This is a genomic window from Confluentibacter flavum, assembly GCF_002843175.1.
GTDB lineage: Bacteria > Bacteroidota > Bacteroidia > Flavobacteriales > Flavobacteriaceae > Confluentibacter > Confluentibacter flavum.
Genome location: NZ_PJEO01000056.1, coordinates 1 through 115343 on the forward strand (window position 1 = coordinate 1; position 115343 = coordinate 115343).

Here is a 115343-nt window from a genome sequence, read left to right on the forward strand (position 1 = left end):
TAACGTGAGTTCGATGTAATTATAAAGTTAAATACAGTTGCTTTGTATCGACGAAGTTGTTTTTTAAAGAAGGTTTTCTATCTTTAAAATTATAGGCAATAAGTGAGGCAAAAATATTATTGAAGTAGTTGGTTACGCTTCTATGTCTAGAATGTTCAACTTGGCAAATGTTCTTGAGTTGGTCAAAAATAGTTTCGATAATGGCCCTTTTTCTTAAATGATAAGCATCTTGCACAGGGGTCAATAGTTTTGTTTTCATGTTCTTTTTAAGCTTGGTTACCAGATGCACTCCATTATAGAACAACTCAGTAAATAGATCTTTGGAGATGTAGCCTTTGTCACCAAAGAGCTTCCCAAACAGCTTTTTAACAAAGGCTTTGAAGCGTAAAGGTTTTCTATCATCCACATTGCCTTTAGTTATCATAAAATCAATGATACCGCCTTGGTCATTGGTGATTATGTGCAATTTGAAACCATAGAACCAACCCAGGGAACATTGTCCCCTTTGTGCCAAATCCTTGAATACCCTATGTTGGTTAATTCTTCGCTTGTCACAAACCCTTAGGGGCGTAGAATCTATAAAACTAATCCCCGTACAATTTGCCAATCCACAAACTTTGAGGTAAATAGCCAGGGGCATAAAGCTTTGCCCTTTGAGTTCCACCATACGATTATAGGATACCAGGTTTGGAAAATAACTGGTTAGATGTTTTGAGACATAGCCTATATAAAAATCCTTGAAGGTTTTATACCCGGATAAATGGAAAAGCACTTGAATGGTCATTACTTCAGAGAGGCCCATTTTTGAAGCTCTGGTGCGCTTTTTTCCATTGGCCAGTAGGCTTTTTTGCCAAAAAGGGACAAATTCAAGACAAAAATCATCAATAGAACAGAAAATTTCAGTAATTTTAGAATCGGAAATCATAGCGAAATATTTAGTTATATAATTGAAATTCAGAACTTTAATTTACTAAATTTTTCGCTTTTTTATTATAAATAAATCAACTTTTTTACGTCGAACTCACGTTATTTAGCAAATTTACCATGGCAATTAGCATAGCTTTAATACAGCTATGACTCTACCATTTGTTTTCTAACTCTTTCAAGGTTGGTTACTTTTAAAGGTTTGGAGAGAAATCCTTGAATGAAAGGATAAATTTTTGCTTTTTCAGTAAAATCCTCAATTGAGGAAGATAGTATATATATGGTGAATTGGTTTTTCACGCATTCATCAAATTGCATGAAAACCTCTAAAAATCCCCATCCTGTCATAGAGGGCATATTTATGTCAAGAAAAAGGACAGTAGGTAAAGTTTCATGACCTATAATGTACTCCCCTTTTATAGAAGCAAGCCCATCTTCAGGCATAGTAAACATCTTTACCTCTGCATCTCTGTCAAAGCGTTTAATAGTATATTTACATATCATATTATTGGTGTCGTCATCATCAACCAACATGTAGCGTTGTTTTTTCATAATCAGAAATATTATTAAGTGTTTTTTCTTTGAAGGTAATCGTGAATTTCGTGCCTTTATTAACTTCACTTTCAACTGAAATTTTACCACCGAGCAATTCAACCTGGGTTTTTACCAGGAACAACCCCATCCCTTTGCCTTCAATATGATGATGAAATCTTTTATAAAGACCAAAAACCTGTTCCTCTTTTTTAATCAAATCAATTCCCAGACCGTTATCTTCAAAAGTGATAATTACGGTTCCTTCTTTAATTTCAGATCTTATCTCTATTCTTGGAGGAACTCCCTGCCTGCGGTACTTTATACTGTTTGTTATGAGATTGTAAAATATACTGTGAAGGTAGCTTTGAACTGTATCTATAGCCGGAATATCAAAATGTGTTGTGACATGTACTTTTTCTTTGTCAATTAAGTTTTGAATACTAGATTTAATAGTGTCTACCAGATGCTCCAGTACCACCGTTTCTTTCTTAGCATCCATCTCCACTTTTACCTGTAAAATCGCATTTAAATCAGAAATGACGGTATCCAGACGTTTTACATTATCAAAAAGTGCCTTCAGAAAGCTGTTTTTCTCTTCTTCCTGATAATCTTTGTCACCAATCAGTTCTACAAGCCCAAGAATGTTGGCCACTGGGGATCTCAGGTTATGTGACACTATAAATGAAAACTGCTCCAATCCTTTATTTGCCTCCACAAGCTCTTCAGTATGTGCCTTCAGGTTTTTATTGAGGCCAATGATTTGTAGGTCTGATTGTTTTCTCTCGGTTACATCTTTAAAATAAACGGAAAGTCCGTTTTTGGAGGGATACGCTGTAACCTCAAACCATTTATCAGCTCTTTCAAAATATTCTACAAAATCTTCTATCGATCGCTCCCTTACAGCTTTTTGATATGAGGTATAGAATTTCGTGCCAATAGCATCAGGATAAACATCCCAAAGATTCTTGCCTAATATTTCCTCTTTTGTGCATTCCAACAATTTTTCTGAATGTCGATTCCAGTAGGTCACTTTCCAATCAGTATCAACCATAAAAAAGGCATCTCCTATACTTTCAAGAATAATCTCTTTTTCTTCAGAAGCCTTTAAAGCCTCAAGTTCCGAATTTTTAATTTTGGTAATGTCCTGAAAACTCCCATTAATTTGCACACATTTGCCATCTACAAAAGTTGGCCGGCCTATTTTTCTCACCCAGTGTACGTTTCCTTTGGCGGTTACTACCTGCAATTCAAGATCGTATGGAAGGTTTTCTGTAAGTGCTTTTGAATATGCATTGGACATAGCGTCCCTGCTTTTTCCTTCTTTATAGAAAAGAATTCCTTCTTCCAGAGTAGGATTGTAATCCATATCTACTTCATGGATTTCCTTAGTAACAGGGGACCAATACAAACTGTTTTTTTCACAAACAATTTCAAAACTTCCTATACGCGCAAATCTGTATGTCTCATCTAATAGCTCTTCCAGTTTCTCTTTTTCTGAAACATCCTGGATTGCGCCAACCATACGCAATGCCTTGCCATTTTCGTCTCGAAGAATAGTACCTTTTTCTATTACAGAAGCATATTTCCCATCTGCTTTTTTGAGTCGATATTCTGCTATTCTACGGTTTTCCTTCCCTTCAATACCACTATTAAGACTTTTTATTATTTGATTCTTTTCATCAGGATGGATTTTTTCCAGATAGGCCTCTATTGTTGAAGAAAATTCTTCTTGTGAATAACCAAACATGGAATGAAATGCTTCCCCCCAAACCAAAACGTTTGAAGTGACATCCCATTCATAAATAGCATCTGAGGTCGCTTTGGAGACCAATTCATAACGAATATTGCTTTCTTTCAAAGCCTTATCTGCAAGTTTTCGATCTGTCACATCCCTAAAGTCGGCTACGATTCCTTCAATGGCCGAATCTTCTATAAAGCTAGTTAGGGTCACTTCCAGCCAGCGCCAGCTTCCATTTTTATGCCTTGCCCTCAATGAATAGCCATCAAATGTAGTTTGGGGGTTTGCCACGCATTCTAAAAATTTTTCCTGCACACACTCTCGCTGGTTCTCGTGGATAATTTCATATATATTTAATTCGAGAGCCTCCTTTTCAGAATATCCCAAAACTTTTTTCAATGAAGGGGTAACATAACTGGGCGTGCCATCGGGTGACAAAATTGCCACTGCATCGGCACCATTTTCTATGAGTCTTCTAAATTTGCGTTCATTCTGCTGAAGTTGAAAGAGGAAACCTTCGCGTTCCTTTTCCAGTTGTTGTGTCTCCAACACATTCTTTATGGCAGAAGGTAACCTCCCCAGCCGGTCTTTTAATACATAATCTTTGGCACCTCTCTTAATTGCATTTACTGCAAATTCATCAGACATTGTCGCTGTGACAAGGATGACCGGGATCTTATTCTCACGACTCCCCAGCAACTCTAATGCCTCAAAAGAGTTGAAAGATGGTAGTGAATGATCGGCCAGGATTAAATCGGGGTCAAAATCATCTAAGGCCTCAAGGAATTTTTCTTTGGAATCCACAACCAAACAATCAAACTTAAAACCCACTTGCTTTAGAGCATGTGAAACCAAAAGTGCATCGCTTGGCTCATCTTCCAGATGAAGTATTCTTAAATTATTATGCATAGTATTGTTTTAGTAAGCTTAAAAAAAGTGAAATGATGAGCTTCACTCAGGAGCCCTTTTTTATTCCCTGGGTGTTTGATTGACCAATAACCAGTACAACCCTAAATCGGCCACTGTTTTGGAAAATTTCTCAAAATCCACCGGCTTAACGATATAGCTATTCACCCCAAGACGATGACTCTCAGCAATATCTTTTTCTTCCTTGGATGAGGTCATCATTACCACGGGAATACCTTTTGTGCGATCATCTGCTTTAAGATGGCGCAGTACTTCAAGGCCGTCAACCTTTGGCATTTTTAGGTCTAAAAAAATAACTTTAGGTTTTTCGGCTAAGTTTCTACCCTCATATTCGCCTTTTCCGAAGAGAAAATCCAACGCTTGAGCACCATCATATACATGAACGAGGTTATTTGCAAGGTTGTGTTTTTTCAGAGCCCGTATGGCAAGCATAGCATCAGACATATTATCTTCTACTAACAAAATTTGAAATTCTTTATTCGGCATCATTTGTTTTTTTAATTTTTATTGGCAGGGAAACATAAAAGCAGGCACCATCACCAACTTTTCCTTCTGCCCATACTTCTCCTCCATGTTTTGCGGCTATTTTTTGTACAATAGCCAATCCAACCCCGGTGCCTTCAAATTCAATACTACTATGCAGGCGTTCGAACACGCCAAACAATTTATTATAATAACGCGGGTCAAAACCGGCGCCATTATCTTTTACATAAAACACCTGTTCCCGGTTACGGGAGTAACTCCCTATTTCTATATTGGCTTTTTCTTTCTTGCCTGTATATTTGAACGCATTTGAAAAAAGATTAAAAAACAATTGTTTCAACATATTTTTATCTCCTTCAACGTTGGGTAATTTCTGCAGGTTAAGATCAATGTTCCTTTTAGGCTCAAGTTTTGTCAATTCTGCGACTATGCTTCCTACTATTTCATTCATATCAATGGTATCCCGAAAGATATCCTGTCTTGAAAGACGGGAAAACTCCAGCAAATTATCAATCAATTCGCCCATTTTCCTTGCGTTACGAATAATTTCTGAAAAAAAGATCTTTGCTTCTTCGTCGAGCTGGTTTATATAATCTTTGGCCAAAACTTCTGAAAACCCTGAAATGGCCCTTAATGGTGCTCTTAAATCATGGGAAACAGAATAAGAAAAAGCCTCCAGCTCTTTATTAACCTCTTCCAATTCTACAGTTCTTTTTTCCTTTTCCAGAATTTGATATGCGAGTTCTTCATTTACTTTTATAAGTTCTTCTGCTCTTTTTTCTTTTTCTTCAATCTGAAAAGAGAGTTCCTTTACAGCCTTTGCCAGCTTAATGGCAATTTCATTTTTTTCTTCATCCTTTGCTTCTAATGCTTCTTCAGAGAGTTCAAGGGCTGTGATTATACTCTCCTCAGATCCTGAAATAGGATGTCTTTCATATTTTTTTATCATGCTATTTCTTTTTTAAAATCACTTTTCCTAGGGTGAATTGCAGAAAAGCCTTAAGCTGAAACACTTTTGATCAGAAAATTCAAAACTTCATTTGAACATTCATATAATGCACAATGCCTGTGCAGGAATGGTTTTTGTGTATTTTAACGATAAAATATAATATATTATCGGAGGATGGGCGCGTAAAGATAATATTTTTCCTTACACTTTAACGATTGATTAGTTAAATTTTAAAACTATTCAATAGCAGACAGGCTGAAGAATATGAAAATTACCATTGAGAACATTTGTGCTTATTTTTCTACTTTAAAAGGCATACGGAATCCCTAAAGTTAATCGGAAATGTAAAATGATATTTTAGGAATAAAGTATCATGCGATAATAAATCTTTGAAACTCACAATAAAATAAAAAACGTAAATAAAAGCCTATAAAACGTCACATAGTCCAATACCAATTTAACTTAAACAACCTCTATAAATTAAAATTTTTAGAGGTTGTTTTTTAATTATATTAATGAACTTATATAATCAGGAAATAAGTTCATGCATTAATCACCAGCTTTACCAGTAGTTTCTTCTTTATCCATATTTAACTGCAATTTGTTTTTTCCAAAATCCAATGTACGAATTGGGAAAGGAATATGGATTCCTTCTTTATCAAAATGAGTTTTAATAAGCTTTACGGCTTTATGTTTTGCCTCATATTCTTGTTTTGTACTCACTAAATCAACCCAAAAACGTGTAATGAAATTTATAGAACTATCCCCAAATTCTGTAAAGAAAAATTCCACTGCCTCTCCTTTTTTCTGATTAAAATTTTCGGAAATGACACGCAAAACTAAATCTTCAACTTTTTGCAAATTACTTTCATAACCTATACCACAACTCACCGTAATTCTGCTACGGTCACTCAAAGAATAGTTTGTAAAACTATTTTCAATAAATTTTGTATTGGGAATAATAACATAATTATTATCAGTTCTTCTCAAAACTATATTTCGAAGGCTAATTTCTGAAACAAAACCGCTAGTATCATTAGTTTCAATAAAATCATTAATCCTAATATTAGGCATAAATGATAATATTATTCCTCCAAAAGTATTACTTAAAGTACCCTGAAGTGCCAACCCAATAGCAAGGCCTACTACCCCAGCTCCAGCAAGCACGCTTGTTAAAACTTTGTTTAGATCCAATACCCCTAGCGCAATAAAAAATCCAATTAAAAAGACTAAAACAAAAACAATCTTTGCAACTATATCTTGAATGGATTTCTGACCGATTCTACTCAAAAGAAATTTTTGTAACACATTTCGAACGCCTTTAGCAATAAAATAGAAAACAACAATAACTATAAATGCCAGAACAAAATTTGGTAATTTTAATATGATGGCATCTAGCCACCCATCTAACTTATCCCATAATTTACTAATGGTGTTCTCTAAAGAAAATTTATCTTTCATCCGTTTATAATTATTTTTGTCATTAAAACTAAAATAGGTTTTTTTTGTGAAAGAGGCAATAATTTTGAATCTATTCGGTATTAAACCATATGTTAAGTTAGAAAGGTTTATTTATTATTTACACCAGTAAATCACTTATTTGAATGAGAGTTCAATTATTAAAAGCCTTATTTATAACCTAGAATATTGTTATATACCGATATATAATCCTCGACCATTTTTTCTTTACTAAAATTTTTCTCAGCCCAAACTCTACAATAGGAACGGTTAATTTGTTTTATTGCCGATATGGTTTCAACAGCTTCATCAATTGAATGTACCAGGAAGCCTGTTTTTTCATGCAATATAAGTTCACTCATTGAGCCTTTGTTAAAAGCAATGACAGGAGTTCCGCAAAACATAGATTCAGCGACGCTCAAGCCAAAGGGTTCTTTAAAGTTTATGGGGTGCAATAAAGCAAAAGCTTCCCCTAACAGTTTGTCGCGTTTGTCAGGACCGGAACTTCCCGCATAAATAATATCGTCATCGTTCAGAAAAGGGGCCACTTTTTCATTAAAGTATGTTTGATCCTGCACAATTCCTGAAATAATTAGCTTCATTTTTGCTTTTTTTGCTATTTGTATAGCCTCCCAGGTTCCTTTATCATGGTGAATCCTTCCGAAAAAGAGCAAATAACTGCCCGGAACTTCATTCAATGAAAAAAGATTTTTATCAATACCATTGTAAACTGTAGCGGCATAGTTTAATTCTGGGCTACGGTCTGAATTGCTAATGGAGACATAATGGCTACTGTTGTTATACTTTTTAAACACCTGTATAATTTTTGCCGATGAGAATCCGTGAATGGTTGTAACCATAGGAGTTTTTATCAGTCCTGAATACGTCAATGGTAAGAAATCAAAATTGTTATGAATAATGTCAAATTTGTCTGCCTGTTCCATAACATGGGCAATATGCAAACACTCAGCAATTTTTGGGTCTATTTCTTTATCTTCTTCGTAACCTGTTTGTATAACACCATCAAGCTTGGCTTGTGTTACTGAATCTTTGGTTGCAAAGAGGGTAACATCATGTCCTTTTTCAACAAGTCCTTCGGCAATATTTGATGCTACCTGTTCCCAGGGGCCATAATGTCTGGGAGGGGTGCGCCATGCGATGGGTGAGAGTACGGCAATTTTCATATTATACTGCTTTTCTACTATTGATTAAACACAAATTTACACTGCCATACTTTTTAAAGTTCTAAAATCAATTTTTTGGCACAACAACAAGCATTTGGTGAAGGGATAAAACCTCCATACATTTTTAAAAAATGATCAAATGGGTCTTCGGAATTGTCAATTTGTCTTTTGAATGCTTGTTAATTATCTGATACAATGTAGCCAAACTTTTTCTGTTTCTTGAATTAAAAAACATATATTATCAACTTCGCGTTTATAACACCGCTTCGGTGTCCCCTAAAATTAACATTTTCCGGAACTCTTATAAATAAGAAAATAATTTTTTTGATCGTTGTCTCTTACCTCAACAATAAACCCATGAATCACTAATAAACATGAATGCGTTGTGGATGGTTTCGCTTACAACTACCGCCATTCAAAATTACAAACGCCCATCGTTAACAACTAATTTTATAGGTGTTGTGTTTACCAGCAGAATATAAATTCCTGTAGAAATTGAACTTGGTAATTTTATTGTAGCCGATCTAGTTTTTTCATTGTAATCTTTTGAATCAATATGAATCAACCTTCCATTAATATCATACAATGATATGCTATCTGTAAAGGATACACCTGACACCGTTAAAATACGAGATGTGCTTAGAATTGGATTGGGGTATACTTTTAAAACGGTCTTATTAGTAAAATTGCGTTCTTCTTTTCCGCTAAAATAATTGACACCAAAGGCAAATGCTTTTTTTCCTATTTCTTCTCCTATCAATCTGCCTTGAATATCATCTATAGGAGGATGAATGCCGCCCCAAATTCTTGACAAACTACATTGGTCTGAGGCATCTCTATAGGTAGCCCATTGCAAAGTAACATCAACTGAGGGGCCTTCTTCAAAAACTAAAAATTCATTTTTTTTAGCGAGAAATTCTCCCATGCCCCCTGGAAAATAGTCATCGCCCGTAATTAATGTTAAGACTTCAGCTGCTGCTCTAGAAAAAGTAGAATGCCCAGATATAAAACCTGCGAAAGGGGGCGTTACAAAAGAAGGCCTCTGGTAAGGCCACCAATCTTTTGCCAGAATCCAGCCTACACCAGCTTTGTCTGTAGTTACATCTGTAATATAACTATGCCCCCTCCATGCATATAATTTAATCATTCCAACATTTTCATCATTATCTCCAGCCAGAGGATCGCCTAGCTCCACGACTTCTATAAAACCTTCTGCTAAAGGTATGCCCAGAGTATCATAATTTTCTTTTGTTGTATCTGTAGATTGCCCCTTCTCTGCCATATACCGAATTGCCGATATGGGTCTTATATAATCATACCACCCCTTTATTCCCCAGGCAGCAATTGCAGAATCATGCATAGCGCCTCCCAAAATAAAATAGGATTTCACATCCCATTCTAAAGCATCCAATATACCTCCCTGACCATTAAATTTCTTTATTAGTAATTCATGATCATTTACATAGTTTAAAATGGTAAACCAATGACCTGGTGGCGTTTCGGAATCAGGTCCATCAGCCCAAAACTCCGCTAACACCCGAGTATAGTCTCCTCTTGTTACTAATTGCTCTTGGTACGGCTCTTTAGTAATTGGATTTAAAGATCTACCGGTACCAATATCTCCGCCTTGAATATCATCATAAAAATTACTATAATCATCATAATTATCTGGAAATAAAGAACTTGATATATTACCCATTGACCTTGGAGATATATCCCAAATAACACCATCGTTAGGATCTAAATGGGATGACCATTTAGCCACGAGTGAAAAGCCCCACTTATATGTATTTTCATAAACACTTGGTGGCGGTGTAGGATTGTAATAAACCGGGTAACTTCCTCCAGACCTTCCAAATATTTCTTTATCTGTTTCTTCCAATGAAAAGGGAAGAACATTACCCCATTCTGGACCTAAAAAGCCGGGTGTAATTCCTCCCATAACATTTCCGCTTTGATCTATAAAAGAATTAAATTTCAAGGGCTGCCATCTATTGGGGTCTATATCCAAAAGGCTTTCTGGCTGTGAAAGATCCAGCGGTGGATTTACCGATTCATAATACATATTAGTATATTGATTTAATTCATTTGATCCATCTTGTAAGCCATAGCTTATTACTTGATTTGCTATATAATTGCCTAAAGCTATTGGATCTCCATTGGTATAATCCGCATCAGTAATTGAAATGTCGTACCCTAAATCATTCATAACCTTAACCATAATACCTTGAGACAACTCAGGATTTGGAGAAAGCCTAAATCGCTCTGACAACAACCTATAAGCGGCATAACTCATGGTTTTTTTCCTTGCCTCATTTACTTCGCCAGTGGCTTTGAAACCTTTGAAATTGCTATTAATATTATGTACCGTATTACCTAACAAATAAGGTTGTGCTTCATCATCATATATAGCCCAAGCATCATACAATGCGATACTGGTATGAAATAAATTTCTGGAATGCACCGTTGGTCGTGCGTAATCTTTTCGTATTAATGATAACAAGGTTTCATTCCATAATCGTGCAATTGAAGGTTCTTTAATATCCGTAGCATCATCATATAAATTAACATATAATTCTTCTACTTCACTTTTACATGTTCCACTAATTTCAACTACCCTAACAATACCTGTTATTCCCGTACCCCATTCTACTGTTATTGATCCCTCACTTTGTGAATTAACAATTTGCCCTCCTTCAACATTCCATTCTAAATGGCTATCTGCTTTTATTGGATACTCATAAACTTCAACACTGCCTTTTACCGCTTGTGGGTTGCCATTTATAGGGTCAGTAGGCAAATATTCACATACTCCATTACTGATTGTTGCAAAAGGATTGTAATTACAAGCATTTGGATCTGTACAACCATAAATTTTTACTGATGGAGCATTTTGTGAATACGAATATCCTTCCCCTTCTTTTATATAAATGGTAGAATTAGTTTCTAAATTTTCATAAGTTTCTTCAAAACCTGAAGGCCAGAATATTTTAAGTTCTAAAATAGTCCTATCAGTACCTAATCCAAAATGAATAGGTTTTAAACTTTGTGACAAAAAACCTCTACCTGTTACATACCTATATATTGAGCCGCTTTCTGTTTTAACACTAACCTTAGCACCTATAGCATCACGATTAGATGTGGTACCCTCCAAATTAACCTTAAACCAATGTAAATTTGAATTTGGTTGCACAAAATCTGTTATCTTATTTTCATAAAAATATGCTTGTTCATGATTATTTGTAACAAAAATATCCAGATCACCATCATTATCATAGTCAAAAACAGCCTGAGCTACACTAATAACATCTGCGTACAAATTCACTTTATTTGTACTATTAACAAATTTGGTCTCACCTTGTGAATACAAATTTTCAAAATACACATTTTCATTAGAAAAAGAAGAACCTAAATCGTATCCATTTAAAACAAATAAATCTTCATCTCGATCCAGGTCAAAATCAGAAAAATTGACATCCCATGCCCAACCTGTGTTTAGAACGTTTAGCTCTCTGGCCTTGTCAATAAAATTCATGTTAGAATTATTATGCAGTAAGGCATTCTCTGCTATAGCACTTACATAAAAATCAAAAAAACCATCGTTATTGTAATCACCTATTGCAATTCCCATATCATCTTTAGAATGGTTTAACCCATAATATGCAGATTGCTCTATAAACCCAGTTCCTTTATCATTTATAAACAAGTCATTTGCTTGATTGGAGTAATCGTTGGCTACGTACAAATCCATCCATCCGTCACCATTAAAGTCGAAAGGAATGCTTTGATAGGAAGATTTTTTTTCATTTCCTTGAAAAATGCCACTTACATTGGTAAATGTGCCATTTCCATTATTTTTGTACAATTGGTTTCCTTCGCATGAAGAACCAGAATTTGATATATTCCATTCTGATATATAAATATCCAAATATCCATCATTATTATAATCAAACCAAGTCGCTCCTATATTAACGCAGCCATTATATCTATTAAACCCAGCAGCGTTGGTCACCTCCACAAAAGTCCCATTCCCTTCATTATGAAATAATTGAATTTTATTTGAATGTGTCATAAATAAATCAGGGTAACCATCATTATCATAATCTCCCCAAAAAGCCCCATATTTAAAGCCCGCTAATGCTACGGAAGAAATGGTCGTTTCCTCTTTAGGAAATAAATTAATTAAGCCTGAAAGCTCAGTGACATCGGTAAAAGTTCCATCATCATTATTCTTAAACAATTTGCTATGGCTCTCTTCAATGCTATTCTCATCTTGAGCTTTGGCTACTACAAACAAATCTAAATCGCCATCTTTATCGTAATCTGCAACAGATACCCCATTATTTTTACTTACAGATTCAAAGCCGGCAAAATTCTCAATACGTTCAAATATTTGAGCTTCTACTTTCTGAAAAGACAAAAATGAGAGCAACCCAACAACAAGAAACCTTAGAGATATATATTTGACTTTCATTATATTAACAATTTATTTTTGGACGAAACTTTCTTCAATAAAACATTTTAGTTTTCACAAATAACAAAATCTCTGGCGTATTCTTTAAACCAGTTATGTACAGGGAAGGCACATGCATCAGGATCACTACCATAAGCTATGTCTCCATCTAATGCTCCTTTATCTATTAAATTCTCAGGAGCTAATAAATTCCAAGACACATTACCAGATTCATCAGCTAGTAGTTTGAAATTGGCACCGAAACCCCAACCGCCCGCAACACCCGTAATACCTCCTTTGCCCCAAACACTATATTGTTCTGGACCCCAATCAATTTCAGTAATGGCTATAGGTGCTATATCTGCTACCGGTTTTATATTTTCATTCCAATTGGACCTAAAAGTTTCTGGATTGTTGTTGTCTTTGCCCCAATATCCAGGATATATATGAACGGCGTATCCTATATTATTCCCTACAATGGGATTGTTTGCATACCCTTTATAATGGGATTGATACCCTGAGCCGGGTATCCATATTATATTATTTGCGCCATTGTTCCTTATCAGATTTACCATGGGCTGAAAAAATAATTTTAAAGCATCAAAGTGTGGTTGGGTATTACTGCCAAAATTCCCATTAGTACTTTTTATTGTTATGGGCTCGTTAGCTAGTTCAAACATTACATGCTCTGCATTTTTCAATCCCGAATGAGTTGACAAATAATCCCAGATAGAAACCAGATAATTATAATAATCATCTCCTACCTCTAAATCTCTGGGACATACACCTGGCGGCCTAAGAACAACATACATACCTCGAGATTTGGCATGTGAAATTAAAGGCATTATAACATTATCTATAGCCGATTTAAATCGTTCAAAATTAAATTGGGAAATATCATGTTCTCCATCTGTAGAGGCTCCAATATTATTTGTCCAATAAGGATCTATATGTAACCTTACATAATTTAAATACCATCCTTCATCAGTATTAGTCAGTTTATCCATCACCCCTTTATTATAGGCCAAGCACCCATTGACATCATAATTATTCCATCTCCAATCACCTACTGCTCCTCCATTAAACCAAGGGCTAGGAGTAATGGCAACTCCATGCAACAATACACTGTTTCCACAGGGATCTTTTAAAAATCTTCCATCAACGTGTAACTTTGGTGTTGCTATAGGACGTTCAATTTTTTCATTTTCTTCTACTTCTTCGTGTTTTTCTGGTAGTGTAACCTTAACCACTTCATTGTCCTCCTGAGAGCAACTCAATACACTACATATAAAAAGAATTAAATATAATTTATTCATTGTAAAACATCATTTCAAACAAAATATGCCATACATTTTAATAACGTACAGCATATTTCTCTATTAACTAAATTAACTAAATTAAACTAATTTTAATCTTTTACAGCCCACTTAAACCTTCTGCAAAACTGGCATAAGATGGCTTTCTTAAATAATCTACAGTCCACAATCCTTGCTTCTCACCAGGTAACCAACTAGAATTTGCTGGACTATCAGTTACACCCCAAACAGTTATGCCGTAACGCTGAATTACCGGGATGTATTCTTCATACATATCAACTACATACTTGTACATGTCGGCCTGTTGTTGTAAAATTTCTTCTGATGGATCATCAACAAACACCCTAACATCTAGCTCTGACACTTTAACAAATTTTCCGGTCGCGGCCAATAATTGGAACATCGTAGCTATATTTTCTTTATTAGAGTTGATACTTATATGCATTTGAGTGCCTATTCCGTCAACAGTCTGTCCTTGAGATTCAATATATTCTACATAGTCAATGAGTCCTTTACATTTATCTAGATTATATTCTAAATTATAATCATTAACAAATAATATATCATCCGTATTTCCATATTCTCTAGCTAACCTAAATGCTTCAACAGCATAATCTTTTCCCATATAATCTTGCCAATAGAACTCATCTGAAGATAAAGATTTACCAATACCCGTTTTTAATTCATACGGATTGGCATCATCCATTGGTTCATTTACAACGTCCCATGCTTTTACATGAGGTGCGCAATTAGTAACCATTTGCGAAATCCAACTCTCAAGAGCCCCTGCTATTATTTGGCTTTTAACTTCTGGTAATTTCTCCACAAATATTGGTTCGCTAGTGGAGCCACCAGCTTTTCTTAAAACTACATTATCTAAATAAACGGTACCTACCATATCACCATAACTAATAATCAAACGATTACGTCCAGCTACAGATGGAGTTACCGATAGTTCTACTTTACTCCATTCATTTGTTAGGTAAACGGTTCCAAAACCATCTGCACCATCTTGCCATGAAGTACTTTGCATTTCGGGTCTAATATTACCATTCACATCGGTAGATTTTACATAAAAACTCAAAACATATTCTTCACCTACTTCTAATTCTGGAACTGCCAAACTTGATTGAACAACCCAAAAACCAGAAACCGATGATGGGTTGGTTACTGCTAACGCATAACCCGTTCCACCAAAGCCTTCGCCATCAGCGGTAATTTCTCTCGTAGAATTATTACCCCAGCCTCCCCAGCCATTTATATGGCCTTCTTCAAAATCACCGTTAGTTATTAAATTGGTAATGGCGACTTCTCCTCCTGTATCATAGACATAAAAATTATTTACATCAATATGGTAAGTAACATCAGGCTGGTACCCTAAATTTAATTTTGCATTAAAAGTACTTGCATTAAAACCTGTAATTTGAAATCTCACTTCTTGCCATGAAATACTGGTCTCAAAAGTTTCTGTTACTGTACCTGTACCTGTCCAGTCTAGCATTGGTTCATTATCTGTCAATCCTTCAAAAGTGACGCTTCCTTCACCTGGTTTATCTGATTTAATATAGAATACAACTTCAAAAGTAGTTCCCTCTCCAACTTGAATGTCTGGAGTTATCAACTGCAAATCAGTAGATGCCGAAGCGTTTGCGCTAGATATTAATTTTACTGCTTGAGAGTTTGCGTCCAAACCTTCTCCCATTTCTACAGAAATACCAGAACCACTGTTTGAAACATCCCAATTCATGAAATCTTCATTTAACAAACCAGATAAATCCAGTGAATTTGCGATAGCTGGTGGAGTTACAACTAACGGAGTAATTAATGAATTTAGATACGATGCATTTTGATTGGCATGCCATGCTAATGTATGCCCAAATACAGATATATTGGATTCTGAGGCAGTCGCTAATAAATCATTGACATTGTCTAAATTTAAATTTCCATTTGATTGCACAATGGCTCCATGCTTCATGCCATAACCTAGAGTAATTTCATCAAAATTTCTATTTACAAGCCTATAAATCAGATTCCTGCTGACATAATCTGACAAAGAAATTCCTGCTCCCAATTTAAAATTAGGATTAGATTCTTTATCAACATATGTTTTCAAATCTGAATAATCATCAATAACCTCCTGTACGGCTATATTCTCAGGTTTCTCAACTTCAAACCCAGGCCTATCTGTATCAGCACAGGAAATAAACATCACTAAAACTGAAGCACAAGCCCATATTTTATATAATTTTTTCATTTCGTCTTTATTAAGTTAGTCTAAAATTTATTGAACTACTGGGGAAAATGTTTCTGCTATAACCCCTCTATTCCTCAACACCAATGTATCTTTGGTTGTAATATGCATCTCTTCTAAGTCAATTTCATAATCAAGATATAATGCATCTCTATCTTTACTACCCCAACTGTTTTTTTCTCCATCAGTAACAAACTTACCATTACCAGTAGCTGTAAAGTCAGTAGAATTCGTAGAAACGACACAGTTACCATCATTATCAAATGTTAAAATTAAGTCGCAGTTAATATTGACTCCATTAGCATCCTTAAAAACAACTTGCATTCCAGATTTTGTTAACGATTGCGTATTGACATTAAAAACCTCGTCATATTCTACATAATCTTCATGTCTTGTAATTACTTCATCTAAAGATGTATTACCATTCTTTCCTGTAATTTCATCTTCTCCTCTTCTTAAATAAATCCCATGCCATGGATTTACATATTTCACGGCATAAAAAATAAAATCTTTTGGCTGTATACTCCAATTTTCGCTGATGCCTCTTTTTGGATTTGACACTAGGGCTTGACCTGACAAAATTGTATCTGCATTAACAACGTTATTCATACGAATTGGAATAACATAATTTGTTTGGGTAGCTAAAGGATCTGCAAAAAAAGCATCGGTAAATTCTACCTCAACACCTCCAATTATTTCTCCTTTAGGAATAATCATCTTATCAGATGCCAAATTATAATAATTGCTTGGCATAGGGACTATTGGATTTTCACCAGCCCCGAATAGCAGCCCAGATACTAAAGAATTATCAACAGAAAACCCTATAGTTACATCATTGTCGTTTTGATAAACGCCTCCTAAGGTTGCTAGTATCCTAGACTTATGCTCATTATCCAATGATGTATCAAAAATATCCTCTCCTAACGTTAACGTTCTAACTGGATATTGATAAGCGAAATAAACCGATTGAAATTCATAATCGTCGAACTCCCAATCATTGTTTTCACATGAAGTCAATGAGACAAGCAAGATTATAAACATTATAAATACTTTATTTTTCATTTTTATATTTTTATTAATTGTACTTCTTTAGTTAAGTCTCTAACAACAATTACCAACCGCTGTTTTGCTTTAGTGCATCAAATTTTAAAAGTTCACTATAAGGTATAGGTCCATAATTCATATAACTACTAAAAGCTCTATTCTCAACATTGATGGTTTCATGAATCCCACTTTCAATCTTAACGCCTTTGGCAGTTTCGGTTAAATTTTCTTTCCATCTACGCAAATCCCAAAAGCGGTAACCTTCAAAGCACAACTCTAAGCGACGTTCATTACGAATTAATTGCCGCATGGCATCCTTATCATTCTTCACAAATTCCAAATACATGTCTGGTTGCGAAATTCCAGCTCTTTCTCTAATAGCTGCTATCACATCATAAGATGAAAAACCAACTTGCCCAACACCTGTAGGTCCCCAAGCTTCGTTTGCTGCTTCTGCGTAAATAAGATAAAACTCTGTATATCTCATTCTGGGTTTGTAGTGTCTTTGAGATGTTTGTGAAGTAGGATTCAAGTTCACATCTTGTCTTAAAAGCTTCTTTAAATAGTATCCTGTCCGTGTAGACGTTTCGACCTTATTTAATGCATCATTTGTTGTTCCATCAATAGCTGTATTGATTGCTGTATTATTTACACCTGCAGTACCTCCATTAACCAAAATATACATTCTTAGACGAGGATCTCTATTAGCATAAGGGTTTGAAGCGTCATAATTGCTTGCGGGATTAGTAATGGGAAAGCCATTTGCCATGGGGAATGCATCAACTAAATTTTGAGTTGGGTTTACACGACCACTACCATAAATAGAGGGAGGAAAATTATCTCTTTCTAAATTGTTACTATCGCCAATATCGGTTCTCCAAATTATTTCAGGAGGGTTCACGCCAGTCCCTAAGTTATTCATTTCGTTAACATTGGTATACCAAGTGTGTCCATTAGGCGCTAAACCCATAACACCTCCATTAAGATTTAACAATTCTCCAGCATAATTAGCAGCAATTGCCCAAGTAGTTGTATTGGCGTTACTATATGCAGGACTTGCCGCAAGCAAAGCTGCTTGAGCTTTAACAGCCTTAGCTATTCTAGCCGTCATTCTTTGTCTCGCATAAAAACCAAACACTCTATTATAATCATCTAAATTATCATATCCTGATGGTAATGTGGATGCATCTTCAAAATCTAAAGGCAATAATTGTTCAGCCATTGCAGCGTCACTATAAAGCTGTTGCATACATTGTTCAAAGGTATTACGAGGGATATTAAAGTTAGAATTAGCACCTTCTGGTTCCAATACAATAGGCACCCCTAATAATTGGCCTTCAGTAACTCCAGCATGCGCTTGCAATAAATAGTACATAAAAAGAGCGCGCAAACCATAAGCCTCGCCTTTTAATCGCTGTCTGAACAATTCACTTACATTTTCACTCTTAGCCCAAACAACTTTATCTGCTTCTGCTAGAAATATGTTTAAATATTGAATGGCTGCTTTAGAATTTTGCCATTGATCTAATGGATTAAAATTAGATGCCCATTGACCTGTTGCTATTTTAAGAAAACCACTATCATTATTGTTGGTAACGGCATCATCAGTTGCAACATCATTAAATGACCACCCACTATTAGGTAGTCTTGTATAACCATTTAGGAGAATTCCTTGTGCAAATTCAGCCTCTTCATACATTCCCTCTAGACCTCTATTATTTTCCACAGCTGGTTCTAAAAGATCGTCACAGCTAATAAAAACAAGTATAACTGCTAATAAAATAAATATTCTTTTGTTCATATCATTTAATTATTTAATGATTCTTTATTTTAAAATGAAGCCGTAACACCTAGATTATAAAATCTAGACTGTGGAGCTCCACCTATATTTAACTCCATTATATTACTGTAACGGGATATGGTTAATAAATTAGCCCCGCTTACATAGATCCCAATTTTATTAATAAATGCGTTTTTAAACATGCTTTCAGGAAAGTCATATGAAATCTGAACTTTAGAAAGATCTAATCTATCTGAACTATACATCCAAAAATCTGAGGAACGATAATTATTATCACTATTAAAAGTAGTAAGTCTAGGGTAAGTTGCACTTTCTTTAGTGGCTTCGGTCCAACTATTACGCACTTCAATTGAATACTTATCTTCTCCATCCATCCAGAAATAAGAATTGTTTTTCATTGAATAAGCACCTACTTGTCCTGTGGCTAAAGCAAAAAATGTTAGGTTTTTCCACTTGGCTGTTAAATTAACGCCAAAAGTAAAAGGTGCTCCACTCCAGCCTGCTTTACCTAGATAAATCTCATCTTGAGAATTAATAATCCCATCTCCATTTTGATCTTTATATTTTATATCTCCCGGTTGTATTTGACCAAATGTATGAGAAGGAGAATTGGCTATATCTGTAGCATCCATAAAAAAGCCTTCATTTTGAAGTCCCCATATGGCATCTAAAGGTTTCCCTTTTCGATACTGATAATCGTCTTCAAACATTTCAGCTCTCTTAGATGCCTTTGTATCAAAATAAGTTCCTGTGAACGCTAATGACCAATCCACCTGTCCGAAACTTTTGTTTAATCTTAAATCAAAATCAAAACCTATTCTATTATCATCATTATAGTTTACATAAGGTATAAAAGAAGTGTTTGGCCAACCTGTAGTAAAATAATTTGGATATAAAATGGATGCTTGAATGGCATTACCACTTACTTTACTGGTAAAAAACGAACTGTTCAATGTTATGGACTTATCAAAAAAAGACGCTTCGATACTTACATTTAGTTCTTCCTTTTTCGCAAATGTTAAATCTAAATTCTCACCTCTTCTAGAATCGGTTGTACGATTAAGAGCGCCGTCCCTCCAACTGTACCAAGCGCCATCTGTTTGAGAATATATACTTTCATATAGATAATAATTGTTTATATCGAGATCGGTATGTAAAATACCTGCTGAAAACGATAGTTTTAAATTATCAACTACGTTACTATTCTTCAAGAAATCTTCTTCACTAAGTCTCCATCCTAAAGAGATGGAAGGTGATGTAGCATTACGCTGACCTTCAGCAAACTTTGCAGAATGAACAATTGCTTCTTTGAAATCAAAATAGTATATATCTTTATAATTATATCCAAATTGCATACCTAAATTCGCATTGCTAATTCTATGATATACTTGTGAACGAGACTCTTGAAATCCATTAGCCAAAAGCATGGCTGAAATATGGTGATCCTCGTCAAATGATTTATCATAATCAAACTGACCAGAAAAAGTAACAACTTGATTATAGGTGCTATTACTAATATTTTGTACACCAGACTTTGAGTCTTCTCCATATTTTGTAAGGCCTGTTATTTGATCAAATCCTGCATACGTATTCCAACTAGCTTGATATACTGCATAGTTGTTATTATAAGACTGATTGTATGATGTTTCGTAATCTACAGCAAACATCGATTTAAAAGTCAACCCCTCCAACAAATTTCCTAGATTAGCATTAATACCTGTATTAAATTGAAACTGCCGATTTGTATACGTATTATACCCACCTGCATAGATTGCCGCAAAAGGGTTTGTTTGATCCAACTGGGTCCCTCCTAATAAATATTTCCCATTAATAAGATAATTACTATTGTTTATTAATGTTTCTGAAGCTATATCTCCATCTTCAATCAAATCTATAGGCAACAAAGGTGTGAATCTATAAGGCCTTAAAGTGGACGCACTATTCCAATAATTAGTGTTTACACCTCTTCCATTATAATATATCGCATTTGCTCCTATATAAGCCGATATAAAGTCATTCACATCAAAATCTATATTTCCTCTAATATTGAACCTTTCGGTTTTATTATTTTTGGCTTCACCAAAATCCAACAAATCTCCTGCTGTTGAAAAATTAACAGTTGTATAATACCTAGTTGTATTATTACCACCGGTAATTTCCATGTTGGCATCATTTCTGGTATAAAAATCACTTATATATTCGGGTGAATAATAATTCACATCGGCATATCTATAAGGACTATTACCAGAAGCATGATTGTAAATAGTTTCATTAGTATATAATTCATCCAACCCATCATTAAGTCTTGCCTGATTGTAATAATTCATATATTCTGCAGATCCTAAATACTTAGCAAAACGCTTAGGTGTTAAAATACCAGTATTTGCTCTTACTTTTATTTCCTGTTTTTGGTTATTCCCCTTTTTAGTAGTTATATAAATCACTCCTTTGGCAGCACGACTGCCATAAAGAGTAATAGCTGACACCCCTTTTAGAAAAGTAACTTGTTCAATTTCAGTAGGCAAAACAGTATTAGCACTTCGGGGAATTCCATCTACAAGCACAAGTGCACCACCTGTTCCCCAAATGTTACCATTATAGCCTCCTACAAAAGCTTGCAAACCTTCTAAGCTATAAGTTGTGTAATTTTTATCAACAATCTCAGGCAAATTAACATATGAAATGCCTCCTAAAAGATCCTTTTCCTTTACTTTTCTAAATGCTACTTGCACTAATTCTTCAGCGAGATCAAGTTTTATTTCATTTAAATCTACAGTAACTATCACAGATTTACTCTCATAACCTGTTGCACTTACCAACAAGTTGCTATCTGAAAGTACTGTAATTAAAAACCTTCCATCTAAATCTGTAATGGTTGAAACATTCCCATCCTGATCGCTTGTAATCACTACACCACTAAGAGGTTCCCCTTTAGCACCTGTAACTACACCTTCAACATCAATTACATTATTATCTTGTGCAGCTAATAGTAATGGACAAAAAGCAATAATTACAAAACAAAAAACTATTTTTAGTTGTATATATTTCATTATTTTTTAGTTTGTGTTATAATTTTAAACATTATCAAATTTGATTACCATCCAGGATTTTGAGGGAACTCTAAATACATATTCACATCCACGTTCTTTAAAGGCAACCAGTAGTGCTTATCACTGAAATTACGTTCTAAAATAATTTCTTCATGTATGTTAGCTACTCTATTTAATGTTGGATCTTCTGTACTGAATTCTCCAACACGATCGAATTCAATCGATTTTTTTAAAGTGTACGGCGATTTGGTTAACAATAACCAACGTCGAAGATCATTAAAACGATGTCTCTCAAAAGCCAATTCCACTGCTCGTTCACGTCTTACTTCCTCCATAAAATCATTCATAGAGGCTAAAAATTTGCTAGCAACATGCCCTACACCAGCTCTGTCTCGAATAATATTTATGGCTTCTACTGCTGTTTTATTGTAGTTTGAAGAGGTTCCTGTAGGTGAACCAAAAGCTTGTGCTGCTGACTCAGCATACATTAAATAAATATCTGACAATCTCATCCAAGGAAGATGTATGTTAAGGTTTGCTCCCCAGTCATAGCCTAAGTCATACTTATTAGCTGTTATTGGTATAAACTTATAGAGCAAATAACCTGTTCTGCTTCCTGTGCTTATGTTTCTATAACTTCCTCCCGTATATAAATTTGCATAGCGATCTTGAACCACATTACTTGGCATTGAGCCCAGAACTGTTTTAGCACCATCATAAATTATATCACTATAAAATCTAGGATCTCTATCTTTCCAAGGGTACTCCGGATCGTATCCAGACTCTGGATCTGCCTGAGTTATATCTTTAATAGGTAAACCATTTTTCATTCCATAATAATTCACATAATTGGATGTTGGTAAAAACTTAACATCACCATCTGTAATTACAGGAGCTGGCCCGTATTGTTTAGCTGTTCCCCAGGATGATGAATGTGCTCCCCAATATGGTCCTCTAAAAATAGCTTCTTCACCACCTGGTATTTGCCAGTTTTGTCCTGTAGTATAAAAATTATCGCTAATTTTTGAAAATGGCAATAATGCGTATGGGGATTCAGCACTTTCAGTTATGGTTAATAATTCACCAAATGCATCTGCTGCCCTTTTACAAAAATCTGAATTATAAGTTTCACTTCCAGTTGAAGACTTATTCATTAAGGGACTTCCTGCCCATAAATAATTTTTACCCAAATAGCCTAAAGCCATTACTTTGTTTATACGTAAAGCATTTTTTCCTAGTGTTCTTTTTCCTACTGTTGTATTATCCCAATTTATAGGCAATAAATTAGCAGCCTGTCTTAAATCGGCACCAATTTTTTCGGCACATTCAGCATAACTAAGTCTTGGATAGGTTAACGGTTCATCGCTTGGCAAAACCGTATCTACATATGGAAGACCTCCAAAATATTGGATAAACTGAAAATGAAACCAAGCTCTAAAAAACAATAATTGCCCTTTAACTAAATCTCTCTCTTCTTGTGTTGCGTCTGTTAATTTATCAAGATTTTCAAGTCCTAAATTAGCTTTACGAATGCCGTACCATCCATTCTTCCATAAATCTTTACTAAAACGATCATTTGATGTGTTTGCATTTGAAGCATTCATCCAGCCTGCTCCCCAACCATCGTGTTCATCCTGCCATCCCCAAAAATCTCCATTGTCTATTTTAACTCCAAAATGAAAATCACGCGCGGTGGACTGTATTTCATCTTCTCCCCAATTCCAAGAATTTGTCCAATATCTATTAGTAAAATCAGGAATACATTGGTAAAGCTCTTCAGTATAGCCTTGAAAATTTGTGAAGTTTTTAAAGGCCTCATCAGACGAGATATCGGTATCAGGATCTTTATCAAGATATTCTTCACAAGATACCGAAGTAAAAAACAGACTTAAAATTAGGCTGTATTTAAATATAATTTTGATATTTTTTTTCATAATATTAAGCGTTTAAAATGTTATGTTAACTCCTAAGTTAAAACGTCTTGCTGTTGGGTAAGCTCCTTGTGAAGCCCATCCTGTTCCTGCAAAATTCCCTTCTCTATCGTCTGGCATATCTGACCATAAAAACAAGTTGTTTCCATTTACATATACCTTTAAATCATTAACGCTTAATGATTTTACCCAATTTGAATTTGAATCGAACGTATAACCTATTTCAGCATTTTTTAATCTTAGATAAGAACCGTCATAAAAAAAACGATTAGCACTTGTATAGCCTCCATTTGGAGTTGAAAGCCATCTTGGTACTGGAACTGCACCGTTTATATTATCTCTTGACCAATAACTGTCAACTTCATATACCACATGATTTTGTGATGATAAACTATTAAGTACCACTTGACGGGAAACATTATTAACCCCATAAAATTGAACAAAACCACTAAACCCCTTCCAATTGAACCCAACAGTTGTATTAAAAGTGTTTTGAGGTCTACCAGAAAAACCATAAGGTATATTATCATACGTGTCAATAATACCATCTGCATTAAAATCTAATACAGCATAATTACCGGGTAATTTTTGGTCATCATTTGTATTATGTATAGTTGATGCATAAAGTTCATCCCAATTATTATAATATCCATGGGACACATAAGAATATGCTTGTCCTATTTGTCTGTTTTCTTGTTTCTGGTAATCTGGTAATAATTGTGGGTCATCTGCATAAAGGACCTTGTCTTTTGCATGGGTTACGTTAAAGTTGGACCATAAATTCAATCCGTTTTCAAACGTATGATTTAACTTAATTTCTAATTCAAACCCTTGGTTACGAACCCTACCTAGGTTTGCTACAGGCGCTTGAGTTCCATAATAACTAGGAATAGCCCTACTATTACCCTGTATCAAAATATCACTACGATCATCCTTAAAGTAATCAAAAGTACCAGTAAGGAAACCTTTAAAAAACCCAAAATCTAAACCAATATTTGATTTTTTAACTTTCTCCCAATGAATCTCTGGATTTCCAACAGCCGTTTCACGATACCAAGTGTAAGGACTTGACTCGGCCGATTGCCCTGTAGTACCTAAAATTGAATTCCCTCCATAGCCCCATTGGGTTAGATAAAGAAATCTTCCATTTATATTGTCATCACCAATTTCACCATATGATGCACGTATTTTAAACATATCAACAAACGAAAGTGATTCCATAAATTTTTCTCTTGAAATTATCCAACCAAGACCACCTGAAGAGAAAAATGCAAATCTATTTTCTTTGTTAAACTTTTCAGAACCATTATAAGCACCATTGTACTCTAACAAATATTTATCAGCATATGAATATGTAGTACGAAATACCCAGTCTTCCCTGTAATTAGGAATTTGACTTCCCGTAGCGAATTCGTTACGATTAACGAGTCCCATAGCAGTAATGTTATGCTTATCAATTTTTACGTTATAATCAAGTTGTAATTGATAAAAAAGCCTTCTATAAGAAGCTCCATTTTGCACATTCCCTCCTGTTGTAGACCACTTTACACCTTCTTGAAAATCAAATCTATTATTAGAATCGAAAGCCCTTTTATACGTTGGTAAACCAGTTACAGGGTCAATCCATTTTTCTTGAATGTCATTATACAAGTCATTTACTCCCCTATTTCCTTCTGAAAAGGTATTGTCTAAAGCAAGTATGCCTTTGGCGCTTAAGCCTTTAACAAGCATATCCAAACTTTGGTCTATAGTAAAATCTGTTGTAAGTTTTGTTGTTGTTCTATATTGAATACCACTAATTGCTAAGTTTCTTACTGAATTAGAGGCTTTGCCCTCGTTCGGCGCAAAATATCCCCATGATCCATCTGAATATCTTGGTAAAAAAACATCTGCAGCAGTAGAATAAGCAGCGTCCCACATAGTATATTCAGAACCGCTTGCTCCCCAAGGGTTTTTCATTACACCATGAGAACCAGATAAATTAACCCTTAAATTAGTTGATGAAGTTATTTTAAAATCTAAATTAGATCTTACGTTCAACCTATTAAAGCCGTAGCCTGGGTCATATCCTCTTCCATTATCATAATCTTTAAAAAGATCTCCTTCACGAAGAAAATCCACACCTGCAAAATACTTTACAGATTCAGTACCTCCATTAACATTTATGCTAGCATTATAAGACATTGTAAAATCCTTGAATAAAATATCTGCCCAATCAACATTAGGATACCTTTCAGATTCTTCCAGGTTTGCGGGATTTCTATATTTATCAATAATATCAAATGGTAGATAATCATTCCAGCTTTCAGGGCTTAACGACAATTCATTCTCAATAGCATCATTTTTAACCATTAATGCATCGAAAGCATCATATTTGCCAGGCAACTTAGAAGGCACTTTCATTGTTGTATTTGCTCGAAACCTAATTTGAGCTTTTCCAATACGACCTCTTTTCGTTGTAATAAGAATTACCCCATTTGCTCCCCTAACACCATAAACAGCGGTTGCTGATGCATCCTTTAAAACGGTTAAGGTTTCCACTTCACTAATTGCAACACTATTCATGGAGCGTTCTACGCCATCAACTAAAATAAGTGGAGAAGACCCATTCCATGTGCTTTGACCACGAATAAGAATTTGAGGATCTTCCTCTCCAGGCATACCTGTACTGGATGTAGTAATAACACCCGGAGTGTTTCCTGTTAATGCAGCACCGATACTGGACACACCTCCAGCTTGTTCCAATGTTTCGCCGGAAACTTGAGCAATTGATGCTACAACACTAGCCTTCCTCTGTTTTCCGTACCCTACTAAAACAACTTCCTCTAATGATGTTTCATCACTTTGCAGTATGACATTAATTGTAGTGTTGTCTCCTACATTTATCTCTCTAGTTTTAAAACCAATGTAGCTAAACGCCAAAACAGCATTAGCAGAAGGAACCCTTAGTGTGAATTCCCCCTCAAAATCGGTAATTGTTCCTATCCCGACAGCACCTTTTAAAATAACATTTACCCCAATAAGTGGTTCGCCCGTAATTTCGTCAGTTACCATACCAGTAATAACTTTTTCGTCTTGGGCATGCGCCTGCATTCCAAGCAACAGCAGAAACGTTCCAAGCAACCAAATCCTGTTTAGGAACCATAGCTTCATAAATAACAATTGTGTAATTTTAAACATTCTATTAATTTTTGTTAGTTAATTAAAGTGAGATTTCGCATATATATAAAGAGAACATAGTATTAAGCCTTACCTACTTTGTACTCTTTTTGTTGTATTGTGTTCCACACTTGATATACTTATTTAGTTTGTTTGGGTTTCCCCATAAAATTGACCGATAATTGTGTTTACTAAGTTGATTTTAAATGCCTCCTTTTCTATTGGCAAGCACTGTTAACAAAACCTTAATGAAACCTTAATAAAAACATAATTATTAGACAGAAACAAAAGTGTAAAATTTACACTAAGACACCTTTAACAAATTGGACATTCTCTTTAATTCCTAGGCTAATAGGGTGTTATTTTTGTTTTAAAATGAAGTTTATTTGAATTAACCAGAGTTTTATCAGTAGTCTAATGAATTTGATAGTTAGGTTAAAATGGGATATGAATTAGTTAAAATAGCACTTGTTTAATTCCGCTTTTTTAATCGAAAATATTTAGAAGCTATTGGGGGAAGATTGAAGAAAATCTTCTCACAAATAATACAATATAATAATGTAAACTTAACGCGTTATTTGGCCTGTAAAAGTTATGATAATAAACTTTGGGAATCAATCAAGGAATCGTTGATCCAAAAACTCTGAAGGTGCCCTACCGTATTCTTCTTTAAAGCTTGTCGTGAAATAGGAAGCCGAGTTAAAGCCTGTCATATAAGCAATCTCCTTAAGTGTATAATTTTGGGCTTCCATCAATTTCAAGGCTTCTTTTACACGTACTATCCTAATGAAACCCACAACAGATTTACCTGTAAGAGCCTTAATTTTACGATATATTTGCTTGTGGCTTAAATTAAAAACTTCTGCCATCTGAGTCACACCAATTTCAGAATCTTGAATATTTTCAACTATATAATCGATGGCTTTTTGTAAAAATGCCTTATCTATATCATTTTTCGCCACCATGTTAGGCATTAGATATACATTTTGGCTAAACTGGGCATATAATTTCTGACGAGAATCGATAATCTGGTTAACTTGTGCTATTAAAAAGCGAATACTAAAAGGTTTTGTAATATAAACATCTGCTCCAAAACCAATCCCAAGAACCTGATCGTCTATTGATGTTTTAGCCGTAAGTAGTATGAATGGAATATGGCTGGTTTCAAGATTAGACTTTATGTCGTTACAAAACTCTGTACCTGTTTTAACAGGCATTGCTATATCACTCACAATTAGATCTGGCCCTGCCTCAAGAGCCTTTTCATACCCTTGTTTTCCATTGATTGCTTCAATGACCGTAAAATAATTCCCTAATTCCATGGCCAAATAATTCCTCAATTCATCATTGTCTTCAACAATTAATATTGCAGATTTTGAACGGTCTATATCGGTTGCTTCATGACTATGTTCTTCTTCAATATAATCTTGCTGATCTATTATAGCTACCTGTTTGCTACCTAACGGTATTGGGTTTTCAATAATTTCATTGTCGAAATAACTTTGCTTATCTATTGGGATTTGTATTATAAAACTTGTTTTGTCCCCAAACTTACTTTCTACTTTTATAGATCCTCGATGAAGTTTTATCAAGCCCTTAGTTAGTGAGAGCCCAATGCCTGTACCTGAATTATCAATTTTTGAAGTGGATGTTGCTTGATAAAACTTATCAAAAATAAGGGGCAATTCATTTTCTGGAATTCCTATTCCAGTATCTGTTACCTGTATTTCAATAAAACGTGTTTGATTAGCATTTTCACCAACTTTATGCCTTAAATCAATCAATAGGCGTATTCGGCCTTCATGAGGCGTAAACTTAAAGGCATTTGATAAAAGGTTTATCAATACTTTTTCCAACTTATCATGGTCGAACCAACCATTTATATGGGATTCTGTAGTATTCACTTCAAAGCTGATATTCTTTTTTTCTGCCAAGTCATAAAAACTAGATGCTAAACCTTTAATAAAACTGACCAACTCCCTTTCTTGGACACTAAGCCCCAATTTAGCACTTTCCATTTTACTGAAATCCATCAGTTCATTGATCAATCGCAACATTTTACCTGAACTGTTTTGGATTGTTTTCAAACCCTTTTTTACTGACTTCGGTAATTCTTCCATTCCCATAAGCTTTTCCAATGGCATAGCTATAAGGCTTAAGGGCGTTCTAAACTCATGAGAAATGTTTGTGAAAAATTGTGTTTTTGATTCTAACAATTCGTGATCCTTTTCACGTGCCAACTTTTCTACAGCGAGCTGATTCCTGATTTTTATACGTTCTATCCTTAAGTTAACAAAGAAAAAAATGATCGAACCAATTAATACAAGATAGAAGAGTTTAGCCCACCATGTTAACCATATAATGGGTTTAATGGTGATACCTAAACTAAGAGGGCTAACATCCATAGACTCTCCCTGACTCAATACCTTAACCAAAAACACATAATTACCAGGGTCGATATTCGTATAGGAGGCACTTGTGCCAGAACCGATGCAAATCCATTCTTTGTCGAAACCTTCCAACATATAGCAATAATCATACGTATACGAAGGTTCAAAATTGATTGCTGCAAAATTTAGGGTAAATGAACGTTGTTCGTATGAAAGTTCAATATTTTGAGTTAGACCAATCGGTTTATCTAAAGGGGAGTTAGGTTCATCAATACCAACATGCTTATTATTAATCTTTAGGTCTGTAAAATACATTTTAGGTATGGATGGTGTGATGCTTATGCTATCTGGATAAAATACGTTCATCCCTTTATTGTTACCAAAAAACAACTTACCCTTACTTGTAGCCAAACTGGCATTATCTAAAAAACTGTTTGACAACAGACCGTCTGATTTGGTATACTTTTTAAAAGATGTTGTTTCTGGATTAAATTTAGCAAGACCCATGTTACTGCTAATCCATAGGTTATCTGAAGCATCCGTGACCAGCCCTCTAATCATATCACCTGCTAGACCATCTTTCTTGCGAAAAGATTTAAAAAAATCATCACCCTTTTTCTTCATATTCAATCCACTATCGGCAGTCCCAATCCACAAATTATCTTCAGCATCTACAACTAACGACTGGATAACATTACTATTAAGACCATTAGGATTATATTTATTTTGATAAAACACGTTGTAATTAAATGAATGGTTGTTTAATCTAGTGAGTTCATATAGACCATATAATGTGCCCACCCATAAAGAGCCTTTGCTGTCTTCCGCTAAAGAACTGATGAACGAAATATTGGAAATACTATTGGTTTGTTGTTCTTCCTTCAGACTTACAAACTCATCTGTTTCTTTATTATGATAAAACAGGCCACTACCATAAGTTCCTGCCCAAACTATTCCCTTTCGATCTTCAAAAAGCACAGACGGTTTATTGTCACCAAAACCTTTAGATATAAGACTGTACTTCTTTACTGCCTTCGTTTCTGTCCTTAACTTATATAGACCTTCGCCAGTACTAATCCATAAGTTATTTGAAGCATCAAAAACCATTGAGGTTATCTTGATTGAAGCAAACTTACCTTTGATTCCTTCATAATAATTAAGCTTATTAGTTTTCACATCAAGTCTAATCAAACCCATACTATTACAAGCCATCCATACATTACCATAATTATCCTCCGCAAAAGATGTTACTTCCTTTCCTGCAATATCATTAGGTTTAACGTTTCCCCAGCCATATGCTTCAAATCTATTGGCAGTATTATCAATCATAAATACTCCATGACTAAAAGTCCCAACCCAAATATTGGCCATATCATCAATAAAAATAGAACGTATGTAAGCAGTGGGTAATGCTTTTTGCTCGTTACTTTGTGGCCCAAAGCGAATTATTTTATTGCTTTTAGTATTAAAATAGTTTAAACCCGAATTTTCCCCACCTAGCCAAATATTCCCTTCATTATCTCCATATAAAGCTAAAGTATTACTTGGCCCTTGATGTGTTCCATCATTTGAAATCACTTTTTCAAGAACATATTGTCCATTGTTGTTTGTTGCTTTTATCAAATCACCATTTAAACCCGAAAGCCAAATATTACCTTTTTGGTCCTCAACGATTGACGAAACTTGGTTTTTTATTTGATGGCCACTAATAATATTAGAATGTACAAGAGTTCCATCAGAAGCATTAAAAACGTTAAAACCATCCATGGTACCGCACCAAACCCTATCGCCTGAATATAGTAGACTAGTAACAAAATGGTCTTTAGAATTTGCTTCAAAGAGTTTGCCTTCCTCTGCATTAGTTAACTTTTTATCTTCAAGATCATAGATGTATAAGCCTCCACCATATGTGCCAATCCAAAGCTTTCCATAACTATCAAATACTAGGTTGGTTATATATTCATAATCGAGCCATCCTTTATTATTTGGTATTGAATTAAAATTAATAAAACTTTCTTTTTCCCTATCATACTTACACAATCCTACAGCCGTTCCTATCCATAGTTCATGGTTAGGACTTTCCGCAATGATGTTTATATTATTGTGCGATATACTTGTACTATCCTGGGGGTCATGTTCATACCGAAATACATTAGAGCCATCATAGCGCATTAAACCCACTTTTGTGCCAAACCACATAAAGCCTTTACTATCTTTAAAGATGGAACTGATATAAGCGTTTGATAAAATATCAGGTGCCACCGGAATAAATGCAGTATTCTGTGATTGACCACTTGCCTTTATGGCAAAAAGGTTTACAGCCAAAAATAGACCAAGGACTAAAAATTGTCGTTTAAAATTTGAAGTTAAAATCATACTGAAACTAATATAGCAAAATTAAAAACAAAAAGTCAACATATTATTTTATTATATCTCGGCAATCAGAATTAATATGTCACATCTCTATATCCAATTTAGAACTAAAATTAAAATAACTTTCTTACAGGAGTTTAAATTTTAAAATAATCGCAATATGCTAAATAGTAAGTTTAAGATCGAGCCTTATTTCAGGACGTGACAATAAAGGAAAGCAAATAATTACCTACCTTGTAGTTTTCATTTCCTTATATGAAATCATTCAAACATAAAATCACCTTTAAAGTTTTAATAGGCTATATCATTCTAGGGATTTTAGCCACTATTTCTGGAACCTTAGTGCTTTCTGAAATAAGAACATTTACCGAACTGCAACACCAAGATATTTCAGATAGAAACAACATTGTAAAAGTAGGCAGCCTTATTGCCGATATTTATAAAAACGAGAGTTTAGCAAGAGCTGCCATAGAGTTAAATTCCACGGCACAATTCAATGAGTACGTTAGCGAAAACAAAGAATTATTATTAAAAATCGATTCCCTGAATGCCATTTCCAACAATAGTTCCCAAGAAATTATTTTAGACAGTATTAAATTATTTATTAATGAAAAACTTCAAAATATCACCGATTTAAAAAATCTAAAACTTAACGACAATTCGGATGCATCTATAAATACGGCCATCAATAAATTAAGTTCCATTGATGCACTTTTAGGAAAAGTCACCATTGAAGATCTTGTAGAATACCCTGGACAGTTAAGTAAGGAAACACGTGGCAAATTTGAGGAGTATGTTAAAATACTCAATAAATATAATCCATTGGATTCCATTAATAATATTGGTCGGAAACAGATTGATTCTGTAATATCCATTTCCAAAAACATGTTAAGGGAAGCACAAAAGGAAACCAACAAACAACGAATATCACTACAAAATAAAGAACGCGAACTCATTGAAAATGATTTGACGATTTCCAGAAAATTACGGGAATTGTTAAATAATTTAGAAAGAGATATTATTCTTTACACCAATAATATTAACAAGCAAAGGGAAGAAACACTTGGACAAAGCAAGCATATCATTCTGTATGCCGCGGTAATTAGTTTTATTATCATTATTATTTTTTCAATCATCATTTTAAATGATTTTTGGAAAAATCAGCGCTATCGTAAACAATTGGAACTGGCCAACAAAAAAACGTCTTCACTTTTAAAAAGCAGGGAACAACTAATTTCTATGGTCAGTCATGACTTGAGAACTCCTTTAAGCACCATTACGGGTTATGGCGAATTATTGCAAAAATCCATACACAGCACCAAAGAAGCAAATTATGTTGAACACATCCGGAATGCTTCAACTTATATGGGACAATTAGTTGATGATCTTTTAGAATTTTCAAAACTTGAAAACAACAACATATCTATTGAATCCATCCCTTTCGATTTAGAAAATCTTATAAACGACATTATTATTAATGCTAAAAATATTTCACAAGATAAACCCATAAACTTCATTATAAAACATAATAATACCATAAATAACCCCATTATTAGTGATCCTTTTAGGATGAAACAAATTTTATATAATTTAGTTACAAATGCCTGTAAATTCACTAATGAAGGAACCATAACTATTGAAAGCCTTTTAAATAATGAAAACAATAAAAACATCTTACAAGTTTCTATAAGCGATACTGGAATAGGCATCAGTAAGGATCAACAAAAAAATATTTTTAAAGCTTTTACACAAGGACACGGCGCTAAAGAAAATAATCAAAACGGGTTTGGCCTAGGATTAACGATATCTAAAAAACTTGCGGAATTATTGGGTGGCACCTTAACTTTAGAGAGCGAATTGGGCAAAGGAAGTACCTTTTTTTTAAAAATCCCCACAAAACTTTCCAACAAACCATTAGCAATAAAAAAACCTCTTGAAACTGAACCAGGTTTTAAACTAAAAGCAATAGTTGTTGAAGACGATGCGTCCATACGGCTACTTCTTATTGATCTTTTAAAACAATATGGTATTGAAGCTTATGTGTTCGAAAATGCCCAAAAAGCATTGGATGCTATTCCCGAAATACACTACGATCTGGTTTTAACCGATATTCAACTCCCAAAAATGAATGGCATCCATTTTATGGAAATACTTAAAAAACAAGTTGGGTACAATAATCAACCCATCATTGCCATGACCGGAAGATCAAATTTACCTATAGAAGATTATATCAATAGTGGTTTTTCAGCCGTGTTGATTAAGCCTTTTAATACCCCCAAACTCGAAAATATTTTAAAACAATTTTTTGGCTCAAGCTTCAATAAAGTTAATAGAGAAACCATAAGTAGCGAAGAAAAAAAAACAAATGGCTTCAGCCTAGTATCATTAGGATCTTTTTTTAATAATGATGTTGCTCCAATAAAAAAGACATTAGGTGTTTTTTTAGAAGACACTAAAAAAAACGTGTTATTGTTAAAGCAAGCCAAAGAAGATAATGATATACATACCATTAACAATATTACCCATAAAATGCTTAGTATGTTTAAACTATTAGAAGTAAAAAAAGTTATTCCATTTCTTGAAACGTTTGAAACCAGTAAAACTATAAATGATGAGCGTTTTATCGAGTTTGAAAACACTTTAAATGACTTTATAACATCATTGGAAGCCCATATTAACTAAGACTGTATTCTTTGATTTTGTTATAAAGTGTCTTTCTGGTAATATGTAATAATTCGGCCGCTTTTGTTTTATTGTTACCAACTTCTTGCAAAGCGCTTATAATAAGTTCTTTTTCATTTTTTTTGGCCGAAAATTTATTGGATGGAACACTATTCTTGTTTGAGTTAACCAATTCATCTGGTAAGACATTTTTGTGTATAACATCTGTCTGGGTTAATAAGGTCGCCCTTTTAATAACATTGGATAGTTCCCGTAAATTTCCGGGCCAATTGTAACTTTGAAAAAGGGTCAATACATCCTTTGAAAACCCTACAATGGATTTTTTTAGCTGTTTATTGGCTTTTTCCAAAAAGAAATCAGCATACAGAATCAAATCATCATTTCTATCCTTTAGGTTAGGAACTTTTATGGAAAACTCATTTAAACGGTGGTACAAGTCTTCACGAAAATCCCCTTTATCAACCGCATGTAATAAATCTTCATTGGTCGCTGTAATTAACCGTATATCAACAAAAACCTCATCATTACTTCCTATGGGTTTTACCTTTCTTTCTTGTAATGCCCGTAATAATTGTACTTGGTTTTCATAAGTTAAATTACCTACTTCATCTAAAAAAAGCGTACCCCCATTAGCTGCCTCAAAATGTCCAATTTTATCATCTATGGCACCTGTGAACGACCCTTTTTTATGTCCGAAAAATTCACTCGAAGCAATCTCCTTTGGAATAGCCCCACAATCAACTGCAATAAATGGTTTATCTTTTCGTAAACTTTTCAAATGAATGTTTTTAGCTACCACTTCCTTTCCTGTACCGCTCTCGCCTGTTATTAATACCGACATATCAGTAGGCGCTACCAAATGAATGTATTCTTTCAGGGTTTTTGAAGCTGCACTAATACCTTCAACAAAATCCGTACTTGCATGGCTATTATCTTTTTTAGAACTAATTTTTGAAACAATAGTGTCCCTCGTGTCTGTTTTTTTTACATCCAAAGCATTGCTGATAACTTCTAGAACTTCATCTGGATTGAAAGGTTTTGAAATATAGTCGAACGCGCCCTGCTTCATTGCCTGCACCGCTGTCGATACCTCGGCATAACTGGTCATTAAAACTACAGGAATATTATTCTTGCTGTTTTTTATTTCCTTTAACAGGCTTATACCATCACCATCAGGAAGTCTTAAATCGGTAAAGACCAAATCATAATTTTGCTTTTTTAATAGCGTGAGGGCATTTTTAATATTATAACTTAAATCGACTTCATATTTATGGCGCTCTAGAAAATGCTTTAACATTTCTGAAAACGTAACATCATCTTCTATCAAAAGGATATATTTCATGAGACTGAGGAGCTTCTTACAAAAATATTAAGATAAGATGATTATATATATAAAAAAAGCATAAAAAAAGGACGCTTTTAATTAAAAACGTCCTTTTTTCAAAAAATGAGTTTATGGATATACTCTTGGATACTAATGTTATTCTAAAGTACTAGTGCTAGTAACTTTCTTATTAGCATCTTTAATAGCTGATTCTTCCAACCAGTTACCATCTTTATCTGCATATACAGTACTAGTACTTCCATCAATGGTAAGCTCTAGTTTGTATTGCTCGCTAGTGTTTACATAAGCTTTGCTAATGCTAGCTGTTGTAAAATCGCTTTTTACAGCACTTGTAATTGCTTCTGGTAATTTATCTAAAGCAACTTCTGTGAATTCTTCATTCATTACAATGCTAGTAGATTCCAATGGTAAATTGTTGTTAGGTAATGCAAATGTTGAAACACCACCCGCTAAAATTGCTACTGTTAAGATTAACTTTTTCATAATTTTTATTGTTTAAGTTTATTATTTATTTACAATTAGAATAAAGAAATAAACATGCCATGAATGAAGTACAGGCGAATAAAACTCTCAATATACTGTTTATCAGTAATTTGAATTCTTTTTCAGTTTTTACTTTATAGATATGAGATGTATAAAAATGTGTAATTAAGGAAAACGTTGAGTAAAAATTACACGTTTTTAGTTGGATTAAAAATAAAGAGCCCTTTTTAAATTCTATAGAAACGTAACATCAAAATGAATTAGTTCAAAAGTCCATAAATTTAATGTAGTTAATAAAGAAGACCTTATATTTGTAATTCTAAAGATAGAAACTAAGATGGATAATATGGACATAATAGAAATTATCCAGCAGCAAAGAAAGGCTTGAAAATGTTAGCTCAAAATATGGCAACTGAATGTTCCAAAAATAACATTCAAATAAATACTATTGATTCTGTATATTTTGCAACCGCAAAAACAGGACCTATTCATGTTGGCCGACATCCTTTTAATTATTTTATAATAAATAGAACGCCAACTTCGAAATGGGAAAACCATGATGATTTAGCCGAAACTGTCATTTTTTTATCTTCAAAGGCTGACGGTTTTTTTAAAGACCCTATATTATATGTGGAGGGAAGACTTTTAGCCACTATAGGAATGCCTTCAAAATAGAATTAATATTTTATAAAAATATAATGAGCACAAAATTTATTCACGACAACTTCTTGCTAGAAAACAAGTATGCCGAAGAATTATACCATGATTATTCGAAAAACCTACCGATTATAGATTATCATAATCACTTACCACCACAACAAATAGCCGAGGATAAAACCTTTGAAAATATTACTGATGTTTGGATAAACGGCGATCACTACAAATGGCGCGCCATGCGTACTTTAGGTATTAAGGAAGCATTTATTACTGGAACCGCATCAGATAAAGATAAATTTTTGAATTGGGCAAAAACGGTGCCTTATACCATGCGTAATCCATTATACCATTGGACACATTTAGAATTAGCACGATATTTCGATATCTACGATTTGCTAAACGAGTCTTCTGCAGAAAAAATATATCAAACAACGTATGAAAAACTACATTCTGGAGATTTTACTTGTCGGCAATTACTAAAAAAAGGGAATGTTGAATTTGTTTGCACCACGGAAGACCCAATTGATAATTTACAATACCATCAACAATTAGCCAAAAGTGATTTTTCAGTCAAAGTCAGTACCGCTTTTAGACCAGATAAAGCCATTTTAATTTCTAACGATGGCTATAATGAATACATAAATACCTTAGGAAATGTTGTAGGTACGGCTATTAATAATTATTCCGATTTGTGTGATGCCATAAAGAATAGAATCGACTTTTTCCATAAAAATGGCTGTAGAATTTGCGACCACGGGTTGAGCCATTTGTATTATGAAAACTTCACCGAAAATGAAATTAATGCTATATTCAAAAAGAAACGAGATCATAAAGACATAAGTAACGAAGAAGCTTCAAAATTCCAAAGTGCCATTTTATTGTTTTTATGTGAAACATATCATGAATATGGTTGGATACAACAATTCCATATAGGCGCATTAAGAAATAACAATACGCGTATGCATAACATTTTAGGACCAGATACTGGATGGGATTCTATTGGCGATTATCCGCAAGCTCAAAAATTGTCCGCCTTTTTAAATGCCTTGGATAGTAAAGATAAATTGTGTAAAACCATTATTTATAATTTAAACCCCGCTGATAATGAAGTCATGGCAACCATGATAGGCAACTTTAATGACGGCAGCGTTAAAGGCAAAGTACAGTGGGGCTCTGGTTGGTGGTTTTTAGATCAAAAAGATGGTATGACCAAACAAATAAATACGCTTTCCAGTATGGGGTTAATCAGTTGTTTTATTGGTATGCTAACAGATTCCCGTAGTTTCTTATCGTTCCCAAGACACGAATATTTTAGACGGATCCTTTGTAATCTTTTAGGTGGAGAAATAAAGAAAGGCGAATTACCAAATGATATGGAATGGATAGGCAAATTGGTTTCAGATATCAGTTACCATAATGCTAAACAGTACTTAGAATTATAAATTTTATATTTACCAACAAACACCTATATAAACTAAATAATTATGAACGACACCAAAAAGGTAGGAACCTACCGCTACCGCATTTTAGCATTATTGTTTGCAGCAACTTCAATCAACTATTTTGACCGGAGTTTGATGGGTGTTATGTCGCCCGATTTAATCGAATGGTTTGGATGGACCAACCAAGATTATTCATACATAATAATGTCTTTTCAAACGGCTTATGCTATTGGCTTACTGAGTATGGGAGGTTTAATAGATCGTTTGGGGACAAAAAAAGGATATATTGTGTCCATTGGTATCTGGAGTTTTTTCGGAATGCTACATGCTGCCGTTGGTAAAAGCTATAGCTTTATAGGGTTTGTGCTGGCACGTTTTGGATTGGGCTACGGCGAATCCGGCAATTTTCCTGCCGCCATAAAAACCACTGCTGAATGGTTTCCAAAAAAAGATCGTGCTTTTGCAACGGGTATTTTTAATGCAGCTACAAGTGTTGGCGCCATTGCTGCTCCATTTGTTATTGCTGCCATAGTATATTGGTCTGGTGGTGAAAGAGGTGAGGGAGATTTGGTAAATTGGCAAATTCCATTTTTAATTACTGGGGTATTAAGTGCTATATGGGTGTTTTTATGGTGGAAAACCTATCAAAAGCCCGAAGGGCATCCAAAGGTGTCTCCTGAAGAAATGGCATATATAAATAGTGATTCGGTCATTGAAAATCAAGATAAGATTGCTTGGGTACGTGTGCTACCTAAAAAAGAAACCTGGGCTTTTGCTTTAGCTAAAGTGACCGATGCTGTTTGGTGGTTTTACCTTTTCTGGGGTGCCATTTTCCTAGCTGATAAGTTTGAGGTTGATATTAAAAATATGGGATTACCATTTCTGGTTATTTATCTTTTAGCCGATGTTGGAAGTATTTTTGGCGGATGGCTTTCTGGAGCCTTTATTAGAAAAGGTTGGTCAATTAACAAGGCAAGAAAAATAACCTTGCTTATTTGTGCTTTAATTATTTTACCAGTTGCCTTTGTTGCCACTACCGACAATAAATGGCTTGCCATTTTCTTGATTGGATTGGGGGCTTCGGGACATCAAGCTTGGTCTGCAAATATTTTCACTTTGGTATCGGATGTGTTTCCCAAAAAAGCGACTGCCTCAGTAGTAGGCATTGGCGGCATGGTTGGGGCAGTAGCAGGAATTGTAAGTAGCTTTATTTTAGGATCTGTTCTGGATAATGCCGGTAACACCGGATTCTTTTGGGCCTTTTTAGTAGCTGGTTCTTGCTACTTAATTATTCTTGGTTTTGTACATTTATTAATGCCAAAAATGACACCTCTAGATGAAAATTTAAATCATGTATATAATAATTAATGATGGTTTCTTAGTGTATGTTTATAAATGTCAAGATAGTTTAGATTAAAAAGATTGTAGAGAATAAATGAAAAAATTAAATAGAAAAAATGTTGGATTGGAAACTAAACTTCCAATAAAAATAGTACAATTTGGCGAAGGAAATTTTTTAAGAGCATTTGTTGGATATGCCTTCCAAGAATTAAATAAAGTAGCCGATTTTAATGCAGGCATTGCTGTTGTGCAACCTATTGAGAAAGGTTTGGTTAATATGCTAAATGATCAAGATGGTTTGTACACCTTGTTTATGAAAGGCATAAAAAAAGGTGAAGAAATTCAAAATATTGAACTTATTTCAAACATTGTAAAAGCGGTTGATCCTTATGCAAATTTTAATGATTATTTGAGCTTGGCTAAAGAGGCCTCATTGGAATTTATCATTTCAAATACTACGGAGGCAGGCATTGCCTATGTAAGTTCAGATACACCAAACATGCAACCTCCAAGTTCGTTTCCTGCTAAACTAACCCTGCTTTTACACGAACGTTTTAAGTATTTTAATGGTGATGCTACTAAAGGTTTAACCATCATTCCATGCGAACTTATCAATCATAATGCCGAAACTTTAAAAGACATCATTTTAAAATATGTAGCAGATTGGAACTTTGGCGATGATTTTAAAACATGGTTATTGGAAAGCAATGCTTTTCATAGCACATTGGTTGATAGAATTGTACCTGGTTACCCAAAGGATGAGATTGAAAATTACAACAGTCAATTAGATTATCAAGATAATTTAATCGTTGCTGCGGAAGCATTTTTCCTTTGGGTTATTGAAGGTGGCGACGATTTAAAAGCAAAATTGCCTTTCAGCAAAACAAATCTAGACGTTAAGATTGTTGATGATATGCAACCTTACCGAACCAGAAAAGTGAGGATTTTAAACGGTGCGCATACCGCTATGGTGCCTTTTTCCATTCTTTACGGAAATAAAACCGTAAAACAATCGGTCGATAATGTGTTCACTGGTGAGTTCATAAACAGAGCTGTTTTTAATGAAATTATTGATACTTTAGATATGGATAAAGCAGAACTAAATAGTTTTGCCGATGAGGTTTTTGACCGCTTTAGAAATCCATTCATCATCCATAACTTATCAAGCATTGCATTAAATTCGGTATCTAAGTTTACGGTAAGGGTATTGCCAAGTTTATTAGGATATGTAAAAATCCATAAAAAAATCCCAACTAACTTAACTTTTGCTTTTGCAGCATTGATACGTTTTTACAAAGGTACTTGGAACGGAGAAACCTTACCAGTTCAAGATAATGATGATATTGTTGCTACATTTGCAAAAATCTGGAAATCCAATGATTATTTGGAAATCGCTAAAAACGCATTAAGCATTAACGATTATTGGGGAGAAGATTTAACAAAAGTGGAGAAACTTACCGAAGCTGTTGCTTTAGCCCTAAAAGAAATGGATGCAAATGGCATTGAAGCCGGGTATAATAATTACATAAAAAAGTTCTAAATTTTTCATAGAAGTATAATAGATTTAAATATGCAAAAAAAACTCATAAAAGTCCATCCTACCGATAATGTAGCCGTAGCATTGGTAAATTTAAAAGCAGGCGATGTTGTATCTTTTGAAGGAGAGGAAATAAACATACTATCTGATACAAAATCCAAGCATAAAATTGCATTGGAAACATTTGAAACTGGAGCCAGAATCATAATGTATGGGGTTTTAGTTGGCAGTGCTAATAATACCATTAAAAAAGGAGATGTATTAACTACCGAAAATGTAAAGCACCAAAGCGAAAAAGTATTTGGAAGAACCGAAACTTTTAGTTGGACAGCTCCAAATGTTGATAAGTGGAAAGACAAAACCTTTTTAGGATATCATAGGGAAGATGGCCAAGTAGGAACAGAAAATGTGTGGTTATTTTTTCCATTGGTTTTCTGTGAAAATAGAAATATTGAAATTTTAAAAGACGTTTTTGAAAAAGAACTTTTAAAACAAAGAGCTAATCCGCACCAAATGTTGCTTCGCTCGTTAGTTAGTGGGGCGCAAGAAACAGAGGTTTTACCAACGACTTCAGATGTGTTTGATAATATTGATGTCAAATTCATTACCCATCCTGGAGGTTGTGGTAGTATTAGGCAAGACTCTGAAAGCTTAGCTAAACTATTGGCTGGTTACGTAAACAATCCAAATGTTGCAGGCGCAACGGTTTTGAGTTTAGGATGCCAAAATCTTCAAATAAGTACTTTTAAAAATGCGTTGAATGCTATTAATCCAAACCTAAACAAGCCAGTTCTTATTTTTGAACAGCAACAAATGGGTACGGTAGATAATATGTTGACTGCTATTGTAAAAGAATCTTTTGAAGCTATTAAAAAAGCAAATGAGGTTAAACGCAAACCTGCTCCATTATCTAAATTACGAGTTGGTTTGGAATGTGGTGGATCTGATGGGTTTTCAGGAATTTCAGCAAATCCAACATTAGGAGCTGTTTCTGATATTTTAACGGCTTTAAATGGAATCGCTATTTTATCTGAATTCCCAGAATTATGTGGTGTGGAACAAGAATTGGTCAATAGATGTGTTGAAGATGAAAAAGGAGAGAAGTTTTTAAAATTGATGAAAACTTATGAAAAATCCGTTATAGATGCTGGTTCCGGATTTGATATGAATCCCTCTCCCGGAAATATAAAAGATGGTTTAATTACAGATGCCATGAAATCGGCCGGTGCAGCCAAAAAAGGTGGCACATCGCCAGTACAAGATGTTTTGGATTATGGTGAGTATATCACTAAACCAGGACTTAATTTATTGTGTACACCAGGAAATGATGTTGAAAGCACCACCGCCATGGTAGGTTCTGGAGCTAATGTGGTGTTGTTTACGACGGGCTTAGGCACACCAACGGGAAATCCTATTGCACCAATTATTAAAGTGTCTTCAAATACTGAGCTTGCTCAAAAAATGCCAGATATTATTGATATAGAAACTGGTGCCGTCATTCGTGGTGAAAAAACCATTGAAGAAATGGCAGACGAAATGCTTGAATTTATTATTGATGTAGCAAGCGGGAAAATACAAACCAAAGCCAAATTATTGAATCAGAATGATTTTATTCCTTGGCGCAGAGGCGTTTCCTTATAATTTTTGAAATAAAAAAAACCGTTGAAGCTAGTTTCAACGGTTTTTTTATGAACTTAAAAGACATCTTATTCTTCCATCATTGAAGATTTATCAGCGTCATCACTATGTAAGGCTGTAAACAACCCGCCAAAATCTCCATAGCCTTGCTGTAAAATGATTTTGCCTTCTTCATTAAAATCAAGAGATTCATAATATTTCATGACAGCTGATTTTGCTTCAGTAGAATCTGTTGCAGGCAAAGTGACTTCCCATTCACCATAATAACGCACAGAACCATCTGGCTTTTTTGTATCAGGATTAACGCCGGGTAATAACACTAATGGATCTGTTATCAATTTAAAATCATAAGTTTCCCAAAGCATTTTATCATTTTTTTTAACATCATCTAAAGATAATGAATCTTTTGCCCCTACTCCTGTATCCAAAAGAATCGCATTGTCTGCATACATGGAATAATCTTGGTTTTCATCTTCAAATCCCTTGATATTGGCCAAAACTGTTTCTGAATTCTTATTGAACAATTCATCTGCGGTATTGTCCACTTTGGGTTGACATGCCATAAAGAATAATGACAAGCATAAAATCAAATAAATAGTTTTCATAATTGGTTTATGTTTAAGTTAGTAAAAACATAAATATACAAAAACTAATAATATCAACTTATAACTTTTTGAAAGTCAGTTGTTTTATTAAAAAATACTAGATTAAATTACTTCCTGATGGATTTTATTATAGCCATAGCATTTTTAACATCCTGCTCTAATTTAACATAATCTTTATTCGCAATGATCTCTTTTGATATTAATTGAGATCCCATCCCCACACAGGTGACACCGGCATCAAACCATCCTTTTAAATTGTCTTTGGTTGGAGATACACCGCCAGTAGGCATAATGCTTGTCCATGGTTGTGGTCCTTTAACACCTTTTACGAAATTTGGTCCGTACAAATCCCCTGGGAATAATTTTACTATTTCGCAACCTAATTCTTCTGCTTTAGCAATTTCGGTTACAGAGCCACAGCCGGGTGACCATAATACTTTTCTTCTGTTACAAACTATAGCAATATCTTCTCTCAATACAGGTGTTACAACAAAATTTGCGCCTAATGCCATGTATAAAGAGGCCGCTGCTGCATCGGTAACAGAACCAACTCCCATAATCATTCCCGGAAGTTCTTTAATCGCATATTTTGTTAATTCACCAAAAACTTCATGAGCAAAATCGCCACGAGCCGTAAACTCCATCAATCTGGCGCCACCATCATAACACGCTTTTAATACTTTTTTGCTTAATTCTATATCACTATGGAAAAATAAAGGAATCATCCCTGTATCTTTCATAGCTTGTGCTACTTCTAATCTTGAAAATTGTGCCATTTTTTAATATGTTTATTCGTTTAATCGTTCATTTGTTGATTTGGGTAACCGATTAAACGATTATACAATTCAACAAATAAACTAATTTATCTCGCTACTCTACCAGAGGCATCGCCACCCATTAGTTTTGTGACTTCCTCTACTGTTACCAAATTGGCATCACCTTTAATAGTGTGCTTTAAACATGATGCTGCCACTGCAAAGTCTAAAGCATTTTGGTCGTTGTCTGGATAGGTTAACAACCCATAAATCAATCCGCCCATAAAACTATCACCACCACCTACTCTATCAACGATATCAGTAATTTGATACTGACGGGTTTCATACATTTTTTTACCATCATATAAAACACCAGCCCACGTATTATGAGATGCAGAAATAGAACCTCTTAACGTCGTAATGACTTTTTTAGCTCTTGGGAATTTTTTCATCATTTGTTGGCAAACAGATAAAAAAGCTTCTGCTTTTACATCATGACCGTGTGTTTGAACATCCAAGCCTTCTGGTTTAATTCCGAAGTGCATTTCCGCATCTTCTTCATTTCCTAAAATAACATCGCAGTACGAAGTTAATTCAGTCATAATAGCTTCACGATCACCACCATATTTCCAAAGTTTAGCCCTGTAATTTAAATCTGTTGAAATGGTAACACCTAATTTACTAGCTGCTTTAACCGCTTCTAAACAAGCATCAGCTGAACTTTGTGAAATAGCTGGTGTAATACCTGTCCAATGAAACCATTCCACACCTTTAAATACCTCATTCCAATTAACCATGCCTGGTTGGATTTCAGACATCGCAGAATGTGATCTATCGTAAACGACTTTGCTGCCTCTAGATACTGCTCCAGTTTCCAAAAAGTAAATACCTAAACGCTCGCCGCCCCAAACGATTTTATCCACACCAACGCCTCTTTTACGCATTTCCATCATAGCGCATTGACCAATATCATTTTTTGGCAATCGTGTTACGAAATCAACTGAAATACCATAATTGGCTAATGATACTGCTACGTTAGATTCCCCTCCACCGTAAACAACCTCAAAATTGTCTGCTTGAGAAAATCTTAAAAATCCTTGGGGAGCTAATCTTAGCATGATTTCTCCAAATGTTACAACTCTACTCATTTAATAAATTTATTAATTATTTGTATTGGTTAATCGTTTGAACAGCTATTAAAAAAATTATGCTTAAAAACATATACATCAAAAAGAAAATATTTCAAATATAGATTTTTTAAAGGATATTCCTAAATAAAAACGGAATGTTAACAAAAAAGTTTATTTTTGTTCAAACGTTGAAACAAATATATACAAAAATTGGCTACCAAAAAAAAAACGACCATAAAAGATATTGCTAATGTGTTGGGCATTACACCTTCGGCGGTTTCAAAAGCACTAAGCAACCATCCCCGAATTAGTGATAAAACCAAAACAGCCGTTTTACAAATAGCCCAAAACTTAAACTACCAACCTAACCATTTAGCCAGTGCTTTAAGAAAAGGAAAAAGCAATTTGGTGGGTGTCATTATACCAAAAGCTAACAGCCATTTTTTCTCTTCCATTATAGAAAAAATTGAAGAGGTTTTAAATGAAAAAGGATATAATGTGATTATTGCACAATCAAACGAATCCTACAATAAAGAATGTAAAAGTATTGATGCTTTGTTATACACTCAAGTAGATGGCATCATTGCTTCTATGGCGAATGAAACGGTTAAATTGGATTATTATGAAAAAATTAAATCCAAAGGCATTCCTTTAATTTTATTTGACAGGGGTGAAAACGATTTGAATGTGGATTATGTTGGTATTGACGATTATTTAAGTAGCCATTTAGTAATTGAACATCTGGTTGAACAAGGTTGCAAAAGAATAGCACATATAGCCGGTTTTAGCCATACTAGAATTTATAAAAACAGGATTAGGGGCTATAGAGATGCTTTAGAAAAATTTGGTTTACCAATTGAAGACTCATTGATCATAGAAAGCAATTTGGGTATTGAAGATGGCAGACGCATTATGCAACAGCTTTTAGAACAGAAAAATAAACCAGACGCCGTATATGCCGCTGGAGATTATGCTGCATTGGGAGCGCTTCAAGTGTTGCAGGAAAACCATATAAATGTTCCTGAAGATATTGCTTTGGTTGGTTTTACTAATGAACCATTTACATCTTTAGTTACGCCGTCTATCACTTCTGTTGAACAACATAGCGAGCAAATTGGTAAAGTAGCTGCCGAAACACTTTTAAAGAGATTGGATTCCCCAAATGAAAAGGTATCTTTAAACAAATTAATTCTTCCTGCAGAGCTTATAATAAGATCGTCATCTAAAAAATTAATCAATAATATACTTTAAATTCTTTTTAATTAATCATTTACAAATTCTTATAAAGAATAAAAAACATCACTTTACTAAAAGTGTTAATAATAATCCCTTGAGTTAAAAAAATGCCTATTTTAGTCTAGTCCAAATTTTTAAAAAAATCAGTGTTGATTTTAACCAAAATGACATTTATGAAAAAATATTTACCGCTTTTTTTTGTGCTATTTAGTTACATGGCTTACTCTCAAAATACCGAAAGTAAAACCTACTCTTTTGATTCCATTGTTTCCCTAAACGTTCCAAATACCTTTTTTGAATCAGATACACTTGTTGATGGTGTAAAAATCCATCAAATAAGATTCAAAACAAATACCTATAATTTTATTGCCCAAAAAGTGCTTTTTCAAGATGAAAATCAAAAAGAAAGTCTTTCCAGGTTGCCATATAATTATACTAGTTTGATTGACGAGTATAACCGTGTTATAGCTAGAATGAGATATAGAGTACCTTATTATTTAAAGACTAAAACACTTGTTGAAAAAGAAGGTTTTACTGGTTATAATTTAAAATTTGTTAACGATGTAGATACGTCTACCTACGAAGCTGAATTTTATTTATTAAATAAAAATTTATATACTTTTTTCTATGCCAGCGATACACATTTTGATAAAGATGTTGTAGCTGAACTTTTTAATTCTATTAAAATAAATACGAATCAAGATATTAGTCAGTATTTGGGGAAACCACCAAAATATAGAATTGGCTATGTTATAGCTACTTATTTTTTCCTGAGTTTAATGCTTGTAGGCGTCGTCATTTATTTCATTAAAATTTACAGGAAAAAAACAGGTAAAACAGATTTTTTAAAGGAATAAAAATCTATAACTGATTATCTAAAATTAATCACCCAACGATTGTCACCCGGAACCTGTTTCAGGGTTTCATTAGTAAACCGAAGATGATCAATAATGTGGTATGTGATAGCTGCTGGGACAGCATAACGGATCAATAATCGTTCTTGTGAAAACGATATTTGTTATTCTTAATAATTATCGACAAAAAAACAACCCCTAAAAATTTGATTCTTAGGGGTTGTTTTTTTATGTGTTGTGTTTTTTAACCTGCTTGTTGCTTTTTCATTTTATCTACTTTCATCTGGTTTAATTCTTCTTCAAAAGGACCTGTTTTATTTTTCTTCATCTGCTCTAATTGTTGCAATTCCATTTTAATTTCCGCACTTCTTTTTAAAGACTTATTCAACTTTTCGTCCCTAAGTTCTTGCTTCATCAAGTTCTCTTTTTTTCTTGCTTCTTCAAGTTCTTCCTGTTCAATTTTCAACCGCTTTTCTTTTCTCTTTTCCAAAACGACGGGGATGTATGAATACCCATACATACTTATAAATAATAAAGCTATTATTGCTAAAATCAAATAACCGTGTTCCATAAAAATTTAGAATTAATAATTAAATTTAAAAATCAAAGAATAATTCTTACTCATTAACTGAATAATTAAAAATAAAAGTATATAAAAAGACTATACAAATAAAAATAACAAGTTGAACCGCTTAAAAAAAAGATAAAATAAAAAAAAACAATGAAAAATCTCGAATAATTGGAAAAGAAGTAAAAGGAGATGTATCTATGTTTAAGAATTAGAGCATGTTAGTTTTTTGATTATTTGATAAGTACAGTTTATTTTTCAACTTCTGAACCTTCATGTTTCCATTTTGAGAAACCACCTTCTAAATCATAAATTTTCACAAACCCTATTTCAATCATTTTTTCGGCACAATTCGCACTTCGTTTACCAGAGTTGCAATAAAGATATACAGGTTTTTCTTTATCCAATTTATTGATATCATCAAAAAATGTAGGTGAAAAAAAATTGATGTTTTGCGCCCCTTTAATATGCCCTTTATTATATTCTTCTTGGGTTCTCACATCAATTAATTGAACATTATCAGCTTCCAAAAAACTTTGCATTTCTTCTGGAGTGATGACCGTAATTTTTGAACTTTCAGCTTCTTTACAACCTGAAAAGGTTATAAGAAGTAATAAAAATAAGTATGGCAGTTTCTTCATTTGGCTTAAGTTAGTCTATATCAACAATATCTCCAGTCCATTGCAGCATACCTCCTTCGAGGTTATAGGCATTTTCAAATCCTAATTGCTCCATAATTTGGCAAGCTTGTCCGCTTCTGTTACCAGACCGACAATACAAATAGTAATTTTTGCTTTTATCCAAAGCTTCAACTTCATTTATAAAATCTTGACCTTTATAAAAATCGATATGAATGGCATTAGGAATGATGCCTTCTGATACCTCAGCATCGGTTCTAACATCAAGAATCACGGCATTATCATCACTTGCCAATTGTTCAGCCCATTCTTCTTGAGATAAATCTTCTATCATAATCTGAAATTAAATAATTACAAACTTAATATTTCTAATTTGAATATGAACAAAAAAAAATCTGAAGTGTTATAAACTTCAGATTTTTCTATATTATTTTCGATGAACTAAACTTTTATAGTGCACCCAATGGCCTTCGTTTCCTTTTCAGGAACATCATCTCCCTTAAGCAAGGCATTTACGGCATTTTCTACATATTTGGTTTTTACTGCTGAAGCATCTTGATAATTATCATCAATAGCACCAATATATTTTACAACGTTTCCTTTAGATGTTTTTTGTAAAATAAACACATGTGGCGTTTTGGTAGCCCCATATTTTGGATATACAGATTGTTCCTTATCAATTAAATAAGGAAATGTAAACCCTTTACTTTTTGCTCTTTCTTTCATTTTATCCATGCTGTCACCCGGTTGCACATCTGTATTGTTAGGCATAATGGCTATTACAGGATAACCCATAGACGCATACTTATTGTTAAGTGCTATGATTCTATCTTCGTAACCTACAGCATAAGGACAGGTGTTACAGGTAAAAGTAACTATGTAGCCTTTGGCATCTTTATAATCGGATAGAGAAACCATTTTGCCATCAATATTCATTAATTTAAAGTCTTCGGCAACGTCGCCCACTTTATAACCGTCTGCTACTGCTATTTTATTAACAGTAAAAGCACTCAAACCAATGATGAGTGTTAATAATGATAAAATTTTGATTGTCTTCATAGGTAAATATTTATTGTTTTTTAAAAGTTAAGCTTATTTTAAAAATTGTTTTAATTCTTTTTCTAATGATTCGTAGGTAAACGATTGTTCATAAAATTTGCTCGTATCGTTTTTATAAATGATGGTTGCTGGAATGGAGCCGGACCAATTTTCATCTACTTTGGGTATCCAAGTATTCATATCAACATCATTCAATGCTACTACTTTAGATTGTATATTTTTGTCTTTGATAAAAGGTTTTAATTTGGACTCATAAAGATGTGGGAAATCCAAACTCACAAAAAGCACTTCAACATTCTCTTTTTTATATTCTTGATTTAACTTTTCAAAATAAGGCATTTCCTTTACACATGGTGCGCACCAAGTTGCCCAAAAATTAACAACGTACACCTTATCATCCTTTTTTTCTAAAAACTTTTGAAAGCCATTAAAATCATAAACTTCAAGATCAGTGTTTGTAATTTCAATGGTATTATCTTTAGTTTTTGAAACAACATTTGAAGCTTCACTAGCCTTTTTATTATTACAAGAAGAAACAATGAGTGCTAATACCAAGAACTTTATAATTCTCATTTATTTATATTTTTAATAAATCTTTAGCTATAAATTTAGATAATACTAAACTTGTCTGTGATTGTTTAACAAAATTTTATAATTATGTGAATATTATAAAACTTATTATATACATTTGTATATACAACAGTTGAAGATGAATATTGAATCCATCTTAAAAATAAGTTCAGATTTATCATTATCCAAAAAAGCCGTAATCAATGTATTGTTTACTTATGGCCTGATAAATAAAACATTAAACGACGTTCTTAAACCTTTTGATATAACCATTCAGCAATTCAATGTGCTTAGAATTTTACGTGGTCAGCATGAAAAACCAATTAGTTTAGAAACTATGCAGGATCTCATGATAAATAAAATGAGCAATACCACGAGGCTGATTGATAAGCTTGTTAAAAAAAATTATGTCAAAAAGAATATTAATAAAACAAATCGCAGAAAAATAGATATTACTATTACCCATGAGGGATTAAAGCTTCTTGATATCATAGACGCAATAATTGATATCACAGAAAAAAAAATCATCGGTTCTTTAACAGATGAAGAAACTCAAGAACTGATTCGATTATTAGGCAAGGTAAGATTAATAGCAAACTAACTCTCTCTATTCCTGATGAATCAGCATAAACACTACCATATATCTTATGGTAGTTTTTTGTTTAAAAAAACACGCGAAAGTATTGTGTAATTATATTTTCATTTCTATATTTGGCACAGTTAAAACAAAATATGAATACATTTTTAAATAAAACTTGGTGGTGGAGCTTTAGAAACTTAAATTTCGTGAAGTAAAACCTAGTATATTTAAAACTTAAAATATCCAAAAGGCTTGTCATTCACGACAGGCCTTTTTTTATGAAACTATTTATGATGACATTTAATTTACATACGCACCACAAAAAAATTTTAACGGACACTATTACGCCAGTGACTGTTTACTATAAAATAAGGGACAAATACCCAAACAGCATACTTCTGGAAAGTGGGGATTACCATGCAAGCCAAAAAAACTTCTCCTATATATGCTTTAATCCTATAGCATCTATAAAAGTTGAAAACGAGGTAATAACACAAACATTTCCTGACGGAAGTACCACTTCAACCAAAATTGATGGGACCATTAATCTGGCTAATGAAATTCATCACTTCACAAAACGTTTTGAGACTGATACAGAAGAGAGCTTTAAATTCATAAACAATGGTATTTTTGGTTACACTGCTTATGATGCCGTAAGGTATTTTGAGGATGTTGCTATCAGCAAAAAAGAGAATTCCATTAACATTCCAGATGTGTATTACGCTGTTTATCAGAATATTATTGCCATCAATCATTTTAAAAACGAAGCGTATATTTTTGCGCATTGTTTTAATGGAGAAAACAATATTCATGAAATAGATGAATTGATTAATATCCAAAATTTTCCTTCTTATAAGTTTTCGCCATCAGGCGATATCACCTCAAATCTAACCGATGATGAGTATAAAACCCATGTAGAGCTTGCTAAAAAGCATTGTGCTAGAGGCGACGTGTTTCAATTGGTATTATCAAAAAGCTTCACTCAAGAATTTAAAGGCGACGAGTTTAATGTTTATAGAGCTTTGAGGAGCATTAATCCGTCACCCTATCTATTTTATTTTGATTACGGTAATTTCAAAATCTTTGGAAGTTCCCCTGAAGCCCAACTGATTGTAAGTGATGGTAAAGCTGAAATACATCCCATTGCAGGCACTTTTAAACGTACAGGTGATGATGTAAAAGATGCCGAATTGGCCGAAGCCTTGAAAAAGGACAGTAAAGAAAATGCTGAGCATGTGATGTTGGTAGATTTGGCTAGAAACGATTTAAGTCGCCATGGTAGCAACGTTACCGTAGACACCTATCGCGAAGTTCAGTTTTTTTCACATGTCATTCATTTGGTGAGTAAAGTCACTGGACAAAAACATACCGAAACGCCCACCATGCAAGTAGTTGCCGATACGTTTCCTGCAGGCACGTTAAGTGGTGCGCCCAAGCACAGAGCCATGCAACTTATTGAACAATACGAAAAAACAAGTCGAGGGTTTTATGGCGGTGCTATTGGCTTTATGGATTTTAACGGCAATTTTAATCATGCCATTATGATTAGGACTTTTTTAAGTAAAGACCATAAATTACATTGGCGAGCAGGTGCCGGATTGGTTTCAAAATCAAACCCAGAAGATGAATTGCAAGAAGTTTATAATAAATTAGGTGCATTAACAAAAGCCATTAAATTAGCTGAAGACATATAAAATGAAGATACTAGTTATAGATAATTACGACAGTTTCACTTACAATTTGGTTCATTATTTAGAAGATCTAAACTGTGATGTTACTGTATTGAGAAACGATAAATTGACTTTAGAAGATGTGGAACCGTTTGATAAAATCGTTTTATCACCAGGTCCTGGTATTCCAGATGAAGCGGGTTTATTAAAGACCATCATAAAAAAATATGCGCCAACAAAAAGCATTTTGGGTGTTTGCTTAGGGCAACAAGCCATTGGGGAGGTTTTTGGTGGTTCTCTAATTAATTTAGACGAGGTGTATCATGGTGTTGCAACTAAGGTCACCATTACCGTAGATGACGAATCACTATTTAACGGACTTGAAAAAGAAATTGAAGTAGGACGATACCATTCTTGGGTGGTAGATGCAAATTTACCGGACAGTTTAGAAGCTACTTCTTTTGATTCCAACGGACAAGTCATGTCCTTGCGCCACAAGGTATATGACGTTAAAGGTGTGCAATACCATCCAGAATCGGTCTTAACGCCTTTTGGAAAACAGATATTGAAGAATTGGATTGATAGTTAGACGATAGATTTTAGACTTAAGACAATAGATACAAGATATGAATAACTATAAGGATTTGAAGGTTTGGCAAAAATCAATGGACTTGGCTGAAAAAGTTTATATGTTAACATCTACTTATCCAAAAGAAGAAAAATATGGGTTGATTAGCCAAATTCAAAGAAGTGTTATTTCCATACCTTCAAACATTGCAGAAGGTGCCGGAAGGAATTCAAATAAAGAATTCAGAAACTTTCTAGGAATAGCTAATGGCTCCATTAATGAATTAGCAACACAATTAACACTTTCAATTAGAATTGGTTATGTAAAAGAAAACGAACTAGAGGATATTTTTAACCTGATCACTGAAATCCAAAAGATGAATTTCACCTTAATTAAAAAATTTTCTAATATCTAACATCTTAAGTCTATAGTCTATGAAAAACATATTAAACGGACTCATTAACCACGAAACCTTAGAAAGCGAAGAGGCTAAACAGATTTTGGTAAACATTTCCAACCAAATGTACAACCAAAGTCAAATTGCTTCCTTTCTTACGGTTTTTATGATACGCAGCATCACACTTGAAGAACTCAAAGGGTTTAGAAATGCCCTTTTAGAGCTATGTGTTCCCATCAATTTAAACGATTTTAATGCCATTGACTTATGTGGCACCGGTGGTGATGGCAAAAACACGTTTAATATTTCAACATTAGCATCATTTGTCACTGCTGGTGCAGGCGTACATGTGGCTAAACACGGTAATTATGGCGTGTCTTCCTCTTGTGGTTCATCAAACGTTATGGAGTTTTTGGGCATTAAATTTTCAAGTGATGAGGACTTTTTAAAACGCGCAATGGATAAAGCAGGCATTTGCATATTGCACGCGCCTTTGTTTCATCCAGCTATGAAACATGTAGCACCTATTCGTCGTGAATTGGGCGTAAAAACGTTTTTCAACATATTGGGTCCCATGGTAAACCCATCATTCCCAAAAAATCAAATGGTGGGGGTTTTTAATTTAGAATTGCTAAGGCTCTACGGCTACTTATATCAGAATACAGATAAAAATTATAGTATTGTGCATGCCTTAGATGGTTATGATGAAATATCTTTGACAGGAAAAACAAAAGTGATTTCCAACGAGAGTGAACTATTATTTTCACCCGAAGATTTAGGACTTTCACAAATAAAACAAGACGCTATATATGGTGGCAACACTGTTGAAGAAGCCGCTAAAATATTTATGGATGTCATTCACGGAAAAGGTACTGAAGCACAAAACAATGTGGTTTGTGCCAATGCCGGGTTAGCGATTGCGACAGTGAAACAAATCAGTCACAAACAAGGTTTTGAACTCGCCAAAGAGTCCTTACTTTCTGGAAAAGCAAAACAAAGTTTAGAGATATTAATAGAATTGAGTAGATAAATCCCATCCTAAATCCTTCCCCAAGGGAAGGACTTAAAAAAGATGGAGCATAACAAAATAGTTCCCTTTCCTTTGGAAAGGGTTAGGGATAGAAAAAATGAATATATTAGATAAGATAGTAGCCGATAAACGTCAAGAAGTCGATTTAAAAAAATCGTTGGTTCCTGTATCTCAATTAGAACGATCCGTTTTATTTGAAAGGAAAACGACTTCTTTAGCCCATAAATTAAGAAACAGTTCCTCAGGTATTATTGCCGAACATAAAAGACGATCTCCTTCAAAATCAACTATCAATCAGAATTTAAACGTACAGGATGTAGCCAAAGGTTACGAACATGCAGGAGTATGTGGTATGTCTGTTTTAACCGATTTAAAATATTTTGGTGGTGCTTTAGACGATTTAATATTAGCAAGAGCGAGTTGTAACCTACCTTTGTTACGAAAAGAGTTTATCATTGACGAATACCAAATATTGGAAGCCAAAGCGTCTGGCGCCGATGTTATTTTGCTTATTGCAGCGATTTTAACGAGAGAGGAAATCAAACAATATTCAGAATTTGCCAAGAGCTTACAATTGGATGTATTATTGGAAGTTCATAACGAAGAAGAATTAGACAAATCCATCATGCCAAGTTTGGATATGTTGGGTGTAAACAATAGAAACTTAAAAACCTTTGAAGTCAGCCTAGACATAAGTAAAAAACTAAGTGAGATGATTCCAAATGAGTTTGTTAAAGTATCTGAAAGTGGTATCAGCAATATTAAAGCCATTAAAGAATTACGGCCTTTTGGTTTCCAAGGCTTTTTAATTGGAGAAAACTTTATGAAAACGGATAATCCGGGCAAAAGTGCTATGGAGTTTATAAATCAATTAAACAAGTGATTTGTCATTCCGCAATTGATGCGGAATCCATTATAAATTGAACTAAAAACAAAAAGATTCCCACTTTCGTGGGAATAAGAAAATATGAGGCTTAAAGTTTGCGGTATGAAATACCAAGATAATATCGAACAAGTTGCAGCATTGCAACCAGACTATCTTGGCTTTATTTTTCACGAAAAATCCAAAAGACATTTCGGTGAAAACGACATGCCCCAAATACCTCATTCCATAAAAAAAACAGGGGTTTTTGTGGATACTGAACTTCATGAAGTCATTGAGAAAATAAACTTTTATCATTTACACGCTGCTCAATTACATGGACATGAATCACCTGAATATTGTGAAAAATTAAAAGCATATAATATTGAAATCATCAAAGCATTTTCAGTCGATGACAGTTTCAATTTTGATGATTTAAAACCTTACGAACCTGTTTGTGATTACTTTTTATTCGATACCAAAGGCAAATTGCCCGGGGGCAACGGTTACACTTTTGACTGGACTATTTTAAATAAATATCCTTCAACAAAACCGTTCTTTTTAAGTGGTGGTATTGGTTTGAAAGAGGTTGATAGTATTTTGTTATTCCTAGAAAAGCCAGAATCCAAATATTGTTATGCCATCGATGTAAATAGTAAATTTGAAATAGAAGCAGGATTAAAAGATATTGAAATATTAAAAGAGTTTAAAAACAAATTATGTCACTTCGAGTAATTTTTGAGGCACGAAAAAATTGTATCGAGAAGTCAAAAGTTCTCGATACAAAATTCTAAAAAAAAGAATTTCACTCTAACTGACAAAAAAAATAACAGGAATTGTTAGAATTAAAAGATATTGAAACATTAAAAGAGTTTAAAATGAGCTTGTCATTCCGCACTTGATGCGGAATCCATTATAAATTAAATATAAATTAAATAGATTCCTGCCTTCGCAGGAATAGAAATAACATGAATTACAACGTAAACGAAAAAGGCTATTATGGAGAATTTGGAGGCGCATTCATACCAGAAATGCTCTATCCAAATGTAGAAGAATTACGCCAAAAATACTTGAGCGTTATGGCTGAACCTGACTTTATAAAAGAGTTCAATCAATTGCTTAAAGATTATGTGGGCCGCCCTTCTCCACTCTATTATGCCAAGCGACTTTCAAAAAAATACAATACTAAAATCTACTTAAAACGTGAGGATTTAAATCATACTGGTGCACATAAAATTAATAATACCATTGGTCAGATTCTCATGGCTAAACGCCTAGGAAAAACCAGAATTATTGCCGAAACGGGTGCTGGTCAACATGGTGTTGCCACAGCTACGGTTTGTGCTTTAATGGGATTGGAATGTATTGTTTATATGGGTGAAATTGATATTGCTCGTCAAGCTCCCAATGTGGCCCGCATGAAAATGTTAGGTGCTAAAGTGGTTCCTGCCTTATCGGGTAGTAGAACACTTAAAGATGCAACCAACGAGGCCATTCGCGATTGGATCAACAACCCCGTAAACACGCATTATATCATTGGATCTGCTATTGGCCCACATCCGTATCCAGATATGGTCACACGGTTTCAATCGGTTATTTCCGAAGAAATTAAATGGCAATTAAAAGAACAAGAAGGCACGGAAAACCCAGATTATGTGGTGGCCTGTATTGGCGGTGGCAGTAATGCTGCGGGTACTTATTACCATTTTTTACACGAACAAGACGTGAAGATTATCGCTGTTGAAGCTGCTGGATTGGGAGTTGATTCTGGTGAAAGTGCTGCAACTTCTGTTTTAGGAAAAGAAGGCATTATTCATGGCTGTAAAACGCTATTGATGCAAACTAAAGACGGACAGATTACTGAGCCTTATTCTATTTCTGCAGGATTGGATTACCCTGGTGTTGGTCCCATGCATGCCCATTTAGCAAAAACGGGACGTGCCGAATTTATGGCGATAACAGACGATGAAGCGATGACCGCTGGTTTAGAGCTGTGCCAATTAGAAGGTATTATTCCAGCGATAGAAACTTCTCATGCGCTTGCCATTTTTGAGCAAAGAACCTTTAAACCAGATGATGTTATTGTGGTGAGTTTATCTGGGCGAGGGGATAAGGATTTGGATACTTATATTAAATATTTTAAACTGTAAGGTCGTACTGAACTTGTTTCAGCATCACATTAAAAAAAATTGGTGAGAACCTGAAACAAGTCAGGTTGACAAAAACAATACATTATGAATCGAATTCAAAATAAATTACAAGAAGACAAAAAACTTCTATCCATATATTTTACAGCTGGGTATCCCAATTTGGATGATACCATAAACATCATTCAAGAGTTAGAAAAAAATGGGGTTGATATGATTGAAATCGGCTTGCCTTTTAGTGATCCATTGGCCGATGGCCCAACCATTCAAGCGAGTTCAACCAAAGCTTTAAAAAATGGCATGACTTCGGAAGTGCTTTTCAATCAACTTAAAGACATTCGAAAAACGGTGAACATTCCGTTAATCATCATGGGCTATTTTAATCCCATACTTCAATACGGTGTGGAAGCATTTTGCAAAAAATGTCAAGAAGTTGGTATTGATGGGTTGATTATTCCCGATTTACCTGTAGATGTATATCACGATGATTATAAATCCACGTTTGAAACATACGGATTAATAAATGTGTTCTTAATCACGCCACAAACTTCCGATGAGCGCATTCAGTTTATAGATTCTGTCTCCAACGGATTTATCTATATGGTAAGTAGTGCCAGTGTTACGGGAAGTCAGTCCGGTTTTGGTGACGAAAATACTAGGTATTTTAAACGTATTGCTAACATGAATCTTCAAAATCCTCAGATTATTGGATTTGGTATTTCTGATAGTAAAACATTTACACAAGCCACCGAATATGCGCAAGGTGCCATTATAGGTAGTGCTTTTATAAAATTCCTTAGTGATCATCCTATTGATAAAATCAGTAAATTCGTTACATCCATCAGATAATTAATTTGTTTCAATAAAAACGTTTTTTAAAATGAATAAAAATCTTAGTGCCATTGTATTTGGCATCGCCATTGTGCTAGCTTCCATTATTTTAGGAAACGCTTTTATCAATAGAAACAAAACAGCTGGAACCATATCCGTTACAGGTTTGGGAGAAGCTAACTTTACATCCGACCTCATCGTTTGGGAGGCTAGATTTTCGCAAGTAAACATGGATTTAAAACAAGCTTATGCCGATTTGCAAAGAGACAAAGAAATTATTTCTGAATACCTTAAATCTAAAGGTTTGAATGATAGCGTATTTGTTTTCAATGCGGTTGTCACTGAGAAAAACTTTAAACAAAATTATACGAATGATGGCAAATATATAGGTCAAGAGTTTACCGATTATACATTGACACAAACCGTTCAAATTAATTCAAAAGACGTGGAAAATGTTGAAAAAATTTCGAGGGAAGTCACAGATTTATTGAACAAGGGTATCCAATTATATTCTATGGCGCCTCGCTATTACTACTCAAAACTTGAAGATTTAAAAATTGAAATGGTTTCTCAAGCGACTGAAAATGCACACCTGCGTGCCAAAAGCATTTCTGAAAATTCTGGAGCTAAATTGGGAGATCTTTCTATAGCACAAATGGGTATATTTCAAATTACCGGACAAAACTCCAATGAAGACTATTCTTGGGGCGGCGTTTATAACACGGCGTCAAAAGAGAAAACCGCATCCATAACCATGAAATTAACCTATCACGTCAAGTAAATTAATGCCTTTAAACATTGTTCTTATAGAACCAGAAATACCCAACAATACAGGCAATATTGGCAGGTTGGCCTTGGCTTCTGGCTCTCATTTACATCTTGTAAAACCATTCGGATTTCAAATTGACGATACCAAATTAAAACGTGCCGGGTTGGATTATTGGCAACACCTCACCATCACTTATTACGAGTGCGTTGACGACTTTTTCAAAATTAACAAAGACCAAAACCTGGTGTTTCTTTCTAGCCATGGCCATAAAAACCATTGGGACATCCCTTTTGAAGACAATCTATTTTTAATTTTTGGAAAAGAATCTGTTGGACTGCCAAAAACAATTACCGAAAAACATGCCGAAAGCCTTTATAAAATTCCGTTATACAGCACCCATGTGAGAAGTTTAAATTTAGCTAATGCAGTGGGTATTGTCGTGTATGAAGGGTTAAGGCAATTAAGGTAAAACTAATTCCTAAATAATTGCATCTTTTACTGTTATTCAGCCCTTAAAAGCGTGATTAACAACCTCTACTTCCAAGTTTTAAGATACATTTAAGACAATTTAAATAGTTATTTCTTATATTATCGGTGAACCTTAAAAATAGAAATCATGGGAATTATTGAAGATAAAAAGAAATTTAAAACAACAAAAGAACAAACACATCCAACAAATCCGACTGGAAATGTGAATCAAAAAACAAATAAGTTTGATATTAATGAAAAAACCATTAAAAAACAACAGAACAAGAAATAATATTCTCAATACAAATATAAGTAAGCACCGCTAGACGATGTAGGAAGATATTATGAAGGGTAATAGACCATAAAGTTAAAGCAAAATTATAGCTGTAGCTTTTCGGAAAAATTTGACTAACTTCGTTACATGAGGTATCAAACTAACTATCAAAAAGTTACCTTTCATTTCTATCGCTCATGAAAAAAATTATAATTTTCTCGCTCGCAGCCATCATTTTATTCTTATTGGCTTTTAACCCTTTCGGGGAAACCCCAGCAGTCAAATTTTTAGATGCCTTAAATAATGAACAGAGAGCGAAAGTTCAATTTCCGTTTGACCATACTTCAAAAACGTTTTGGCATTATTTCCCTGCCTCCATGACACCAAGGGCAGGCATTCAAATATTAGATTTAAACACTACTCAGAAACAATTATTCAATACCCTGTTACAGTCCTTTCTTTCAGAAACAGGTTATAGCAAAACCCAAAAAATTATAGATTTAGAGAACGTTTTATTGGAAGCGACCGGAGATAGTATTCGCCGCCATCCAGAGAAGTATTTTATAGCCTTTTATGGTAATCCAGAAACCGATAGCTTGTGGGCTTGGTCTTTTGAAGGACATCACATCTCATTAAACTTTACCGTTCTTAATGGAACTATTTCCGCTAGTCCAAGATTTTTAGGAGCCAATCCAGCTACCATATTATCTGGAAAAAGAAAAGGAGAACGAACGCTTGATAGAGAAGAAGATTTAGGTTTTGAATTGGTTAATTCATTATCTGATGAACAGAAAAAGACCGCAATCTTTCAAGACAGTTCCCCATTTGATATTGTAACCACTAATTCGCCAGAAGTTGAGCCCTTAAACCCAGTTGGAATAAAGTTTGCCGACCTGAATGACTCACAACAAATCATATTTTTAAAGCTTGTTAATGAATATCTAGCAACTATACCTGTAGAGCAAACTAACAAAAGAATAGAACGTATTCAGGAAGAAGATTTGGATATGCTAAGATTTGGATGGGCTGGTGCAACGGCTTTAGGCAAAGGACACTACTATAGAATTCAAGGACAATCGTTTTTAATTGAATTTGATAACACTCAAGATAATGCAAACCATATCCATTCTGTTTGGAGGGATTTCGACGGTGACTTTGGAAAAGATTTAATTAAGGAACATTATAAAAATTCGGACCACCATAAACATTAGGACTTTCGTTTCTTCAACATCTGTAAATACATCGCTTCCACTTTCGTTCTAGCCCACGGGGTACGCCTTAAAAATTGTAAGCTCGATTTTACCGAAGGCTTATCCGTAAAGCATTTAATTTTTATGTTATAGCCCATATATTCCCAACCGTAATGTGCCACCAAATCGTTTATGATTTGCTCTAAAGTGATGCCGTGTAGTGGGTTGTTGGGTTGCGAACTCATAACGATTCTACTAGTTTTTTAATTTTTGTAGCTTTCTCAAAATGGTCCAAGGTATGTTCCTGAATCCACCACGTAGCAGTTTCCATTAATAACTCTGGATGTTGGTTTTTATTTTCAAAAAAGGCATAGAAAGACACACCTACGTCCGCTCCCTTTTCCTTTATTTTCTTATCACAAACTTCTAAAATCTTAGCTCTTAAAATGGGTGACATAACGCTTAGTTTCTTCTATCGGTTCTAGAACGTTCGTTGTTCCGACTTGGTCGTCTGGAACTATTGGCTTTTTGCGTATTTGAAGATCTGGAACTACTATTATTTCTAGATCGATTCCCGCCGCCTTGTTGTCTTTTCTCAGGTTCTGTAGACGCATTAGGGTCTGGCTCAAAACCTGCTAAAAGTTCAGATGGTATTTTCATACCTACCAGTTTTTCAATATCACGTAAAAAAGTGGTTTCATCTGGACTCACCAACGATATGGCTTCACCAACGGCACCAGCTCTACCTGTTCTACCAATTCTATGGACGTAATCCTCAGGGATGTTCGGGATTTCAAAATTAATGACATGTGGCAACAACGGAATATCCAAGCCTCGTGCCGCAATATCGGTAGCAACCAACACACGTACACTTCCTTTTTTAAATCCTTCTAAAGCTTTAGTTCTAGCACCCTGACTTTTATTGCCGTGTATGGCTGCGGTTGTAATACCAGCCTTCACCAATTTTTCAGCAAGTTTATTGGCACCGTGTTTGGTACGTCCGAACACCAATACTTGTTTCCAGTTCCCTTCAGAGATTAATTTAATAATCAAATCCGTTTTTAAACCTTTAGCAACGCGGTATACTTTTTGGCTAATGGCATCCACCGTCGTGTTTTCTGGAGTCGCCTCCACTTGTACCGGGTGATTTAAAATACCATGTGCTAATTTCTTGATATCTGCCGAAAATGTTGCCGAAAACATTAAGTTCTGGCGTTTTTCTGGCATTAATTTTATAATACGTTCAATATCCCGTAAAAAACCCATGTCGAGCATACGGTCGGCTTCATCCAATACTAAAATCTCCACACGTTTTAAGGAGATGTGATTCTGATTGATTAAATCCAACAAACGGCCTGGTGTTGCCACCAATACATCAATCCCTTGGCGCATGGTTGCTACTTGAGGTTTTTGGTTGACACCACCAAAAATAACGGCACTGCGTATGTTTACAAATTCACTGTATTCTTTAACGTTGGCGTACACTTGGGCTGCCAACTCGCGGGTTGGCGTGAGTATCAAGGCGCGAATAGGACTGTATTTTTCTTTCGGATTTTCAGATAACAAATGCAAAAGCGGCAAGGTAAACCCAGCTGTTTTTCCAGTACCTGTTTGGGCTGATGCCAAGATATCTTTGCCTTGTAATATATGCGGAATGGCTTTTTGTTGAATAGGACTTGGGGTTGAATATCCCTTTTTGCTAATAGCTTTTAGCAAGGCTTGAGATAAGCCTAAATTGGTAAATGACATAGTTTGTTTTTATGAAGCAAACACTATTTCATTTAGGTTACTCCTTTAATTTTGGGCAAATGTACAGCTTATTTTAGGATTATGTGCAAATAGTTGATTTTGTAAACATATCAAGCTTATGGGTTGCAAACAATGTTGGTAAAAAAGCAAGACATTGTTTTGATAGATTGTAAGAAAAGGTTATGTTTGGTTTAAATTGCAAAAAGCATAAAATGACTAAAAATCTAAGCGGAACAAAAAATGCTAAAAGTTGGGCATATCCTGCCAAATTGGTGGTATAACCTGATAAAAGTTCCGCATATAAACAAGTTGTGTACAATTAAAAAAGGAAAACAATGAAAAAATATAAATTAATTATTCTATTTCTCTTTATGGGAAATTACTTGTTTGGTCAAACATCAAAAAGTATTGGTGAAGCAACCAGTCAATTTATATCTACCCTTAGTCAAGAAGAAATAGAATTGGTGAGCTTCGATTTTGAAGATTCTTTGAGAACGAAATGGACAAATCTTCCGATTGGGTTGCAAAAAAGACACGGAATAAGATATGGTCATCTATCCGAGAATAGTAAGATTGCTTTCCATCATTTATTGACCACTCTATTTAGTTCTCAAGGATACTTGAAGACAACCAGTATTATGGTACTTGACGATGTGCTAAACGAAGTCTATAAGGAGGCTTACGAGAGAAAATTGATTCCCGATGAAGTTTACCAAGAAATACGAGCACTGAATTGGGATTATGGAAATTACTTCATTGCGATTTGGGGTGAGCCAAATTTACAAGACCCTTGGGGACTAAAATTTGAAGGACATCACATTTCAATAAATCTATCGATTGTTGGCGGTGAAGTTTCCCTTACACCTCTATTCTTAGGAACTGACCCGGCAGAGGTCACCATATCTAAGTATTCCGGGTTAAGAGTGCTAAGCAAAGAAGAAGATTATGGCCTGTTATTCATAAATTCATTAAATGAAGAACAAAAACAAATTGCCACTTTGAGTCAAGAAGTTCCAGGGGATATTATTACTAATCCATCAAATAATCAAAGAATTACTGAGTACCAAGGAATAAAAGCGAGTAAACTAACCACAGAGCAGAAAGATATATTGATGATGCTTATTAAAGAGTATATCAACAACCTCGAGCATGCAAAATCACATAAATATTTGAGTAAAATTGAAGAATCAGGAATTGATGAAATTTACTTTGCTTGGATAGGAAGTTATAAAATACGAGAACCAAATTATTACATAATCAACGGTCCTGATTTTATAATAGAATATGATAACGTAGGATTTAATAATGACGGTAATCACATTCATTCTATCTGGAGAGAAAAGGGCAATGATTTTGGAGAAGATATTTTAAAAGCTCACTATTTACAGCATAAACACTAAAACTGTACACAACAATGTATATGCGATAATGCTCCCTAAACGGTCGCTCTCCGCATATACTAACCGTTGTGTGTCATTTGAACTAAAACTTATGAAAGGAATTTTGACTTTACTTTTTTTAATTAATCTGACTATTTCCTGTGCTCAGAATGAACAAGTAAATATAGTTGGAGAATGGAAAATTATTTCCGTAAACAGTGGAGACTTTTATCTGAATACTAAAAAGGACTCTATTTCATTTTCAAAGCACTTTAAAGAAGTGTTTACTGATTCGCTGGAATTAGATAATGTTATAAAAGTTACGAAAATGACTTATAACAATAACATAATGGAGTTCAATGACAACGGAATTTTTACTCAAAAAATTGATTCCGAATTGAGAATAAATGGGACTTACGAAGTAGACCCATCGATTGGAAAAATAAATGTGTTATTAAAAGAAAATGTGAATTGGGAAATGGACTATGTATTAGTCGATGAACAATTGCATCTGACTACAACACTTTATGGGAAAAAATCTGAATTCGTCCTTGAAAAAGTTAAAAAATAAAAAAACGCCACACAACACCGCGTATAAAAAACTGCTAGTTTTAGCTAACACAAAGTTGGTTGCTCGTTTGCTAGCTTCTGATTTTGTTTGCACCCGTTCTCCCCCGCTAGCGCTCGTTTGCAACGAGTGCCGTCCTAGAGAATAAGTTACAAAAAATAGATTATAACTGAATGAAAAAATAGCAGATGGCAACACCAAGTTTAAAAAACTGCTAGTTTTAGGTTTGTAACTTGTTTGCTAGCTTCATAAATAAATAACCTAATCCATAGTTCATAACCCATTTTTTATCACTTTTGTAATCATGCAAAAAATAGATATTAGAACCGTAGATGTTATTCAATATTTGCAACCTTTACGAGAGGGTGGCTCGCTGCCTGCTATTGTTAAAGCAGACGATGGGTTTTTGTATGTGCTAAAATTTAGAGGTGCTGGACAAGGTAAAATGGCATTGATTGCAGAATTTATGGGTGGCGAACTGGCAAGGGCCATTGGCTTAAAAGTGCCTGAATTGGTATTTATGAATCTGGATGAATCGTTTAGCAAGACACAACCCGATGAAGAAATTCAAGACTTGCTTAAATTTAGTGTCGGTTTAAATCTGGGCTTGCATTTTTTATCCAGTGCCATCACCTTCGATCCTTTAGTGACTACTGTTGATGGTTTAACGGCTTCAAAAATAGTGCTATTGGATAGCCTTATCAGCAATATTGACCGTACTGATAAAAATACCAATTTATTGTATTGGAACAAGGAATTATGGGTGATTGACAATGGGGCTAGTTTTTATTTTCATCATAATTGGCCAAATTGGACAGAACACCTCACTAGAACCTTCCCGCTTATTAAAGACCATGTGCTTTTAAAAAAAGCGGATCAATTAACCGAGGCAGCCGTTGAGATTAAACGGTTGTTGACTGAGGACATTATTAGGGATATCGTGTCATCCATTCCAGAAGATTGGTTGCAAAGCGAATCGGAAACCATGAGTCCTGCCGACATGAAAGCTGCCTATATGGAATATATGACGACCAAACTTTCAAACATTGATTTACTTGTTAAAGAAGCCGCCGATGCCAGATAAATTCACATTTAAATATGCCATTATTAGAATGGTTCCTAAAGTGGAACGCGAGGAGTTCTTTAATGTGGGTGTGATTCTTTTTTGCAAAAGGAAAAAGTTTTTAGACCTCAAGTACCACATTAGTGAGGCTAAATTAAAAGCGTTTTCTTCTGAAATAGAATTGGAAGTCTTAAATGAGTATTTGAACGCTTGGAAACTCATTTGTAAAGGAGATGCGTCTGGTGGCAAAATAGGTCAGTTAGAATTATCCGAACGGTTTGGATGGCTCACATCTTGTAGAAGTACCATCATTCAAAGTTCTAAAACCTACTCGGGGTTGGATAGCGACCCCCAGAAAGCGCTAAATGATATATTTAATAGGCATGTTTTATAGCATCTTGCGCTATTCTTTAGAAAGGCTTATGCTGGTAATTTTAATTATCTTGGATCTTAAACTACGTATTGCCTAATTAAGGACGGGTATGAGAAAAATCATTACAGTAATCAATAATGACTCAACATGGATGCATTTAATTCGGCAAACTCCCATAACGAACGGATAGTAATCCGCAACGGGGAAATTCTACATATCAGAAACTTTTTTGACAAGGAACTAAGCGACCATTATCTAAACGTTCTTTTGGAATCCATTGATTGGAAACAGGAGAAAATGAACATGTACGGCAAGGAATTACTCTTCCCGAGATTATCAGCTTGGTATGGTGATAGTGACAAACCCTACGCCTTCTCTGGAATCACACTGCAACCTATTGAATGGAGCACGGACTTACTTGAGATAAAAAGACAAGTGGAATCGAAAGTGAATGTTACATTTAACAGCGTTTTGTTAAACCGCTATCGACATGGAAATGATTCCATTTCTTGGCACTCAGATTCAGAAAAAGAATTAGGAAAAAATCCAGTGATTGCATCCGTAAATTTTGGTGCCACAAGAATTTTTCAACTAAGACACATCCAAACAAAGGAAAAAATAGCCATAGAATTATCACACGGTAGCCTTTTGATTATGCTTGGTGAGTTACAACACTTTTGGCAACACCAAATTCCTAAAACAAAAAAAGTTGTGGGTGAAAGAATCAACTTAACTTTTAGAGTTATTAAATAATTCCCTGCCCTAAATTCTCGAATAAACTAGTGTTATCTCTTTGGCAACATATAAGAATAGGCTGAAATATATAACTCTAATTTCTGAGAAAATAGGCGATTAACCCAAGAAATAATAGAAATAAAATTGGTTTTGTTTTTCATAAAAACCATTAACTCCAAGTTTCACGATAAACTGACAATCACAATCTTAACACAAAAATCGATATTTTCGGTTCTTAGGGGTTACCTTTAATAAAAAATAAAAATATGTCACACAATAATAAAAAGTTGTTTGGTGTTTGGATGGACACCCGAAATGCAACAATCGTAGGAAAAAAAGATATAGACACTGAGGAATTCATCATTCTTGGACACGTGGAAAATGCCGGACCAGATAATCATTCTAATGAGAAAACTTCAAACAATCAAGAAATTAGTTTAACGCAAAAATTCTTCAAAGATATTGCCAGCATCATGCCCAATATTGATGAAATCCATATCACTGGAACGGGGCAAATCCAAGAACAGTTTATGAAATTTCTAGCCGAAACCCCGCAATACAAAAATGCAGTTTCAAGTGAAAGCACTTCTAATAAAATGAGCGACGAAAATCTTGCCTCTTTCATTATGGAACACTTCAATTAGAAATCACACTTTCAATTTTATTGAGACCTTAAACAATTGTTTAAGGTTTTTTTTATGAAAACGCAACGACTGTCATTCGAAATCGCTGTTTTATGCGCTCACAAAACACCTAGCTTCCCATACACAACGATATTACTTTTCTGGATTTAACCTCAACCGAATTCACCTCAAAACGGCATTTCACAAAAAAAAAAATTCATTTTCCATGTTTAAGATGTGTGAAAGATATAACTCTTTCTAAGATTTCTGTAGCACTTATTTTTCAATTTGCTCTGAACTTTACAAATCTAACAATCAAACAGCTACAGTCTAAACAAAGTCGTGCTAGTTTGGATAATAAATGTAACGAGATCGTTTAAAGTTGTTTTAAAATAGAAAATAGATGATTCAAATAGGTAAAACTTTAATTTCAGCCATAGTTGGAACTACGGCTATGACTTTATTCAGTTATCTGGTATCTGAATCGAAAAACAAAAACTTTCGAGAACCACAAATAATGGGACAGCTCGTGGAACGATTGCCAACTAGTGATTCAAAAGAATCTGCGCATATGGCAGGATGGGGCATGCATTACGCTACAGGAATTTTGTTCATGCTTATTTATATTAAATTATTGGAGAAAACTGGAGCAAAACCAACTTTGACTTCCGGGGCGCTCTTGGGCGTTACCAGTGGACTTGCAGGAATCCTGGGATGGAAGGGCATGTTTGAAGGGCATCCCAATCCACCGGCAAAAAATCTAAAAGCATTTTTTGGTCATCTCATGCTCGCCCATGTTGTATTTGGTGTTTTCAGTGTCCTCACTCATAAATCCATAGATGGTAATAAAAATTCTTAAAAGCGATGATTACTGCTCCTTACATTCAGCACCATTTTCATTCAGGACTAAGCGGTTTCCAATTGCCATTACCTAAATATTTATCTGTGCCAACTGTCAAACTTTATATACATAGTAATGACAGAGCTACTTAGTCTTGATTATTATAACTACTACCTATTAGCTGCCGGTATCATTACGCTGATAGCCGCCCTGATTCCAAATGTTTTGCGCAAAAAATGGCTAACACCGCCTATTCTTTATCTTTTAATAGGCATCATTATTGCTTTTGCCGGCAGGGAATATACCGACTTTGACGTTATGTTGCACGCAAGCGCCATAAGGCGTGTATCTGAATTTGTGGTAATTATTGCGTTGACAAATGCAGGTTTAAAGATTAAAGAGCCGTTTTCATGGCAGACTTGGAAATACTCCTTCAGATTATTGCTGATTACCATGCCCATTACTATCGTTGGCGCCACATTTGTAGGGTGGTGGTTAGTCGGCCTTGCTCCAGCTACAGCAGTGCTATTTGGTGTGCTTATTTCTCCGACTGATCCTGTACTTGCATCCGACCTGCAAACGAGCCGCCCGAGCAAAAGAGACTCATCAAAAATTCGCCTGGGCCTGACCTCCGAAGCGGGATTAAATGATGGATTGGCGTTCCCATTTACCTACTTTGCCATATTCCTTGCGGCCAAAGGACTTGATTACAGCCAATGGATTGGAGAATGGTTTCTTATCGAAGTCCTATATAAGATTGTTGTTGGTTGCGTCATAGGGTTTCTTGCAGGATGGGTTTTGTATAAACTGATATTTAAGATTACTTCTAAAAACCATCACTCCAAAATAAGCCGTGGAATTCTGTCTTTAGCGCTAACATTGTTACCTTACGGGCTTACGGAACTATTGGGCGGTTACGGATTCATTGCGGTTTTTATTGCGGCTTGTGTCTTTGGCAACAACGTAGAGAAAGCAAAACATATGGACAGTCTCCACGATTTTACCGAGGAAATTGAACGCATTTTTGTTACCTTCCTTTTTATCATGGTGGGCGTATATGTTAGCGCCACGATTTATGAGCTGTTGGATGTCATGACCATCGCTACAGCATTGATTGTACTGTTTATAATCAGGCCACTTGGTGGATGGATCGCATTGTACCGAACTGACTTATCATCATTTGAAAAATTTGCATTATCCTTTTACGGAATCCGCGGTGTTGGTTCTATATTTTATTTGATGTATGCCTTAGGGGAAGCTACCTTTCCAAATTCATACGAACTGATACACGTCACTACGGTAGTCATTGTACTTTCGGTGCTTATCCATGGTATTTCGGTAGCTATACTGAAAAAGTTCAACTGAGTTTGGCAATGGTGTTACGAACATACGCCCGTAACTATAACCCCAAAGCGCGAGCATCTTACTTGTGGTCTTTAGGAATCGAAAAGCTTTGTAAGTAGGCCACGAGCACACAGTTTTGAAAGAAAAAATCACTTACAATTCTTCGAGAACTCAGCCATCAAACATAAACTTTTGTATATTTGAGAAAGCTTAAAAATGACAACTAAGGAAATCATATTAAAAACACTTAAATCCAATAAACCAAAGCTTACCAAACTTGGTATTCGAAATGTTGGTTCATTTGGCTCATATATTCGCAATGAGCAATCAAGTGAAAGTGATATTGATTTATTGATTGATTTTGACCCTGAAAAGGAGAACTTCGATAATTTTATGGCGGTTTATGACTTGTTCGAAAGTATTTTCAAAAATGAAAAGATTGAGGTTGTAACAAAAAATGGGTTAAGTCCATATATTGGTCCTAAAATCTTAAATGAAGTTGAATATGTCTAAAGAACCAAAAGAATTTCTTAGGCACATTCAAGATGATTGGGATGTCATCAAAAACAAAATTCCTGAACTTAATAGAATCAGTCAAGTTTTATCAAAAGAATAAAAACAATGAAACACCTATGAGAATGACATTCACACACGAGGATGATTATTCAGGGTGTTGCTCCCGATAGCTATCGGGATGACAGAAATTTAAAATAATATATACAGATGAAAGTATTATTTATTGGTGGCACCGGCAACATCAGTTCAGCCTGTTCAGAATTAGCCATTTCAAGATGCATTGACTTATATCACTTAAACAGAGGCAAAACGTCTGAAATAAGACCTATTGAAGGTGTAAAAACCATCATTGCTGATATTAGGAACGTGGAGCAAACCAAAAAAGCCATTGAAAATCACCATTTTGATGCGGTGGTAGATTGGATCGCTTTTGAACCCGAACACATACAAAATGATATTGGCTTATTTTCAGGTAAAACAAATCAATTTATTTTTATCAGTTCGGCGTCCATTTACCAAACTCCACCAGAAAAACTTCCAGTAACTGAAGACACCATCTTAGATAATCCGTTTTGGGAGTATTCCAGAAATAAAATTGCTTGTGAAAACCTTTTGCGGGACGCCTACAAAAAGAACGGATTTCCTTATACCATTGTTCGTCCGTCGCACACCTACGATAAAACCAGCATTCCCATAACGGGTGGCTACACGACGTTGCACAGAATGAAACAAGGGCTGCCAGTGATTGTTCATGGCGATGGTACTTCTATTTGGACACTGACACATCATAAAGATTTTGCGGTTGGACTTGTTGGACTTTTAGGAAAACCGAACTCGATTAATGAAGCATATCACATTACAAACGACGAGTGGATTCCTTGGAACCAAATTTATAAGTTGTTTGCAAAAGCCCTCAATGTGGAACCAAAATTAGTTCATGTCCCATCAAAAATAATAGCTACTTATAATAAAGATATTGGTGATGGCTTGTTGGGCGACAAGGCTCATAGTATGATTTTTGACAATACTAAAATTAAAAACACTGTGCCGGATTTCAATGCGACGATTCCTTTCAGCGAAGGCGTTAAAGAGATTGTTTCATGGTATGAGGCCGATGCATCGCGCCAAAAATATGACAAGGACTTTAATGATTTAACCGAACGGATTCTACAGGATTATAAGTGGTTGTAAATCGTATGTATTAGTTCTCGATACAATTTTCTATCGAAAATCACTCGAACTGACATTCAAACATGCCTACAAAAACTCACGATACTGCACTACTCTAAAATCGGTCGTTGTAAAAGAAGGATTGCTGTTTTTAAGTTGTTGGTATAATGGCATACTCCCAATGGCGCGATTGGCAGAACCCGATGCAGAAGTTAAGGATACCGTTTTTATGGTTCTTTCATAACCAGCAGATTGCTTCGCTTCGCTCTCCATGACAGGTAGTTTGAATAGGTGAATTCGGGGAACATCATTCGATACCAATTCCAATGTCATGCCGTAATCTTTAATATGCTTTCTAAAGAAATATTCGGGACCGTTTTTACTATTTCCGCCCGTGAATAATAAGGTATCTATGTTTGGAAATTGCTGTAAATAGCCCACTAGGTTCCGAAGTTGTATGTTTTTCATTCCCAAATCCGAAGCATCTATTTTTTCGCGTTCGCAGCTTTCAACCATATCGCAAATACCAATATTGTGCTGTATTAAAAACTGTTTTCGTTGTTCAACAGCTTCTTCAGAATTGTCATATCTTAAATTCAGATTATGGATGTTGTCTATAAACATCCAAAGGGAATTGTAATAACTACCATAGCAAAAATCGACATCCTTTTCCAATAAATCCCCTATTGAAAACCTTGGCGGCGGTAGTGTGCCAACAATCAATTTTGTAGTGGTTTCGTGTATGAATGGTTTATATGGATGGATGTGCTTAAACACGTTTTACTAGGATTTTTAAGTTAATTTTCGTATCATTAAGATTATAAAACACAACAAAACTATGGGAAAAGGCGATAAAAAAACCAAACGCGGAAAAATACACAGAGGCACTTTTGGAACCAGAAGACCTAGAATCAAGAAAAAACGCTCTGTTGAAAGCAAAATTGATATCGACAACAAAGCCACTGTTAAATAAGTTAGAGACTATTTTTTAGCTTTTCAACCTCAACAATGGTGGTTCTGTAAATCCGTTGGTTTTGCTTGGTCATATTTTGGGACTCCATATAAATGTCGTCTAAAATGGTTTTGGCTTCTTCCGTTTTATTCCTATTCAATAAGAACTTTGCTAGAATAAAACGCTCATCGTAAAATGAATAGCGAATATCAATTTGCTTTAAATTCGTTTCAGCTTCATCGAGTTGTCCTAATTTTTCCAATGCCAATCCATAAAAAAATTGTGATTTTGATTTTAGAAATTCAGAACTGTCTTTTATCTTTTCCGCATACAAAATCACCTCATTAAAATCTTCTACATAAAAATAGCATTCTATAAGTTGCTTACTAGCATATAAATCGTTTTGAAGATTATCGTTTAATGCATCCAAATAATGTGGAATCGCATTCTTATAATCTTTATTTTCTAAATAGGCGTCCGCTAAATTAACTCGGTTTTGGTAGGTTTCAGAAAACTGAAGTTTCTTTTCTAAGTCTTTTATTTTTTTGGCTGGATTGATAATTGAGACAATATTCTCTTGAATTTTATTGGCATCTCGTTTATTATAAACCTGGGTTATTAAATAAATAACACAGCCAATGAGCGGCAGGAATAAAATAACAAACACCCAATAGTACGGATTTCTATTCTTGAACAGATGATAAATACAATACGCTTGTAGGGCAATGATGAGGTAATAATACATTTAAAAACCTTTTTTTACAATGATACAAAATAAGTATTACCTAATGAATACTAATTCGGTTTCGGTTGACATAGGTTCGCTAAAATTATAACCCTCATAATTAAAACCTTTAATATCATCTAAGGTTTTAGCATTGGTGTCGATAATGTAACGCGTCATATAACCTCTGGCTAATTTGGCAAATGTCATGATCATTTTGTATTCACCATTTTTAAAATCCTTAAAGCTACAAGTCACCACTGGTACTTTTAACAATTTAGTGTTTATGGCTTTAAAATATTCGTTACTGGCCAGGTTTAAAAACAATTCGTCTTTTTCCAATTCATCATTAAGGGCTTTTGTAATGGTATTGCTCCAAAACTCATATAGGTTTTTGTTTTTCCCAACAGGAAAACTAGTGCCCATTTCCAAACGGTAAGGTTGTATTAAATCCGTTGGTTTTAACAAGCCGTACAAACCAGAAATAATACGCACTGTGTTATTTAAAGTCTCGTATTTTTCTTCGGGAATAGTGTAAGCATCGAGTCCGCGATACACATCACCACTAAACGCATAAATAGCTGGTCTGGCATTATCCGTTGTAAAAGGTAATTGCCATTGTTGATTGCGTTCATAATTTAAGCGTCCCAAAGCATCAGAAATACTCATAAGCTTCGATAAACTTTTAGCAGATTTCTTTTTAAGAAGCTTATTGATACGCTCTGAATCCTTTAAAAACCGAGCTTCAGTAAAACAACTATTTGGCAACTTACTTTCAAAATCCAGAGACTTTGCTGGGGATAATACTAATTTCATCAGTAATTTTTATTGTTTTAAGAGGTCTGATGCAATGCCTTTTAAAAAAATCCATTTGTTTGGAATCTTAAGATAAACTGCATTTCATCAGATAATTATATTGTTTAGGGGTCGGACGCCATTATTGAAGGCATATTATGTGTTTAAATTAAATCATTTCAAATTTACAATTAGTAAATCACTTTTAAAATGCAAACCAACAATTATTTGTAATGGAAGCATAAATTGTATTGATTATTTAAATACTAAATTTTGTGATAAAAAATAGTTAACTTCGTTTTACAACTAAAACCAATATCAATAAAATGAGAACATTACGCAATTTATTAGTACTTACCGTTGTATCAATATCCACCCTTAACACCCATGCACAAAATATGATAGAAGACCAGAAAAAATCAGAAAAAACATTTATTGAATATGCCGACGACGCCTTAGAAGTCATGACAAAAGAAGCTTTAAACATGGACATAAAAGGCGTGGGCATCGTTTGCTATATACCTGGGAATGAAACCAAATCTTGGATATCTAAAATGATTGTCGTAAAAACCACTGGCACTCAAAAACAAAACTTTATAGCTGTGGCACATTCTAAAGCCGCTGAAATGGCAGAAACACTCATCAACAGTGGCAGTAATATCAGAGAACCAAAAATGGGTGAGTTTGGATATATTGGTGGTGTCATTAAAAAAATTGATTCCGGTTATTTATTAGCCACGTTTTCGGGAGCAACAGGTGAACAAGATGTAGAAGTTTCCACTAAAGTATTGGATTGGTTTATTACTAAATTCCAATAATTCAAAAAGGCACCGTTCTTATAATTCGGAAAAATTATAAAATGGTTTATTAATAAGCGACTATTAATAAAAAAATTACGCAATCGGTTGTTTCATTTGAAAAAAAATCTATTTTTGATAAAATAAAACATATTCTGATCAATATAACACATATTTTATAACGAACTTTTAAAAAAAAGAAGACTTCAAGTGTTTTGGTTTTCTTATGCTTATGTCTTTATAAAGATTTGAAATACACAAATTCATTTTTATTATCAAATATCAACTAAACTAAAACCACCATTTATGAAAAATGTTTTAAAGGAACTCATCGCAAAAAATAAAGAAGAAGAAAAAAACTATACAACATCCAGACAGGCAGAAATTGATAATCCGAAAACGGGTGATGATAGAAGAACCTTTCTGAAAAAAACAGCCTTGGGCGGCATGGCATTAACAAGCCTTGTAGGTCTATCCATGGAAGACACCATGGCGCAAACCACCTCTAAAGTCAATCGTTTTTCTGCGCCTTCCGATTTAAAAATAACCGATATGCGCTATGCCCTAACCAACGTTATGGGAGGTACGGCCATCATTAGAATAGACACCAATCAAGGTATTTATGGCTTGGGTGAAGTTAGGGATGCTGCCGATGTGCGCTATGCTCTATTTTTAAAAAGCCGTATTCTTGGTGAAAACCCATGCAACGTTGAAAAAATATTTAAGACCATCAAACAATTTGGTGGTCCTGCACGACAAGCGGGAGGCGTTTGTGCTGTTGAAATGGCGTTGTGGGATTTATGCGGAAAGGCTTATAATGTACCTGCTTGGCAATTGTTAGGCGGCCGTTATCGCGATAAAATCAGATTGTATGCCGATACGCCTGAAGCAAGTTCGCCTGAAGAACAAAAAAAGCTGATTGAGTTCCGAATGAAAGACCAAGGCTATACGTGGTTAAAAATGGACGTGTCCGTTACCGAACTAAAAGGGAAACCAGGAACCGTAGTGAATGGAAAATTTTGGGAAGATTCAAGGGGCAATTTAGCACAGTGGGGCGATCAAGAAAATATGATGTCGTATGCCAACACCATGCATCCTTTTACTCAAATACAGATTACCGAAAAAGGGTTGGAAGAATTGGCTAGTATTGTGGAGAATGTCCGTAACATGGTTGGGTATGAAGTGCCTATTTCTACAGACCACTATGGGCATTTCGACTTAAATAATGGGATTCGTTTAGCCAAAGCATTGGATAAATACCGTTTGGCTTGGTTTGAAGATATGGTGCCATGGCAATACACGGAACAATGGAAAACCATTACCACTGCTATTGAAACGCCTACCACCACTGGTGAGGACATTTATTTATTAAAAGACTTTAAACCCTTAATCCATGAACGTGCTGTGGATATTGTCCATCCAGACCTAGCGTCTTCTGGTGGCTTATTAGAAACGAAGCGTATTGGTGATTATGCTGAGGAATTTGGTATTGCCATGGCATTGCACCAAGCCGGTACGCCCGTATCGTTTATGGCGAGTGTGCATTGTGCGGCTTCTACACAGAACTTCTTGGCACAGGAGCACCATTCAGTGGACATCCCTTGGTGGGAAAGTTTGGTTAAAATGACTGATGGCGGAAAAATGATTGAGAACGGATACGCCAGAGTGCCACTTACTGCGCCTGGTTTGGGTATCGAATTAAATGAAGATGTATTGAAAGAGCATTTACACCCTAGGGATAATAGTTATTTCAAATCTACAGATGAATGGAACGAAAGACGCTCACACGATAGAACTTACAGCTAATAACCAACCCAATTAAATAATTAATTACACATGAAAAAAATAATTTTAGCAACCTTGAGCTTGTTTACGTTTTATACCATTCAGGCCCAAGAAGTCGCTGCTACTCCAGAATATATTAAAATGCTCACATCTAAATGGACAGGTGAGCGTTTAGATGATGGCAGACCCAAAGTGTCTGATGCGCTTTTACAGCGGTTAAAGAAAATCCGCATTGAAGAAGCTTGGGGATATTTAAGAAATAAAGGGTTTAACAACCAACATGAAGGCAATTGGCAAATAATCCATCCAAACGATGTCATGACAGGGCGCGTGCTTACCACCCAATACATGCCATTGCGTCCCGACTATCAGCAAGTCATAAAAAAACAAGGTGGTTTGGAAAAACGCGATACCATTGGCGGCAGCAACTCGTGGCCAATAGAAATATTAAAACCGGGCGATGTGTATGTCGCAGATGGATACGGACGTATTGTAGATGGCACGTTAATAGGTTCTAACCTTGGAAATGCCATTTATGCCAATTCCAAAAACGGGGTTATTTTTGATGGTGGCATTCGCGATTTAGGTGGTTTATTGGACATTGAAGGTTTTAATGGCTGGTACCGTGGCGAAGACCCATCGTACCTACAACAAGAAATGCTGACCTCTATTAATATGCCCATCCGTATTGGTAGAACTACGGTGTTGCCGGGCGATGTCGTTTTGGCAAACCGCCATGGCACTATTTTTATCCCTGCCCATTTGGTAGATGAATTGGTTATTTCCTCAGAATTTGTGGCATTACAAGACGAATTTGGTTTTCAACGCTTGCGTGAAAAAAAATATCTGGCAGGGCAAATTGATACTAGATGGACTAACGAGATAAAAGACGATTTTAAAGACTGGTTACAAAAATATCCTGATAACAAATTACCCATGACACGTCAGGAATTGAATGATTATTTGAAGGTTAAGGATTTTTAGTTTTGTGAGTAATGTTCTGTTGTTACGTTTTGCTACTGATTTAAACTATTAAAAAAAGTTCATATCAAAACATTACCTGCAAGCTCTGAAAGGAGCATTGCTCATAATAACGACAATTTTAATAAGTTCTTGCAATTCTCAGACAACAGGAATGACTATGAATGAAATTGACAATACGTTAATTAAAGAAATAAAGAACAACAAGACCCCTTCTGTTCAATACTGCTTTTTCACTCAAGACACCATTCTGAAATCGGTTCAAATGGGTTTTGCCGACATTTATGGACAAAAAAAAGTCGATAAGAATACTACCTACAATGCCTTTTCAATAACCAAAACATTTACTGCTTTGGCGATATTGCAATTATCCGATAGAGGAAAGATAGACATTAATAAGCCTGTAAATCAATATTTATCCGAATTTCCTTATGGAGCAAACATAACAGTCAAAAACTTATTAACTCATACAGCAGGTATACCGAACCCAATTCCCCTTGCATGGATACATTTGGAAATTGAACATAAAACCTTTGATAGAGACTCGTTCTTTCAACCAGTTTTTGATAAAAACGACAAAGTAAAATCAAAACCCAACGAAAAATTTAAATACTCAAATTTAGGCTATATGGTTTTGGGACTACTTATTGAAAAAGTAACTGGGAATACATATGAAGACTATATCACGGAAAATATAATCCGAAGATTACCTATCAATCCCTATGATTTAGCTTTTGTTGCTAACAACGGTGAAGTACATGCTAAAGGATATCACAAAAAAATGTCTTTTTCCAATCTCTTGCTAGGGTTCTTTATTGACAAGTCCAAGTTTATGGGAAAAACAGAAGGAAAGTGGCGTTCGTTTAATAACTATTACGTAAATGGATCTCCCTATGGAGGGTTGATTGGCAGTCCCACTTCATTTGTCAAATACATCCAAGAATTGTTGAAAGAAAAAAGTGTTTTGATTTCCGAAGAAAATAAAGCTCTACTGTTTCAGGAAAATAAAAATAATAAAGGAGAAAACACTGGATTGTGTTTGAGTTGGTTTTCGGGAGAACTAAATGGCAATAAGTACTTTGCACACGCAGGTGGCGGTGGTGGTTATTATTGTGAAATCAGAATTTATACCGAAATAAATAAGGGAAGTATTATTTTCTTTAATCGGACGGGATTGTCAGATGAAAGATTCTTAGATAAACTGGATAAATATTTTATAAATGAATAATAGGCTTCAAGTAATATGTATAATTAAATTGCTAGTTTAAGCGTCCTTACGAAAATCATTGCATTCCTTCCCGTTAGTTATCGGGATTCGCAGGAAATCGAAGATTCAACGAAGTCAATGACAGAAAATCATGCAAAGTAACCCTACTCCTCTAACTCCTGATACTTAGAATAGGTTCGCCATTTTTCAATACATTGTAGCATATCTTCAGGAATATCAGAATTAAAGCGCATAAACTCCCCGGTTTTGGGATGCACAAATCCTAAGGTTTTGGCATGTAGCGCTTGCCGTGGCAAGATTTTAAAACAGTTATCTACAAACTGCTTGTATTTTGTAAATGTGGTGCCTTTTAAAATGAGGTCACCACCATAACGTTCGTCATTAAACAAGGTATGTCCTATGTGTTTCATATGTACACGTATTTGGTGTGTACGCCCAGTTTCCAACTTGCACGACACCAAAGTGACATAACCTAAACGTTCCAACACTTTATAATGGGTGACAGCGGGTTTGCCTTTATCGGCTTCATCACCTAAATAAACCGTGTTTTGCAATCTGTTTTTGGGATGTCTACCAATATGACCTTCAACGGTGCCTTCCTCCTCTTCCATATTTCCCCAAACCAAAGCAACATACTCGCGCTCGCTGGTTTTTTCGGCAAACTGTAATGCCAAATGTGCCATGGCCTGTTCGGTCTTGGCAATCACCAAAAGTCCGCTGGTATCTTTATCAATTCTATGAACCAAACCGGGACGGTCGCTAGAATTATTTGGTAAATTATCAAATCTATAAATCAAGGCATTTATTAAGGTTCCCGAATAATTGCCATGCCCAGGATGCACTACCATACCCGCTGGTTTATTCACTACCAAAAGTTCATCATCTTCATAAACCACATCAATTGGTATATTTTCGCCTACCAATAAATGTTCATGTGGTGGATGCGTAAACAATACCCGAATGGAGTCATAAGGTTTAACTTTGTAATTGGATTTTACGGGAACATCATTAACGAAAATACTGCCGTTTTTGGCACCGTTTTGAATTTTATTTCGGGTCGCATTTTCAATACGGTTCATTAAATATTTATCGATTCGAAGTGGACTCTGTCCCTTATCAACCGTAAATGCGTAATGTTCGTAAAGATCACTTTCTTCCTCAATAAATTCTGGTGTATAGTCTTCCATTTAGTATATTAACTGGGATTAACCAGTGGCATTTTATTACTTTAATTAATTTAGTTTATGTTGGAAGATTAATTAAGGTCCTCAGAATCAATTGGAGCTAAACTATCTTGTTCGCTAGACATGCCAGGTCTGTTACCATTACCAAGCACCAAGTCTATTTTAGCCATTTTTGGAAGTTTGGTATCGGCATGGATTTCCTTACCATTATGAAGCATTTTTAACACGACATCTTTACCAATATTATCAACATAAGTTCGATTTCCTAATTGAAACCCTAAAGCTTCGAGCGATGGCAATGCTTGTCTTAATGTTTTCTCGGTTAAATTTGGCACCAGCATTTTTCTGTAACCCGACGGATTAAGCGTGATGTATATTTTTCTATTTTCCTTTACTTTGGTTCCTGCAGCAGGATCTTGTTCTATCACCGAAAACTTGGGATAATCTGGATTGTAATTTGCGGAATCTTGAATTTGCATAACTAAATTATTGTTATTCAGTTCCATTTCTGCAACACTTATAGATTTACCAGCAAGATTTGGTACGGTTTCGAATTTACCATGGTTGGTGGAAATATTTAACCACTTCATTAAAATAAAAGTAAGTACAATAATAGCAACAACAGCGATTGCTAATTGTTTTAAAAATGTTTTACTGGACAGAAATTTAATAATGCTCATGACTTGAAAATATTTAACAAAACTAAACAAATTATATGATTCAAAAATCCGATTCGTTCAATTTTCGGTTTTGTATATACGTTTATCAAAAATAAAAAGGTTTCTATTTCATGCAATTATTTCATATTTCTTCATTCCTTTTAGAAAAAATAAATGATATTTTTACAAAACGGTTAAACCTCATTATTTATTTAAAAACTGATATGAAATGAGCGTAACGAAAACGCTATGCAACAACCAATGAAGATATGTGACCCGAGCGATAGCGAACAGGTGAAGCAATTGCATATGACCGATAAAAAACAATAACTATCTACTATGAAAAAAAATATTGCCATCATTATGGGAGGGTACTCCAGCGAATATAAAATCTCTTTGATAAGCGGAAACGTGGTTTATGAAACTCTGGACACCTCAAAATTTAATGCCTATCGTATTCATATTTTTAAAGAGAAATGGGTATATGTTGATGCCAATGATGCTGAATTCCCTGTTGATAAAAATGATTTTTCGGTTTTCGTAAACGGACAAAAAATAACATTCGATTGTGTATTTAATGCCATACACGGCTCCCCTGGAGAAGATGGCCATATGCAAGGGTATTTTAAAATGCTGAATATTCCACAAACAGCTTGCGATATGTACCAAGCGTCTATTACTTTTAATAAACGCGATTGCTTAAGTGTTTTAAAACCTTATGGCATAAAAACGGCTGAATCTTATTATATAAATCTCGGCGATGTTATTGATGAAGATGCCATTATCAAGAAAGTTGGATTGCCTTGTTTTGTAAAAGCCAATAAAGCAGGTAGTAGTTTTGGCGTGAGTAAAGTGTATAAAAAAGAAGAGTTGCAACAAGCTATTGCTGTATCCTTTAAGGAAGACGACGAGATTATTATTGAATCTTTTTTGAATGGCAAAGAAGTCTCTGTGGGTGTGATAACTTATAAAGGTGAGACTAAAGTGTTGCCAATTACCGAGATTGTTAGTGAGAATGATTTTTTTGATTATGAAGCTAAGTACCAAGGAAAATCAAAAGAAATAACCCCAGCCAGATTATCCAAAGAGGAGGAAGACAAAATTAATAAAGTAGCCAAACAAGTGTATGAAGCTTTAAGGATGAAAGGTTTCTCTAGAAGTGAATATATTTTTAAAAATGGTGAACCACATTTGTTGGAAGTCAACACCATTCCTGGATTGACCAAAGAAAGTATTTTGCCACAACAAGCTCAAGCAGCTGGTATTAGTTTAGCCGACTTGTTTGATAACGCGATTGAGGAGGCTTTGAAATAATTAGTGCCTCCCTTAGTCCCTCCAAAGGAGGGAAACTACTATTGAAATCAAACAAACTTAAAATAGAATTGTATATTTACATAAATAATTTCTCCCCTTTGGGGAGATTAAGAGGGGAGAATGAAACGAGCCATATTTCCAGGGTCCTTTGACCCCATTACATTAGGACACTACGATATTATTAAACGTGGTGTAGAATTGTTTGATGAAGTTATTGTAGCCATCGGAATTAATTCTGAAAAAAAATACATGTTCTCTCTAGAAGAGCGTAAGGCATTTATTGAAGAAGCTTTTAAAAATGAGCCAAGGGTAAAAGTGATGACCTACGAAGGTTTAACCGTCCAATTCTGTAAAGAAATTAAAGTGCCTTTTATTTTACGCGGCCTTAGAAATCCTGCCGATTTTGAATTTGAAAAAGCCATAGCACATACCAACAGAAAACTTTCTAAGATTGAAACAGTCTTTCTATTAACTGCTGCGAGCACATCTTACATAAGCTCAAGTATTGTGAGGGATGTAATTAAAAATAATGGTGATTATACGGTGCTTGTTCCTGAGAGTGTTCGGGTGAAGTGATCTTTGGGTGTTAGGTTCTGGGTATTGGGTTCTGGGTATTGGTTGTTAGTTGATGCATTTTCTATCTATAGTCTATCATCTTTGGTCTTTTATCTATCGTCTTTTGTCTATTGTCTTTTGTCTATTGTCTATTGTCTATTGTCTTTAGTCTTTAGTCTAAACAATACGAGAGTAGCTATTAAAACTATATATCCATTCTAGCGCTAAATCCCTTTCTTTAAACAATTCAATGTTCCAATTATTATTTTCATTTATTTTTATCAATGTTTGGGTTGACATTAAGGCGCCATTCGTAGTAACCACTACAGCTATAAGATGAATTTCCTTTAAATTGCAAATCGTTTTTTGAGCCTCAAATGTATATGAATAGCAGTTCTTTTTATTGATTATTAGAGAAAAGGGAGCTGATAAATTACTGAGCAAAAAATCATGATATTCATCTATCATAATTTCATCCATAACGATGCCTTCATCAATAATAACTTCAGCTAAGTTTTTTTCAAGTATTGAAATGGTAGCAAATGACAGTCTATAACTCTTCATATAAATAATTTATGTTGGAGAGATTTACAAAAAAAATCGTAAGTAGTTTTAATTAAATACAACTACAGAGCAATTAGTTCAATAAATAGACAATTTACTGACTACAAAATAATAGTTTTTTTTAATTAAAACACGCCATTAGACTACATTTTTTGAGTTATCTTCAGAATTTAAGTTAAAACATTAAGGATCATATCAATAACTTAATATTGGCGTAAGAATTTTTAAGCGCTTCTTTTATTTGTTCTGGGTTTAACCATGCTACTTTGGTGATTCCTTCAAACTCTTGAGCATACAAATCGCCTGAAAAACTTGTTTTCATCTCAAACCAGTAGGTTATTTTTATTTTGTAACGTCCGTTTCGTTTAAAAATGTGATAGGTCGTTTCTAAGGGCTTTATAATTTCCAGTCCGGCAACACCGGTTTCTTCCATCACCTCACGTATGGCTGTTTCCTCGATACTTTCAACACCTTCAATCTTACCTTTTGGCAAATCCCATTTATCATTTCTATAAATAAACAAAACATCACCATTATCATTATAAACCTTGCCTCCGCCAGCAATAACATTTGGCAGTTTTTTTAAGAATTTTTTTAGCAATTTATCCTCGTTCTTATGAATAAACCGTACTTCTTGTAAGTCTGTTGCCATAAGCTCTCTTATAATCCTATTCAACTTAACGAGTTTGAGGTTAAAATTTTTAAAATACGTTTCAGGTTCCTCAATAGTGGTTAAAATAATGGGTTTATCATTAACAAAAACTTTATACATGTTTTGCATTTAACAAATTCAACTTTTGTAAAAATATCATTTTTCATTTCAAATCAACGAAACTTAAAAAATTATTTTGTTCATAACTTACTTCTAGCTGAAATTAAATTTATGTGTATTTTTGAGCCTATGATTTTTAACAAAGAAACAGCCCGAAAAACAGCTGAGGTATTATTGCAGATCAATGCCATAAAACTTAGCCCAAAAAAGCCTTTTACTTGGGCTTCAGGATGGAAATCTCCAATATATTGCGATAACCGAATCATATTATCGTTTCCTACCATAAGAAACTATATTCGTGAAACGATGAGCCATCAAATTGAAAAACAATATGGTAAGCCTGATGTTATTGCCGGTGTTGCTACGGGCGCGATTGGTATAGGTATGCTGGTTGCAGAATATATGGGATTGCCTTTTATTTATGTAAGACCAGAAGCCAAAGGGCATGGAAGAAAAAACCAGATTGAAGGGTTTATTGAAAAAGGGCAAAATGTTGTGGTTGTTGAAGATTTAATCAGTACCGGAACAAGTAGTTTAAATGCCGTTATGGCTTTAAAAGAAGCTAAAATTAATGTAAAAGGCATGGTGGCTATTTTTACTTACGGATTTGATGTAGCTACTGAAAACTTCAAAAAGAAAAACGTAACCCTTTACACATTAAGCAATTATAAAAGTTTGCTTGAACAGGCCTTGGCAACCAATTATATTTCTGAAAAAGAATTAAAAACCTTATCAGAATGGAATGCCAACCCGAGTGAATGGGACATATAATAAAAGTATGTTGTTAAGTTGTTTGATGTTTAGTCGAAAACACCATCAATCAACTTAACAACTTAAAAGCAAACACCTAACAGAAATGAATTTAGAATCGCCTAAAGTTAGTATCGAAAAATCATCAGAAGATGTTTTTAACTTTTTATCCAACATTAAGAATTTTGAATCATTAATGCCCGAAAGCATCAGCAAATTTGAAGTTTTAAGCGATGATACTTTTTTGTTTGCCTTAAAAGGAATGCCAGAAATCATCCTTAAGAAGAAAGACGTTATTCCTCCTAATAAAATTGTTCTTGGTGCCGCTGGTGGTAAATTGGATTTTTCACTAATAGCTAATATTGATACTATTTCTGAAACTTCTAGTGATGTTCAATTGCATTTTAATGGCGACTTTAACCCCATGATGGCCATGATGATAAAAGGGCCAATTGGGAAATTTATTGAAACACTTGCCACAAGCATTCCAAAAGCCATTTAATACATAAGCGTAACGTCTTTTAAATCGAATTCCTCTATAACATCATCTTCAAGAAGCACCTGAAGATTTCCAAATAAAGTCACGCTTTTTATATATCCTGAGAATATTAATCCTTCGCTATCTTTAAAAGTGGAGGGTTTATCTTTTCTAAAGAGATACGCTTCATAATCCGTTTTCAAAGTGTTGTAATCTGCCCGCTTTAAAATCTTAAAATAATGTCTTAAATTTTTTATGGTTTCAACTAGAACTTCTTCTAAATCAAACACGTTTCCTGTTATCAATTTTAATGAGGATGCTTTAGGCAAATGATCGAATTCCGTTTGATTCACATTCAATCCGATACCAATGATGGTATTGCTTAAACTATTTTGTTTTATGACATTTTCTATTAAGATACCGCAAATTTTTTTGTCTTCTGACAAAATGTCGTTAGGCCATTTAATAGTTAACTTAGTAATCGAAAAACTTTGCAATGTTTTTAATATGGCTAAAGACGTGACCATACTTATTAAAAAAGGGTATTCCACATGAAACTTAGAAGTATCTTTAAACACACTAAACATTAGGTTTTTTGAATTTTCCGAACTCCAAACAGTACCCATTTGTCCTCTCCCCTGTGTTTGGTGTTTAGCCGTAACAATGGTATAATCGTCCAAATTTTCTTCGCTACTTAGCCTTCGCATATAGCTGTTTGTAGAATCGATGGCATTAAGTTTGATTATACGCATTCAGAAGTTATTTTATTGAGATAAAATCTTATGATTATTTTAGAGTATAAAGAACTAAAAAAATAATAACTTTGCACAAATTAAATATAATTAATGGCGAAAAAAAATGTAAGCGCAGACCAATTAATATCTGCAATAATAAGTGGTATTGAAGACGTTAAGGGCAAGGAAATAAATATTTTAGACTTAAGAGATATTGAAAATACGGTTTGTGACTATTTTATAATTTGCGAAGGCACTTCAAATACGCAAGTAAACGCTATAGTAAATTCCATTCAAAAAAAAGTAAGCAAAGAACTTAAAGACCACCCATGGCATGTTGAAGGTGCAGATAATGCTGAATGGGTTTTATTAGATTATGTTAATATTGCTGTGCATGTTTTTCAAAAACACATCCGGGAATATTATGATATTGAAGGGCTTTGGGGGGACGCAAAATCAACAGTAATACAAACTAGTTACTAGAATACATGGCAAACGAAAAGAAAAACATAAAAGAAAACAAACCTAAATTCAATCCATACTGGATCTATGGTATTGCATTGGCCATTTTTATTGGCTTTCAAATTTTTAATAGCAGTGGTTATGAAGATGGTGGCATCACTAACCCAACAGAATTTTTTAAATTTGTTGAAAATGGGGATGTTGATAAAGTTGAGATCGTAAATCAAAGAATAGCCAAAGTTTATCTTACCAAAGAAGCTGAAGCACAGGAAATCCATAAAAAATCCAAACCAAATACACTACTGCCTACAGCGACTAGGTTGCCTAACTATAAGTTTGAATTTGGAGAACTTGAGATTTTTCAAAATAAATTAAATAAAGTCATTGAGGATAGCAACCTTAATCTAGAACCTGTATACATTACCGAAGAAAATCATTTAACCGATTTCCTTTTAGGCTTATTGCCATTTATACTTTTAATTGGGGTATGGATTTTTATCATGCGTCGTATGTCAGGCGGTGCTGGAGGTGGTGCTGGCGGACAGATTTTTAACATTGGAAAATCTAAAGCGAAACTTTTTGACCAAAATACAGAAGTAAAAACTACTTTTAAGGATGTTGCAGGACTTGAAGGTGCTAAAGAAGAAGTTCAAGAAATTGTAGACTTTCTTAAATTTCCAGAAAAATATACCACTCTTGGTGGAAAAATTCCAAAAGGCGCCTTACTTGTTGGTCCTCCTGGAACAGGAAAAACCTTATTGGCAAGAGCCGTAGCAGGTGAAGCGAAAGTGCCGTTTTTCTCATTATCGGGGTCAGACTTCGTGGAAATGTTTGTAGGTGTAGGAGCTTCTAGGGTTCGAGATTTATTTAAACAAGCCAAAGAAAAATCGCCATCTATTATTTTTATTGATGAAATCGATGCCATTGGTCGTGCCAGAGGAAAAAATGCCATGTCTGGTAGTAATGATGAACGTGAAAACACGCTGAATCAGCTATTAACTGAAATGGACGGTTTTGGAACTAACACCAACGTTATTGTTATCGCCGCAACCAATAGAGCTGATATTTTAGACAAAGCTTTAATGAGGGCAGGTCGTTTTGACAGACAAATTTTTGTTGATTTACCAGACATTAGAGAACGTAAAGAAATTTTTGAGGTTCATTTAAGACCTCTTAAAAAAGAAAAGGATTTAGACCTAGATTTCTTATCAAGACAAACCCCAGGGTTCTCTGGAGCCGATATTGCCAATGTTTGTAACGAGGCTGCTTTAATTGCTGCTAGAAATGGCAAAAAATTTGTAGATAAACAAGATTTCCTAGATGCTGTTGATAGAATTATTGGTGGTTTAGAAAAGAAAAATAAAATCATTACCCCAAGCGAAAAAAGAGCTGTTGCCTATCATGAAGCTGGTCACGCCACAGTTAGTTGGATGCTTGAACATGCTGCGCCATTGGTAAAAGTAACCATCGTACCTCGCGGACGTTCTTTAGGAGCGGCTTGGTATTTACCTGAAGAACGCTTAATTGTTCATCCAGAACAAATGTTGGATGAAATGTGTGCTGCCCTTGGCGGACGAGCTGCCGAAAAAGTGATGTTTGATAAAATATCAACAGGTGCTTTAAGTGATTTGGAAAAAGTTACAAAACAAGCCAGAGCCATGGTGACTATTTATGGCTTAAGCGATAAAGTTGGGAATTTAACCTATTATGATTCTTCTGGACAAAATGAATATGGCTTTACTAAACCATATAGCGAAAAGACCGCCGAATTAATTGATAAAGAGATTTCCGATATTATTGAAAATCAATATAGACGTGCTATAAAATTACTTGAAGACAACAAAGATAAACTCACAGAATTAGCAGAAGTTCTTCTTGTAAAAGAAGTTATTTTTAAAGATAATCTTGAGAAAATATTTGGAAGCCGCCCTTTTGTAGTTGAAGACAGAGAAGGTCCAGCAAAGTGATTTTTTTAAATATTTGTTAACGTTTTAGTAAAAATCTTAAATTAATCGTATGGTTAATTTAAGATTTTTTATATTTGATGAAGCCCAATATAATTGAGTTAATAGCAATAATCTGAATGAGTCTTTTTAAAAAAATTTTTGGTTCAAAATCTGATCAAACAGAAAGCGAGTTAAAAGCCAATCAAAGGGGCAAGTATATGCCCGAAATAAAACTCCCCATTGATGAAAAGTTTACCATAAACTTTAAAGCAAATGGAGGTAAGTTTTTGTATTGTGATAATGTAGATGAAGTTTTTGAAAACTTATACAATATTATTGAAGAGAATAAATGGGAAGATAAAAAAGTCCTTATTCTTGATAAAAATTTAAAAGACAAATTTAAGGATACAAATGTAGAATCTACAAACTCCATAAGTGAAGCCTCTATTTTCCTAACAACTTGCGAAAATTTAATTGCAAACGATGGCTCCTTACTAATCAGTTCCAATCAAATATTTGAAAAAAAACTTCCTGAATTGCCCCTAAATTTTATAGTGTATGCAACTACCAGCCAAATTACCGAAAATATAGGTGAAGGCTTGAGAGGCATAAAATCTAAAAATAAACAAAGAATTCCTACAAACATAACAACCATAAAGCATTTCAAATCGAGCACTGATGAAAAAGATTTTTTGAGTTATGGTAGTAGTTCTAAAAACCTATACTTGTTGCTTTTAGAAGATCTATAATAAGCAAACACAATATAAATGAAAGAAATAATATTACGTTCCTTTTTTGGTTTGCTTTACATTTTACTTTTATTGATATCTTTAAAGTTTCAACTTGCATTAATTATTTTATTATTCGTTTTTGGCATTATTTGTTTGGTTGAATTTAATAAGCTAATTCAACTCAAAAGCCGTGTTCCTTATATCATTTTTATAATTCTTTATGCCATTTTTGGTTATTGGCAATTATCTTCAAATTCTAGAGGATTAGATGAGTCTACCCAAATTTTAATGGTCTTAAGTATTTTTGTGAACCTGTTTTTAATAAAAGATTTGTTTTCAGAAAAAACCATTCCGCTTTTTAGTTCAAAACGGTTTATTTTAACCACTTTCTATTTATCTAGTGCTTTTGTGTTTTTAATTTTAATAGCACATTTCCATAAAGAATACAATCCATGTATACTCTTAGGGGCGTTTATTTTAGTTTGGACTAACGATACTTTTGCCTTTTTAATTGGCAAAAAATTTGGAAAGCAAAAACTTTTTGAAAAAATTTCACCCAAAAAAACAGTTGAAGGATTCTTGGGAGGCCTATTTTTTTCATGTGTTGCAAGTTATTTTATTGCTACCTTTACGGAAACTTTAAGCTTTACAAGCTGGCTTGTTTTAAGTATCATTATCAGTGTTTTTGGAACCTTGGGAGATTTAATAGAATCTAAATTTAAACGACAAGCAAAAGTTAAAGATAGTGGTGCTATTATGCCAGGCCACGGCGGATTGCTGGATCGTTTAGATAGCATTATTTTTGCTGCGCCATTTATATATTTATTTTTAAGAATTATACTGTATGTTTCATAAAGAAGGATATAAAATCATTTTAGCAACATTCGCTTTTGTTATTATATCAATTTTACTAATAGATAAATTTATTAAAATCCATTGGCTTCAAATTACCATTATGATTGTTTTAATGGGTTTTTTAATACTAATACTTCAATTCTTTAGAAACCCCAAACGAAAAACTTCCTCAAATGATAATCAAGTTGTTTCTCCTGTAGATGGTAAAGTGGTCGTTATTGAAGAAGTATTTGAAAATGAATTTTTTAAAGATAAACGATTACAAGTTAGTGTATTTATGTCACCCATAAATGTCCATGTAACGAGGCACCCCATAAGCGGTACTGTAATTTTTAGTAAATACCATCCCGGAAGATATTTAGTAGCATGGCATCCTAAAGCCAGCGAAGAAAATGAACGTACCACGGTTGTTGTTGAGAACAACACCTATGGTAAAATATTATACAGGCAAATAGCAGGTGCTTTGGCTAAACGTATAGTAAACTATTGCAAAATAGATGATGTTGTAACACAAGGTTCAGACTCAGGTTTTATTAAATTTGGATCTAGAGTCGATCTGTTCCTACCATTAAATACGAATATAAAAGTAACATTAAATCAAAAAGTTCGCGGAGGCGAAAGTGTTATTGCCGAATTATGAGTAATAAAGATTTAGATATATTGTTTAACGAAGCTGTTGAAAGGGTAAATGCACACACAGAGCCATTTCCAGCAGACACCTTGCTTAAGCTTTATGCTTATTATAAAAAAGCCACTAATAATTTTAGTCAACCTAAAAGCAAAAAACCAATTATAAATGCGTTTAAAATAAATGCGTTATTCCAGGCTAAAGACATTAGTGAAGATGAAGCTAAACAGAGCTATATAGACTTGGTAAATAATTATTTTCTCTATAGAAAGTAATTATTAAAAAAGCAACCATAAATGACCAAAATATCAGTCATCATTCCAGCTTATAACGAAGCAGGTTCCATCGCAAAAGTTATTCGTGACATTCCTTCCATAGTTAAAGACATTATTGTTGTAAATAACAACTCGACTGATGATACCGCAAACCATGCAGAAAAAGCAGGAGCAACTGTTTTAACTGAAACCAGAAAAGGCTATGGTTATGCTTGTTTAAAAGGAATTGATTATCTTGCAAATCAACAAGAAAAACCTGATATCGTTGTATTTATTGATGGTGATTACAGTGATTATCCCGAAGAATTAATCAAAATTATTGAACCCATTTTAAATAATAATATAGATTTTGTTATAGGTGCACGAGTTAAGGAATTAAGGGAAGAAGGTTCTTTGGCTACACAGCAAATTTTCGGAAACTGGTTAGCTACTTTTTTAATGAAATATATGTTTGGGTCGAAATTCACAGATCTTGGCCCTTTTAGAGCCATTAAATACAATGCCTTAATAGGACTTAATATGCAAGACAAAACCTATGGTTGGACCGTAGAAATGCAATTAAAAGCTTTAAAACAAAAATTAAGGTATACAGAAATTCCTGTAAAATATAGACATAGAATTGGTGTCTCAAAAGTTTCAGGAACCATAAAAGGTAGTATATTTGCAGGCATAAAAATACTAAGTTGGATTTTTAAATACAGTTTTAAATAATGATTGTCGAAACCATAATTATTGTTATTTACACCATATCGCTTTTACTTATTTTCATGTATGCGATAGCACAATTAAATTTATTATTCAACTACTTAACATCAAAAAGGAAAAAGACGGATTGTGAGTCTTTTGACTTTTCCAATCCAGATGAAATTCCATTCATAACCATCCAACTACCTGTTTACAATGAAATGTATGTCATGGAAAGGTTATTGGATAACATTTCTAAAATTGATTATCCCCACGATAAATTAGAGATTCAAGTGTTGGATGATTCCACCGATGAAACTGTAGAAACAACTCGAAAACACATTGAAGCTTTAAGTGTAAACGGATTAGATATTAAGCATATTACCAGAACCGACAGAAGTGGTTTTAAAGCTGGTGCATTAAAAGAAGGACTTAAAATTGCAAAAGGTGAATATATTGCGATTTTTGATGCCGACTTTCTTCCAAAGGAAAATTGGTTAAAACGTACCATTCCTTATTTTAAAGATAAAACCATTGGTGTTGTTCAAACACGATGGTCGCATATTAACAGAAATTATTCCATTCTTACTAAAATTCAAGCTTTTGCATTGGACGCACATTTTACGCTAGAACAAGTTGGCAGAAACAGTAAAGGCCATTTTATTAATTTTAATGGAACTGCTGGTGTTTGGAGAAAAACTTGCATTATTGATGCTGGAAATTGGGAAGGTGATACACTAACGGAAGATTTAGATTTAAGCTATAGAGCGCAATTGAAAAATTGGAAATTTAAATATCTAGAAGATGTTGAAACACCAGCCGAACTACCCGTAGTGATTAGCGCTGCCAGATCTCAGCAATTTAGATGGAACAAGGGAGGGGCTGAAAACTTTAAAAAAATGTTTTGGCGTGTTATAAAAAGCAAAAATATTCCATTTAAAACGAAGGTACATGGCCTGCTACATTTGTTAAATAGCACCATGTTTTTAAATATTTTAATAGTTGCTGTATTAAGCATCCCCATGCTTTATATTAAAAATCAGTACGAGCATTTAAAACCATATTTTTATGTCATGAGCTTTTTTGTATTAAGTACGGTTATATTTTTTATTTGCTACTGGATTATGTACAAAAGAATGTATGGTGCAGGCATTAAAAATTTCATTAGTTATATTGGTATGTTTTTTGTGTTTTTCACAATCGCCATGGGGTTTTCGCTTCATAACTCAATAGCTGTTTTAGAAGGTCATTTTGGCAAAAAAAGTGAATTTGTTCGCACGCCTAAGTTTAATATCAGTACTATTAAAGATAGTTGGAAAACTAATAAATACCTTAAAAAAACAATATCTCTTCATGTTGTTTTTGAAGGCCTATTAATGTTATATTTTGCCTTTGGTATGTATAGTGCCTTTATTGTAGGCAATCAAGGAGGCGATTTTGGATTGTTTCCTTTTCACTTAATGCTATTCTTAGGGTTTGGGTATGTATTTATCCAATCGATAACATCTAAAGTTTAATATTAAAAAAAGCATTGATAGTTTTTAACTATCAATGCTTTTTTTCTAATTTCAATGGTGGTTTTTAATAAACCATATTCTCTTAGCCATTTTTGATATATTTTAATCTGCACCATCGACTGCTGCAACATCTACTGTATACTGGGCGACATCAATACCTTGTTCTGTACCAATATAAGCATCGAAAGTCCAATGAATACCCCCATATACCCTTGACATAGCGGCTTCTTCTGCCCAATCTCTGACCAATGTAGCCTCTTGTGGAAAAATATAAGCTAAAACCTCAGCACCTGCCGCTGAAAACACACTATGGCCAGACGTGTAGGATGGAAAATTCGGGGTTCCTGCAATGGTTTTAAAACCCTCTATAGTTTGTATTGGACGAGGGTAATGATAATAATACTTGGCATCCCAACAACTAATACCACCATCCATCATTGCCATATTAATATAGGCAAATGTTCTGGCAGACCTGAGAGGATTCAATTTATACTTCACTATGAATTTTTTTGTAAATTCATTCCAATGACCAGGGGGCGTGTAAGTGCCAAGTCCATCTTGCCAGAAATTAGCAATTCGTCTTCTTTCCGTGGTAAGGTTATTGGCATAATCTTTTAAAATTTCTACATCTGCCATATATTCTTGAGAATCAAGATTAGGCGGTGGTATTGGGCGGGTTAATTCTACGTTTGGAACATTCCACATTTTCACTTTTCCATACAATGGGGTTAGACCTACAGGACGTTGGGGTAATTCTTTATTAATCCATTTCCATCCAAATCTATCAAAGGCTGCGGCAGCTATGGAATCAGAAACCGGCTTGGGTGTTTGGGCATTTTTCATACCATCAGTAGCAGCCCTTTCTAATGCTTTTGTAGCAATTTCGTTACCAATTATCTTACCTGCTTCAATATCGCTCTCTACGTATCCTCCTGATAATAATAGACTCCGTAAATGTTCCGCTTCTTTAGCTTCAAGGTATTCTGCCTCTAAAGGAAACATAGCTGTCAGTATTTTTTTGGAAACAGACGCAAGAACTGCCCCATCAGAAGGATATGAAGGAATATTATTGTCTGCATAAGCGTACTTAATTTCACTATCTTGTTTGAAAGGCGCAAGTCGGTTATAAGTATATTTATAATGCCATGCTGTTATTAACCCATCAAATTGAGCTACCGACAAATAAGCCAGTACCCTAACAGCATAAGGTGGGTGAGCAAATGGAAATGCCGGTGGCCCTGTTGGGTTATTAGGATTCGGTAAGGTATAAGTACCGTCTGCATTAGGCCCAGGTATGATGTTGTATTTGGCTATTAGCTCCAATGTAATCTCATTCCATCGTATAGTAGGATTGTCAGTCCAATATTCCAAGGCTTGCTCTTCAGCATTACTTCTTTTCGAAACTTCCTGTTTCAAATCAGACAATTCCTGTAGGTATTCTGCAGAAGTTACATCTGAAGGTGCAGAAATAATTATTTCATCCCCACTATTAATTAAAATAGGTTTCCATGTCCCTCCATCTTCATCAGTAGATGAAAAAACGTAATTCTCATAAGACAAAAAGGTAGGCAAGTCTTTCTCACATGAGATTAAAAAGAAAACAACAGCCAATGAAATAAGTAAATATTTATTATGTTTCATATCAATTTTGTTTTTTTCTATAATTAAAGTAATATGTTAATCCCACACCAGTAGTGTTTATTTTTGCTGCATTTCTACCATTTACCACTTGATTGTGATACGCCACAACACCAAGTCCTTTGATGGATTTAAAATAATAATGTGCAAATATGCCAACTCTATCCATATCAATATTATTGGTTGGTTGTGGGGCATTATAGGATCTGATGTCGTCACCACTTGTAGATTGGGATCCCATATAATTAAGTTCCAGTTGCAAAGCATTATTCAAGGCCCAAAACCCAACCACGCCTTCAAACGTTACTGCGTTTGGCACATTCATCCAAGGTGTGTAATAACTCCCATCATTATAATAATACTCTCGCTCGGCTTTGGCATATCCCCGCCACAGGTAAGATGCAGCCCCCCGCAGATAAAGTCCGCTTTTCCATTTATGCTGAGCTATGGCACGATAGGAAAGTTCAGGTGCGCCAAGTCCTAAGCTATATGGCATATAATCGGGAAGATAGTTAGTTATAGGTGTAGAAAAACCAACGGTTGCTAAAGCTGTAAAAGTCCCATTATTTTTTACTTTGTTTAAGATTTGGTATTTTAATGCAACCGAGACATCTTGAAAACCTTTAGCTCCTGCAAATTTACCACCATTAGGGTCTGAAGATTCTGTTTTAATGTATGGCACTCCAACAAAAAAATTGAGTTTGTCCAAAATCCCAACAGCTAGCATAGGCATTACCGTATTCCTTTTTACCGTAGCAATGGTTTGATTTTCACGCAGCGATGTTCCTTCCCAATATTGATCGAAACTACCATAGTTGTATTCTAAAAGAATACAGGCTTGTTCGGCGTTCATCATGATGGCATCACTTGGAGTCTGTGCGCTAAGTTTTGCACAAAGCAAAGGCACGGCAAGTAAAGCCCAAAAGGGATATTTAATGTTACTCATATTGATTATCGTTTTAATTGTACTTAATTAATGCCACTAACAAATGGTCACTAAGAATGAATTAAGAGTCATTTATAACTTGGATATCTACCCTAACCCTATTAACTTCTTTATATACCTCTTTTCAGAATTTAAATTCATCACAATTTCAGAGGTTTATTTAATGAGATGTTTTTAGCGCAATCATCAATAGGATATATAAAAAACAAGGCACTTATAATGACTATGTTTTTAACGATATATTGTCCAACCAATGTGAGTACAAAAGGGGCTTTGGCAAATGACACTTCAGGAAAAAACAGCACAGGAATAAAGGTTAATATTAAATGAATAATGGCAATACTTATTACTGTTTTAAGTTGAAAATTAAGCAATAAACACAACCCAATACCTACTTCAATAATAGCAAGCAATAGAATACTGATGCTTTCAGGAAGCAGTCCGAAGGTTAAAAAAGTTATGGTATGTTTTGCAAGACCGTCAGCTGGACTTAATTCTGGGAAAAACTTTAATAATCCAAACCATACATATATAATGCCGATACTAATAGCGAGCAATCTGCCCCTATTAATGTTTAATAAAATACGTGTCATTTTAATACCTTATTGGTTTAATTGGGCGATATTTTCATCTTTCTCTCCCACCAGTTCAAGATATTTTTTATAATTGTAACGGGCCACTCTTCTACCCAATTCCAAGCCTTCAATATTATCTGCTTGAATGTGATAGCCGCCCATCACTCTTGATATTCCTGCCATTTCACCTGTTTCGGTAAATGTTGGAAATTTAAGGGTAATTGGGTCTCCTAAATTGTCTGGCTCAGTTAGGGCACCAGGAATTAACTCTACTTCAATACCAAAAGTGTCGTCGCCTTTAAAAAGTTTTAATGCTTCGGCACAACCACCACTTATGGTGCTGTGTCCCGATACATAACTTGGGAATGGTGGACATAAAAACACATCTGGAGAATACGGACGCCATTGTTCCCCTTTCATGGTCATCATACCACTTTCAGGACCTCCCCAACCTTTAATATCTTCATTTTTATAATAATGATGAACAAGTGCATAAGGTCTTGCTGAGTCATAAAACATTTTAGCATCCCAACAAGCTATAAATCCATCCATGGCTACTGATTCTACTAAAAAATACATTTTCACATCTTCATCTATGGTATGATTATCCCTTCTTGAAACATCTTGCGAAAACTTAAGCCAGTGGCCAGCTTGTTGTACAGACTTTGGACCATCTCTCATAAATTCCACCAATGCCTTGTTCTCTGGTGTTAAGTTTGCTTGTAATTCTACAACCTCCTTAACTTCTATTTCCATTTGTTCTGAACCAACCATAGGTGGTGGACCTGGACGAAATTGATCGGAAGTTTCCAATAAAAGTGGTTTTACTTTTGGCCAAAAAGGAGTTAAACATCCTGGAGCAAATTTTCCGCCTTTACCATCAGAAAAATATTTTGGTTGCCATCTATCAATATCCACATTAGTATCAGCATCATTTACTGGTTTATAACCTGTATAATCAAAATAAGGCTTCCCGTTAGACCCTTCAATATCTCCATACTGATTAGAACCATCGTGCATTCTTGCCTCAATCACCATTTTTGCGGCAAGATTACCAATGCCTTCTGGCGTGTTTGGATCTAATGACGTATTGTGGGGATCTAACCCTAGTTCTTTCATTTTATTGGTGAACATCAAGCTATCAGAATAATAATATTCCTTTAAAGCTCTGTAAGCCGCATAACTAACAGCGATTTCCTTGTTTTTTAATGTTCTTTCATTTTCTGGGCGACGTTCAATATCTTTTAAATAAAGTGGGGTGGCTTTCTCGTCGAAACGGGTCCAAGCATCAAACATAGATGTAAATATTAAACCTAAAAACCTTGATGAAATAGTAGGTCTTGGCTTAAATTTTTCGGTATCATTGGCTGTCCCTTCAATGACCATGTAGGCCCATTGATACGCTACGTTGTCAGCCCCTTTTGGTTCGCCTTCAATTGGCTTTTGATTTTCTACAAGAGATACAGAGTCTTTTTGTGAAGTTTTACAGCTTGTAACTGCTAATAATAAAATAGAAGCAATAGCTGAAAATGTTAGTTTTAGTTTCATTTAGTTGTAGTTTAGTATTCAATATTAAACTTTAATTCAGAACAAAACCTATTTTTTATACGAATTAAGTATATTGCTTGACGAAATATGTAAATTACTGGATGAATTATGAAATGCCTAATTGTTGATGACGACCCTTTAATTTGTGATTTGATTGAACATTTTTGTAGCAAAATTGACGACATAACGAGTGTTACCACTACAACTTCGGGGTTTGAATGTATCAATCTTATTAACAGGCATAATTTTGATTTGATTTTTTTAGACTTTAATTTACCCGACATAACTGGTAAAGACATATTGGAGATTATTGGCGCAAATTCGGCTGTCATCATGATAACGTCCTACCAAGCTTTTGGAGCCGAATCTTATAATTACAATCAGATAGTAGATTTTTTGGTTAAACCTGTGGATTTTCCGCGCTTCTTTAAAGCATTTCAAAAAGCGAAAAATTATGTTTCCAAGCAAAAGGAAAAGGAATCCAGATTATTTATAAAAGATGGAAATAAATTGGTTAAAATTGAATTAAGTGAGGTCATTTATTTTAAATCTGAAGCAAATTACATTTCTGTTGTACTTCACGACAAAAAGATATTGACTTTAATGACCTTAAAAGACCTCGAGTCCAAACTTCCTGAATTTTTCTTCCGTGTTCACCGTTCTTATATTGTGAATTTAAACAAGATAGATTTTATAAATAATAACGTTATTGAAATGGGCAAAGATTACATTCCTGTTAGCCAGAGTTATGAAAAAGAATTGCTTACAAAAATCAATCTTTTAAATTAATTTGAATTTCAACCCGAATACAACACATATAGTAAGCAAACACATTATGTATTTTTTCTAAATCGCCACTGGTTACTGCCTTCACTTTTTTGGGTAAAGCCTCAGAAAGCGAAAGTAATTTTAAATTATTGATATGGGCAATCAGTTTATGTAAAATAGCGTCCCATTCATCTTCATTCTTACTTTCAACAACCGTATCAATTCGTTTCATATAAGTTTCAAATTCCTCTTCAATGAGTTTCAATACCTTAATGATCTTACTTGAATTGTTATCATAATTGCTATAAATATTCGAAAAATCGGGAACTGAATATTCATGGCTTCCCAATAATTTGAATACGGTATCTTTTAAATAATCTATGTTAAATGGTTTTTGAAAATACAACCCACTTATTTGCGACATAACTTCTGGCTCGGTGGCAGAAACCAATAAAATAGGACATATTACTTTATTAGTTGAAATCCAATCAAGAAGCTTTGAAGATAAATTTTCGTTTTCAAGCATTAAATCACTTATTATAATATCTGGTTTATTTTGGTTAATACTTTCATTAACCAAATTCCATTTGTTCACCTGGATTAAACGAATGGTATCATCATCAAAAATGTATGAAACCAATTCTAAAGTCGATAAGTCGTCTTCAATATGAAGCATTTTATATTCCCTTTTTAATTTTGGGTATACAATGATTTTATCCGCCACTTTCGTTTTATTTTTTAATGCAGCAATTACAGGGACTTTAACGTTGAACTCTGAGCCTTTTCCTTTTTCTGATACCGCTTTTAAAGTACCGCCAAACAAGATTGTTAACTGTTTTACTATTGATAAGCCCAATCCGTAACTACCATATCTTCCAGATAAATCGTCTTTTTCCCTAAAAAACCGATCGTTTATTTTATCAATATTTTCAGGAAGTATGCCTATACCTGTATCCGTTACTTTTATTTCCAATAAAGAAAATGTTTTTTCTTTAATCAGTTTCGCCGAAAGATTAATTGTGCCTTCCTGAGTATATTTAATGGCATTTACAACCAAGTTTATAACAATTTGCGACAGTCTTAAAGCATCTGTTAAGAAAGATTGATTCTTAAGCTTTTCATCAATATTCAAAGTAAATATCAATCCCTTTTGAATGGCCTCATATTGATAGGTTGCGTAAATATCTTTTAAAAGTTCATCAATAGTGGTGGGTTCGTGGGTAATATGCACTCTGCCTTCGGTTAGTTTTTTATGGTCCAACACATCATAAACCAAACCGGCAAGACTGTTTGAGGTTCTTTCCAGAGTATTTATAATGGGCAATTGCGCCTCCGTAGGGGCGTTTTTATGCAGTAATTTGGTGAGTCCCAAAATAGCATTCAGTGGTGTTCGCATTTCATGACTCATGTTTTGCAAAAATTCATCACGTTGGTTTCTGGCTTCTTTTTCTTTTTTAAGCGATGTTTGCAAGGCATTAACTTGGGAGTCTATTTTGGCTTTCATTTTATTAAAAGTTAATGCCAAAGCACCAATTTCATCCTTTCTATTTATAGGAAGCTCTATATTATTGTCTATTCCTTTATCATAATTACTAATCGCTTCTGTAATCTTATTGATTTTTTTAGAAAAAAATCTAACAAAAAACCATGATATTAAAATAGAAAGCAAACAAACACCAAGCAACGTTTGTATGCTGTTTTTACGAACAACCGACGCGCTTGCCATAAGCACATTATCTTCGATTGTAGACACCAAATACAATGTTCTTAAGCCTTTAAAATAGGTTAATTCTTTAATGTAACTAAGTACATCCCCTTTCAGTTTTTCGTTTAATTGGCTAAACCCATCATTTAAAATAAGGTTTGGTTTTAGTTTAAAATCGTCATAAAAATTAAATTTGGTTTTTGTTTGCACTCCAAATCGTTGTGATTTTATTGGCGAATATAAATACTGCCCGTTGTGGTCTATTAAGTAAAGTTTAAATTCGTTACCTGATATTTTGCTTAACGTTTCAAACAGTTTTGTTAAATCTACATTTATAATAACAATCCCTATTACGGTATTGCTGGCATCAAAAATGGGACTTGCCGCCCTTAACGTAGGGGTGAAAGGTTCGCTAATAACGCCATATTCTTCATTCAAATTTATTTCAGAAAAATAAAAATCGCCTTTATTCATATTTATGGCTTCCTTAAAATATTCTTGGTTACCTTTTTCTTGTAGATTATTGGAAATGAGTATTTCCTGATTTATTTTATCCAATCGAATGATTTCCTTGCCATTATTTTCAGTACCTATCAATCTAATTTGAAAATAAGATGCTTTATTTTTAAGTGTTACCTCAAACAGCTCATTAACATCATTGGTTGTTTTATTAGAATTTTCAACGATGTAGTTTTTAAGTGTTGGGCTATTGGATATTACTGCAATATCGTTGGAAACCTCATTCAATAGAGCATAAAATGATTGCTCTGCCAGTTCGGATGTGTGCATAATACGCTCCTTAGAATAGGCAACAATAACCCTAGAGGCATTATTAAACACCAAATATCCAGAAAGGAGTATGGAAAATATAATTAACCCGGTAAAAAATAAGGCGAAACGGGTAACTATAGAATGCCTAATTTTCATTTAGATAGTTATTTAGACTGATAATTGTAATGCAAGTTTTAAAAATCATGTTAAAGTAAAGATTTTTTAGATAATATGTTAAGCAAACTAATAATTGCCAGGCAAACCTATTGTTTTGCACCCATTTTTATTATTTTACTTATATCATTTTAATTAAAAAACACCCCATTTTACATGGCAATTTTTTACTTTATCAGTATCTTTATAAATGTAATTTTTACCACTGAATGACAAACTACAAAGCAAAAAACAGACTCACCGCACAAGCTTATATTGATGGAGTTTTAAGTGGAAATCGGGTTATTCTGTCTAGAGCTATTACCGTTATAGAAAGCAATTTAGAAAGCGATAAACTACTTGCCAAAGATATTATTCAAGCTATCTTACCAGCCTCAGGCAATTCTGTTCGCATTGGTGTTACGGGTGTCCCTGGTGTGGGCAAGAGCACATTTATTGAAGTTTTTGGAAAACACATCATTAACCAAGGTCATAAGGTTGCCATTCTCTCCATAGACCCAAGTAGCCAACGCTCTAAAGGCAGTATTTTGGGCGATAAAACCCGTATGGAAGCCTTAAGCACTTTAGAGAGTGCTTATATACGACCGTCGGCTTCTGGTGACACCCTTGGTGGTGTTGCCAACAAAACTGCCGAAAGCATGTTACTTTGTGAAGCAGCTGGTTATGATGTTGTTTTAATTGAAACGGTTGGTGTGGGACAGTCTGAAACAGCAGTTCATGGCATGACCGATTTTTTCCTCCTTTTAATGTTGGCTGGTGCCGGCGACGAACTTCAAGGGATTAAAAAAGGCATCATGGAAATGGCAGACATGGTGGTTATTAATAAAGCCGATGGCGATAATATTAAAAAAAGCGAGTTGGCACGTTTACAATACCAAAACGCATTACATATTTTTCCACAGTCGGAATCTGGTTGGATGCCCGTGGTAACAACAGCATCATCTACAAAAAACATAGGTGTTGATGCTGTATGGGACGAGATTACAAAATATACCGAATTGGTTGTTAAAAATGGGTATTTCAATAAAAACAGAAACCATCAAAAAATTCGATGGATGTACAACAATATAAACGAAGCATTAAAACACCTTTTTTATGGTTCAAAAGATATTGCCAGCAAGCTAACTGCTTTAGAAAAACAAATCATCGCTTCGGAAATATCGCCTGTAAAAGCGGCACAAGATATTATTGAAACATTTAAGAAGTCTTTTGAATAAAAGATCAATTCATACGTTTTGAATGTAAATGAAAATGACATTTGAACACTATTTTGACAAAGAATTTGAGCTAAGATATTTAGAAATGAATAAATTGGGTTTGGCAACGCCTACCATCATTTTAGCATTATTAGAAGAAACAGCAGCAGACCATTGTTACTCCATAAATCATAGTTTATTTGATCTGAATAAAAAAAATGTTGGATGGGTATTAGTGTCTGGCATTTTGCAAATAGACCGCTATCCTAGTTACAAGGAAAAAATCACGATTAGAACCTGGTTATCAAGCTATTCCTCCATTAAAGGATATAGAGAGAATATCATTTTTGATAAACACCACAACATCATAGGTCGCGCCAAAGGTTTGTGGGTTTTCTTCGATATTGAAAAAAGGAAGCCAATTCCTATTTTTAATGACATTAAAGAAAAATGGCCATGTTATAGCGAAGAATCCATTGTCAAAAATATCAAGAAAAAAATTGAAACCACATACACAGCAAGCCATATAAAAAAATTCAAAGTCAATAGGTTTGACACCGACATGAATAAACACGTGAACAACATTAGGTATTTACAATGGGTCATTGAATCCCTGCCTGAAGATATTGTAGATAATTACCATTTACATGTTTTGGATGGTCGCTTTATTGCAGAAGCTCAATATGGTGACCATATTTTATCTTTAACAAAAGACATGAAGGATCTTTCTTTTATGCATACCATAAAAATTGAAGGGAGCGATATAGTTTGTGGCAATGCCAAAACATTTTGGAGAAAAAATTAAAAAGACAATATTGCTTTATAATAAATAACCCCACTTGGTTTTTTTACAACTCAAGTGGGGTATTCATGTTGAACGTTAAGCTATTAATCTTGTTCTAAGTATTTTTCCATAATGGACATAGCGGCTTTGGAAATCACAGTTCCAGGTCCAAAAATGGCAGCCACTTTACGTTCCAATAAATAATTATAATCCTGTTCTGGTATAACACCTCCGGCAAATACCATAATATCTGGTCTTCCCAGTTTTTCCAGTTCTTCAATTAATTGCGGAATCAAGGTTTTATGTCCGGCAGCCAAACTAGAAGCTCCTACAAAATGCACATCGTTTTCAATGGCTTGTTTTGCGACTTCTTCTGGCGTTTGAAATAAGGGTCCCATATCGACATCGAAACCTAAATCGGCAAAACTGGAAGCGACTACTTTGGCGCCTCTATCGTGCCCATCTTGTCCCATTTTTGCAATCATAACCCTTGGGCGACGCCCTTCAATCTCTGCAAATTTATCGGCCATTTGTTGTGCTTTAACAAATGTATGATCGTTGTTTACTTCTTTACTATACACACCACTTATTAATTTAGTATCTGCTTTATGACGACCAAAATGAACTTCTAAAGCATCGGATATTTCCCCTAAAGTTGCAAAATTTTCGGCAGCTTCAACAGCTAATTCCAACAAATTACCTGTTCCTGTTTCGGCACAGTCTGTTAATGCTTTTAAATTAGCATCAACAACATCTTGGTTTCTATTAGCTCTTAATTTTTTTAAACGCTCTATTTGGGACAATCTGACCGTAGAATTATCAACTTCTAAAATCTCGATATTCGATTTTTCATTGGTTCTAAATTTATTCACACCCACTAAAATATCCTGTCCAGAGTCCAATCGTGCTTGTTTACGTGCCGAAGCTTCTTCAATACGCATTTTAGGAACACCTGTTTCAATGGCTTTTGCCATACCGCCCAGTTCTTCTACTTCTTCAATTAAAGTCCAAGCTTTTTTGGCAATTTCCTGAGTTAAATATTCTACATAATAAGAGCCTGCCCATGGATCAACGGACTTAGTAATCTGTGTTTCTTCCTGAATATAAATTTGGGTATTACGCGCAATCCTTGCAGAAAAATCGGTCGGCAATGCTATGGCTTCATCCAACGCATTAGTGTGTAACGATTGCGTGCCTCCTAAACCCGCAGCCATGGCTTCAATACAGGTTCTGGCAACATTATTAAAAGGATCTTGCTCACTTAAACTCCAACCAGATGTTTGACTATGGGTACGCAACGCCATAGATTTCGGGTTTTGAGGATTGAATTGTTTAACGATTTTTGCCCAAAGCATACGTGCTGCACGCATTTTTGCAATTTCCATAAAATGGTTCATCCCAACCGCCCAGAAAAATGACAACCTAGGGGCGAATTCATCAATTTTTAAACCTGAAGCCAATCCGCGTCTAATATATTCCATACCATCGGCCAAGGTGTATGCCAACTCAATATCGGCAGTCGCTCCAGCTTCTTGCATGTGGTAGCCACTAATGGAAATGGAGTTGAACTTAGGCATGTATTTGGTGGTGTATTCAAAAATATCACCAATAATTTTCATGGATGGTAATGGTGGATAGATATAGGTGTTGCGCACCATAAATTCCTTTAAAATATCATTTTGAATAGTTCCACTTAAATGGTCCAACGCCACACCTTGTTTTTTTGCTGCTGCAATGTAAAACGCCATAATGGGTAAAACGGCACCGTTCATGGTCATGGAAACCGACATTTTATCTAACGGAATTTGGTCGAATAAAATGTCCATATCCAAAATAGAATCGATGGCAACACCAGCTTTTCCAACATCGCCCGTAACACGTGGATGGTCGGAATCGTAACCTCTATGGGTTGCTAAATCGAATGCAACGGACAACCCTTTTTGACCCGCAGCCAGGTTTCTTCTATAAAATGCATTGGATTCTTCAGCTGTTGAAAATCCTGCATATTGACGAATGGTCCAAGGCTGAGATACATACATGGTGCTGTAAGGGCCTCGTGTAAATGGTGGCAAGCCCGCAACAAAATTTAAATGTTCTGCGTGTGCTATATCTTCTTTTGAAAAATGTGTTTTAACAGGAATACCCTCGGGTGTATTCCAAATATCTTGATGATCTGAATATGTGGACCGTTGTTTAGCAACAGTATGTAATTTTAGATCTGAAAAATCACGTCTCATAACTGTAATGATTTAATGTTTTTTTGAACTTTTTCCTGAACACCTGAAATGGTGTGTATCACATCCGATTTTATATGAATGCATCCATCTAAACCTGCATCAGTTAATGCGCTCATGATGTCAACAGGATTTCCTGCTAATAAAAGTACTTTATCTGCATTAATATCCCTAAAGGTTTCTATAAATAATAAAGCACTTTCAGTATAATCTGGGTCTGAACTACATATAACAACCACATCTGATTCTGTCAAGGCACTACGTCCAGCGGCTTGCTTGGCGCTGTCATAACTTTTTTCTTGCCATATTTCAAAACCTGAAACACCCATAAAATCATAAGAAAAAGCAGCCCTGGCTTTACGCATAGTTAGATTGCCGAAACTTACAAGTTCAACTGTAGGCCGCTTTCCAGTTTCTTCAACAATTTGCTCCGTAACTTTTCTTATCGCTTCAATTTCTAAAGATGCCCTTCTAGGAATTAATACTTTAGAATTGACGTTAGCTCCAGCCGAAAGCACTTTGGACGGCACTGTTTCCATGAGGTTTGGATATTTATTAACCCCAACCATTGGTAAACGCCTTTGACTTATTAATTTTATTTTCTCTTGACGTATTTGGGCTATTTGTTGTTGAATAAATTCACTTTCAAAAGCCTTATAAAATCCGCCCTGTGCTTCAATAACTTTAAAAAGTTCTAAGGCTTTTTCAGCTATTTTTGTGCTGACTTTCTCAATATAATATGACCCATCCACAGGATTTGCCACTTTACCAAAATAAGATTCTTCTTTTAAAATGGTTGTAATATTATTAGCAATTCTAGTTGAAAAATCGGATGGATCATTAAACTCCATATCGTAGGCATCAATTAAAACACCATCAACATTCCCCAAAATTGCTGACATAGTTTCGGTAGTGGCGCGCAATAAATTAGTATGTGCATCGGTAATGGATTTGCTCCAAACAGCTGTTTTCCCCGTTAATGTATGTGTGAAATTTGAAATACCATAGGTTTTAGCGATCTCATGCAACAAGCTATTAAAAGCTCTAAACTTACCAATTTCAATAAAATATTCTGAACCTATCGCTAATTCCACATGAAGATTATCAAAAACAGCTTCTATGTCAATGTCCCTTTCCAAACAGTGTTCTATGACATAAATTAAGGAATTTAAAGTGTAAGCTACTTCTTGAACCTGATTAGAACCTGAATCTAAGTATGCAGTACCTGAAATGGTTATGGCCTTAAAATTTGGATACTCTTTTGATAAGTTTACCAAATGCTTCAGCATTTCGAATCGAAGCATGTTGTAATGCCCTGTTGTGACATAATTAGAGACTATTCCTAAATCAAAATACCCTCTAAGGTTTTTATTATTGGTGACATTTTGATCTGAAAAATCAAAGAAATCTTTCACAAAACCAATAGCGTTTTCGTTTAAAATAAAGGACACCGCTAACTCATTAATATTAATCTTGTTTAAAAGCTTGGTTACAGATACATTTTCTTTTAAATCGAAAATAACTCCAGTCACACCTTCATTAATCGCTTTTAAAGCTTGTTTATTACCGCTTTCGGCGGATAAAACATGAATGGTTCTATAATTGACTAAAACCCGTGCGTTTTCACCTGTGTTGGTGAGATACTCTAGTGTATCTTCCGCACTATAAAAAGGTTGAAAATCTATACCATTTAAGTGTTTCCAAACCAATTTTCTATTGAAATCTTCACCCTTTAAATCTATATTCACTTTATCCATCCATTGCTGTTTGGTAACAGGATTGAAGTCCGAAAAAAGTGTATTCTTATTAGTTCCCATAACGATGTATATTAAACTATATTCAATATTTTAGACGATGATGCTGCTTCCAAACCTTTCGAAAATAGCAATATCCAATGCTTCTCTATGATCTGGATGCGCTATATCCCTTAACGATTCTGCACGTTGTTTTAAGGTTTTTCCAAATAATTCGGCTACGCCATATTCTGTGACAACAAATCTGGCATGGGCGCGGGTTGTAACAACACCAGCACCTAATTTTAGCGTGGGTACAATTTTAGAAACGCCCTTTAATGTTGTGGAAGTTACCGCTATGATGGGTTTTCCGCCTTTCGATAATGCAGCACCACGCATAAAATCCATTTGACCTCCTACTCCAGAAAACATTTTTGTACCAATGGAATCGGCGCAAACTTGTCCTGTAACATCAATTTCTATAGCAGAATTGATGGCTGTCACTTTCGGATTTTGACGAATGATGGAAGTGTCATTAACATAAGCAATATCCAACATTTCAATTTCCGGATTGTCATCCATGAAATCATATAAGCGTCTGGTTCCCATAGCAAATCCTGATACTATTTTATATGGGTTAACCTTTTTTTGAGAGCCATTTACTATGCCCTTTTCAACTAAATCCACAATGCCTTCTGAAAACATTTCGGTATGAACCCCTAAATTTTTATGGTTCATTAAATATGATAGAACGGCATTTGGAATACCACCAATACCCATTTGCAAAGTGGCACCATCATCAATAATCCCAGCAATGTGCTTACCAATCGCTTTTTCTTCTTCGGAAGGGGCTGCCAATTTCATTTCATAAATATCGTCATCAACCTCAACGCAAGCATCAAAATTCTTAATGTGCACAATGGCATCCCCAAATGTACGTGGCATTTTCGGATTTATCTGCGCAATCACTTTCTTTCCTTGTTCGATACCCGATATGACAATATCAACGGAAACTCCTAAAGAGCAGAATCCATGTTTATCTGGTGGTGATACATTCACTAATACAACATCCAAATTCATATATCCTTCACGGAATAAACTAGGGATGTCACTCAAAAAAATAGGAATATAATCAGCCGTATCGCCAATCATTTTTCTAATATTGCCTCCTATAAAAAAGGCACTGGTATGAAAACTATCCCTTAATTCTGGAGCTATATAACCGCATTCACCTTCGGTATGCAGGTGTACAATTTTTACCCCTCTTAACTCTGAAGCCCTAGCAACCATGGCTCTAATAAGCGTTTGTGGTGTTGCAGAACCGCCTTGAATTAATACTCTATTTCCTGATTTTATCAATTTTACAGCTTCATCAGCTGTCATTTTATTTGGTAAGTCCATCGTCTCTAAATTTTAAAATTTATCTTTTCTTAAACCTATATTATTTAACTATCCTAAAAAGCTTAAAATAATACCTGCAGCAATTGCCGAACCAATAACTCCGGCAACATTTGGTGCCATAGCGTGCATTAACAAGTAATTGTGAGGGTCTGCTTTAAGACCTTCAGCATGTACAACCCTAGCACTATCTGGAACTGCAGAAACACCAGATGCACCAATAAGTGGGTTTATTTTATTATCGCCTTTAAGAAATAAATTCATGAGTTTTGCGAAAAGTAAGCCACCAGCTGTTGCTATAACAAATGATAGTGCACCCAAACCAAATATCATCATAGAATCTTTAGTAATAAAGATATCGGCCTGTGTTGATGCACCAACGGTAACACCTAAAAGAATAGTAACAATATCAATTAATTTAGTACGGGCAGTTTCTGCAAGTCGTTCTGTTCTGCCAGATTCCTTTAATAAGTTTCCAAAAAACAGCATCCCTAACAACGGCAAAGCACTTGGTGATATAAATGTGGTTAGTAACAAAGCGACTATTGGGAAAATCATTTTCTCTTTTTGAGACACGGCTCTTGGAGGTTTCATTCTTATTAATCGCTCCTTTTTGGAAGTCAACAATCTCATGATTGGCGGTTGAATAACAGGTACTAATGCCATATACGAATAGGCAGCAATGGCTATTGGGCCAATTAAATTCTTAACGGTTGTTCCATCTGGCAGAATATTAATACCATTGGCTAATTTTGAAGATAAGAAGATAGCCGTTGGTCCATCGGCACCACCAATAATCCCAATCGCACCAGCTTCTGGAAGGCTAAACCCTAAGTAAAGAGCTCCTAAAAATGTTGCAAATACCCCGATTTGAGCCGCTGCCCCTAGAAGCATTAATTTAGGATTGGCAATAAGCGACGAGAAATCCGTCATAGCGCCTATGCCCAAGAAAATAAGTGGTGGATAAATCCCTTTTACCACACCAAAATAAAGATAATTGAGTACAGATCCTTCTTCATAAATCCCCGTTTGGTAGCCTGCTACAAAAGGTATATTCCCAAGCATGACACCTACGCCAATGGGAATTAAAAGCAAAGGCTCATAATCAAATTTAATTCCCAGATATATAAAAATAATACCTATTAAAATCATTATGATATGTCCCGTTTGCGCATTTGCAAAACCTGTGAAGTGATAAAACTCCTTAATCCCATCTAATGCCCCGTCAACAAAGGTTTCTTCAACCGTGTTTTCTACTTGAGAAACCGAAGCTGATACTGACGTATTTGTAGTATTGGAGCTAAATCCTAATACAGGTTTTATAAAAATGAGCAGTGATAGAATTCCAAAAATTAATATTACTTTTTTCATTGTCTTTTGTTTGGTCATTTCGAAGTATAAAAATGAATCACTAATTTTAGAACGACTTCATTTTATTCGAAATGATATTACTATTTTATTCTAATTCTATCATTACTTCTCCTTGCAACACTTGCTGTCCGACAGCCACATTAATAGCTGTAACAATACCGGATTTTTCTGAAGCAATACTATTCTCCATTTTCATGGCTTCAAGAACCAATAATAAATCGTTCTCTTTAACCGTATCTCCTACTTTTACATTAATAGATAGTATCACTCCTGGAATGGGCGCTATGATTTTAGCCCTTGATGACACAGGATTTATCTTTACTGGCTCAATAGCGGCATTGGCTGGCTTGCGAACCAATGTTGGTGTTTTTACCTTTTTTATTTCTTCCTTCATTTTTACAGAATAGGAAGTTCCATTAACTTCTAATTCGATCGTATTATTTTCGTGTGAAAGAATCTTAACTCCGTAATTATTTTCGTTTATCCTGAATGTGAAATTTTTCATGGTCTTATTTATAAAATTTAAAAATTCTTGAGCTAAAGTCTATTTCTATAAGCACTATATATTTTAGAACTCCAAGGAGAATATAATTTTCTAGCTTGCTTAATGGTTAATATGGCATTTTCTTCATCGTGTTGTTCATCTAGATATAGATGAATAGCAACAGAAATAGCCGCAGCAATTTCTCCGGTAAATTTCTCATTAACTTTAGGGGAAATATCTTTAACTTTTTTATCTCTTCCTTTGGTAATTATTTTATAGATATAGAGCATAATTGGTAAACCGTATTTAAAAAACACAGTTAGAAGAATCAAGCCGCTAAAAACAATTAATAAGCCTGTAATTAGAATAATGTACCCTTCACTTAGTGGATCTGTATATAATAGTACGCGTGTCATTATAATGGGATATTTGAGTGTTTTTTAGGTGGATTCACCTCTTTTTTATTAGCCAATAATTCTAGAGCCCTAATAATTCTAAACCGTGTGTTTCTTGGTTCGATAACATCATCAATAAAGCCATATTTAGCAGCTACATAAGGGTTGGCAAACTTGGCATTATATTCATTTTCTTTCTCCTCGATGTAATGAAGCTTTTCTACTTCATCTTCAATTTTACTGATGTTTGAACCTTCTAAAACCTCTACAGCTCCTTTTGCGCCCATGACTGCTATTTCAGCCGTTGGCCATGCATAATTTAAGTCGCCACGTAATTGTTTACAGCTCATAACATCATGAGCCCCACCATACGACTTACGGAGTGTTATAGTTACTTTCGGAACAGTTGCTTCTCCATAAGCGAACAATAATTTGGCACCATGTAGAATTATGCCTCCGTATTCTTGTCCAGTACCAGGTAAAAATCCCGGAACGTCTACCAAGGTTACTAGGGGAATATTAAACGCATCACAAAAACGAACAAATCTGGCCGCTTTTCTTGACGATTCACTATCTAAAACACCTGCATAATATTTTGGCTGATTGGCAACAATACCAACCGAACGACCATTAAAACGAGCAAATCCCACAACAATATTTCGAGCATAATTTCTGTGAACTTCTAAAAATTCGCCGTTATCTGTAATGGTTGAAATCACATCAATCATATCATAAGCTTGATTTGAATTTTCTGGAATGATGGTATTTAATATGTCATCCAATCGGTCTATGGGATCTGAAGTAGTAATGGTGGGTGGCTCTTCAAGATTATTTGATGGCAAATAGCTTAATAATTTTCTAATAAGCATTAAATTTTCTTCATCGTTATCCGCCAAAAAATGTGATACTCCAGATTTGGTGGAATGGATATGAGCGCCTCCCAATTGTTCCGCAGTGACGACTTCGCCCGTTACAGCTTGCACCACTTTTGGCCCCGTAACAAACATATAACTTGTTTTGTCTGTCATAATCGTGAAATCTGTTAAGGCTGGAGAATATACGGCACCACCGGCACAAGGGCCTAAAATGGAAGAAATTTGAGGAATGACTCCAGAAGCCATGATATTTCTTTGGAAAATTTCGGCATATCCAGCAAGAGACCTTACACCTTCCTGAATTCTCGCCCCTCCACTATCATTAAGTCCAATTACGGGCACCCCAATTTTCATGGCCATGTCCATGACTTTACAAATTTTTAAAGCATAGGTTTCTGAAAGTGAACCTCCAAACACCGTGAAATCCTGGGAGAATACATACACTATTCTACCATCTATAGTGCCATGACCTGTTACAACGCCATCCGATAGATAGATTTCTTTATCCAATCCAAAAGATTTTGTTCTATGTGTAACAAACATGTCAAACTCTTCAAAACTATCGTCGTCTAAAAGAATATTTATTCTTTCTCGGGCAGTTAGTTTTCCTTTAGCATGTTGAGAGTCTATACGTTTTATACCTCCACCCAACTTTGCTTTTACTCTTTTCTCAATGAGCTCGTTAATTTTATCTTGATTTGCCATTTGTATATTATTTGCTTATCTATTTTTTTTCAATGTTTTACTCTTTTGAGCATAATTCCGTAAGCACGCCCAACGTGGATTTTGGATGTAAAAACCCAATATTCAATCCCTCTGCTCCTTTTCTAGATACCTTATCTATAAGTGTTACACCTCTTTCTTCTGCTAGTTTCAAAGCATCGGTTGCATTTTTAACAGCAAAGGCGATATGGTGAATGCCAGGACCCTTTTTCTCAATAAACTTGCCAATGGGCCCATAGGGCGAGGTGCTCTCAAGCAATTCAATTTTTGTAGTACCTACCAAAAAAAAGGCTGTCTTCACTTTCTGATCAACAACCTCTTCAATAGAATAGCATGTCATGCCTAAGACATCTTCATAATATTTAATTGAATCTTCTAAATTTTCAACGGCAATTCCTATATGTTCAATGTGGGAAATATCCATGATCTATGATTTTAACTGAATTTTATCTTTAAATAACATGTCAAAATTAAAGTAAGGGTACTACCTAAATTATGACAGAAGTCATGTATTATATAATATTCCCAATTAATTTAAACTACAACGTTTTAGTGGCATTTATTTGGATTCCCGCTTTATTCATTACTTAATATTTTTATAATAAAAGAATTCATGAATCTTACGATTTCACGAGAAATCGAAGATTCGACGAAGTCAATGACAATTTCAACGGAAACCCGACGCTAAGCGTCGAGAAATTCTTTTCGATTAAAATATGCCAAACAATTAATCTTATATTTGAAAATGCTTTCAAATAGCTCCTTTTTTAAACTCTATAAAGCACCCTTACTCTTGGTGCTAGCTAGTTTTTTATTCTATGTTTCTTTTGCTTACTACCTAGAGAGAAGCGATTACACAAAGCTTCTAATGCTTTACACTGCTTTGTTTTTTTTGTTTTACAAGCTTGTTACTATATTTAAACATCACATTGGATTATTAACTTGGATCGCTTTTGGTTTTAGATGTGCTTTTATTCTAGCTATACCCAACCTATCACAAGATTTTTATAGGTTTATTTGGGATGGCAGATTGATTATTGAAGGAATTAATCCGTATGTGCATTCGGTAGAATTCTTTATTCAAAAAGGAGAACTCCCTGTATGGCAATCTCAAGAATTATTTCGTGGCATGGGTGTGTTAAACGGAAGTCATTTTTCCAATTACCCTCCTATTAATCAATTTTGCTTTGCTTTGGCGGGATTATTTGCCGGAAAAAGTATTTTAGGGTCTGTAATGATTTTACGATTCATTATAATTTGTGCGGATTTTGGAACCCTTTATTTTGGGAAAAAACTACTTGAAAAACTAGAATTACCTATTCACAATATGTTTTGGTATGTATTAAACCCATTTATTATTATTGAATTAACTGGCAATCTTCATTTTGAAGGGATTATGATTTTCTTTTTGGTTTGGAGTTTATATTTACTGCACACAGGTAAATGGCTGTTTGCTGCTTTTATTTTAGGGCTTTCAATTTCAGTAAAATTAATTCCTTTAATGTTTTTACCCTTGTTTTATCAGTGGTTTGCTAAAGATGATTCTAATAATGTGAAATGGATTCCTGATTTTAAAAAATTGACAAAATTGCTTTCTTATTATCTAATAATTGGTCTAACTGTACTCCTGTTTTTTGTCCCATTTTATTTTTCAGGATTTATAAATAATTATTCGAAAACCATTGGCTTGTGGTTTCACCAATTTGAGTTTAACGCCAGTTTATATTATATCGCAAGAGAAATAGGCTACTTATTTAGAGGTTACAACGAAATTGATACCATTGGAAGAGCAACCCCATTTATTGTTATTTTATTTGTTTTAATTTTAACTTTTTTCAGAAAAAACAAGACAACGGTTCAGTTAATTACCTCGATGCTTTTAGTCTTATCTTTTTATTACTTCACAGCAACAACTGTACATCCTTGGTATATCTCGACGCTTTTAGCATTATCTGTTTTTACAAAGTATAAATTTCCTTTGGTGTGGAGTTGTGTTGCTATACTTAGTTATTTAGCTTATAGCAACCAAAATGAAACAGAGAATCTATGGATAATAGCTTTAGAATATTTAATCGTTTATAGTGTGTTTATTTGGGAAGTTTTCATAAAAAAAGCCACCATAAAGGCAGCTTGATTTATAAATATATCATGAATCAACTAGGATTTAAAGACATCTGACGGATTTTTAAAACTTTTAAATTCTAGCATATAATCATTTGGATCATTTACAAAAAAGGAGGTGTGTTCACCAATATTATCTTTTAGAAATGTGGTTTTATCAACCAATTCTAAATCTTGATCTTTAAACTTTGCGTAAACCTCATTCCATGCATCTAAATCAATTACTACTCCGAAGTGAAATGATGGTAAAATTTTGCCTTCAAATACATAGTTTGGACTATTGAAGTTAAATTTTCCTGCTTTAATAAACGTTATTTGGTGACCAAATAAATTGATATCCACCCAACTTTGTGTCGATCTTCCTATGGAAGCGCCAATACTCGTGTAAAATTTTTTGGTATCCCTTACACTAAGGCAAGGCAATGACATATGAAATGATGTAACCATAAATCTTTATATTTAAAGTGGTTTTAAACTTTCTATTCTGTAAATTAAAAAATCTTCATCGCCATCATCAAAAACTTCTACAAAAGATACTCTAAATTCCTTCCCAACAAGAGATGAATCAATTTTTAAATCAAATTGTTTTAAAACACGAGGATGGACTTCTTCAAAAATCATGTCCTCACCATTATCAAACAAAAACGTATAATAACCGTTTTCGTAAGACTTAAAAACAGCTGTTTCCATTTTACTGAAAAAAATTTAATCTATATCGTCGTCTTCGTCATCATCAATTGGCTCTTCATCTAAATCATCTAAATCATCAGCATCGTCTAAATCAACATCCTTGTCTAATTTCGTATCATCCACATCATCGCTATCGTCGGTATCTAAATCGTCATCTGCCTCAATGGCTAATTCTGGATCTTGAATAGCATC

The 115343-nt window shown here is 34.6% G+C and carries 104 protein-coding genes and 1 pseudogene (1 of these 105 running past the window's edge); 52 read left to right on the forward strand and 53 right to left on the reverse strand.

The annotated features are described in order from the left end of the window. Positions 1 to 19: 19 nt before the first annotated feature. The 16 genes from CSW08_RS16315 to CSW08_RS16390 all read right to left on the reverse strand — a co-directional run bounded on the left by CSW08_RS16315 (position 20) and on the right by CSW08_RS16390 (position 31968). Positions 20 to 925: an IS982 family transposase gene (locus CSW08_RS16315; RefSeq protein WP_106657880.1), complete on the reverse strand. Its 906-nt coding sequence runs from the start codon at positions 923 to 925 to the stop codon at positions 20 to 22. Between the two features lie 146 nt (positions 926 to 1071). Further along, positions 1072 to 1476, reverse strand: a complete 405-nt coding sequence (locus CSW08_RS16320) for a response regulator (protein WP_106660974.1) — start codon at positions 1474 to 1476, stop codon at positions 1072 to 1074. After that, positions 1448 to 4105 carry a PAS domain S-box protein gene (locus tag CSW08_RS16325; protein WP_106660976.1) on the reverse strand — a complete coding sequence of 886 codons (2658 nt, stop codon included), beginning with the start codon at positions 4103 to 4105 and terminating at the stop codon, positions 1448 to 1450. The genes CSW08_RS16320 and CSW08_RS16325 overlap by 29 nt, the downstream gene beginning before the upstream one ends. Positions 4106 to 4165: 60 nt before the next feature. Further along, entirely contained in the window at positions 4166 to 4609 is a 444-nt protein-coding gene (locus tag CSW08_RS16330; RefSeq protein WP_106661226.1) for a response regulator, read from the reverse strand. Further along, positions 4599 to 5555 (reverse strand): sensor histidine kinase, encoded by a 957-nt coding sequence (locus CSW08_RS16335; protein ID WP_106660977.1) that lies wholly within the window; start codon positions 5553 to 5555, stop codon positions 4599 to 4601. The genes CSW08_RS16330 and CSW08_RS16335 overlap by 11 nt, the downstream gene beginning before the upstream one ends. Before the next feature lie 549 nt (positions 5556 to 6104). Further along, positions 6105 to 7016: a mechanosensitive ion channel family protein gene (locus CSW08_RS16340; RefSeq protein WP_106660979.1), complete on the reverse strand. Its 912-nt coding sequence runs from the start codon at positions 7014 to 7016 to the stop codon at positions 6105 to 6107. Between the two features lie 167 nt (positions 7017 to 7183). Then, positions 7184 to 8197 (reverse strand): glycosyltransferase family 4 protein, encoded by a 1014-nt coding sequence (locus CSW08_RS16345; RefSeq protein WP_106660981.1) that lies wholly within the window; start codon positions 8195 to 8197, stop codon positions 7184 to 7186. 421 nt (positions 8198 to 8618) lie between these two features. After that, positions 8619 to 12671, reverse strand: a complete 4053-nt coding sequence (locus CSW08_RS16350; protein ID WP_106660982.1) for an FG-GAP-like repeat-containing protein — start codon at positions 12669 to 12671, stop codon at positions 8619 to 8621. A 47-nt stretch (positions 12672 to 12718) separates the two neighbouring features. After that, the gene (locus CSW08_RS16355) at positions 12719 to 13966 is read right to left on the reverse strand and encodes a cellulase family glycosylhydrolase (protein ID WP_106660984.1); all 1248 of its coding nucleotides are present in this window, start codon (positions 13964 to 13966) and stop codon (positions 12719 to 12721) included. A gap of 100 nt (positions 13967 to 14066) precedes the next feature. Then, positions 14067 to 16220, reverse strand: a complete 2154-nt coding sequence (locus CSW08_RS16360; RefSeq protein WP_106660986.1) for an endo-1,4-beta-xylanase — start codon at positions 16218 to 16220, stop codon at positions 14067 to 14069. Positions 16221 to 16247: 27 nt separating this feature from the next. After that, positions 16248 to 17279, reverse strand: coding sequence for a DUF5627 domain-containing protein (locus CSW08_RS16365; protein ID WP_106660987.1), 1032 nt, complete (start codon positions 17277 to 17279; stop codon positions 16248 to 16250). A 49-nt stretch (positions 17280 to 17328) separates the two neighbouring features. Then, the gene (locus CSW08_RS16370; protein ID WP_106660989.1) at positions 17329 to 19062 is read right to left on the reverse strand and encodes a RagB/SusD family nutrient uptake outer membrane protein; all 1734 of its coding nucleotides are present in this window, start codon (positions 19060 to 19062) and stop codon (positions 17329 to 17331) included. A 29-nt stretch (positions 19063 to 19091) separates the two neighbouring features. Further along, positions 19092 to 22112, reverse strand: coding sequence for a SusC/RagA family TonB-linked outer membrane protein (locus CSW08_RS16375; protein ID WP_106660991.1), 3021 nt, complete (start codon positions 22110 to 22112; stop codon positions 19092 to 19094). Between the two features lie 44 nt (positions 22113 to 22156). Next, positions 22157 to 24046, reverse strand: a complete 1890-nt coding sequence (locus tag CSW08_RS16380; protein WP_106660993.1) for a RagB/SusD family nutrient uptake outer membrane protein — start codon at positions 24044 to 24046, stop codon at positions 22157 to 22159. A gap of 12 nt (positions 24047 to 24058) precedes the next feature. Next, complete coding sequence (locus CSW08_RS16385; protein WP_238987298.1) at positions 24059 to 27223, reverse strand: SusC/RagA family TonB-linked outer membrane protein; 3165 nt, start codon at positions 27221 to 27223, stop codon at positions 24059 to 24061. Between the two features lie 593 nt (positions 27224 to 27816). Continuing rightward, positions 27817 to 31968: a hybrid sensor histidine kinase/response regulator transcription factor gene (locus CSW08_RS16390; protein ID WP_106660997.1), complete on the reverse strand. Its 4152-nt coding sequence runs from the start codon at positions 31966 to 31968 to the stop codon at positions 27817 to 27819. A gap of 252 nt (positions 31969 to 32220) precedes the next feature. Here CSW08_RS16390 and CSW08_RS16395 point away from each other — a divergent pair, with 252 nt between their 5' ends. Continuing rightward, positions 32221 to 34647 carry an ATP-binding protein gene (locus CSW08_RS16395; protein WP_106660999.1) on the forward strand — a complete coding sequence of 809 codons (2427 nt, stop codon included), beginning with the start codon at positions 32221 to 32223 and terminating at the stop codon, positions 34645 to 34647. Here CSW08_RS16395 and CSW08_RS16400 read toward each other — a convergent pair. Both CSW08_RS16400 and CSW08_RS16405 read right to left on the reverse strand, forming a co-directional pair. Beyond that, positions 34640 to 35989: a sigma-54-dependent transcriptional regulator gene (locus tag CSW08_RS16400; protein WP_106661001.1), complete on the reverse strand. Its 1350-nt coding sequence runs from the start codon at positions 35987 to 35989 to the stop codon at positions 34640 to 34642. The genes CSW08_RS16395 and CSW08_RS16400 overlap by 8 nt on opposite strands. 138 nt (positions 35990 to 36127) lie before the next feature. Then, complete coding sequence (locus CSW08_RS16405; protein ID WP_106661003.1) at positions 36128 to 36475, reverse strand: hypothetical protein; 348 nt, start codon at positions 36473 to 36475, stop codon at positions 36128 to 36130. Between the two features lie 366 nt (positions 36476 to 36841). On the opposite strand from CSW08_RS16405, the pseudogene CSW08_RS16410 reads away from it, so the two are divergent. The 5 genes and pseudogenes from CSW08_RS16410 to CSW08_RS16430 all read left to right on the forward strand — a co-directional run. After that, a pseudogene (locus CSW08_RS16410) lies at positions 36842 to 37150 on the forward strand (SDR family oxidoreductase); the annotation flags it as partial. Positions 37151 to 37173: 23 nt separating this feature from the next. Beyond that, positions 37174 to 38574, forward strand: coding sequence for a glucuronate isomerase (uxaC, locus tag CSW08_RS16415; RefSeq protein WP_106661007.1), 1401 nt, complete (start codon positions 37174 to 37176; stop codon positions 38572 to 38574). Positions 38575 to 38616: 42 nt separating this feature from the next. Further along, a complete protein-coding gene (locus CSW08_RS16420) occupies positions 38617 to 39942 on the forward strand; it encodes an MFS transporter (RefSeq protein ID WP_106661008.1) in 1326 nt (441 codons plus the stop codon). Between the two features lie 67 nt (positions 39943 to 40009). Beyond that, a complete protein-coding gene (locus CSW08_RS16425) occupies positions 40010 to 41455 on the forward strand; it encodes a tagaturonate reductase (RefSeq protein ID WP_106661010.1) in 1446 nt (481 codons plus the stop codon). A 30-nt stretch (positions 41456 to 41485) separates the two neighbouring features. Then, positions 41486 to 43093 carry a UxaA family hydrolase gene (locus CSW08_RS16430; protein WP_106661011.1) on the forward strand — a complete coding sequence of 536 codons (1608 nt, stop codon included), beginning with the start codon at positions 41486 to 41488 and terminating at the stop codon, positions 43091 to 43093. 65 nt (positions 43094 to 43158) lie between these two features. Here the strand turns inward: CSW08_RS16430 and CSW08_RS16435 are convergent, their stop codons facing one another. The 3 genes from CSW08_RS16435 to CSW08_RS16445 all read right to left on the reverse strand — a co-directional run bounded on the left by CSW08_RS16435 (position 43159) and on the right by CSW08_RS16445 (position 45598). Beyond that, positions 43159 to 43695, reverse strand: a complete 537-nt coding sequence (locus CSW08_RS16435) for a hypothetical protein (protein WP_157831525.1) — start codon at positions 43693 to 43695, stop codon at positions 43159 to 43161. A 107-nt stretch (positions 43696 to 43802) separates the two neighbouring features. Next, positions 43803 to 44471 carry a bifunctional 4-hydroxy-2-oxoglutarate aldolase/2-dehydro-3-deoxy-phosphogluconate aldolase gene (locus tag CSW08_RS16440; RefSeq protein ID WP_106661013.1) on the reverse strand — a complete coding sequence of 223 codons (669 nt, stop codon included), beginning with the start codon at positions 44469 to 44471 and terminating at the stop codon, positions 43803 to 43805. A gap of 86 nt (positions 44472 to 44557) precedes the next feature. After that, positions 44558 to 45598 (reverse strand): sugar kinase, encoded by a 1041-nt coding sequence (locus CSW08_RS16445; protein ID WP_106661014.1) that lies wholly within the window; start codon positions 45596 to 45598, stop codon positions 44558 to 44560. 192 nt (positions 45599 to 45790) lie between these two features. Between CSW08_RS16445 and CSW08_RS16450 the strand changes: the two genes are divergently transcribed. Both CSW08_RS16450 and CSW08_RS16455 read left to right on the forward strand, forming a co-directional pair. Then, entirely contained in the window at positions 45791 to 46831 is a 1041-nt protein-coding gene (locus CSW08_RS16450; RefSeq protein WP_106661015.1) for a LacI family DNA-binding transcriptional regulator, read from the forward strand. Between the two features lie 158 nt (positions 46832 to 46989). Then, positions 46990 to 47673, forward strand: a complete 684-nt coding sequence (locus CSW08_RS16455) for a hypothetical protein (RefSeq protein WP_157831526.1) — start codon at positions 46990 to 46992, stop codon at positions 47671 to 47673. Between the two features lie 241 nt (positions 47674 to 47914). On the opposite strand, the gene CSW08_RS16460 is transcribed toward CSW08_RS16455, so the two are convergent. The 5 genes from CSW08_RS16460 to CSW08_RS16480 form a co-directional block, all read right to left on the reverse strand. Then, positions 47915 to 48241 carry a hypothetical protein gene (locus tag CSW08_RS16460; protein ID WP_106661017.1) on the reverse strand — a complete coding sequence of 109 codons (327 nt, stop codon included), beginning with the start codon at positions 48239 to 48241 and terminating at the stop codon, positions 47915 to 47917. 248 nt (positions 48242 to 48489) lie between these two features. Continuing rightward, a complete protein-coding gene (locus tag CSW08_RS16465; protein ID WP_106661018.1) occupies positions 48490 to 48879 on the reverse strand; it encodes a rhodanese-like domain-containing protein in 390 nt (129 codons plus the stop codon). Positions 48880 to 48889: 10 nt separating this feature from the next. Next, on the reverse strand, positions 48890 to 49210 hold the full coding sequence (locus CSW08_RS16470) for a rhodanese-like domain-containing protein (protein WP_106661019.1): 321 nt from the start codon (positions 49208 to 49210) through the stop codon (positions 48890 to 48892). Positions 49211 to 49317: 107 nt separating this feature from the next. Then, positions 49318 to 49935 carry a thioredoxin family protein gene (locus tag CSW08_RS16475; RefSeq protein ID WP_106661020.1) on the reverse strand — a complete coding sequence of 206 codons (618 nt, stop codon included), beginning with the start codon at positions 49933 to 49935 and terminating at the stop codon, positions 49318 to 49320. 33 nt (positions 49936 to 49968) lie between these two features. Then, on the reverse strand, positions 49969 to 50508 hold the full coding sequence (locus CSW08_RS16480) for a TlpA disulfide reductase family protein (protein WP_106661021.1): 540 nt from the start codon (positions 50506 to 50508) through the stop codon (positions 49969 to 49971). A 136-nt stretch (positions 50509 to 50644) separates the two neighbouring features. Between CSW08_RS16480 and CSW08_RS16485 the strand changes: the two genes are divergently transcribed. From CSW08_RS16485 to CSW08_RS16540, 13 genes are all read left to right on the forward strand, one after another. Further along, the gene (locus CSW08_RS16485; RefSeq protein ID WP_106661022.1) at positions 50645 to 51106 is read left to right on the forward strand and encodes a MarR family winged helix-turn-helix transcriptional regulator; all 462 of its coding nucleotides are present in this window, start codon (positions 50645 to 50647) and stop codon (positions 51104 to 51106) included. Positions 51107 to 51375: 269 nt separating this feature from the next. Then, positions 51376 to 52779 carry an anthranilate synthase component I family protein gene (locus CSW08_RS16490; RefSeq protein WP_106661023.1) on the forward strand — a complete coding sequence of 468 codons (1404 nt, stop codon included), beginning with the start codon at positions 51376 to 51378 and terminating at the stop codon, positions 52777 to 52779. A 1-nt stretch (position 52780) separates the two neighbouring features. After that, positions 52781 to 53344 carry an anthranilate synthase component II gene (locus tag CSW08_RS16495; RefSeq protein WP_106661024.1) on the forward strand — a complete coding sequence of 188 codons (564 nt, stop codon included), beginning with the start codon at positions 52781 to 52783 and terminating at the stop codon, positions 53342 to 53344. A 37-nt stretch (positions 53345 to 53381) separates the two neighbouring features. After that, complete coding sequence (locus tag CSW08_RS16500; RefSeq protein ID WP_106661025.1) at positions 53382 to 53738, forward strand: four helix bundle protein; 357 nt, start codon at positions 53382 to 53384, stop codon at positions 53736 to 53738. A gap of 19 nt (positions 53739 to 53757) precedes the next feature. After that, the gene (gene trpD / locus CSW08_RS16505; RefSeq protein WP_106661026.1) at positions 53758 to 54750 is read left to right on the forward strand and encodes an anthranilate phosphoribosyltransferase; all 993 of its coding nucleotides are present in this window, start codon (positions 53758 to 53760) and stop codon (positions 54748 to 54750) included. A gap of 97 nt (positions 54751 to 54847) precedes the next feature. Then, positions 54848 to 55633 (forward strand): indole-3-glycerol phosphate synthase TrpC, encoded by a 786-nt coding sequence (gene trpC, locus CSW08_RS16510; protein ID WP_106661027.1) that lies wholly within the window; start codon positions 54848 to 54850, stop codon positions 55631 to 55633. An 84-nt stretch (positions 55634 to 55717) separates the two neighbouring features. Next, positions 55718 to 56347, forward strand: a complete 630-nt coding sequence (locus CSW08_RS16515) for a phosphoribosylanthranilate isomerase (protein ID WP_106661028.1) — start codon at positions 55718 to 55720, stop codon at positions 56345 to 56347. Positions 56348 to 56580: 233 nt separating this feature from the next. Then, positions 56581 to 57762 carry a tryptophan synthase subunit beta gene (trpB, locus tag CSW08_RS16520; protein ID WP_106661029.1) on the forward strand — a complete coding sequence of 394 codons (1182 nt, stop codon included), beginning with the start codon at positions 56581 to 56583 and terminating at the stop codon, positions 57760 to 57762. Positions 57763 to 57846: 84 nt separating this feature from the next. Then, a complete protein-coding gene (gene trpA, locus CSW08_RS16525; protein WP_106661030.1) occupies positions 57847 to 58608 on the forward strand; it encodes a tryptophan synthase subunit alpha in 762 nt (253 codons plus the stop codon). A gap of 31 nt (positions 58609 to 58639) precedes the next feature. Next, positions 58640 to 59371, forward strand: a complete 732-nt coding sequence (locus tag CSW08_RS16530) for an SIMPL domain-containing protein (RefSeq protein WP_106661031.1) — start codon at positions 58640 to 58642, stop codon at positions 59369 to 59371. 4 nt (positions 59372 to 59375) lie between these two features. Beyond that, entirely contained in the window at positions 59376 to 59828 is a 453-nt protein-coding gene (locus CSW08_RS16535; RefSeq protein ID WP_106661032.1) for a tRNA (cytidine(34)-2'-O)-methyltransferase, read from the forward strand. Between the two features lie 147 nt (positions 59829 to 59975). Further along, positions 59976 to 60119, forward strand: a complete 144-nt coding sequence (locus tag CSW08_RS18315; protein WP_203226915.1) for a hypothetical protein — start codon at positions 59976 to 59978, stop codon at positions 60117 to 60119. A gap of 179 nt (positions 60120 to 60298) precedes the next feature. Beyond that, entirely contained in the window at positions 60299 to 61312 is a 1014-nt protein-coding gene (locus CSW08_RS16540; protein ID WP_106661033.1) for a DUF3500 domain-containing protein, read from the forward strand. On the opposite strand, the gene CSW08_RS16545 is transcribed toward CSW08_RS16540, so the two are convergent. From CSW08_RS16545 to CSW08_RS16555, 3 genes are read right to left on the reverse strand one after another with little or no spacing between them, the layout of a single operon-like run. Further along, entirely contained in the window at positions 61309 to 61536 is a 228-nt protein-coding gene (locus tag CSW08_RS16545; protein ID WP_106661034.1) for a VF530 family protein, read from the reverse strand. The genes CSW08_RS16540 and CSW08_RS16545 overlap by 4 nt on opposite strands. Next, positions 61533 to 61748, reverse strand: a complete 216-nt coding sequence (locus CSW08_RS16550; protein WP_106661035.1) for a DUF6500 family protein — start codon at positions 61746 to 61748, stop codon at positions 61533 to 61535. The genes CSW08_RS16545 and CSW08_RS16550 overlap by 4 nt, the downstream gene beginning before the upstream one ends. A gap of 5 nt (positions 61749 to 61753) precedes the next feature. Then, entirely contained in the window at positions 61754 to 63040 is a 1287-nt protein-coding gene (locus CSW08_RS16555) for a DEAD/DEAH box helicase (RefSeq protein ID WP_106661036.1), read from the reverse strand. Positions 63041 to 63375: 335 nt separating this feature from the next. Here CSW08_RS16555 and CSW08_RS16565 point away from each other — a divergent pair, with 335 nt between their 5' ends. The 10 genes from CSW08_RS16565 to CSW08_RS16610 all read left to right on the forward strand — a co-directional run bounded on the left by CSW08_RS16565 (position 63376) and on the right by CSW08_RS16610 (position 71673). After that, positions 63376 to 64440 carry a DUF3500 domain-containing protein gene (locus tag CSW08_RS16565; protein WP_106661038.1) on the forward strand — a complete coding sequence of 355 codons (1065 nt, stop codon included), beginning with the start codon at positions 63376 to 63378 and terminating at the stop codon, positions 64438 to 64440. A gap of 91 nt (positions 64441 to 64531) precedes the next feature. Next, a complete protein-coding gene (locus CSW08_RS16570; protein ID WP_106661039.1) occupies positions 64532 to 64990 on the forward strand; it encodes a hypothetical protein in 459 nt (152 codons plus the stop codon). Between the two features lie 301 nt (positions 64991 to 65291). Further along, positions 65292 to 66071, forward strand: a complete 780-nt coding sequence (locus CSW08_RS16575) for a HipA family kinase (RefSeq protein ID WP_106661040.1) — start codon at positions 65292 to 65294, stop codon at positions 66069 to 66071. After that, complete coding sequence (locus CSW08_RS16580; protein WP_106661041.1) at positions 66061 to 66444, forward strand: DUF3037 domain-containing protein; 384 nt, start codon at positions 66061 to 66063, stop codon at positions 66442 to 66444. The genes CSW08_RS16575 and CSW08_RS16580 overlap by 11 nt, the downstream gene beginning before the upstream one ends. A 126-nt stretch (positions 66445 to 66570) precedes the next feature. Then, positions 66571 to 67176, forward strand: coding sequence for an alpha-ketoglutarate-dependent dioxygenase AlkB family protein (locus CSW08_RS16585; RefSeq protein WP_106661042.1), 606 nt, complete (start codon positions 66571 to 66573; stop codon positions 67174 to 67176). 248 nt (positions 67177 to 67424) lie between these two features. Further along, positions 67425 to 67802 carry a hypothetical protein gene (locus CSW08_RS16590; RefSeq protein WP_106661043.1) on the forward strand — a complete coding sequence of 126 codons (378 nt, stop codon included), beginning with the start codon at positions 67425 to 67427 and terminating at the stop codon, positions 67800 to 67802. Between the two features lie 382 nt (positions 67803 to 68184). Next, positions 68185 to 68640, forward strand: coding sequence for a hypothetical protein (locus tag CSW08_RS16595; RefSeq protein ID WP_106661044.1), 456 nt, complete (start codon positions 68185 to 68187; stop codon positions 68638 to 68640). A gap of 117 nt (positions 68641 to 68757) precedes the next feature. Continuing rightward, entirely contained in the window at positions 68758 to 69987 is a 1230-nt protein-coding gene (locus tag CSW08_RS16600; RefSeq protein WP_106661045.1) for a cation:proton antiporter, read from the forward strand. A gap of 195 nt (positions 69988 to 70182) precedes the next feature. Next, positions 70183 to 70479, forward strand: a complete 297-nt coding sequence (locus CSW08_RS16605; protein ID WP_106661046.1) for a nucleotidyltransferase family protein — start codon at positions 70183 to 70185, stop codon at positions 70477 to 70479. Positions 70480 to 70689: 210 nt separating this feature from the next. Further along, on the forward strand, positions 70690 to 71673 hold the full coding sequence (locus tag CSW08_RS16610; RefSeq protein WP_106661047.1) for an NAD-dependent epimerase/dehydratase family protein: 984 nt from the start codon (positions 70690 to 70692) through the stop codon (positions 71671 to 71673). Between the two features lie 66 nt (positions 71674 to 71739). Here CSW08_RS16610 and CSW08_RS16615 read toward each other — a convergent pair whose 3' ends face one another. Continuing rightward, positions 71740 to 72429, reverse strand: coding sequence for a uracil-DNA glycosylase family protein (locus tag CSW08_RS16615; protein WP_106661048.1), 690 nt, complete (start codon positions 72427 to 72429; stop codon positions 71740 to 71742). A 61-nt stretch (positions 72430 to 72490) separates the two neighbouring features. Between CSW08_RS16615 and CSW08_RS16620 the strand changes: the two genes are divergently transcribed. Next, complete coding sequence (locus tag CSW08_RS16620) at positions 72491 to 72625, forward strand: 30S ribosomal protein THX (protein WP_106661049.1); 135 nt, start codon at positions 72491 to 72493, stop codon at positions 72623 to 72625. 1 nt (position 72626) lies between these two features. On the opposite strand, the gene CSW08_RS16625 is transcribed toward CSW08_RS16620, so the two are convergent. After that, positions 72627 to 73349, reverse strand: coding sequence for a hypothetical protein (locus tag CSW08_RS16625; RefSeq protein WP_106661050.1), 723 nt, complete (start codon positions 73347 to 73349; stop codon positions 72627 to 72629). A gap of 36 nt (positions 73350 to 73385) precedes the next feature. After that, on the reverse strand, positions 73386 to 74144 hold the full coding sequence (yaaA, locus tag CSW08_RS16630) for a peroxide stress protein YaaA (protein ID WP_106661051.1): 759 nt from the start codon (positions 74142 to 74144) through the stop codon (positions 73386 to 73388). Between the two features lie 305 nt (positions 74145 to 74449). Here yaaA and CSW08_RS16635 point away from each other — a divergent pair, with 305 nt between their 5' ends. The 4 genes from CSW08_RS16635 (at position 74450) to CSW08_RS16650 (ending at position 78914) form a co-directional block, all read left to right on the forward strand. Further along, positions 74450 to 74941, forward strand: a complete 492-nt coding sequence (locus tag CSW08_RS16635; protein ID WP_106661052.1) for a hypothetical protein — start codon at positions 74450 to 74452, stop codon at positions 74939 to 74941. 285 nt (positions 74942 to 75226) lie between these two features. Further along, on the forward strand, positions 75227 to 76726 hold the full coding sequence (locus CSW08_RS16640) for a mandelate racemase/muconate lactonizing enzyme family protein (protein WP_106661053.1): 1500 nt from the start codon (positions 75227 to 75229) through the stop codon (positions 76724 to 76726). Positions 76727 to 76756: 30 nt separating this feature from the next. Then, positions 76757 to 77689 carry an RraA family protein gene (locus CSW08_RS16645; protein WP_106661054.1) on the forward strand — a complete coding sequence of 311 codons (933 nt, stop codon included), beginning with the start codon at positions 76757 to 76759 and terminating at the stop codon, positions 77687 to 77689. A 157-nt stretch (positions 77690 to 77846) separates the two neighbouring features. After that, on the forward strand, positions 77847 to 78914 hold the full coding sequence (locus CSW08_RS16650; RefSeq protein WP_157831527.1) for a serine hydrolase domain-containing protein: 1068 nt from the start codon (positions 77847 to 77849) through the stop codon (positions 78912 to 78914). 143 nt (positions 78915 to 79057) lie between these two features. Here the strand turns inward: CSW08_RS16650 and CSW08_RS16655 are convergent, their stop codons facing one another. Further along, on the reverse strand, positions 79058 to 80101 hold the full coding sequence (locus CSW08_RS16655) for an RluA family pseudouridine synthase (protein ID WP_106661056.1): 1044 nt from the start codon (positions 80099 to 80101) through the stop codon (positions 79058 to 79060). A gap of 68 nt (positions 80102 to 80169) precedes the next feature. Next, the gene (locus CSW08_RS16660; protein WP_106661057.1) at positions 80170 to 80778 is read right to left on the reverse strand and encodes a PASTA domain-containing protein; all 609 of its coding nucleotides are present in this window, start codon (positions 80776 to 80778) and stop codon (positions 80170 to 80172) included. A 318-nt stretch (positions 80779 to 81096) separates the two neighbouring features. Here CSW08_RS16660 and CSW08_RS16665 point away from each other — a divergent pair, with 318 nt between their 5' ends. Together CSW08_RS16665 and coaD are read left to right on the forward strand one after the other, a co-directional pair. Next, complete coding sequence (locus CSW08_RS16665) at positions 81097 to 82071, forward strand: D-alanine--D-alanine ligase (RefSeq protein WP_106661058.1); 975 nt, start codon at positions 81097 to 81099, stop codon at positions 82069 to 82071. 120 nt (positions 82072 to 82191) lie between these two features. Continuing rightward, a complete protein-coding gene (gene coaD / locus CSW08_RS16670; protein ID WP_106661059.1) occupies positions 82192 to 82647 on the forward strand; it encodes a pantetheine-phosphate adenylyltransferase in 456 nt (151 codons plus the stop codon). A gap of 156 nt (positions 82648 to 82803) precedes the next feature. On the opposite strand, the gene CSW08_RS16675 is transcribed toward coaD, so the two are convergent. Next, positions 82804 to 83190, reverse strand: coding sequence for a hypothetical protein (locus CSW08_RS16675; RefSeq protein WP_106661060.1), 387 nt, complete (start codon positions 83188 to 83190; stop codon positions 82804 to 82806). Between the two features lie 190 nt (positions 83191 to 83380). Beyond that, positions 83381 to 83962 (reverse strand): NUDIX hydrolase, encoded by a 582-nt coding sequence (locus CSW08_RS16680; RefSeq protein ID WP_106661227.1) that lies wholly within the window; start codon positions 83960 to 83962, stop codon positions 83381 to 83383. Positions 83963 to 84091: 129 nt separating this feature from the next. Between CSW08_RS16680 and pyrE the strand changes: the two genes are divergently transcribed. After that, positions 84092 to 84733, forward strand: a complete 642-nt coding sequence (pyrE, locus tag CSW08_RS16685; RefSeq protein WP_106661228.1) for an orotate phosphoribosyltransferase — start codon at positions 84092 to 84094, stop codon at positions 84731 to 84733. Positions 84734 to 84818: 85 nt separating this feature from the next. Further along, a complete protein-coding gene (locus tag CSW08_RS16690) occupies positions 84819 to 85214 on the forward strand; it encodes an orotate phosphoribosyltransferase (RefSeq protein WP_106661061.1) in 396 nt (131 codons plus the stop codon). On the opposite strand, the gene CSW08_RS16695 is transcribed toward CSW08_RS16690, so the two are convergent. Next, positions 85211 to 85942: a biotin--[acetyl-CoA-carboxylase] ligase gene (locus tag CSW08_RS16695; RefSeq protein WP_106661062.1), complete on the reverse strand. Its 732-nt coding sequence runs from the start codon at positions 85940 to 85942 to the stop codon at positions 85211 to 85213. The two genes, CSW08_RS16690 and CSW08_RS16695, sit on opposite strands and share 4 nt — an antisense overlap. Before the next feature lie 93 nt (positions 85943 to 86035). On the opposite strand from CSW08_RS16695, the gene rsfS reads away from it, so the two are divergent. From rsfS to CSW08_RS16735, 8 genes are all read left to right on the forward strand, one after another. After that, positions 86036 to 86407, forward strand: coding sequence for a ribosome silencing factor (gene rsfS, locus CSW08_RS16700; RefSeq protein ID WP_106661063.1), 372 nt, complete (start codon positions 86036 to 86038; stop codon positions 86405 to 86407). Positions 86408 to 86412: 5 nt separating this feature from the next. Further along, positions 86413 to 88353, forward strand: a complete 1941-nt coding sequence (gene ftsH, locus CSW08_RS16705) for an ATP-dependent zinc metalloprotease FtsH (protein ID WP_106661064.1) — start codon at positions 86413 to 86415, stop codon at positions 88351 to 88353. 116 nt (positions 88354 to 88469) lie between these two features. Continuing rightward, on the forward strand, positions 88470 to 89081 hold the full coding sequence (locus CSW08_RS16710; protein ID WP_106661065.1) for an LUD domain-containing protein: 612 nt from the start codon (positions 88470 to 88472) through the stop codon (positions 89079 to 89081). A gap of 18 nt (positions 89082 to 89099) precedes the next feature. Then, entirely contained in the window at positions 89100 to 89918 is an 819-nt protein-coding gene (locus CSW08_RS16715) for a phosphatidate cytidylyltransferase (RefSeq protein WP_106661066.1), read from the forward strand. Then, positions 89908 to 90558 carry a phosphatidylserine decarboxylase family protein gene (locus tag CSW08_RS16720; RefSeq protein WP_106661067.1) on the forward strand — a complete coding sequence of 217 codons (651 nt, stop codon included), beginning with the start codon at positions 89908 to 89910 and terminating at the stop codon, positions 90556 to 90558. Before CSW08_RS16715 ends, CSW08_RS16720 begins: the two co-directional genes overlap by 11 nt. Continuing rightward, the gene (locus CSW08_RS16725; protein WP_106661068.1) at positions 90555 to 90821 is read left to right on the forward strand and encodes an acyl-CoA-binding protein; all 267 of its coding nucleotides are present in this window, start codon (positions 90555 to 90557) and stop codon (positions 90819 to 90821) included. Before CSW08_RS16720 ends, CSW08_RS16725 begins: the two co-directional genes overlap by 4 nt. A gap of 21 nt (positions 90822 to 90842) precedes the next feature. After that, positions 90843 to 91532, forward strand: coding sequence for a glycosyltransferase family 2 protein (locus CSW08_RS16730; RefSeq protein WP_106661069.1), 690 nt, complete (start codon positions 90843 to 90845; stop codon positions 91530 to 91532). Beyond that, a complete protein-coding gene (locus tag CSW08_RS16735) occupies positions 91532 to 93022 on the forward strand; it encodes a cellulose synthase family protein (RefSeq protein ID WP_106661070.1) in 1491 nt (496 codons plus the stop codon). The genes CSW08_RS16730 and CSW08_RS16735 overlap by 1 nt, the downstream gene beginning before the upstream one ends. Before the next feature lie 102 nt (positions 93023 to 93124). Here the strand turns inward: CSW08_RS16735 and CSW08_RS16740 are convergent, their stop codons facing one another. From CSW08_RS16740 to CSW08_RS16755, 4 genes are all read right to left on the reverse strand, one after another. After that, positions 93125 to 94663, reverse strand: a complete 1539-nt coding sequence (locus tag CSW08_RS16740; protein ID WP_106661071.1) for a vanadium-dependent haloperoxidase — start codon at positions 94661 to 94663, stop codon at positions 93125 to 93127. A gap of 1 nt (position 94664) precedes the next feature. Further along, on the reverse strand, positions 94665 to 95606 hold the full coding sequence (locus CSW08_RS16745; protein WP_106661072.1) for a transporter: 942 nt from the start codon (positions 95604 to 95606) through the stop codon (positions 94665 to 94667). 140 nt (positions 95607 to 95746) lie between these two features. Continuing rightward, positions 95747 to 96199: a doxx family protein gene (locus CSW08_RS16750; RefSeq protein ID WP_238987301.1), complete on the reverse strand. Its 453-nt coding sequence runs from the start codon at positions 96197 to 96199 to the stop codon at positions 95747 to 95749. A 9-nt stretch (positions 96200 to 96208) separates the two neighbouring features. Further along, positions 96209 to 97729, reverse strand: coding sequence for a vanadium-dependent haloperoxidase (locus CSW08_RS16755; protein WP_106661073.1), 1521 nt, complete (start codon positions 97727 to 97729; stop codon positions 96209 to 96211). 108 nt (positions 97730 to 97837) lie between these two features. On the opposite strand from CSW08_RS16755, the gene CSW08_RS16760 reads away from it, so the two are divergent. Beyond that, entirely contained in the window at positions 97838 to 98518 is a 681-nt protein-coding gene (locus CSW08_RS16760) for a LytR/AlgR family response regulator transcription factor (protein ID WP_106661074.1), read from the forward strand. Here the strand turns inward: CSW08_RS16760 and CSW08_RS16765 are convergent. Next, positions 98502 to 101129 (reverse strand): ATP-binding protein, encoded by a 2628-nt coding sequence (locus tag CSW08_RS16765; protein ID WP_106661075.1) that lies wholly within the window; start codon positions 101127 to 101129, stop codon positions 98502 to 98504. The genes CSW08_RS16760 and CSW08_RS16765 overlap by 17 nt on opposite strands. 227 nt (positions 101130 to 101356) lie before the next feature. Here CSW08_RS16765 and meaB point away from each other — a divergent pair, with 227 nt between their 5' ends. Together meaB and CSW08_RS16775 are read left to right on the forward strand one after the other, a co-directional pair. Beyond that, positions 101357 to 102364 carry a methylmalonyl Co-A mutase-associated GTPase MeaB gene (meaB, locus tag CSW08_RS16770; protein WP_106661076.1) on the forward strand — a complete coding sequence of 336 codons (1008 nt, stop codon included), beginning with the start codon at positions 101357 to 101359 and terminating at the stop codon, positions 102362 to 102364. A 34-nt stretch (positions 102365 to 102398) separates the two neighbouring features. Then, the gene (locus tag CSW08_RS16775) at positions 102399 to 103148 is read left to right on the forward strand and encodes an acyl-[acyl-carrier-protein] thioesterase (protein WP_106661229.1); all 750 of its coding nucleotides are present in this window, start codon (positions 102399 to 102401) and stop codon (positions 103146 to 103148) included. A gap of 83 nt (positions 103149 to 103231) precedes the next feature. Here CSW08_RS16775 and scpA read toward each other — a convergent pair whose 3' ends face one another. From scpA to mce, 8 genes are all read right to left on the reverse strand, one after another. After that, on the reverse strand, positions 103232 to 105364 hold the full coding sequence (gene scpA, locus CSW08_RS16780) for a methylmalonyl-CoA mutase (protein ID WP_106661077.1): 2133 nt from the start codon (positions 105362 to 105364) through the stop codon (positions 103232 to 103234). Beyond that, positions 105361 to 107178, reverse strand: a complete 1818-nt coding sequence (locus tag CSW08_RS16785; RefSeq protein ID WP_106661078.1) for a methylmalonyl-CoA mutase family protein — start codon at positions 107176 to 107178, stop codon at positions 105361 to 105363. Before CSW08_RS16785 ends, scpA begins: the two co-directional genes overlap by 4 nt. Positions 107179 to 107208: 30 nt before the next feature. Next, complete coding sequence (locus tag CSW08_RS16790; protein ID WP_106661079.1) at positions 107209 to 108495, reverse strand: acetyl-CoA hydrolase/transferase family protein; 1287 nt, start codon at positions 108493 to 108495, stop codon at positions 107209 to 107211. Positions 108496 to 108543: 48 nt separating this feature from the next. Further along, positions 108544 to 109863 carry a sodium ion-translocating decarboxylase subunit beta gene (locus tag CSW08_RS16795; RefSeq protein WP_106661080.1) on the reverse strand — a complete coding sequence of 440 codons (1320 nt, stop codon included), beginning with the start codon at positions 109861 to 109863 and terminating at the stop codon, positions 108544 to 108546. A gap of 85 nt (positions 109864 to 109948) precedes the next feature. Continuing rightward, entirely contained in the window at positions 109949 to 110368 is a 420-nt protein-coding gene (locus tag CSW08_RS16800; protein ID WP_106661081.1) for a biotin/lipoyl-containing protein, read from the reverse strand. A gap of 32 nt (positions 110369 to 110400) precedes the next feature. Next, a complete protein-coding gene (locus CSW08_RS16805; RefSeq protein WP_106661082.1) occupies positions 110401 to 110763 on the reverse strand; it encodes an OadG family protein in 363 nt (120 codons plus the stop codon). Further along, the gene (locus CSW08_RS16810; protein ID WP_106661083.1) at positions 110763 to 112322 is read right to left on the reverse strand and encodes an acyl-CoA carboxylase subunit beta; all 1560 of its coding nucleotides are present in this window, start codon (positions 112320 to 112322) and stop codon (positions 110763 to 110765) included. The genes CSW08_RS16805 and CSW08_RS16810 overlap by 1 nt, the downstream gene beginning before the upstream one ends. 37 nt (positions 112323 to 112359) lie before the next feature. Beyond that, positions 112360 to 112764 (reverse strand): methylmalonyl-CoA epimerase, encoded by a 405-nt coding sequence (gene mce / locus CSW08_RS16815; protein WP_106661084.1) that lies wholly within the window; start codon positions 112762 to 112764, stop codon positions 112360 to 112362. 321 nt (positions 112765 to 113085) lie between these two features. Here mce and CSW08_RS16820 point away from each other — a divergent pair, with 321 nt between their 5' ends. Then, positions 113086 to 114474, forward strand: a complete 1389-nt coding sequence (locus CSW08_RS16820) for a mannosyltransferase (RefSeq protein WP_106661085.1) — start codon at positions 113086 to 113088, stop codon at positions 114472 to 114474. Positions 114475 to 114497: 23 nt separating this feature from the next. On the opposite strand, the gene CSW08_RS16825 is transcribed toward CSW08_RS16820, so the two are convergent. The 3 genes in view from CSW08_RS16825 to CSW08_RS16835 are tightly spaced (at most 15 nt apart) and all read right to left on the reverse strand, a layout consistent with a single transcriptional unit that may run on beyond the window. Then, entirely contained in the window at positions 114498 to 114908 is a 411-nt protein-coding gene (locus tag CSW08_RS16825) for a VOC family protein (RefSeq protein WP_106661086.1), read from the reverse strand. A 12-nt stretch (positions 114909 to 114920) separates the two neighbouring features. Continuing rightward, positions 114921 to 115151 (reverse strand): hypothetical protein, encoded by a 231-nt coding sequence (locus CSW08_RS16830; protein ID WP_106661087.1) that lies wholly within the window; start codon positions 115149 to 115151, stop codon positions 114921 to 114923. A 15-nt stretch (positions 115152 to 115166) separates the two neighbouring features. Beyond that, positions 115167 to 115343, reverse strand: the 3' end of a protein-coding gene (locus tag CSW08_RS16835; protein ID WP_106661088.1) for a hypothetical protein. Its footprint extends 270 nt past the window's final position; only the last 177 of its 447 coding nucleotides appear in the window; its start codon lies beyond the right edge, outside the window — the gene reads right to left on this strand; the stop codon is at positions 115167 to 115169.

Excerpts from the sequence above, each read along its gene's own strand:
- CSW08_RS16315 (WP_106657880.1), bottom strand. The coding sequence starts at position 925 with ATGATTTCCGATTCTAAAATTACTGAAATTTTCTGTTCTATTGATGAT.
- CSW08_RS16320 (WP_106660974.1), bottom strand. The coding sequence starts at position 1,476 with ATGAAAAAACAACGCTACATGTTGGTTGATGATGACGACACCAATAAT.
- CSW08_RS16325 (WP_106660976.1), bottom strand. The coding sequence starts at position 4,105 with ATGCATAATAATTTAAGAATACTTCATCTGGAAGATGAGCCAAGCGAT.
- CSW08_RS16330 (WP_106661226.1), bottom strand. The coding sequence starts at position 4,609 with ATGCCGAATAAAGAATTTCAAATTTTGTTAGTAGAAGATAATATGTCT.
- CSW08_RS16335 (WP_106660977.1), bottom strand. The coding sequence starts at position 5,555 with ATGATAAAAAAATATGAAAGACATCCTATTTCAGGATCTGAGGAGAGT.
- CSW08_RS16340 (WP_106660979.1), bottom strand. The coding sequence starts at position 7,016 with ATGAAAGATAAATTTTCTTTAGAGAACACCATTAGTAAATTATGGGAT.
- CSW08_RS16345 (WP_106660981.1), bottom strand. The coding sequence starts at position 8,197 with ATGAAAATTGCCGTACTCTCACCCATCGCATGGCGCACCCCTCCCAGA.
- CSW08_RS16350 (WP_106660982.1), bottom strand. The coding sequence starts at position 12,671 with ATGAAAGTCAAATATATATCTCTAAGGTTTCTTGTTGTTGGGTTGCTC.
- CSW08_RS16355 (WP_106660984.1), bottom strand. The coding sequence starts at position 13,966 with ATGAATAAATTATATTTAATTCTTTTTATATGTAGTGTATTGAGTTGC.
- CSW08_RS16360 (WP_106660986.1), bottom strand. The coding sequence starts at position 16,220 with ATGAAAAAATTATATAAAATATGGGCTTGTGCTTCAGTTTTAGTGATG.
- CSW08_RS16365 (WP_106660987.1), bottom strand. The coding sequence starts at position 17,279 with ATGAAAAATAAAGTATTTATAATGTTTATAATCTTGCTTGTCTCATTG.
- CSW08_RS16370 (WP_106660989.1), bottom strand. The coding sequence starts at position 19,062 with ATGAACAAAAGAATATTTATTTTATTAGCAGTTATACTTGTTTTTATT.
- CSW08_RS16375 (WP_106660991.1), bottom strand. The coding sequence starts at position 22,112 with ATGAAATATATACAACTAAAAATAGTTTTTTGTTTTGTAATTATTGCT.
- CSW08_RS16380 (WP_106660993.1), bottom strand. The coding sequence starts at position 24,046 with ATGAAAAAAAATATCAAAATTATATTTAAATACAGCCTAATTTTAAGT.
- CSW08_RS16385 (WP_238987298.1), bottom strand. The coding sequence starts at position 27,223 with ATGTTTAAAATTACACAATTGTTATTTATGAAGCTATGGTTCCTAAAC.
- CSW08_RS16390 (WP_106660997.1), bottom strand. The coding sequence starts at position 31,968 with ATGATTTTAACTTCAAATTTTAAACGACAATTTTTAGTCCTTGGTCTA.
- CSW08_RS16395 (WP_106660999.1), top strand. The coding sequence starts at position 32,221 with ATGAAATCATTCAAACATAAAATCACCTTTAAAGTTTTAATAGGCTAT.
- CSW08_RS16400 (WP_106661001.1), bottom strand. The coding sequence starts at position 35,989 with ATGAAATATATCCTTTTGATAGAAGATGATGTTACGTTTTCAGAAATG.
- CSW08_RS16405 (WP_106661003.1), bottom strand. The coding sequence starts at position 36,475 with ATGAAAAAGTTAATCTTAACAGTAGCAATTTTAGCGGGTGGTGTTTCA.
- uxaC (WP_106661007.1), top strand. The coding sequence starts at position 37,174 with ATGAGCACAAAATTTATTCACGACAACTTCTTGCTAGAAAACAAGTAT.
- CSW08_RS16420 (WP_106661008.1), top strand. The coding sequence starts at position 38,617 with ATGAACGACACCAAAAAGGTAGGAACCTACCGCTACCGCATTTTAGCA.
- CSW08_RS16425 (WP_106661010.1), top strand. The coding sequence starts at position 40,010 with ATGAAAAAATTAAATAGAAAAAATGTTGGATTGGAAACTAAACTTCCA.
- CSW08_RS16430 (WP_106661011.1), top strand. The coding sequence starts at position 41,486 with ATGCAAAAAAAACTCATAAAAGTCCATCCTACCGATAATGTAGCCGTA.
- CSW08_RS16435 (WP_157831525.1), bottom strand. The coding sequence starts at position 43,695 with ATGAAAACTATTTATTTGATTTTATGCTTGTCATTATTCTTTATGGCA.
- CSW08_RS16440 (WP_106661013.1), bottom strand. The coding sequence starts at position 44,471 with ATGGCACAATTTTCAAGATTAGAAGTAGCACAAGCTATGAAAGATACA.
- CSW08_RS16445 (WP_106661014.1), bottom strand. The coding sequence starts at position 45,598 with ATGAGTAGAGTTGTAACATTTGGAGAAATCATGCTAAGATTAGCTCCC.
- CSW08_RS16455 (WP_157831526.1), top strand. The coding sequence starts at position 46,990 with ATGAAAAAATATTTACCGCTTTTTTTTGTGCTATTTAGTTACATGGCT.
- CSW08_RS16460 (WP_106661017.1), bottom strand. The coding sequence starts at position 48,241 with ATGGAACACGGTTATTTGATTTTAGCAATAATAGCTTTATTATTTATA.
- CSW08_RS16465 (WP_106661018.1), bottom strand. The coding sequence starts at position 48,879 with ATGAAGAAACTGCCATACTTATTTTTATTACTTCTTATAACCTTTTCA.
- CSW08_RS16470 (WP_106661019.1), bottom strand. The coding sequence starts at position 49,210 with ATGATAGAAGATTTATCTCAAGAAGAATGGGCTGAACAATTGGCAAGT.
- CSW08_RS16475 (WP_106661020.1), bottom strand. The coding sequence starts at position 49,935 with ATGAAGACAATCAAAATTTTATCATTATTAACACTCATCATTGGTTTG.
- CSW08_RS16480 (WP_106661021.1), bottom strand. The coding sequence starts at position 50,508 with ATGAGAATTATAAAGTTCTTGGTATTAGCACTCATTGTTTCTTCTTGT.
- CSW08_RS16485 (WP_106661022.1), top strand. The coding sequence starts at position 50,645 with ATGAATATTGAATCCATCTTAAAAATAAGTTCAGATTTATCATTATCC.
- CSW08_RS16490 (WP_106661023.1), top strand. The coding sequence starts at position 51,376 with ATGATGACATTTAATTTACATACGCACCACAAAAAAATTTTAACGGAC.
- CSW08_RS16495 (WP_106661024.1), top strand. The coding sequence starts at position 52,781 with ATGAAGATACTAGTTATAGATAATTACGACAGTTTCACTTACAATTTG.
- CSW08_RS16500 (WP_106661025.1), top strand. The coding sequence starts at position 53,382 with ATGAATAACTATAAGGATTTGAAGGTTTGGCAAAAATCAATGGACTTG.
- trpD (WP_106661026.1), top strand. The coding sequence starts at position 53,758 with ATGAAAAACATATTAAACGGACTCATTAACCACGAAACCTTAGAAAGC.
- trpC (WP_106661027.1), top strand. The coding sequence starts at position 54,848 with ATGAATATATTAGATAAGATAGTAGCCGATAAACGTCAAGAAGTCGAT.
- CSW08_RS16515 (WP_106661028.1), top strand. The coding sequence starts at position 55,718 with ATGAGGCTTAAAGTTTGCGGTATGAAATACCAAGATAATATCGAACAA.
- trpB (WP_106661029.1), top strand. The coding sequence starts at position 56,581 with ATGAATTACAACGTAAACGAAAAAGGCTATTATGGAGAATTTGGAGGC.
- trpA (WP_106661030.1), top strand. The coding sequence starts at position 57,847 with ATGAATCGAATTCAAAATAAATTACAAGAAGACAAAAAACTTCTATCC.
- CSW08_RS16530 (WP_106661031.1), top strand. The coding sequence starts at position 58,640 with ATGAATAAAAATCTTAGTGCCATTGTATTTGGCATCGCCATTGTGCTA.
- CSW08_RS16535 (WP_106661032.1), top strand. The coding sequence starts at position 59,376 with ATGCCTTTAAACATTGTTCTTATAGAACCAGAAATACCCAACAATACA.
- CSW08_RS18315 (WP_203226915.1), top strand. The coding sequence starts at position 59,976 with ATGGGAATTATTGAAGATAAAAAGAAATTTAAAACAACAAAAGAACAA.
- CSW08_RS16540 (WP_106661033.1), top strand. The coding sequence starts at position 60,299 with ATGAAAAAAATTATAATTTTCTCGCTCGCAGCCATCATTTTATTCTTA.
- CSW08_RS16545 (WP_106661034.1), bottom strand. The coding sequence starts at position 61,536 with ATGAGTTCGCAACCCAACAACCCACTACACGGCATCACTTTAGAGCAA.
- CSW08_RS16550 (WP_106661035.1), bottom strand. The coding sequence starts at position 61,748 with ATGTCACCCATTTTAAGAGCTAAGATTTTAGAAGTTTGTGATAAGAAA.
- CSW08_RS16555 (WP_106661036.1), bottom strand. The coding sequence starts at position 63,040 with ATGTCATTTACCAATTTAGGCTTATCTCAAGCCTTGCTAAAAGCTATT.
- CSW08_RS16565 (WP_106661038.1), top strand. The coding sequence starts at position 63,376 with ATGAAAAAATATAAATTAATTATTCTATTTCTCTTTATGGGAAATTAC.
- CSW08_RS16570 (WP_106661039.1), top strand. The coding sequence starts at position 64,532 with ATGAAAGGAATTTTGACTTTACTTTTTTTAATTAATCTGACTATTTCC.
- CSW08_RS16575 (WP_106661040.1), top strand. The coding sequence starts at position 65,292 with ATGCAAAAAATAGATATTAGAACCGTAGATGTTATTCAATATTTGCAA.
- CSW08_RS16580 (WP_106661041.1), top strand. The coding sequence starts at position 66,061 with ATGCCAGATAAATTCACATTTAAATATGCCATTATTAGAATGGTTCCT.
- CSW08_RS16585 (WP_106661042.1), top strand. The coding sequence starts at position 66,571 with ATGGATGCATTTAATTCGGCAAACTCCCATAACGAACGGATAGTAATC.
- CSW08_RS16590 (WP_106661043.1), top strand. The coding sequence starts at position 67,425 with ATGTCACACAATAATAAAAAGTTGTTTGGTGTTTGGATGGACACCCGA.
- CSW08_RS16595 (WP_106661044.1), top strand. The coding sequence starts at position 68,185 with ATGATTCAAATAGGTAAAACTTTAATTTCAGCCATAGTTGGAACTACG.
- CSW08_RS16600 (WP_106661045.1), top strand. The coding sequence starts at position 68,758 with ATGACAGAGCTACTTAGTCTTGATTATTATAACTACTACCTATTAGCT.
- CSW08_RS16605 (WP_106661046.1), top strand. The coding sequence starts at position 70,183 with ATGACAACTAAGGAAATCATATTAAAAACACTTAAATCCAATAAACCA.
- CSW08_RS16610 (WP_106661047.1), top strand. The coding sequence starts at position 70,690 with ATGAAAGTATTATTTATTGGTGGCACCGGCAACATCAGTTCAGCCTGT.
- CSW08_RS16620 (WP_106661049.1), top strand. The coding sequence starts at position 72,491 with ATGGGAAAAGGCGATAAAAAAACCAAACGCGGAAAAATACACAGAGGC.
- CSW08_RS16625 (WP_106661050.1), bottom strand. The coding sequence starts at position 73,349 with ATGTATTATTACCTCATCATTGCCCTACAAGCGTATTGTATTTATCAT.
- yaaA (WP_106661051.1), bottom strand. The coding sequence starts at position 74,144 with ATGAAATTAGTATTATCCCCAGCAAAGTCTCTGGATTTTGAAAGTAAG.
- CSW08_RS16635 (WP_106661052.1), top strand. The coding sequence starts at position 74,450 with ATGAGAACATTACGCAATTTATTAGTACTTACCGTTGTATCAATATCC.
- CSW08_RS16640 (WP_106661053.1), top strand. The coding sequence starts at position 75,227 with ATGAAAAATGTTTTAAAGGAACTCATCGCAAAAAATAAAGAAGAAGAA.
- CSW08_RS16645 (WP_106661054.1), top strand. The coding sequence starts at position 76,757 with ATGAAAAAAATAATTTTAGCAACCTTGAGCTTGTTTACGTTTTATACC.
- CSW08_RS16650 (WP_157831527.1), top strand. The coding sequence starts at position 77,847 with ATGAATGAAATTGACAATACGTTAATTAAAGAAATAAAGAACAACAAG.
- CSW08_RS16655 (WP_106661056.1), bottom strand. The coding sequence starts at position 80,101 with ATGGAAGACTATACACCAGAATTTATTGAGGAAGAAAGTGATCTTTAC.
- CSW08_RS16660 (WP_106661057.1), bottom strand. The coding sequence starts at position 80,778 with ATGAGCATTATTAAATTTCTGTCCAGTAAAACATTTTTAAAACAATTA.
- CSW08_RS16665 (WP_106661058.1), top strand. The coding sequence starts at position 81,097 with ATGAAAAAAAATATTGCCATCATTATGGGAGGGTACTCCAGCGAATAT.
- coaD (WP_106661059.1), top strand. The coding sequence starts at position 82,192 with ATGAAACGAGCCATATTTCCAGGGTCCTTTGACCCCATTACATTAGGA.
- CSW08_RS16675 (WP_106661060.1), bottom strand. The coding sequence starts at position 83,190 with ATGAAGAGTTATAGACTGTCATTTGCTACCATTTCAATACTTGAAAAA.
- CSW08_RS16680 (WP_106661227.1), bottom strand. The coding sequence starts at position 83,962 with ATGTATAAAGTTTTTGTTAATGATAAACCCATTATTTTAACCACTATT.
- pyrE (WP_106661228.1), top strand. The coding sequence starts at position 84,092 with ATGATTTTTAACAAAGAAACAGCCCGAAAAACAGCTGAGGTATTATTG.
- CSW08_RS16690 (WP_106661061.1), top strand. The coding sequence starts at position 84,819 with ATGAATTTAGAATCGCCTAAAGTTAGTATCGAAAAATCATCAGAAGAT.
- CSW08_RS16695 (WP_106661062.1), bottom strand. The coding sequence starts at position 85,942 with ATGCGTATAATCAAACTTAATGCCATCGATTCTACAAACAGCTATATG.
- rsfS (WP_106661063.1), top strand. The coding sequence starts at position 86,036 with ATGGCGAAAAAAAATGTAAGCGCAGACCAATTAATATCTGCAATAATA.
- ftsH (WP_106661064.1), top strand. The coding sequence starts at position 86,413 with ATGGCAAACGAAAAGAAAAACATAAAAGAAAACAAACCTAAATTCAAT.
- CSW08_RS16710 (WP_106661065.1), top strand. The coding sequence starts at position 88,470 with ATGAGTCTTTTTAAAAAAATTTTTGGTTCAAAATCTGATCAAACAGAA.
- CSW08_RS16715 (WP_106661066.1), top strand. The coding sequence starts at position 89,100 with ATGAAAGAAATAATATTACGTTCCTTTTTTGGTTTGCTTTACATTTTA.
- CSW08_RS16720 (WP_106661067.1), top strand. The coding sequence starts at position 89,908 with ATGTTTCATAAAGAAGGATATAAAATCATTTTAGCAACATTCGCTTTT.
- CSW08_RS16725 (WP_106661068.1), top strand. The coding sequence starts at position 90,555 with ATGAGTAATAAAGATTTAGATATATTGTTTAACGAAGCTGTTGAAAGG.
- CSW08_RS16730 (WP_106661069.1), top strand. The coding sequence starts at position 90,843 with ATGACCAAAATATCAGTCATCATTCCAGCTTATAACGAAGCAGGTTCC.
- CSW08_RS16735 (WP_106661070.1), top strand. The coding sequence starts at position 91,532 with ATGATTGTCGAAACCATAATTATTGTTATTTACACCATATCGCTTTTA.
- CSW08_RS16740 (WP_106661071.1), bottom strand. The coding sequence starts at position 94,663 with ATGAAACATAATAAATATTTACTTATTTCATTGGCTGTTGTTTTCTTT.
- CSW08_RS16745 (WP_106661072.1), bottom strand. The coding sequence starts at position 95,606 with ATGAGTAACATTAAATATCCCTTTTGGGCTTTACTTGCCGTGCCTTTG.
- CSW08_RS16750 (WP_238987301.1), bottom strand. The coding sequence starts at position 96,199 with ATGACACGTATTTTATTAAACATTAATAGGGGCAGATTGCTCGCTATT.
- CSW08_RS16755 (WP_106661073.1), bottom strand. The coding sequence starts at position 97,729 with ATGAAACTAAAACTAACATTTTCAGCTATTGCTTCTATTTTATTATTA.
- CSW08_RS16760 (WP_106661074.1), top strand. The coding sequence starts at position 97,838 with ATGAAATGCCTAATTGTTGATGACGACCCTTTAATTTGTGATTTGATT.
- CSW08_RS16765 (WP_106661075.1), bottom strand. The coding sequence starts at position 101,129 with ATGAAAATTAGGCATTCTATAGTTACCCGTTTCGCCTTATTTTTTACC.
- meaB (WP_106661076.1), top strand. The coding sequence starts at position 101,357 with ATGACAAACTACAAAGCAAAAAACAGACTCACCGCACAAGCTTATATT.
- CSW08_RS16775 (WP_106661229.1), top strand. The coding sequence starts at position 102,399 with ATGACATTTGAACACTATTTTGACAAAGAATTTGAGCTAAGATATTTA.
- scpA (WP_106661077.1), bottom strand. The coding sequence starts at position 105,364 with ATGAGACGTGATTTTTCAGATCTAAAATTACATACTGTTGCTAAACAA.
- CSW08_RS16785 (WP_106661078.1), bottom strand. The coding sequence starts at position 107,178 with ATGGGAACTAATAAGAATACACTTTTTTCGGACTTCAATCCTGTTACC.
- CSW08_RS16790 (WP_106661079.1), bottom strand. The coding sequence starts at position 108,495 with ATGGACTTACCAAATAAAATGACAGCTGATGAAGCTGTAAAATTGATA.
- CSW08_RS16795 (WP_106661080.1), bottom strand. The coding sequence starts at position 109,863 with ATGAAAAAAGTAATATTAATTTTTGGAATTCTATCACTGCTCATTTTT.
- CSW08_RS16800 (WP_106661081.1), bottom strand. The coding sequence starts at position 110,368 with ATGAAAAATTTCACATTCAGGATAAACGAAAATAATTACGGAGTTAAG.
- CSW08_RS16805 (WP_106661082.1), bottom strand. The coding sequence starts at position 110,763 with ATGACACGCGTACTATTATATACAGATCCACTAAGTGAAGGGTACATT.
- CSW08_RS16810 (WP_106661083.1), bottom strand. The coding sequence starts at position 112,322 with ATGGCAAATCAAGATAAAATTAACGAGCTCATTGAGAAAAGAGTAAAA.
- mce (WP_106661084.1), bottom strand. The coding sequence starts at position 112,764 with ATGGATATTTCCCACATTGAACATATAGGAATTGCCGTTGAAAATTTA.
- CSW08_RS16820 (WP_106661085.1), top strand. The coding sequence starts at position 113,086 with ATGCTTTCAAATAGCTCCTTTTTTAAACTCTATAAAGCACCCTTACTC.
- CSW08_RS16825 (WP_106661086.1), bottom strand. The coding sequence starts at position 114,908 with ATGGTTACATCATTTCATATGTCATTGCCTTGCCTTAGTGTAAGGGAT.
- CSW08_RS16830 (WP_106661087.1), bottom strand. The coding sequence starts at position 115,151 with ATGGAAACAGCTGTTTTTAAGTCTTACGAAAACGGTTATTATACGTTT.